112 protein-coding genes and 1 tRNA gene (1 of these 113 running past the window's edge) are annotated in these 114,605 nt (G+C 59.8%); 62 read left to right on the top strand and 51 right to left on the bottom strand.

From position 1 onward, the window contains the following. The 5 genes in view from I3J13_RS17760 to I3J13_RS17745 are tightly spaced (at most 52 nt apart) and all read left to right on the top strand, a layout consistent with a single transcriptional unit that may run on beyond the window. On the top strand, positions 1-16 hold the 3' portion of the coding sequence (locus I3J13_RS17760; RefSeq protein WP_196379629.1) for an NAD(P)/FAD-dependent oxidoreductase. The gene continues 1,259 nt to the left of window position 1, outside the view; 16 of the gene's 1,275 nt are visible here — the last part of the coding sequence; its start codon lies off the left edge, out of view; it ends in the stop codon at positions 14-16. Between the two features lie 52 nt (positions 17-68). Continuing rightward, positions 69-635, top strand: a complete 567-nt coding sequence (locus I3J13_RS17755; protein ID WP_196379606.1) for an NADPH-dependent FMN reductase — start codon at positions 69-71, stop codon at positions 633-635. Continuing rightward, positions 610-1,605, top strand: coding sequence for a zinc-binding dehydrogenase (locus I3J13_RS17750; RefSeq protein ID WP_338081643.1), 996 nt, complete (start codon positions 610-612; stop codon positions 1,603-1,605). Before I3J13_RS17755 ends, I3J13_RS17750 begins: the two co-directional genes overlap by 26 nt. Beyond that, a complete protein-coding gene (locus I3J13_RS26055; protein ID WP_420867946.1) occupies positions 1,506-1,736 on the top strand; it encodes an MFS transporter small subunit in 231 nt (76 codons plus the stop codon). The genes I3J13_RS17750 and I3J13_RS26055 overlap by 100 nt, the downstream gene beginning before the upstream one ends. Before the next feature lie 31 nt (positions 1,737-1,767). Beyond that, positions 1,768-2,406, top strand: a complete 639-nt coding sequence (locus I3J13_RS17745) for a MarC family protein (protein ID WP_142781615.1) — start codon at positions 1,768-1,770, stop codon at positions 2,404-2,406. A gap of 167 nt (positions 2,407-2,573) precedes the next feature. On the opposite strand, the gene I3J13_RS17740 is transcribed toward I3J13_RS17745, so the two are convergent. After that, positions 2,574-3,500, bottom strand: a complete 927-nt coding sequence (locus I3J13_RS17740) for a bestrophin family protein (RefSeq protein WP_142781133.1) — start codon at positions 3,498-3,500, stop codon at positions 2,574-2,576. 281 nt (positions 3,501-3,781) lie between these two features. Between I3J13_RS17740 and I3J13_RS17735 the strand changes: the two genes are divergently transcribed. The 5 genes from I3J13_RS17735 to I3J13_RS17715 all read left to right on the top strand — a co-directional run bounded on the left by I3J13_RS17735 (position 3,782) and on the right by I3J13_RS17715 (position 8,881). Next, entirely contained in the window at positions 3,782-6,049 is a 2,268-nt protein-coding gene (locus tag I3J13_RS17735) for an FdhF/YdeP family oxidoreductase (RefSeq protein ID WP_196379605.1), read from the top strand. 61 nt (positions 6,050-6,110) lie between these two features. Further along, positions 6,111-7,523, top strand: a complete 1,413-nt coding sequence (locus tag I3J13_RS17730; protein WP_196379604.1) for a cytochrome ubiquinol oxidase subunit I — start codon at positions 6,111-6,113, stop codon at positions 7,521-7,523. Between the two features lie 2 nt (positions 7,524-7,525). Beyond that, positions 7,526-8,533 carry a cytochrome d ubiquinol oxidase subunit II gene (cydB, locus tag I3J13_RS17725; protein ID WP_196379603.1) on the top strand — a complete coding sequence of 336 codons (1,008 nt, stop codon included), beginning with the start codon at positions 7,526-7,528 and terminating at the stop codon, positions 8,531-8,533. After that, positions 8,425-8,652, top strand: coding sequence for a DUF2474 domain-containing protein (locus I3J13_RS26005; protein ID WP_338081642.1), 228 nt, complete (start codon positions 8,425-8,427; stop codon positions 8,650-8,652). Before cydB ends, I3J13_RS26005 begins: the two co-directional genes overlap by 109 nt. 64 nt (positions 8,653-8,716) lie before the next feature. Continuing rightward, on the top strand, positions 8,717-8,881 hold the full coding sequence (locus tag I3J13_RS17715; protein WP_196379602.1) for a hypothetical protein: 165 nt from the start codon (positions 8,717-8,719) through the stop codon (positions 8,879-8,881). Between the two features lie 19 nt (positions 8,882-8,900). On the opposite strand, the gene moaA is transcribed toward I3J13_RS17715, so the two are convergent. Next, complete coding sequence (moaA, locus tag I3J13_RS17710; protein WP_236000997.1) at positions 8,901-9,890, bottom strand: GTP 3',8-cyclase MoaA; 990 nt, start codon at positions 9,888-9,890, stop codon at positions 8,901-8,903. Between the two features lie 66 nt (positions 9,891-9,956). After that, positions 9,957-10,442, bottom strand: a complete 486-nt coding sequence (locus tag I3J13_RS25755) for a hypothetical protein (RefSeq protein ID WP_236000991.1) — start codon at positions 10,440-10,442, stop codon at positions 9,957-9,959. 296 nt (positions 10,443-10,738) lie between these two features. Between I3J13_RS25755 and I3J13_RS17700 the strand changes: the two genes are divergently transcribed. Then, a complete protein-coding gene (locus tag I3J13_RS17700; protein ID WP_059757674.1) occupies positions 10,739-10,945 on the top strand; it encodes a CsbD family protein in 207 nt (68 codons plus the stop codon). A 246-nt stretch (positions 10,946-11,191) separates the two neighbouring features. Here I3J13_RS17700 and I3J13_RS17695 read toward each other — a convergent pair whose 3' ends face one another. Beyond that, on the bottom strand, positions 11,192-11,380 hold the full coding sequence (locus I3J13_RS17695; RefSeq protein WP_059757558.1) for a hypothetical protein: 189 nt from the start codon (positions 11,378-11,380) through the stop codon (positions 11,192-11,194). Positions 11,381-11,450: 70 nt separating this feature from the next. Beyond that, complete coding sequence (gene cls, locus I3J13_RS17690; protein ID WP_196379600.1) at positions 11,451-12,851, bottom strand: cardiolipin synthase; 1,401 nt, start codon at positions 12,849-12,851, stop codon at positions 11,451-11,453. 288 nt (positions 12,852-13,139) lie between these two features. On the opposite strand from cls, the gene I3J13_RS17685 reads away from it, so the two are divergent. Both I3J13_RS17685 and I3J13_RS17680 read left to right on the top strand, forming a co-directional pair. Further along, entirely contained in the window at positions 13,140-13,814 is a 675-nt protein-coding gene (locus I3J13_RS17685) for an HAD family hydrolase (protein ID WP_196379599.1), read from the top strand. Next, a complete protein-coding gene (locus I3J13_RS17680) occupies positions 13,811-14,053 on the top strand; it encodes a hypothetical protein (RefSeq protein WP_236000989.1) in 243 nt (80 codons plus the stop codon). The genes I3J13_RS17685 and I3J13_RS17680 overlap by 4 nt, the downstream gene beginning before the upstream one ends. A 281-nt stretch (positions 14,054-14,334) precedes the next feature. On the opposite strand, the gene dsbG is transcribed toward I3J13_RS17680, so the two are convergent. The 3 genes from dsbG to dsbD form a co-directional block, all read right to left on the bottom strand. Beyond that, positions 14,335-15,138: a thiol:disulfide interchange protein DsbG gene (dsbG, locus tag I3J13_RS17675; protein WP_196379598.1), complete on the bottom strand. Its 804-nt coding sequence runs from the start codon at positions 15,136-15,138 to the stop codon at positions 14,335-14,337. Between the two features lie 86 nt (positions 15,139-15,224). Then, on the bottom strand, positions 15,225-15,833 hold the full coding sequence (locus I3J13_RS17670) for a DsbA family protein (RefSeq protein WP_338081641.1): 609 nt from the start codon (positions 15,831-15,833) through the stop codon (positions 15,225-15,227). A 62-nt stretch (positions 15,834-15,895) separates the two neighbouring features. After that, positions 15,896-17,716: a protein-disulfide reductase DsbD gene (gene dsbD / locus I3J13_RS17665; RefSeq protein WP_196379597.1), complete on the bottom strand. Its 1,821-nt coding sequence runs from the start codon at positions 17,714-17,716 to the stop codon at positions 15,896-15,898. 116 nt (positions 17,717-17,832) lie between these two features. On the opposite strand from dsbD, the gene I3J13_RS17660 reads away from it, so the two are divergent. The 3 genes from I3J13_RS17660 (at position 17,833) to I3J13_RS17650 (ending at position 20,632) form a co-directional block, all read left to right on the top strand. After that, entirely contained in the window at positions 17,833-18,492 is a 660-nt protein-coding gene (locus I3J13_RS17660) for a response regulator (RefSeq protein ID WP_065656201.1), read from the top strand. Then, a complete protein-coding gene (locus tag I3J13_RS17655; RefSeq protein ID WP_196379596.1) occupies positions 18,492-19,850 on the top strand; it encodes an ATP-binding protein in 1,359 nt (452 codons plus the stop codon). The genes I3J13_RS17660 and I3J13_RS17655 overlap by 1 nt, the downstream gene beginning before the upstream one ends. Positions 19,851-19,930: 80 nt before the next feature. Next, positions 19,931-20,632: a L,D-transpeptidase gene (locus I3J13_RS17650; RefSeq protein WP_236000987.1), complete on the top strand. Its 702-nt coding sequence runs from the start codon at positions 19,931-19,933 to the stop codon at positions 20,630-20,632. A gap of 146 nt (positions 20,633-20,778) precedes the next feature. Here I3J13_RS17650 and I3J13_RS17645 read toward each other — a convergent pair whose 3' ends face one another. After that, positions 20,779-21,627, bottom strand: coding sequence for a LysR family transcriptional regulator (locus I3J13_RS17645; RefSeq protein WP_196379595.1), 849 nt, complete (start codon positions 21,625-21,627; stop codon positions 20,779-20,781). 103 nt (positions 21,628-21,730) lie between these two features. Between I3J13_RS17645 and I3J13_RS17640 the strand changes: the two genes are divergently transcribed. Further along, positions 21,731-23,065, top strand: coding sequence for an aspartate aminotransferase family protein (locus tag I3J13_RS17640; protein ID WP_196379594.1), 1,335 nt, complete (start codon positions 21,731-21,733; stop codon positions 23,063-23,065). On the opposite strand, the gene I3J13_RS17635 is transcribed toward I3J13_RS17640, so the two are convergent. Further along, entirely contained in the window at positions 23,062-25,167 is a 2,106-nt protein-coding gene (locus I3J13_RS17635; RefSeq protein WP_196379593.1) for an ATP-binding protein, read from the bottom strand. The genes I3J13_RS17640 and I3J13_RS17635 overlap by 4 nt on opposite strands. Beyond that, the gene (locus tag I3J13_RS17630) at positions 25,164-25,898 is read right to left on the bottom strand and encodes a response regulator transcription factor (protein WP_080856758.1); all 735 of its coding nucleotides are present in this window, start codon (positions 25,896-25,898) and stop codon (positions 25,164-25,166) included. Before I3J13_RS17630 ends, I3J13_RS17635 begins: the two co-directional genes overlap by 4 nt. A gap of 239 nt (positions 25,899-26,137) precedes the next feature. Here I3J13_RS17630 and I3J13_RS17625 point away from each other — a divergent pair, with 239 nt between their 5' ends. From I3J13_RS17625 to I3J13_RS17610, 4 genes are all read left to right on the top strand, one after another. After that, positions 26,138-27,136: an ABC transporter substrate-binding protein gene (locus I3J13_RS17625; RefSeq protein ID WP_065656204.1), complete on the top strand. Its 999-nt coding sequence runs from the start codon at positions 26,138-26,140 to the stop codon at positions 27,134-27,136. Between the two features lie 110 nt (positions 27,137-27,246). Continuing rightward, positions 27,247-28,272, top strand: coding sequence for an ABC transporter substrate-binding protein (locus tag I3J13_RS17620; protein ID WP_003503939.1), 1,026 nt, complete (start codon positions 27,247-27,249; stop codon positions 28,270-28,272). Positions 28,273-28,370: 98 nt separating this feature from the next. Continuing rightward, the gene (locus tag I3J13_RS17615; RefSeq protein WP_196379592.1) at positions 28,371-30,602 is read left to right on the top strand and encodes an ABC transporter permease; all 2,232 of its coding nucleotides are present in this window, start codon (positions 28,371-28,373) and stop codon (positions 30,600-30,602) included. Continuing rightward, positions 30,599-31,660: an ABC transporter ATP-binding protein gene (locus I3J13_RS17610; RefSeq protein WP_196379591.1), complete on the top strand. Its 1,062-nt coding sequence runs from the start codon at positions 30,599-30,601 to the stop codon at positions 31,658-31,660. Before I3J13_RS17615 ends, I3J13_RS17610 begins: the two co-directional genes overlap by 4 nt. Before the next feature lie 75 nt (positions 31,661-31,735). Here I3J13_RS17610 and I3J13_RS17605 read toward each other — a convergent pair whose 3' ends face one another. Further along, the gene (locus I3J13_RS17605; RefSeq protein WP_196379590.1) at positions 31,736-33,772 is read right to left on the bottom strand and encodes an NADH:flavin oxidoreductase; all 2,037 of its coding nucleotides are present in this window, start codon (positions 33,770-33,772) and stop codon (positions 31,736-31,738) included. 141 nt (positions 33,773-33,913) lie between these two features. On the opposite strand from I3J13_RS17605, the gene I3J13_RS17600 reads away from it, so the two are divergent. The 4 genes from I3J13_RS17600 to I3J13_RS17585 all read left to right on the top strand — a co-directional run bounded on the left by I3J13_RS17600 (position 33,914) and on the right by I3J13_RS17585 (position 37,704). Next, positions 33,914-34,555, top strand: coding sequence for a TetR/AcrR family transcriptional regulator (locus tag I3J13_RS17600; protein ID WP_196379589.1), 642 nt, complete (start codon positions 33,914-33,916; stop codon positions 34,553-34,555). A 161-nt stretch (positions 34,556-34,716) separates the two neighbouring features. Further along, positions 34,717-35,391, top strand: a complete 675-nt coding sequence (locus tag I3J13_RS17595; protein WP_059755161.1) for a response regulator transcription factor — start codon at positions 34,717-34,719, stop codon at positions 35,389-35,391. A 35-nt stretch (positions 35,392-35,426) separates the two neighbouring features. Next, entirely contained in the window at positions 35,427-36,824 is a 1,398-nt protein-coding gene (locus I3J13_RS17590; RefSeq protein WP_196379588.1) for a sensor histidine kinase, read from the top strand. Between the two features lie 250 nt (positions 36,825-37,074). After that, positions 37,075-37,704, top strand: coding sequence for an outer membrane protein (locus I3J13_RS17585; RefSeq protein WP_059755440.1), 630 nt, complete (start codon positions 37,075-37,077; stop codon positions 37,702-37,704). A gap of 132 nt (positions 37,705-37,836) precedes the next feature. Here I3J13_RS17585 and I3J13_RS17580 read toward each other — a convergent pair whose 3' ends face one another. Further along, on the bottom strand, positions 37,837-38,226 hold the full coding sequence (locus I3J13_RS17580) for a hypothetical protein (protein ID WP_020810134.1): 390 nt from the start codon (positions 38,224-38,226) through the stop codon (positions 37,837-37,839). On the opposite strand from I3J13_RS17580, the gene I3J13_RS17575 reads away from it, so the two are divergent. From I3J13_RS17575 to I3J13_RS17555, 5 genes are all read left to right on the top strand, one after another. After that, positions 38,156-38,482, top strand: a complete 327-nt coding sequence (locus I3J13_RS17575) for a hypothetical protein (protein ID WP_196379631.1) — start codon at positions 38,156-38,158, stop codon at positions 38,480-38,482. The genes I3J13_RS17580 and I3J13_RS17575 overlap by 71 nt on opposite strands. A gap of 237 nt (positions 38,483-38,719) precedes the next feature. Beyond that, entirely contained in the window at positions 38,720-39,202 is a 483-nt protein-coding gene (gene irrA, locus I3J13_RS17570) for an iron response transcriptional regulator IrrA (RefSeq protein WP_121490292.1), read from the top strand. Between the two features lie 194 nt (positions 39,203-39,396). Beyond that, the gene (locus tag I3J13_RS17565; RefSeq protein ID WP_206696228.1) at positions 39,397-39,936 is read left to right on the top strand and encodes a peroxiredoxin; all 540 of its coding nucleotides are present in this window, start codon (positions 39,397-39,399) and stop codon (positions 39,934-39,936) included. Between the two features lie 13 nt (positions 39,937-39,949). Then, positions 39,950-40,522 carry a hypothetical protein gene (locus I3J13_RS17560; RefSeq protein ID WP_196379587.1) on the top strand — a complete coding sequence of 191 codons (573 nt, stop codon included), beginning with the start codon at positions 39,950-39,952 and terminating at the stop codon, positions 40,520-40,522. 40 nt (positions 40,523-40,562) lie between these two features. After that, positions 40,563-40,970 carry a pyridoxamine 5'-phosphate oxidase family protein gene (locus tag I3J13_RS17555; protein WP_196379586.1) on the top strand — a complete coding sequence of 136 codons (408 nt, stop codon included), beginning with the start codon at positions 40,563-40,565 and terminating at the stop codon, positions 40,968-40,970. A 51-nt stretch (positions 40,971-41,021) separates the two neighbouring features. Here I3J13_RS17555 and I3J13_RS17550 read toward each other — a convergent pair whose 3' ends face one another. Further along, the gene (locus I3J13_RS17550; RefSeq protein ID WP_004433168.1) at positions 41,022-41,453 is read right to left on the bottom strand and encodes a MarR family winged helix-turn-helix transcriptional regulator; all 432 of its coding nucleotides are present in this window, start codon (positions 41,451-41,453) and stop codon (positions 41,022-41,024) included. Between the two features lie 206 nt (positions 41,454-41,659). On the opposite strand from I3J13_RS17550, the gene graD reads away from it, so the two are divergent. The 7 genes from graD to I3J13_RS17515 all read left to right on the top strand — a co-directional run bounded on the left by graD (position 41,660) and on the right by I3J13_RS17515 (position 48,354). After that, the gene (gene graD, locus I3J13_RS17545; protein WP_020810141.1) at positions 41,660-42,199 is read left to right on the top strand and encodes an FADH(2)-dependent resorcinol hydroxylase reductase component; all 540 of its coding nucleotides are present in this window, start codon (positions 41,660-41,662) and stop codon (positions 42,197-42,199) included. Between the two features lie 93 nt (positions 42,200-42,292). Then, entirely contained in the window at positions 42,293-43,522 is a 1,230-nt protein-coding gene (graA, locus tag I3J13_RS17540; protein WP_196379585.1) for an FADH(2)-dependent resorcinol hydroxylase oxygenase component, read from the top strand. A gap of 46 nt (positions 43,523-43,568) precedes the next feature. Then, complete coding sequence (tsdA, locus tag I3J13_RS17535) at positions 43,569-44,552, top strand: gamma-resorcylate decarboxylase (protein WP_080850883.1); 984 nt, start codon at positions 43,569-43,571, stop codon at positions 44,550-44,552. A gap of 3 nt (positions 44,553-44,555) precedes the next feature. Beyond that, positions 44,556-45,611, top strand: a complete 1,056-nt coding sequence (gene graC / locus I3J13_RS17530) for a maleylacetate reductase (protein WP_196379584.1) — start codon at positions 44,556-44,558, stop codon at positions 45,609-45,611. A gap of 15 nt (positions 45,612-45,626) precedes the next feature. Beyond that, the gene (graB, locus tag I3J13_RS17525; RefSeq protein WP_020810145.1) at positions 45,627-46,514 is read left to right on the top strand and encodes a hydroxyquinol 1,2-dioxygenase; all 888 of its coding nucleotides are present in this window, start codon (positions 45,627-45,629) and stop codon (positions 46,512-46,514) included. Then, on the top strand, positions 46,511-46,849 hold the full coding sequence (locus I3J13_RS17520; protein ID WP_080850889.1) for a YciI family protein: 339 nt from the start codon (positions 46,511-46,513) through the stop codon (positions 46,847-46,849). The genes graB and I3J13_RS17520 overlap by 4 nt, the downstream gene beginning before the upstream one ends. 218 nt (positions 46,850-47,067) lie before the next feature. Further along, entirely contained in the window at positions 47,068-48,354 is a 1,287-nt protein-coding gene (locus tag I3J13_RS17515) for an MFS transporter (protein WP_004433180.1), read from the top strand. A 99-nt stretch (positions 48,355-48,453) separates the two neighbouring features. Here the strand turns inward: I3J13_RS17515 and telA are convergent, their stop codons facing one another. From telA to mprF, 3 genes are all read right to left on the bottom strand, one after another. Continuing rightward, positions 48,454-49,782 carry a telomere resolvase TelA gene (gene telA / locus I3J13_RS17510; protein ID WP_196379583.1) on the bottom strand — a complete coding sequence of 443 codons (1,329 nt, stop codon included), beginning with the start codon at positions 49,780-49,782 and terminating at the stop codon, positions 48,454-48,456. A 221-nt stretch (positions 49,783-50,003) separates the two neighbouring features. Beyond that, positions 50,004-51,389 (bottom strand): virulence factor, encoded by a 1,386-nt coding sequence (locus tag I3J13_RS17505; RefSeq protein WP_196379582.1) that lies wholly within the window; start codon positions 51,387-51,389, stop codon positions 50,004-50,006. Next, positions 51,386-53,986 (bottom strand): bifunctional lysylphosphatidylglycerol flippase/synthetase MprF, encoded by a 2,601-nt coding sequence (gene mprF / locus I3J13_RS17500; protein ID WP_196379581.1) that lies wholly within the window; start codon positions 53,984-53,986, stop codon positions 51,386-51,388. The genes I3J13_RS17505 and mprF overlap by 4 nt, the downstream gene beginning before the upstream one ends. A gap of 275 nt (positions 53,987-54,261) precedes the next feature. Between mprF and I3J13_RS17495 the strand changes: the two genes are divergently transcribed. Then, on the top strand, positions 54,262-54,555 hold the full coding sequence (locus I3J13_RS17495) for a hypothetical protein (protein WP_020810151.1): 294 nt from the start codon (positions 54,262-54,264) through the stop codon (positions 54,553-54,555). 55 nt (positions 54,556-54,610) lie between these two features. On the opposite strand, the gene I3J13_RS17490 is transcribed toward I3J13_RS17495, so the two are convergent. Next, complete coding sequence (locus I3J13_RS17490) at positions 54,611-55,651, bottom strand: dipeptidase (RefSeq protein WP_196379580.1); 1,041 nt, start codon at positions 55,649-55,651, stop codon at positions 54,611-54,613. Positions 55,652-55,886: 235 nt separating this feature from the next. Between I3J13_RS17490 and I3J13_RS17485 the strand changes: the two genes are divergently transcribed. The 7 genes from I3J13_RS17485 to I3J13_RS17455 all read left to right on the top strand — a co-directional run bounded on the left by I3J13_RS17485 (position 55,887) and on the right by I3J13_RS17455 (position 63,700). Continuing rightward, the gene (locus tag I3J13_RS17485; RefSeq protein WP_196379579.1) at positions 55,887-57,482 is read left to right on the top strand and encodes an ABC transporter substrate-binding protein; all 1,596 of its coding nucleotides are present in this window, start codon (positions 55,887-55,889) and stop codon (positions 57,480-57,482) included. A gap of 2 nt (positions 57,483-57,484) precedes the next feature. After that, positions 57,485-58,498 carry an ABC transporter permease gene (locus I3J13_RS17480; RefSeq protein ID WP_004433194.1) on the top strand — a complete coding sequence of 338 codons (1,014 nt, stop codon included), beginning with the start codon at positions 57,485-57,487 and terminating at the stop codon, positions 58,496-58,498. Continuing rightward, positions 58,495-59,397, top strand: coding sequence for a nickel transporter permease (gene nikC, locus I3J13_RS17475; RefSeq protein WP_004433196.1), 903 nt, complete (start codon positions 58,495-58,497; stop codon positions 59,395-59,397). The genes I3J13_RS17480 and nikC overlap by 4 nt, the downstream gene beginning before the upstream one ends. 3 nt (positions 59,398-59,400) lie before the next feature. After that, positions 59,401-60,231, top strand: a complete 831-nt coding sequence (locus tag I3J13_RS17470) for an ABC transporter ATP-binding protein (RefSeq protein ID WP_196379578.1) — start codon at positions 59,401-59,403, stop codon at positions 60,229-60,231. Next, entirely contained in the window at positions 60,228-60,968 is a 741-nt protein-coding gene (locus tag I3J13_RS17465; protein ID WP_196379577.1) for an ABC transporter ATP-binding protein, read from the top strand. The genes I3J13_RS17470 and I3J13_RS17465 overlap by 4 nt, the downstream gene beginning before the upstream one ends. A gap of 239 nt (positions 60,969-61,207) precedes the next feature. Next, complete coding sequence (locus tag I3J13_RS17460) at positions 61,208-62,719, top strand: serine hydrolase domain-containing protein (RefSeq protein WP_196379576.1); 1,512 nt, start codon at positions 61,208-61,210, stop codon at positions 62,717-62,719. A gap of 84 nt (positions 62,720-62,803) precedes the next feature. Then, positions 62,804-63,700 (top strand): LysR substrate-binding domain-containing protein, encoded by an 897-nt coding sequence (locus I3J13_RS17455; RefSeq protein WP_196379575.1) that lies wholly within the window; start codon positions 62,804-62,806, stop codon positions 63,698-63,700. A 7-nt stretch (positions 63,701-63,707) separates the two neighbouring features. On the opposite strand, the gene I3J13_RS17450 is transcribed toward I3J13_RS17455, so the two are convergent. From I3J13_RS17450 to I3J13_RS17410, 9 genes are all read right to left on the bottom strand, one after another. Next, complete coding sequence (locus tag I3J13_RS17450) at positions 63,708-64,574, bottom strand: D-amino-acid transaminase (RefSeq protein WP_059755100.1); 867 nt, start codon at positions 64,572-64,574, stop codon at positions 63,708-63,710. Positions 64,575-64,594: 20 nt separating this feature from the next. After that, positions 64,595-65,653, bottom strand: a complete 1,059-nt coding sequence (locus tag I3J13_RS17445; RefSeq protein ID WP_196379574.1) for a P1 family peptidase — start codon at positions 65,651-65,653, stop codon at positions 64,595-64,597. 142 nt (positions 65,654-65,795) lie between these two features. Further along, on the bottom strand, positions 65,796-66,755 hold the full coding sequence (locus I3J13_RS17440) for a sugar kinase (RefSeq protein WP_196379573.1): 960 nt from the start codon (positions 66,753-66,755) through the stop codon (positions 65,796-65,798). Positions 66,756-66,775: 20 nt separating this feature from the next. Continuing rightward, a complete protein-coding gene (locus I3J13_RS17435; protein WP_196379572.1) occupies positions 66,776-67,834 on the bottom strand; it encodes an ABC transporter ATP-binding protein in 1,059 nt (352 codons plus the stop codon). Between the two features lie 102 nt (positions 67,835-67,936). After that, entirely contained in the window at positions 67,937-68,758 is an 822-nt protein-coding gene (locus I3J13_RS17430; RefSeq protein ID WP_031233854.1) for a carbohydrate ABC transporter permease, read from the bottom strand. A 14-nt stretch (positions 68,759-68,772) separates the two neighbouring features. After that, positions 68,773-69,711 carry a carbohydrate ABC transporter permease gene (locus tag I3J13_RS17425; protein WP_142779712.1) on the bottom strand — a complete coding sequence of 313 codons (939 nt, stop codon included), beginning with the start codon at positions 69,709-69,711 and terminating at the stop codon, positions 68,773-68,775. After that, positions 69,711-71,042, bottom strand: a complete 1,332-nt coding sequence (locus tag I3J13_RS17420; protein WP_196379571.1) for an ABC transporter substrate-binding protein — start codon at positions 71,040-71,042, stop codon at positions 69,711-69,713. Before I3J13_RS17420 ends, I3J13_RS17425 begins: the two co-directional genes overlap by 1 nt. A gap of 105 nt (positions 71,043-71,147) precedes the next feature. Beyond that, a complete protein-coding gene (locus I3J13_RS17415) occupies positions 71,148-71,804 on the bottom strand; it encodes a GntR family transcriptional regulator (protein WP_020810165.1) in 657 nt (218 codons plus the stop codon). Positions 71,805-71,825: 21 nt separating this feature from the next. Continuing rightward, complete coding sequence (locus tag I3J13_RS17410) at positions 71,826-72,710, bottom strand: dihydrodipicolinate synthase family protein (RefSeq protein ID WP_196379570.1); 885 nt, start codon at positions 72,708-72,710, stop codon at positions 71,826-71,828. 306 nt (positions 72,711-73,016) lie between these two features. On the opposite strand from I3J13_RS17410, the gene I3J13_RS17405 reads away from it, so the two are divergent. From I3J13_RS17405 to rutF, 7 genes are all read left to right on the top strand, one after another. Beyond that, positions 73,017-73,628, top strand: coding sequence for a biliverdin-producing heme oxygenase (locus tag I3J13_RS17405; RefSeq protein WP_020810167.1), 612 nt, complete (start codon positions 73,017-73,019; stop codon positions 73,626-73,628). 461 nt (positions 73,629-74,089) lie between these two features. Beyond that, positions 74,090-75,181 carry a pyrimidine utilization protein A gene (gene rutA / locus I3J13_RS17400; protein WP_142844954.1) on the top strand — a complete coding sequence of 364 codons (1,092 nt, stop codon included), beginning with the start codon at positions 74,090-74,092 and terminating at the stop codon, positions 75,179-75,181. Beyond that, entirely contained in the window at positions 75,178-75,918 is a 741-nt protein-coding gene (rutB, locus tag I3J13_RS17395) for a pyrimidine utilization protein B (protein ID WP_196379569.1), read from the top strand. Before rutA ends, rutB begins: the two co-directional genes overlap by 4 nt. 25 nt (positions 75,919-75,943) lie before the next feature. Continuing rightward, complete coding sequence (rutC, locus tag I3J13_RS17390; RefSeq protein ID WP_003492069.1) at positions 75,944-76,330, top strand: pyrimidine utilization protein C; 387 nt, start codon at positions 75,944-75,946, stop codon at positions 76,328-76,330. Between the two features lie 13 nt (positions 76,331-76,343). Further along, complete coding sequence (rutD, locus tag I3J13_RS17385; RefSeq protein WP_196379568.1) at positions 76,344-77,135, top strand: pyrimidine utilization protein D; 792 nt, start codon at positions 76,344-76,346, stop codon at positions 77,133-77,135. A gap of 16 nt (positions 77,136-77,151) precedes the next feature. After that, positions 77,152-77,742, top strand: coding sequence for a malonic semialdehyde reductase (locus I3J13_RS17380; protein ID WP_196379567.1), 591 nt, complete (start codon positions 77,152-77,154; stop codon positions 77,740-77,742). 26 nt (positions 77,743-77,768) lie between these two features. After that, complete coding sequence (gene rutF / locus I3J13_RS17375; protein WP_059760055.1) at positions 77,769-78,293, top strand: NADH-dependent FMN reductase RutF; 525 nt, start codon at positions 77,769-77,771, stop codon at positions 78,291-78,293. A gap of 172 nt (positions 78,294-78,465) precedes the next feature. On the opposite strand, the gene I3J13_RS17370 is transcribed toward rutF, so the two are convergent. From I3J13_RS17370 to I3J13_RS17360, 3 genes are all read right to left on the bottom strand, one after another. Beyond that, the gene (locus I3J13_RS17370; RefSeq protein ID WP_003522629.1) at positions 78,466-79,911 is read right to left on the bottom strand and encodes an NAD(P)(+) transhydrogenase (Re/Si-specific) subunit beta; all 1,446 of its coding nucleotides are present in this window, start codon (positions 79,909-79,911) and stop codon (positions 78,466-78,468) included. Between the two features lie 19 nt (positions 79,912-79,930). After that, positions 79,931-81,505: a Re/Si-specific NAD(P)(+) transhydrogenase subunit alpha gene (locus I3J13_RS17365; protein WP_196379566.1), complete on the bottom strand. Its 1,575-nt coding sequence runs from the start codon at positions 81,503-81,505 to the stop codon at positions 79,931-79,933. A 197-nt stretch (positions 81,506-81,702) separates the two neighbouring features. Continuing rightward, entirely contained in the window at positions 81,703-83,586 is a 1,884-nt protein-coding gene (locus tag I3J13_RS17360; RefSeq protein ID WP_196379565.1) for an MFS transporter, read from the bottom strand. A gap of 508 nt (positions 83,587-84,094) precedes the next feature. Here I3J13_RS17360 and I3J13_RS17355 point away from each other — a divergent pair. Together I3J13_RS17355 and I3J13_RS17350 are read left to right on the top strand one after the other, a co-directional pair. Then, positions 84,095-85,129, top strand: coding sequence for an aspartate-semialdehyde dehydrogenase (locus I3J13_RS17355; RefSeq protein ID WP_003522626.1), 1,035 nt, complete (start codon positions 84,095-84,097; stop codon positions 85,127-85,129). A gap of 214 nt (positions 85,130-85,343) precedes the next feature. Next, positions 85,344-86,159, top strand: a complete 816-nt coding sequence (locus I3J13_RS17350; protein ID WP_003522625.1) for a lytic murein transglycosylase — start codon at positions 85,344-85,346, stop codon at positions 86,157-86,159. Between the two features lie 157 nt (positions 86,160-86,316). Here the strand turns inward: I3J13_RS17350 and I3J13_RS17345 are convergent, their stop codons facing one another. Beyond that, entirely contained in the window at positions 86,317-86,958 is a 642-nt protein-coding gene (locus I3J13_RS17345) for a carbonic anhydrase (RefSeq protein ID WP_006312112.1), read from the bottom strand. A gap of 175 nt (positions 86,959-87,133) precedes the next feature. After that, complete coding sequence (gene pdxY / locus I3J13_RS17340; protein ID WP_031233580.1) at positions 87,134-88,009, bottom strand: pyridoxal kinase PdxY; 876 nt, start codon at positions 88,007-88,009, stop codon at positions 87,134-87,136. Positions 88,010-88,234: 225 nt separating this feature from the next. Between pdxY and I3J13_RS17335 the strand changes: the two genes are divergently transcribed. Further along, a complete protein-coding gene (locus I3J13_RS17335) occupies positions 88,235-89,695 on the top strand; it encodes a phospholipase D-like domain-containing protein (RefSeq protein WP_031233581.1) in 1,461 nt (486 codons plus the stop codon). A 49-nt stretch (positions 89,696-89,744) separates the two neighbouring features. Further along, a complete protein-coding gene (locus I3J13_RS17330; RefSeq protein WP_080850931.1) occupies positions 89,745-90,590 on the top strand; it encodes an endonuclease/exonuclease/phosphatase family protein in 846 nt (281 codons plus the stop codon). A 57-nt stretch (positions 90,591-90,647) separates the two neighbouring features. On the opposite strand, the gene I3J13_RS17325 is transcribed toward I3J13_RS17330, so the two are convergent. The 4 genes from I3J13_RS17325 to I3J13_RS17310 form a co-directional block, all read right to left on the bottom strand. Then, complete coding sequence (locus I3J13_RS17325) at positions 90,648-90,842, bottom strand: hypothetical protein (protein ID WP_003522620.1); 195 nt, start codon at positions 90,840-90,842, stop codon at positions 90,648-90,650. 290 nt (positions 90,843-91,132) lie between these two features. Further along, positions 91,133-94,327 (bottom strand): efflux RND transporter permease subunit, encoded by a 3,195-nt coding sequence (locus I3J13_RS17320; RefSeq protein ID WP_020809338.1) that lies wholly within the window; start codon positions 94,325-94,327, stop codon positions 91,133-91,135. Positions 94,328-94,458: 131 nt separating this feature from the next. Next, complete coding sequence (locus I3J13_RS17315; RefSeq protein ID WP_080850934.1) at positions 94,459-95,649, bottom strand: efflux RND transporter periplasmic adaptor subunit; 1,191 nt, start codon at positions 95,647-95,649, stop codon at positions 94,459-94,461. Positions 95,650-95,705: 56 nt separating this feature from the next. Next, positions 95,706-96,512, bottom strand: coding sequence for an alpha/beta hydrolase fold domain-containing protein (locus I3J13_RS17310; RefSeq protein ID WP_020809339.1), 807 nt, complete (start codon positions 96,510-96,512; stop codon positions 95,706-95,708). A gap of 249 nt (positions 96,513-96,761) precedes the next feature. Here I3J13_RS17310 and I3J13_RS17305 point away from each other — a divergent pair, with 249 nt between their 5' ends. Continuing rightward, the gene (locus I3J13_RS17305; RefSeq protein ID WP_003522616.1) at positions 96,762-97,661 is read left to right on the top strand and encodes a LysR family transcriptional regulator; all 900 of its coding nucleotides are present in this window, start codon (positions 96,762-96,764) and stop codon (positions 97,659-97,661) included. 9 nt (positions 97,662-97,670) lie between these two features. Here I3J13_RS17305 and I3J13_RS17300 read toward each other — a convergent pair whose 3' ends face one another. After that, positions 97,671-98,570 (bottom strand): LysR family transcriptional regulator, encoded by a 900-nt coding sequence (locus tag I3J13_RS17300; RefSeq protein ID WP_196379564.1) that lies wholly within the window; start codon positions 98,568-98,570, stop codon positions 97,671-97,673. 221 nt (positions 98,571-98,791) lie between these two features. Between I3J13_RS17300 and I3J13_RS17295 the strand changes: the two genes are divergently transcribed. Together I3J13_RS17295 and I3J13_RS17290 are read left to right on the top strand one after the other, a co-directional pair. Beyond that, positions 98,792-99,973, top strand: coding sequence for an MFS transporter (locus I3J13_RS17295; protein WP_196379563.1), 1,182 nt, complete (start codon positions 98,792-98,794; stop codon positions 99,971-99,973). Between the two features lie 61 nt (positions 99,974-100,034). Next, positions 100,035-100,868 carry an aldo/keto reductase gene (locus I3J13_RS17290; RefSeq protein WP_196379562.1) on the top strand — a complete coding sequence of 278 codons (834 nt, stop codon included), beginning with the start codon at positions 100,035-100,037 and terminating at the stop codon, positions 100,866-100,868. 150 nt (positions 100,869-101,018) lie between these two features. Here I3J13_RS17290 and I3J13_RS17285 read toward each other — a convergent pair. Next, positions 101,019-101,093: transfer RNA gene (locus tag I3J13_RS17285), tRNA-Gly, on the bottom strand. 385 nt (positions 101,094-101,478) lie between these two features. On the opposite strand from I3J13_RS17285, the gene I3J13_RS17280 reads away from it, so the two are divergent. Beyond that, on the top strand, positions 101,479-101,700 hold the full coding sequence (locus I3J13_RS17280; RefSeq protein ID WP_004443464.1) for a hypothetical protein: 222 nt from the start codon (positions 101,479-101,481) through the stop codon (positions 101,698-101,700). A gap of 79 nt (positions 101,701-101,779) precedes the next feature. Here I3J13_RS17280 and dps read toward each other — a convergent pair whose 3' ends face one another. The 10 genes from dps to I3J13_RS17230 form a co-directional block, all read right to left on the bottom strand. Beyond that, the gene (dps, locus tag I3J13_RS17275; protein WP_059758872.1) at positions 101,780-102,268 is read right to left on the bottom strand and encodes a DNA starvation/stationary phase protection protein Dps; all 489 of its coding nucleotides are present in this window, start codon (positions 102,266-102,268) and stop codon (positions 101,780-101,782) included. Between the two features lie 122 nt (positions 102,269-102,390). Next, positions 102,391-103,149: an iron ABC transporter ATP-binding protein gene (locus tag I3J13_RS17270; protein WP_196379561.1), complete on the bottom strand. Its 759-nt coding sequence runs from the start codon at positions 103,147-103,149 to the stop codon at positions 102,391-102,393. Beyond that, complete coding sequence (locus I3J13_RS17265) at positions 103,146-104,114, bottom strand: iron chelate uptake ABC transporter family permease subunit (protein ID WP_196379560.1); 969 nt, start codon at positions 104,112-104,114, stop codon at positions 103,146-103,148. The genes I3J13_RS17270 and I3J13_RS17265 overlap by 4 nt, the downstream gene beginning before the upstream one ends. Beyond that, complete coding sequence (locus tag I3J13_RS17260; RefSeq protein WP_196379559.1) at positions 104,107-105,072, bottom strand: iron chelate uptake ABC transporter family permease subunit; 966 nt, start codon at positions 105,070-105,072, stop codon at positions 104,107-104,109. Before I3J13_RS17260 ends, I3J13_RS17265 begins: the two co-directional genes overlap by 8 nt. 192 nt (positions 105,073-105,264) lie before the next feature. Then, positions 105,265-106,200, bottom strand: coding sequence for a siderophore ABC transporter substrate-binding protein (locus I3J13_RS17255; protein WP_080856734.1), 936 nt, complete (start codon positions 106,198-106,200; stop codon positions 105,265-105,267). 359 nt (positions 106,201-106,559) lie between these two features. Continuing rightward, positions 106,560-106,817, bottom strand: coding sequence for a hypothetical protein (locus I3J13_RS17250; RefSeq protein ID WP_020809147.1), 258 nt, complete (start codon positions 106,815-106,817; stop codon positions 106,560-106,562). A gap of 127 nt (positions 106,818-106,944) precedes the next feature. Further along, complete coding sequence (locus tag I3J13_RS17245) at positions 106,945-108,462, bottom strand: tripartite tricarboxylate transporter permease (RefSeq protein WP_020809148.1); 1,518 nt, start codon at positions 108,460-108,462, stop codon at positions 106,945-106,947. A 106-nt stretch (positions 108,463-108,568) separates the two neighbouring features. Then, a complete protein-coding gene (locus I3J13_RS17240; protein ID WP_196379558.1) occupies positions 108,569-109,063 on the bottom strand; it encodes a tripartite tricarboxylate transporter TctB family protein in 495 nt (164 codons plus the stop codon). Beyond that, complete coding sequence (locus I3J13_RS17235; RefSeq protein ID WP_020809150.1) at positions 109,060-110,004, bottom strand: Bug family tripartite tricarboxylate transporter substrate binding protein; 945 nt, start codon at positions 110,002-110,004, stop codon at positions 109,060-109,062. The genes I3J13_RS17240 and I3J13_RS17235 overlap by 4 nt, the downstream gene beginning before the upstream one ends. Positions 110,005-110,354: 350 nt before the next feature. Continuing rightward, complete coding sequence (locus I3J13_RS17230; protein ID WP_420867945.1) at positions 110,355-111,452, bottom strand: ABC transporter substrate-binding protein; 1,098 nt, start codon at positions 111,450-111,452, stop codon at positions 110,355-110,357. 52 nt (positions 111,453-111,504) lie between these two features. On the opposite strand from I3J13_RS17230, the gene I3J13_RS17225 reads away from it, so the two are divergent. Both I3J13_RS17225 and I3J13_RS17220 read left to right on the top strand, forming a co-directional pair. Continuing rightward, entirely contained in the window at positions 111,505-112,185 is a 681-nt protein-coding gene (locus I3J13_RS17225) for a response regulator (protein ID WP_003491888.1), read from the top strand. Continuing rightward, complete coding sequence (locus I3J13_RS17220; protein WP_196379556.1) at positions 112,182-113,576, top strand: sensor histidine kinase; 1,395 nt, start codon at positions 112,182-112,184, stop codon at positions 113,574-113,576. The genes I3J13_RS17225 and I3J13_RS17220 overlap by 4 nt, the downstream gene beginning before the upstream one ends. A gap of 12 nt (positions 113,577-113,588) precedes the next feature. Here I3J13_RS17220 and I3J13_RS17215 read toward each other — a convergent pair whose 3' ends face one another. From I3J13_RS17215 to I3J13_RS17205, 3 genes are all read right to left on the bottom strand, one after another. After that, positions 113,589-113,894, bottom strand: a complete 306-nt coding sequence (locus tag I3J13_RS17215; protein WP_196379555.1) for an addiction module antidote protein — start codon at positions 113,892-113,894, stop codon at positions 113,589-113,591. A 4-nt stretch (positions 113,895-113,898) separates the two neighbouring features. Continuing rightward, positions 113,899-114,195 carry a type II toxin-antitoxin system RelE/ParE family toxin gene (locus I3J13_RS17210; RefSeq protein ID WP_052818245.1) on the bottom strand — a complete coding sequence of 99 codons (297 nt, stop codon included), beginning with the start codon at positions 114,193-114,195 and terminating at the stop codon, positions 113,899-113,901. A gap of 45 nt (positions 114,196-114,240) precedes the next feature. Continuing rightward, a partial coding sequence (locus tag I3J13_RS17205) for a formyltransferase family protein (RefSeq protein WP_268884130.1) occupies positions 114,241-114,605 on the bottom strand: 365 nt, incomplete at its 5' end.

Here is a 114,605-nt window from a genome sequence, read left to right as displayed (position 1 = left end):
GAGAGAGTTCAAATAGTGCCGCTCACGGTAGGTATTTTGCGAGACAAGCAACTGGAAGGGAAAAATTCATGAGTCTCCAGGAGGCTAAAACGGTCGCAGTTCTTGTCGGAAGCGAACGAAGAGCGTCGCTCAGTCGGAAAATTGCAAACGCGGTGGTCACCCTCGCACCCATAGGACTTGAGTTCGAAGTTGTCGGTCTCGGGGATTTGCCGATTTATAATCAGGACCTTGACGACGATGGCAAGACGCCAATTCCCTGGGCCATATTTCGTGACAGGATGAAGAGTTTTGACGCCGTCCTGTTCGTTACTCCTGAGCATAGTCGCTCGGTGCCTGCGCTTCTCAAGAATGCACTCGATGTAGGATCGAGACCCCGGGGGCAGAGTGTGTGGCTTGGCAAGCCCGCTGCTATCATCAGCATTTCTCCCGGCGCGATCGGTGGCTTCGGAGCCAGCCATCATCTACGTCAGATCCTTGCGGGTCTTGGGGTTCCCACACTGTCTCATCCCGAGGTTTACCTCAGTAACGTGACTTCCCTTCTCGATGATCAGGGAAATCTCGTCAACGATGACACTCGAAAGTTTCTGACAACCTTCATGGAGGCATTTGATGACTGGATCGCCCGGAATGCGTAGTGTGAGTCATTCGACATTTGGTGATCCGGCCAAGGTCCTGGCATTGACGGATAGTCCGATTCCTCAACCCGGTCTCGGTCAGGTCCGTCTCAGAACGATCCTCTCGCCAATTCACAATCACGACCTCTGGACGGTTCGCGGCAGTTATGGCTACAAGCCGACCCTGCCTGCCATCGGGGGATCGGAAGCTGTCGGCATAGTCGACGCTCTAGGTGAAGACGTCCATGGTGTGTCGATTGGTGAACGTGTCGCTGTTGCATCGGTCCATGGCACATGGGCGCAGTATTTTCTTGCGTCGGCAAAAGCAGTCATCCCCGTGCCTGACGCGATCCCCGACGTCGCCGCGGCGCAACTGATCGCTATGCCGTTCAGCGCCATTGCTCTGCTTGAGTTTCTGAATGTGAAGGGAGGCGACCGGATAATCCAGAACGCCGCCAACGGTGCGGTTGGCAAGACAGTGGCAATGCTGGCCGCAACGCGCGATATCGAAGTGGTCAATCTGGTGCGTCGCGACGACGCCATAGAACAACTCAACGAACTTGGTATTTCCAACGTCGTATCAACCGAACACGACGACTGGGAAGAGCGTGCCCGGGCAATCACCGGTGGCGTGCCGTTCAACGCTGCCGTGGACTCGATTGGTGGAGAGATAAGCGGCAAGCTTTTATCGCTGCTTGGTGAAGATGGGTTGCTGGTTTCTTTCGGCTCGGCCACGGGCGAACCGATGCAGATATCGTCCGGCGACCTGATCTTCAAACAGGCGGTCGTCAAAGGCTTCTGGGGCGCTAAAGTCAGTGCCAGCATGTCGCCGAAAGATAAATCTCGACTAATCGGTGAGCTGTTGCAACTCGTTGCAGCCGGCAAACTGAAATTGCCGGTCGAGGGCGTGTTCTCTCTGGATCAGATTGCAGATGCGGTCACAACCTCCCTGACGCCAGGCAAAACCGGCAAGGTGTTGCTGAAGCCATAGGGGGTGGGTGGGGTAATCTGTTTTTCGGGGGCCTCGAACTCAAGGTTGCACTGGCATGGTGCGCAGTCGGCATTCCGATCCTTTGGGGAGTGTGGAACACTCTGCTGAGCACCGCGTCCCTGTTCAGGTAATCTCCCAACGGTAACGCGCAAAGGTCATCATATGCATCCTGAAATACAGTTCGCAATCAAGGTATTCGCCGCATTGTTCGCGATCATGAATCCGATTGCAAACATTCCTATCTTTCTGTCCCTTACCGAAGGACGATCCGACGCCGAAAGGCGGCGGATCGCTTCGGTCGCAATTCTGGGCGTCGTTGTGGCTTCGCTTGTCTCTGTCTTTGCAGGGCAAGCGATCTTGACGATCTTTGGCTTGACGATTGATGATTTCCGCCTGGCCGGTGGACTGATTGTCCTGCTGATCGCTCTTGCCATGCTGCATGGGTCGTCAAGCGCCCAGCATCAGCCTGATGCAGGCGAGACATCAAAAATCGCCGGCGACAGCGTTGCAGTCTACCCGTTGACCATTCCTCTGCTGGTCGGCCCGGGTACGATATCGACACTGATTGTGTTCGGCCATGCGGCAAGTCTTCAAGACACGCAAATCGGGCTGGGTGTCGGACTATTTGCGATGATCGCCGTTCTTGCGGTTGCGCTCTGGAGCGCCCCCTTTATCGGCCATTATCTTTCGGCCAGCGTTTCTGCGGTGACCAAGAGATTGATGGGCATGATCCTTGCGGCTATCGCCGTGGAAATGATCGTGACGAGTCTGAGAGCCTCGTTCAAAGGGCTGGCCGGATAGAGAAATGGAACCTCTGAACGCAGATCACTTAGTAAAGAGAGAAATGCGTCATTCCTGGTTGATACGTCACGTCGTGTTCCGCCACAGCTCAGAGCGATTTTTCACCCGTTGTGATCTCGAAGTGCGTAGTCGCATCGCACTTCCGCGGTCCGCTATCCTGAAAACCTTCAAAGAAGGATCGATTTTACGGGCACCGGCATCTCCGGGAGATTTTCCTCTCCGAGGGCTTCGCGTAACGTGATCTCGATCGATTTTGATATTGCCGCGATTGGCAACGCGTTGGGCCTCGTCCCAAAGGGCATCTCCAACTCGTCACCGAGCGCATCGAGGCCGAAAAACGTGTAGGCGATGACGCCTGCGGCAAACGGTGTGATAGGGCCGAGCATGTTGGCTAGTCCGAACGGCAGGAGAAAACAGAAAAGATAAGCGGTCCTGTGAAGCAGAAGCGTGTAGCCATAAGGAACAGGGGTATTCCTCAGGCGTTCGCAGCCAGCGATCACCTCGTTCATTTGACAAATTGTGCGGTCAAGAATGCCGAACTCGATATCGGTGATGTAACCCTTTGCCGACATGCCGGCAAGACAGTCCCCCATCAGTTGAATGACATAGTTGGGTGCGTTGAAGGATTTGAGAAGCGTCAGACGTTCGTCCCTGGACAGCAGAGTCTCGACGTTTTCTCCCAGCCTGTCGCCATAGCGAAGGTGGCGTACCAGATCCTCGACCAGAACGATATTCAACCTGATCAGACGGTCACGTTCCTTGGCAGCCTGATCGCCGTATTGCAGCAGCAATTTGGTCTGACGCGCGAGGTCGCGACTATAGGCGAAAAGGTGACCCCATAGCTTTCGTCCCTCCCACCAGCGGTCATAACAGGCATTGTTGCGAAACCCGAGAAAGATGGAGAGGGTGAGGCCGATCAGATAAAAGGGCGCGCCATCCACCAGCGGAATAAGATTGGGGTGATGGGTGTGAGCCCAGACCACGACGGCTGACATGAACATCACGATGAGCACACGCGGATAAATCCGCCGTATGACCGATCCTCGAATCTCGAGGAAGAGACGCAACAGGTTCGGTGTTTCACGGACGATCATGTTTTGTCCTAGCAAACTTCAATCTGGAACAGCGCTCGGCACGGAATGAAATCCACGCGAAACAGGTGGGCTGTCGGACATGACTGCGTGTCACCCACATGACCCAGAACTCCTCTGCAAGTGCCGTACCACTTCGGATATTGATGATTGTCAATGAGTTAGCAGGGTTTGCGATGTGGGGAACGGACAGACTGTCCGCCTTTGATGGACATATTGTCCATGGAAAACAATGACATAACGTGCTTTACTGTCGTGGGAATAGCACTTGTGGAGTGTGGGCCATGGCTGACAAAAGAGCGGAATACAAAACATACAATCATCCAGCCGGAGGATGGGGCGCTGCTGCTGCAACCGCCAAGGTCTTGCTGGAGCAAAGTGTTGTGACGAAGGGATCGCGAGCGTTGCTGGCGATGAACCAGCCTGGTGGCTTCAAGTGTCCAAGCTGTGCGTTCCCGGACGCTGACTGCAAGAAGACGCTCGAATTTTGCGAAAACGGCGCAAAGGCGCTGGCGCATGAAGCAACCAAATTCAGGGTCACGCGGGAGTTCTTCGCCAAGCACACCGTCTCCGAACTCATGGAGCAGTCCGACTATTGGCTGGAGATGCAGGGGCGTTTGACCGAGCCGATGCGTTACGATGCCGCCACGGACAAATACGTGCCCTGCGACTGGGACAGCGCCTTTGCGCTGATCGGCAAACATTTGAGGGCGTTGGAAAGCCCCCATCAGGCGGAATTCTACACGTCTGGCCGGACGCCGAACGAAGCGGCCTTCCTCTACGCCATCTTTATCCGGGAATTCGGCACCAACAATTTCCCGGACTGTTCCAACATGTGCCATGAACCGACGAGCCGCGGTCTGCCGCCTGCAATCGGTGTCGGGAAAGGGACGGTGGTCCTCGAAGACTTCGAGCATGCCGAGGCGATCTTCGTGATCGGGCAGAACACCGGCACGAATTCACCGCGCATGATGACGAATCTGGTTGAAGCCCGCAAACGCGGCGTTCCGATCGTGGCCGTCAATCCCATGCCCGAACGCGCGCTGATACGCTTCACTGAACCCCAGGACATGATCCAGATGGCGACATTCGGCTCCACGCCGATCGCCAGCGAATTCGTCCATATGAAGATCGGCGGTGATCTCGCTTTCCTGAAAGGCATCATGCGGGTGATGTTCGAGCGCGAGGCGAAGGGAGAAACGATCCTCGACCATGATTTCATTGCGAAACATACTGTTGGTCTCGACGATATTCGCGATGAGGTCATGACCCATGATTGGCCCGAACTCGTCAAGGCGTCGGGCCTGGAGGAAGACCAGATCCGCCGCTGTGCCGAGATCTACATTCGCTCGAACGCGACGATGATCTGCTACGGCATGGGTATCACTCAACATCAGGATGGGTCACGCCTGGTGCAGCAGGTCTCAAACCTGCTTTTGCTGAAGGGAAACTATGGCAAGCCTGGAGCAGGCATCTCGCCGATAAGAGGACACTCCAACGTTCAGGGCGACCGTACGGTGGGGATCGATGAAAAGCCAACACAGCGCTATCTCGATAAGGTCCGGGATGTGTTCGGGTTCGAGCCACCCCGCGAGCACGGGCATCATGCGGTCGAATCCGTCGAGGCGATGGAGAACGGCACCGCCAAAGTCTTTATCGGCATGGGCGGTAACTTCGTTCGTGCGATCCCGGACACGGAGCGATCCTATGCAGCAATGAGCAAGCTTGCACTCACTGTCGGTATTACCACCAAGCTCAACCGTGGCCACCTCGTGCATGGCAAGGATGCGCTAATCCTCCCCGTGGTTGCCAGATCGGAATGGATACACACGTCGGCCGGCGAGCAGTTCGTAACCATCGAGGACTCCATGTCGAACGTGAGCGCCTCACGTGGCGTACTAAGGCCAGCCAGCGAGCATCTGAAGCCGGAAGTGGAAATCGTCTGTCGCATGGCGATGGCGACGCTTCCCGATAGTAAGGTGCCTTGGGAGACCTATATCCACGACTATAACCTGATCCGTGACAAGATCGCAGCCGTCTATCCAGAACTCTACTCCGATTTTTCGGAGCGCATCAAAAGTCCCAAGGGTTTTCATCTCGATGTTGCGCCAAGGCGACTTGTTTGGCTGACGCCGAATGGCAAGGCGAACTTCCTGTTATTGCCCGGCCTTGAGGTCAACGCGCCTGTCGCCGATCCTGCGATGCTGAGGCTTGCTACGGTGCGCTCGCACGATCAGTTCAACACGACGATCTACAGCTACAACGACCGCTACCGCGGCGTTTACAATGACCGCATGGTGCTCTTCATGAATGAGGACGACCGCAAGGAACGCAAGTTGGAAGCCGGCGCGCGCATCTCCATCGAAACGATCACGGATGATGGTTTACAGCGTCGGGTCGACGGGCTGACGGTCCTTGACTATCCGATGCCGCGTGGTTCGGTTGCCGGATATTATCCCGAACTGAACCCGCTCCTTCCGCTTGAGTACTACGACAAGATCAGCGGCACGCCGGCGGCAAAATCGATTCCTGTCAGGGTTCTGGCGGCATAGAGCAACATCGCAGACATCAGATTAGGTCAGTTCAACCGATCTCAGCAAAGGAGACGGAACGGTGCTTGAGAACCTGGATCCGGTAATTCTGGCGAGAGCACAGTTCGCTTTCACCGTTTCATTTCATTTCATCTTTCCCGCCTTTTCGATCGGTCTGGCCAGCTTTCTGATGGTGCTCGAGGCATTGTGGTTGCGGACGGGCGACGGTGTCTATGCCAATCTGTATCGCTACTGGCTGAAAATCTTCGCCGTCGTGTTCGGCATGGGTGTCGTTTCGGGCGTCGTCATGTCCTACCAGTTCGGCACCAACTGGTCGGTGTTCTCTCACAAGGCAGGGCCTGTCATCGGCCCGCTGATGGCCTATGAGGTGCTTACCGCCTTCTTCCTCGAAGCCGGATTTCTTGGGGTGATGCTGTTCGGCATCAGCAAGGTCGGGAAAGGGTTGCATTTTTTCGCCACCTGCATGGTGGCGCTTGGAACGCTCATTTCGGCGACCTGGATTCTCTCGGTTAACAGTTGGATGCATACGCCGACCGGATTTGCGATCAATGCCGATGGGCAATTCGTGCCGGGTGGTTCGTGGATGGCGATCATCTTCAATCCGAGTTTCCCCTATCGTCTCGTTCATACCGTACTCGCGGCTTACCTCACGACTGCGTTTGTCGTTGGTGGTGTCGGAGCATGGCATCTGCTCAAGGACCGTTCCAATCTCGGAGCGCGGAAAATGTTCTCGATGGCGATGTGGATGGCGGCGATCGTTACGCCGATCCAGATCTTTGCCGGTGACGCTCACGGACTCAATACGTTGGAACACCAGCCCGCCAAGATCCTCGCCATGGAAGGGCACTATGAGGCACATGCCGAGGGCGCGCCGCTGATCCTCTTCGGTCTGCCGAGCAATGAAGAGGCAAGGGTACGATACGAGGTCGCCATACCGCATCTCGGATCACTGATCCTCAAACATGATCCCTTTGCGCCGATGCAGGGGTTGAAAGATTTTCCTCGGGACCAGTGGCCGCCCGCGCCGATCATCTTCTGGTCGTTCCGGATCATGGTCGCACTCGGCTTTGCGATGCTCGGCATCGGTTTGTGGAGCCTGCTCGCCCGCTACAGGCGAAGGCTCTACGAGTGGGTGTGGTTGCATCGGGCCACCGTGTGCATGGGCCCTGCGGGATTTGTCGCGGTTATTGCGGGATGGATCACGACTGAAGTGGGGCGTCAGCCTTTCACCGTCTATGGATTGCTGCGGACGGCGGAATCGCATTCACCGCTTGCAGCCCCGGCCATCGCGGTCTCGCTTCTGGCTTTTGTGATCGTGTACTTTTTCGCATTTGGATCCGGCATATTTTATCTGCTCAGGCTTATGGCTAAACCGCCGGAGCCACACGAAAGCGAGCCGGCCAATGTGCCACAACGCGCCGCAGGGCTCACGCCCGCCCCAGGCCTGGGTGCATCGCTTCCTCTGGAGGACTGAACATGATTGCATCTCTGGATCTCACCATTGTCTGGGCCGTGATCATCGGCTTCGCGGTCTTCGCCTATGTGGTGATGGACGGTTTCGACCTTGGGATCGGCATTTTATTTCCCTCGTTCGGCGTCGGCGATGAGCGCGATCAGGCCATGAATTCGATTGCACCCGTTTGGGATGGCAACGAGACGTGGCTCGTGCTCGGCGGTGGCGCATTGTTTGCAGCCTTTCCACTTGCCTACGCAATTATCCTTCCTGCGACCTATCCATTGATCATCGCAATGCTTCTCGGATTGGTGTTTCGGGGAGTGGCATTCGAATTCCGTTGGCGCCACCCGCGTCACCGGGCGTTCTGGGATGCGGCCTTTTCCCTTGGCTCGCTGGTCGCTGCCCTGTCGCAGGGTATCATGCTGGGTGCCATCCTGCAGGGTATTCACGTCGAGAACCATGCCTATGCAGGAGGCTGGCTCGATTGGCTCAGTCCCTTCAGCCTTCTTACCGGTATTGCCCTGGTGATAGGATATGCTCTGCTGGGAGCATCGTGGCTGGTCTGGAAGACGGAAAACACAAGCCTGAATCATGCGCGTCGATTGGCGTTCTGGCTTGCTATCGCAACACTTGCCGCTCTTGCCGCGGTGAGCGTTGCCACGCCCTTTCTGACTTACGATTATTGGCGGCGCTGGTTTGCATTCCCGGGCGTGCTCGTCACGGCACAGGTGCCGCTGCTGGTGATCATTTCGGCTGCCGTCTTTTTCTGGAGCCTGGCACGCGGAATGGAGCGGGTGCCTTTCGTCATGGCGCTCGCCCTGTTCCTGCTCGGCGCGGCCGGCCTTGGGATCAGCATCTATCCTTATATCGTGCCGCGATCGGTCACCATCTGGGAGGCGGCGGCGCCACCTGAGAGCCAATGGTTCATGCTTGTCGGAGCCATGATCATCATTCCGATAATCCTGATCTACACCGCCTGGGCCTATTGGGTTTTCCGCGGCAAGGCTGGCGTGCATGGTTATCACTGATGCAGGCTGAAACCTCATCGATCTGGAAACGCCTCGGATGGATGTTTTTGATCTGGGCCGTGAGCGTTGCGGCGCTCGGCCTGGTAACAGTCGCCATCCGATACTGGCTGGTTGGATAAGCCTTCATGATCGACGTTTCCATAAGAATGATCACTCCTTCACGTTATAGGCCGTGAAATCGACATGCGTGACGTGCTGGTTCCATATCTCGAAACCGCAATTCAGATCTGGCGTTATGATGTCGCCGGCGTCACAGCTGACCAGCTCTTGCTTGCGGTTCTGGCACTGGTGATTACCGCCACGACGCGACGTCTGTTCGGCTCCGTCATATTGCGCCAACTACGCTAGGCGAAGCGTGCGGGAATTTTCAACCACCTGTAAGACTCATATGGCGCGCTAAAGCGGGGCGATTGTGGTCGCGATCGATGATGAAATCGTGCCCTTTGGGTTTACGCGCAATCGCCTCGTCGATGGCTCGGCCAAGATCCAGTTCGCCATTGCTTTGGCGCAGTGCCTTTCGCAAATCTGCCTCATCGTTCTGCCCAAGGCACATATAAAGCATGCCTGTGCAGGTCAGGCGGACGCGGTTACAGCTTTCGCAGAAATTGTGGCTCATTGGTGTAATGAAACCAAGCCTTCCCCCGGTTTCGGCGACAGCCACATAGCGAGCTGGACCTCCCGTTCGATACGACGCGTCTGTCAGTGTGAACCTTGACGACAGGTCTTCACGCACCTGCGAGAGCGACAGATATTGATCGGTACGGTCGAATTCGATTTCCCCTAGCGGCATGGTCTCGATGAGGGTGAGATCCATGCCCTGACCATGCGCCCAGCGGACCAGATCGGGAATTTCCGCCTCGTTGAAGCCTTTCAACGCAACTGTATTGATTTTGACGCGGATACCCGCCCGCCTTGCGGCATCAAGTCCCTCGAGAACTCGGGCGAGCTCGCCCCAACGGGTAATTGCCCGAAACTTTTCCGGGTTGAGGGTGTCGAGCGATACATTGATCCGCCGGATGCCACAATCGGCAAGCTCATCTGCAAAGCGCGCGAGTTGCGAACCGTTGGTTGTCAGTGTCAATTCATCCAGCGCACCAGACTGCAGGTGGCGCGATAGTCGCTGGATCAGTTGCATGATGTTCTTCCGGACCAGAGGTTCTCCGCCCGTCAGTCGAAGTTTGCGCACCCCCTTGTCTACGAAAGCGGAACATAGGCGCTCCAGTTCCTCCAGCGTCAAGAGGTCCTTCTTGGGGAGGAAAGTCATATGCTCCGCCATGCAATACGTGCAACGAAAGTCACAGCGATCCGTAACCGATACCCTGAGATAGGCGATCGTGCGCCCGAAAGGATCGATCATCGATTCCATTCTGCGCTTGCTGGCGTGTGGTGGTACAAGGTCTGACATGCGCTTAACTAATAAAGATCAGGCTTTGAGAATCTGATGGTAATTGTCCAGTTTCCCCGGGCGCTCCTTTGAGACCAGCATGACGAGCTTCTCCTCGTCGAAGACACGGAACCAGTCGTCCCATTCAACAACTTCCAGGCCTCCGGCATCCAGGGGACGTTCGACATCGGCAAAATACTCCGGTTCGAATACGATCCGCAGAACAGGAGCGCTATCGTCTGACGTTGAAATGAAGGCCGGGTTACCTGCTCGGGCGGCGGCCCATTCACGAATTGCCTGATGGTCATCGAGAGTAAGAGTTTCGCTCATTTTGATCCCTGCCTTCTCCTGGTGACTCGACAGAATGTGGGCGAGCGCTTTCTGCGCAATCGCCTTCTGCAGCCGGCTCAATTCTTCACTGAGACAACGAAGCAAAAAACATACCAATAAAATAAAAATATTGAAATCAATAAGATAGCCTGAAAAATTTGCAATGATGCCGTGTGGCTCGGACTTTTTGTCCAACCCTTTCGGACGCACCCGAATACAACAGGGATGATGCACGGCTGTTTCTGTGACGAGCGACTTTCGGCTATCTCAAGTTCACGGCATTCAACCTCTCAACGGGTCATTAGGACAACTTGGCCGCGCTGACTTCGATAATTTGTCCTTCATCGAACGGAACATGGAATTAACGGTCTGATTTCATGAGTTTTTCCGAAATGGCACGTCGGTTGCTTCCGTGTCGCTACAAAGCTTTTGATCTTTGGATCGACCGTATCGGAGGCTTTGATACCGAAGCGAAACTCAAGGAGTCGAAAATGAATTGGGATCGTATTGAGGGAAATTGGAAGGCTGCAAAAGGTGCAATCAAGACAACCTGGGGCAAGCTTACCGACAATGACATCGATATCATCGATGGTGACCGTGAGCGGTTGGAAGGCAAGCTCCAGGATCTCTACGGGCTCGACAAGGAGGAGGTTCGAAAAGAGGTCGACAAGTGGGCGAAGGAGGCCAACTGGGATTAACGCACCCTGACCTGTCTACGAGAGCCCGGCCGCGTGTCAATTCCATATCAGGCGGTTGGCGTCTATCGGCAGGCCGGTGAGCGATCCGGAAGTCAGGACTTATTTCTTTGGGATCGATCACCGGTTTTCACAACCGAGCCGCGATTCTCGACAGAACACGGGCATCGCGGAAGCGGTGGGTAAAATCGTTCAACGAATTTGGAGGACTAAAGAATGTCCAAGGATCATGACAGAGCATCACATGGATCACAGGACGCCCGGCGTCATAAACTTGATCATCAGGTCCGCAATCAATGGCTGGACAGGGATTCCAACCTTCAGGAAGCCTGGAAGGCTTCCGGGATGACCCGCGACGACTTCATTCGACACCATGAAGGCCTGATCGACAAGACCATAGCCGAGGCGCGTGATCAGGATCGATAGTTGGCTCGCCATTACAAAGTTTCAGCCTGCGCAGCGGGGCCGCACGCCGTGTCTTGATAAGGGCCGGTGGCGCAGGCGGTTACTAAAAAAGCGAGTTGACCATCCGGGCTGCATTTTCGCCCACTTTGCGCAATCGTGGCCGTTTTCTCCATGTGTCGAGATCGAGAGTATCTGCGCTCTCCATATACTTCCGCTGGATCGCGTCGACACGCTGGATTGAATCGGCGTCGTATAGCAACAGACTGACTTCTTCGTTCAACTGGAATGAGCGCAGATCGACATTGCTCGATCCCACGATTGCAAGATTGTCGTCGATACCGACGTTCTTCGCGTGCAATAAATAGTCGCGATAAAGATGGATCTTCACGCCGGCACCCAGCAGATCCTCATAGTAAGAGCACTGTGATAGCCTGACTAAACGCTGATCGATCACCTTCGATAGGACAATGTCGACAGTCACGCCACGGACGACGGCTGTCCGCAAGGCGCCAAGGATATCCTCATCCGGAATGAAGTACGGTGTCACCAGAACGATGCGCTCGCGCGCCTGATGGATTTGCCAGACCAGCAGGGATTCAAAGCCCTCCAGCCGATAATCCTCTCCACTCGGCAGGAGTTGCGCCTGCGCAGACCCGGCTTGTTGGGGGCGAACGCTCCCGGCCGTTGCAGGCTCTCCTGTCTCAATGCTCCAGTCGCCTTTGACGACCGCATCCATCACCGCGACAACCGGCCCCTGCACCCGTACGACCAACTCATGATTGGTAATCCCTTTGCGGAAATCTTTCGCAACCAGATTCTGTGAACCCGCATAACCGATTTGACCATCGATGACGAATAGCTTGCGATGATTGCGCATGTCGCCACGAGAACGGAACCTGATGAAGTGCAACGGAAGGGCTTCACGCGCCGAAACGCCTTGTGCATGAAGCATCCGCAGCGTGCCGCGTCGCCAATGGTGCGATCCGACCGGATCGAACATGACCTTTACATCGACCCCGCGTGCCCTCGCGCGACCAAGCGCGTCGGCAATTTTCTGGCCAACGACGTCATCGGCAAAGATATAGACCAGTAGATGCACCGTTGACGTCGATGCATCGATATCTTCAACAAGCCTGTCGATCACGCCGTCATAGTCGTCGATCAACTCAATCCTGTTTCCATCTGTGGCGAGAAATCGCCCAAGAGCGGTTGCGAGTTCAGCAACAGGCTGCCTTGCGTCAAGAAATGCCTGAAAGGGCTTCAAGCTATCTGCCGTCGCCTCGAAGAATGGTCGCAGGGACTGAAACCGTGCCCGTCTCCATTTCGGGAAGCGGTCGTTTCCGATTGCCAGAAACAGAATGAGCCCTGGGATCGGCAGAAAGAAAATCAGAAGCAGCCATGCCCGGGCAGAGGAGGGGGAGCGCCGTTGCGGGATAACAATAAGCGCGCCCAGGCGCACGATCCATTCGGCACTGGCAAGCAGCAGTTCATAGCTGAGCTTCATTCAATCCCCGCTTCAATCGCATCGAGGCGCTCGATTTTAAGTATGGAGTATATAGAACGACGACTTCATGAATGAAGCTCAGCACAATAAAACAGTAAAATCAAATATTTCGTCAAAATTGGGGGACGGTCCGGCAGGACATTTTGCCACGAAATTCGGGACACTTTGTCCGTTGCCGTCATGGCTGGATTGATAACTAGCTGATTTTTCGGACCCGCAACATTGGCATAGGCATTGCTTCATACAATTCGCGGCCTAACGGCGCGAAAACCTGTAGGGAGAACTACGATGCGGATAGATCATGCTTTTCTTTTTGACTTGGATGGCACGTTGGTCGACAGCGTCTATCAGCACGTTCTCGCCTGGAAGGAGGCTCTCGATGAGGAGGGGATCGATCTTTCCGTCTGGCGGATCCATCGAAAGATCGGAATGAGCGGAGGACTGTTCACCAATCAGTTGCTTCGTGAGACCGGAATTGAGATTACGGACGCGCTAAACGAGCGACTGAGACATCGCCATACGGAGGCATATCGCCGGTTGGGCTCCAAAATTCATCCCCTTCCAGGCGCCAGCGAACTTCTGCGCTGGCTGGCTGACGCCGGAATCCCATTTGCAATTGCGACCAGTGGCCGGATGGAGACGGCATCAGTAAACATTGCTGCGCTTGGAGTGGACACGTCGTCGTTTCCCGTCATCACTCGGGATATGGTCAAGTATGCCAAGCCTGATCCCGATTTATTCCTTGCCGCAGCAGACGCGCTTGGCGTCGATATCGGTAAAGCGGTGGTTGTAGGCGATAGTATCTGGGACATGCTTGCAGCGGTTCGTGCGCGCGCTCTCGGGGTTGGCCTGCTAAGCGGCGGCTACGGCAAGGAAGAGCTGAGAGACGCGGGTGCAATACGTGTCTATGACGATCCGGCAGATCTCCTGCTTCATATCGACGAAGTCGGAGGTCGGCGATGAGCGGGACCGAGCAACCGGCGCTGCATCTGTCGGCGAACGGCCTGATGCTCCAGATCGAACCGTCTGACCTAGGGCTTCGCGAAGATTGTGAGGCACTTATTCGGAAGGACTATGCCCGCTGTAATCCTGGTGACTCGCTGGAGTGGTTAAAACATCGAGCGCGCTTTTCGAAACTGGACCAGGGCATCCTTTATGAATGGATAGGTATCGCATCGAAACGAGTTCGACAGCAGGAATAGAGGCCAACCGCCCTTGTTATGCGCGCAAAGTAGAAGTCATTTTAGCGGCATCCTATCCGTCTGAAAATTACAAGTCTCCGTGGACTCAGGTCCCCGCAACCAAATATCCAAAACTCCCGGAGCAAACGCGCCGGGAGTTTTTTGTTGTCGCCAAGCGGGCAAAGATTGATGACGGCCGCACACGACATGGCGGGTCGCTTATATAATAGTCATCCTTACATTTGCATATTCGATGCGTTTGATTTGCGGTTCGCCAGAGCGTCTCTTTCTCGAATTCTCAATTATCTCGGACCCAGAATCATTTCGAGCGCTGAATCTTGCGGCATTCCCGCAACGGTTCCGATGGTGCCATCGGCTTTTTTGAAGACGATTGCGGGCGTGCCTCCGAAGCCAAGTTCGGTTATGAGATTGGCGTTGCGGTCGAGGCTGGCCGTGGTCTGTTCTTTTACGGACTGCAGAGGGGCGATGCCGCCATCCTTGTGCTTCAGTTCGTTTTCCTTCAATGCCTCTGAAGGAGACCTCGCTTCGAGTATGGCGGCCGCCTTTGCAGGTGAATCCTGTCTGATGACGCCGACCATGATGTGCCGCAACTGAACCTTGCCGCTGTTGATCCATGGACGCGCCGCCTGCCAGAATTTGTTGCAATAGGGGCAATTGGGATCGGTGAAAGTGTAGACGATGCGGGGTGCATCGGCCTTTCCATCCTGAACCCAGGTTGACTTGGAAAGCCGGTTCCAGCCATCTTCCAGGATCGGCTTCTCGACCATTTTCTTCATTTGCGCCGCAGCCATGTCCTGTCCCGTGGCGTCGACCAGGGTGCCGACGACAACGTGTTTATTGTCGGGTGTCAAATAGATCGCGATCGGTTGTGCTCCGGCTTTTGCGGCAAATCCTCTCAGCCCTCCCGGAACATCCATTTCTCCGAGGATTCTAATGCCCTGAAGCTCGATAGAATGAAGAATTGCCGGAAGTCCGTCGTTCGATCCATTCTTCGCCGCATCCTGCGCCGGGGAAGGGGAAGCAAGCAGCAGGCTCGACAGAAAGGCAGCGATCGGGAAATTTCGTGTGAGATAACTATAGGGCATCGAAGGGTTCCTTAGGACGATTTCGACTGGCAACTCCCCTGACAGTCACGATGAAGGGGGGCGTTGTTCCGGTGGAGATTTGCGAATTATGACCGGGCCTGTTTAATGGCGGCCTTGAGGCCTTTCTCATCCAGAACACCGGGATAGATCGTCTTGCCGATGACGAAGGATGGCGTGCCGACAAAGTTGAAGGCGAGCGCCTGGCGATAGTTTCGATCGAGCAGCGCGGAGATTTTCCTGTTGTTGCTGTTCACCGCTGCGGCGATGTCTTTCATCGCCAATCCGGCGCCGGTCAGGGCCTTTTCGACATCGTTTTCGGAAATACGCGCTTTTGTTTTCATCAGCGCTTCCATGGCGATTTCATATTTACCGATCTGGGCGGCCCCCAGCACCGCCTGTGCCGCGAAGACAGATGCGCCGCCGAAGATCGGCCAGTCCTTCAAAACAAGCCTGATGTCGCCGTCATGTGCGACAACCTTTTTCACCATGGCATGTGAAGTCTTGCAGTAGGGGCATTGATAATCGAAATATTCGACAATCGTGACCTTGCCTTTGGGATTTCCAAGCACGGGTGCGTCCCTGTCGAAGAACACCTCGTCCGTGCTGACTTGCTGTGCGAAACCGTCTCCTGCAGACACCAGCACTCCGCTAAAAGCCGCCAGTCCGCCGGCCATGAAATCGCGTCGTGAAAACACCAGAATTTTCCTTGTTGGATTATTGGATACCGGCAATGCGGCAGGATTGATCGCGACGTCGTTCACGGAGGCGATCCCTGTGCCCTGCGAGCGGATGCTGCCAGATCTGCGGCCGAGAATTCGCCGATCAGCCGTGTTGCTTCCGGCTCCCTTCGGTTGCTGTCGAGAAAAACCATCGTGGGCGGGCCGACCACCTTCAATGTCGAAAGCAACGCCTGTTTATTCGCGTCCAGTTTTGTCAGGTCCAGGCTGACGAGGTTCACTCCCTTCAACGCTTCAACCACATCGGGTGCGGTCAGAAGTGAGCGCTCGATCGTGCGGCAGGTCACGCACCAGTCCGCTGTCACATAGAGGAGTGTCGGTTCCTGTGGCGGCGAGCTGTCGAGCCGGGCTCCCAGGCTTGCGATGGAGGAAACCTTCTGGAAGTCGCTTTTCTTTATCGATGCGAGCGATCCGGAGCCGCTGGTGGAACTCAGCGGCTTCAGGGGAGAGAGCGGATCCGTTGCACCGATGCCGAGACCGACGAAGATCAGAATTGCCCAGATGATGGATGCGAGACCCGTCGTGCGGGAAAGCACGCTCACACCGGACTTCGGATCGCCGGCCCCTGCACCGAAAGCAAAAACGCCGAAGGAAAGGGCAAGTATTGCCCATCCGAGCAATGTCAGCCGTTCGGGCATGAGCGGCGTTGCCAGCCAAAGCGCGGTGGCCAGAAACATGAAGCCGAAAATCTGGCGCACTTTTTCCATCCACAGCCCTGCTTTCGGCAGCGCCTTGCCGCTTGCGGTCGCCATGATGACGAGTGGAATCCCCTTGCCCAGTCCAAGGGCGAATAGTGCCGCGGCGCCGATGACGACATCACCGGTGCGGGCAATATAGAGAAGCGCACCTGCCAGGGGAGCCGTGACGCAAGGTCCGATGAGCAATGCCGAGGAGAAGCCGAGCAGCATCGCGCCGGGAATCGTGCTCGCGCCCTGCGGCGATTTCGCAAACCGGGCCGAGATTGCGGTGGGAAGCTGAATGTGGAAAAGGCCGAAATTTGCGAGCGCGAGGACGGCGAACAGGATGGATATCGCGGCTACGGCATAGGTCGATTGCAGTGCGACCTGAAGGTTTTGCCCTGACCATGCGGCGGCCATTCCCATCAGCCCGAAGGCGGATGCAAGCGCAAGCGCATAAGACACGGACAACAGGAAGCCGCGCCGCGCGGTCAGTTTTTCGCCTTCCCGGGCGAGCATGGCCGCAACGATCGGATACATCGGGAAAACGCATGGCGTGAAGGCGAGCAGCAATCCGAAGCCGAGAAATCCGGCAAGAAGCAGGATCAATCCGCCATCCGCCAGCAGCAGATCGACCGCCGTCTGCGCGCTATCCTCCGCCAGCGAAAATCCTTCCTGTGTCGCGTCCATGGAGACGCCGGCCGAAGCCTGTGCAGCTTTAGCGAAGCTGTTTTGGGAAAACACACCTTCAGCGCCTACGGTCAGGCTTGCCATGTCGACCGTTTTGGTGGTCGGCGGATAGCAGAGCCCCTTGTCCTGGCAACCCTGATAGGTAAGGCGGAATTTTGCCGGCGCTTCGGCGATCGATGCCGTTGCGGTCTTGTAGTAAATCTCGGTAAAGCCGAAACTGGGGTCTTCTTTCATCTCGCCGGGGAGGGACTGTATTTCCAGTTTGCGTCCGTCCTCGTCTTCTGCGCTCAGATAGTCACGGTAGAGATAATAGCCGTCATTGATCGCCCAGCGAATGATCGCGCGGCCGTCGTTTCCCCGCTCGACCGTTGCCTTGAACGCCTGGTCCATGGCAAGTGGTGTTTCCAGCGCGGACGCCGGGGAGACGACCCTGAAAAGCGCCAGAATCGCAAATGTGAACGCCAATATGCGCATCCGGCATATCCTTTCATGTATTCTTCCATGCCGGGACTGATCTCGCCGGGAGCTTAAGGCAGGCTTAAGCTGGGGCGCGCATGGCAAAATTGGATGGACCGCTTGCGGAGGCGTGATTGCGAATTCTCATTGTCGAAGATGATCCGATCCTGCTCGACGGGTTACGGGAAGGTTTGAAGCTGAGCGGCTTTGTCGCGGACGGCGTGACAACGGCCGCCGATGCGTCGGAGGCGCTGGCGACGGATAATTTCGATGCGGTCGTTCTTGATCGGATGCTTCCGGACGGTTCCGGGCTGGATGTCCTGAACGGCTTGCGTCGCAGTGGAAACCGGATTCCCGTCCTGCTCCTGACGGCCAAGGATGAGGTTGGAGACCGCATCGACGGTTTGGATGCGGGTGCCGACGATTATCTTGGCAAACCTTTCGATCTGGATGAGGTTGCCGCCCGTCTGCGGGCGATCATGCGCCGCGCCGCCGGGCGGGCGAGTGCGCAGATCAGTCTGCGAGGGCTGACGCTGGATCCCGCTTCGATGCAGGTTCTTCGGGATGGGTCGACCGTAATCCTGTCGCGCCGCGAGTTCTCGATTCTTCATGCGCTCATGGAAAGTCCCCAGGCAATTCACTCCAAACAGGCACTGGAAGAGCGTCTCTACGGCTGGCAGGAGGATGTGGAGAGCAACACGATCGAGGTGCATGTGCATAAGCTGCGCGCCAAACTTGGAAGCGCCGCCATCGAAACGGTGCGCGGAGTTGGCTACAGATTGGGGATGCCCTGATGCGTTCGATCCGGTTGCGGCTTTTTGCGATCCTGCTGGCGACGACGGGAGCCCTCTGGCTGCTTGCCGTCATGTGGACCTATTTCAGCGTGCAGCATCAGGTCGAGCGGGTGCTGGACGCGCGACTGATGGAAGCCGCCCGCATGGTCAGCTCGCTCCTCACCGATCACCATATCAATGTGGCTGCCGCCGTGGATGACACGAAAGCCAATGACACCACCTTGCCGTTCGATCTCCAGGGGGACTACCGACGGCAGCTCTCCTGCCAGATCTGGTCGCTTCAGGGGCAACTCGTCAGCCGGTCGGAAAGTGCGCCGCGTGAATCGCTCACAGACAATCGCGACGGGTTTAGCGAAACCATCGTCGATGGTGTCCGCTGGCGTGTCTTTGCGGTCGTGAATCCGAACCTCAATGCCCGTGTTCTTGTGGGCGACAGTCTGGAGATACGCGACAGGCTGGTTGCCGATGTGGTCAAGGGGCAACTTGTTCCAGCCATTGCCATTTTGCCGATCCTTGCGGTGCTGATCTGGCTGAGTGTTGGACAGGGGCTGGGACCGCTCAACAGGATTGCCATGTCATTGGGGTTGAGGTCTGCAGATGAACTGCACGCCATAGAAAACAGGGACACGCCCAGCGAAATCAAGCCATTGCTCAGATCGCTGAACTCCCTCTTCCTGCGTGTGGAAGCAGCCCGTGAGCGTGAGAAGACGTTTATCGCCTATGCCGCCCACGAGTTGAAGACCCCGCTTGCCGGATTGAAGACCCAGGCTCAGGTGGCGCTGCGGAGTAAAGAGGATGATGTTCGAGACAAGGCGCTGGCGCATATTTCGACGAGCGTTGACCGGACCGGGCGTCTTGTCCGCCAGCTTATCGACCTGGCGCTCGTCGATTCGGCGGATCGCGGCGATCGGATCGAGACGGTACGGCTCGCAGGGATAATGGAGGACATTCGTTCCGATCTTGAAGCCCAGAGCAGCAGGCGTGGCATCTCCGTGAAGCTTCGCATGCAACCGGATGAAATGGTGACCTTGAGAAACGTGAATCTCCTGCGTCTGGCCCTGCGCAACGTGATCGAGAATGCGATTCAGTATTCGCCGGAAGGCTCAAGCGTTGAGATTTGTGCACTGAAGAACGGTCCCAAGGTCGAAATCGACGTGACGGATCAAGGGCAGGGCATAAATCCGGAAGATCAGGCGACTGTCAGGGAGCGGTTCAAGCGAGGACATTCGGCCCATGGCGAGGGCAGCGGCCTTGGCCTGGCGATTGTCGACATGGCGATGCGAAAGCTCGGCGGGGAGCTTGATTTTCGTCAGACTGATTCCGGTTTCGTCGTGACGCTCGTTCTGCCGCAGGAGTGACGGGACTACCGTTTAAGGCAGCCTTAAGGTTGGAGCTTCAGCCAAGTTTTATAGGCTCCAACCAATTCCAGTAGGCTCCCATGATTCGACCAATTGTTTCTCCTCGCAGGCCGATGGCCGTCGCGTTGGCAATCTTCCTCACCGCTTGCGCAAGCAATGCCGACCGTGTTCCCGGCGCCGCGCCGCGCCCTTCCAATGAGCGTGTCGAAGATCGGGAGGCAGCCCCAATCGGAACCGACCCGATGCTTATGTATGGCGAAAAGACCGATGCCGGTTTTCATATTGCCGGCGTTAATACCGGAAAAATGAATCCTGAGTTCGTGCGGCAGGTCGTAAGCTATACCACGGACGAAAAGCCCGGTACTATCATCGTCGATCAGCGAGCACGTTTCCTTTATCTGATTCAACCCGGCAATAAGGCGATCCGATATGCCGTTGGTGTCGGCCCAGTTGCGCGCGCCTTCGATGGTGGCGACGCGATTATTGCGAGAAAAGCTGCCTGGCCCCGGTGGATCCCAACACCTGAGATGGTCGCAAGGAACCCCGCGCATTACGGCCCGAACAAGGATGGAGTCGATGGCGGCCCGTCGAACCCGATGGGTGCCCGAGCGCTGTATATGCATAAGGATGGCAGGGACACATATTATCGCGTTCACGGCACGAATGATCCAGGTTCAATCGGCAAGGCTGTATCGGCCGGCTGCATTCGCCTTTTGAATCAGGATATCATCGACCTTTACAACCGGGTAAAGCCCGGTGCCCGGATCGTTGTACAAGGATAGGGTGGAGCCGCTTGATAGCCTGGCGAAGTTCCAGACGATTGTATCCTGCGTGATTGAAACGGAAGTCGTGAATATCTCGAGACCCGTGCCGCCGGTAACCACTGATAACGGCAGCCCGTCGCTCCGAAACCCGGATTAACCTAACGCTAGAGGCTGAGACCGGGAAGAACGGTGCGGATGTGATCGCCCAGCGCCCCGGCTGCCGACGATGTCTGCGTGTCGGCAAACTCGATGGCAATGCCGATCGTCGGCAGGGGTGGTAGCCCGCTTTTGACGATATGAAGGTCGGCTGGAACGGCTGTCCTTGTCAGCACGCTGATGGCGTGGCCGGAGCGCGCGATTGCGATGAGGCCGGAAAGGCTGTTGCTGGCGAAGGCGACGCGGTAGCGCCGATTGGCGGCTTCCATGGCGTCGCATGCCGCGCGGTGATCCAGCGTCACGGGCGCGGAGAGCGCCAGCGGCAGCACGTCCTTGGCGAGGAGATCCGGCTCCGGCCTGTCCGCCACCCAGACGAAGCTTTCCCTGCGGAGCACGTCGCGGTGATCCGGATCGGATTGCGAAACCAGCGCCATGTCGATCTGGCGGCGCTGCAGGAGGGGACGCAATTCCGTCGTGGGCGCGCAGACCATGCGCAGATCGACTTTCGGGTAGGTGCCGAAGAAGCCTCTCAGCAGTTCCGGCAGGAAGGCGATGGAATAATCTTCAGGGCAGCCAAGGCTCACGGTTCCCTGCAGCGTTGCCTCGCCCATATCGGCAAGGATTTCATCATGCCGGGCAAGCAGGGCGCTGGCATGGGCAAGCAGTCTCTCGCCCGCCGCGGTCATACGCACTCCCGAACCCGTTCGCTGCAGCAGGGTATGGCCGACCAGATCTTCCAGCCGCTGCATCTGGGTGCTGAGCGCGGATTGGGTGCGTCCGATCTGCGCGGCGGCGACGCTGATGGAGCCCGTGCGAGCGACAATGATAAAGTTCTTCAGCAGCGTAAGGTCGAGCATGGCGATATCAAAATTATCAATATCGGAGTAAAATACTATCAATTGGACTGAGGTGGCAATGGGTTGTTATGTTTGGGCAAGATAAACTCTTGGGGAATGTGCCATGGACAAGCTTGCGAAGAACTTCGCCTCGCTCAATGACGAACCGGCTTTCTGGGAAGCTGCCAATAAACATCTGACCCGCTACGGACCGGCCTTCGAGGAGATCATCGTCGAACGGGCTGAGGGAAGTTTCGTCTATGATGCGGATGGGCGCGCCATTCTCGATTTCACTTCCGGCCAGATGAGCGCTCTGCTCGGGCATACCCATCCGGATATCGTCGCCACCGTCAACCGGCAGATGGCATCGGTCGCACATCTCTTTTCCGGCATGTTGTCCCGCCCGGTCGTCGACTTGGCGGCGCGGCTGGCGGCGCTCGCGCCGGGTCTCGATCGCGTGCAATTGTTGACCACCGGGGCTGAATCCAATGAGGCGGCGATTCGCATGGCGAAGCTCGTCACCGGCGGGCATGAAATCGTCGCTTTCGCGCAGAGCTGGCACGGCATGACCGGCGCTGCGGCCTCCGCTACCTATAGCGCCGGCCGCAGGGGTTATGGCCCGGCCACGGCCGGTTCACTTGTTATTCCCGCGCCGAATGCCTATCGTCCGCGCTTCAAGAATCCCGATGGATCGAATGACTGGCAGGCGGAACTCGACGATGCCTTCGAACTGATCGATCGCCAGTCGACCGGCAATCTTGCCGCCTTCATTGCCGAACCGATCCTGTCGAGCGGCGGTATCCTCGAGCTGCCGGTCGGTTATCTCGCTGCGCTAAAGAAAAAGTGCGAGGAGCGCGGCATGCTGCTCATCCTCGATGAAGCCCAGACCGGTGTTGGCCGGACCGGGCATATGTTCGCCTTCCAGCGCGATGGTGTGACGCCCGATATCATGACGCTGTCGAAGACGCTCGGCGCCGGCCTGCCGCTTGCGGCGGTGATGACGAGCGCAGAGGTCGAACAGAAGGCCTTCGAGAGGGGTTTCCTGTTCTATACGACCCATGTTTCCGATCCCCTGCCGGCCGCTGTCGGCGTGACGGTTCTCGATGTGGTGGCGCGTGATGGGCTGGTGGAACAGGCGATTGCCCGCGGGAACCGTTTGAAGGAGGGGCTGCTCTCGCTGCAGCAGCGGTTCGAATGCGTTGGAGACGTGCGCGGGCGCGGGCTTTTGCTCGGACTTGAGGTCGTCGCCGACCGGCATACGAAAGCCCCCGGTTTCGAACTCGGTGCGCGCATCATGCAGGAGGCGATTTTGCGTGGCCTCAGCATGAACATCGTCAAGCTGCCTGGCATGGGCGGCGTCTTCCGCATTGCGCCGGCGTTGACGGTATCGGATTCGGAAATCGACCTTGGGCTGGAAATACTGGCGGATTCGATCGAATCCGCACAGCTTGCCCGCTAGGTGTGACCGGCATTTGCCGGGAATGTCAGTTCAACCCTTGCGCCTTCGCCGGGTCTGGAACTGATATGCGCTTCGCCGCCGCTCTGGCGCACGAACCCGTAGACCATGGCGAGGCCGAGACCCGCACCGCCATGGTCGCCCCGCGTGGTGAAATAGGGCTCGAAGGCCTTGTCCACGGCCTCCGGCGTCATGCCGATGCCCTCGTCGGTGACGGCGATCACCAGCGTATCTTTGCCGGAGGCAGCCTCGATTGAAATCAGGCCGCCATCGGGCATGGCGGCTGCGGCATTGAGGCATAGATTGAGGATGGATTGCTCAAAAAGGGCCGGGTCCAGCGGTATCAAGGGAAGATCGCCATCGATATCGAGCGCGATCCTGCATTTGGGGCCGACGGCGATTTCCAGAATATCGGCCATGCCGCGCAGCAGGCTGGCGACATTGATGACGCTTGGATGAATCGGCTGCTGGCTGCCGATGGTAAGCATGCTGCTGGCCAGAGACCGGCCGCGATCCGCCGCCTTGCGGATGCGGGCGATGTGTCGCTTCTGGCGATCGTTGAAACCGGCTTCGCGCTCCAGAAGTCCTAGACTGCCGGTGATGATGCCGATCATGTTGCCGACCTCATGGCTGACCTGATGGGTCATGCGCATGATGCCATCAAGCCTCTGGGCTTTGACGGCTTCCGCTTCCTGACGATCGAGAGCGGTCACATCGCGGGCGAGCAGCACGATGCCGCCATCCGGCTGGCGTGACATCGATACTTCGATCACCCGCTGATCGTCGGTGCGATGGCGCAGGACTGCGCGGTCGAGCAGTTCTCCCGGCTCTGCATAGAAGGGCAGCAGAGCCGGGTCGATTTCCGGGATCGGTTCGACAAACCGGCGAAGCGGCAGTTTTCGCGATGAGCCGGAGCGTCCGACGAGCTCGATGATGCGACGATTCATGGTGATGGGCCGGCCGGCCGGATCGAACAGCGCAATTCCCTCGTTCATGGTGCGGAAGGTCGAGCGGATGGTGCGGGCTGCCGCTTCGGCCGTACGCCTGAGGCGCGAGACGCGGTCGACGCTGTCATGGAAGGCGCGAAACGCATCGAGCAGCCGGATCAACTCCGTCTCGGGACCGGTATAGGAGGGCGGGCCGACATCCTTATCTCCCTTGGCGAGGGCATTCATGCCGTTGGAGAGCGTCACGATCCCGCGCGAGACACGCATCACCGAGCGGATCGAGAAGATCGCCACGATGAGAACCAGAAGCGAGGCGACGGCGACAATGATCAGCAGCCGGTTGAGAGCATCGGAGGTCGAAATCAGGTCTTCGTTCAGGCTGCGCGCAACCGCATCGCCCTGGGTTTCTGTCACATGGGAAAGATCCCGCGAGACGGTGTGAAGGCGGGAGACCGAGGCGCGGATGGCGAACATTTCCAGAAGGTAGCGGCTCTGGGCCTCGAAGACCCGCTCGTAGGGCTGTAGTTCGGCCATGGGCAGGCGCTCGCCGGGATAACCCTGCTGGCGCGCCGTCGTTTCCGCCACGTAGCGGCGGCGCAGTTCGCCAAGCTGGAAAAGGCTGTCGGATGCGGATGCGGCCTGTACGATGCCGTTCATTCGCCGGCGCAGTTCCGGATCGAGGATGCCCTGACCGGTGGCGATTTCGCCGAGCGCCGCTGCCGCTTCCGCCTTGTGACCCTGTGCCGCATCGGCGTCCTTCGCAAGATCGAGCGTCTGTTCCCGGATGATCTGGAGGAGTTCGACGATGCGTTCGCTGGCAAAGCCACGGGTGATCCGTTCGCCGCTGTCCGGTCCTGTCATTTCGAGCAAAATATCGACCTGCTGGACCACCGAGCGGCTTTCGCTGGAAACGCGATAGGGCGAGGCGGCGTTCATCAGGAACGGTGCGCTGGAGACGAGATCGGAGACCTGCCGCGAGACCAGCGACGCCTTGGCGAGACTGGAAAAAGCCTGCAACCCATAGGCCGCCATTTCATCGCGGGCGCGCTGCAGGCCATAAATGGCGATGGCGGAAAGGCTGAAGACGAGGAGGCAGGTAAAGACGATCGCAAAGGGCAGGCGAAAGGCGATGGAGGAAAGGAAGGAGCGGCTGATCACGGGGAAAGCTCGCCCTCGTCGGTGTGCAGAACATAACCCTTGCCGCGCCGCGTCTTGATGTGACGCGGCAGGTCGGGATTGATCTCGATCTTGCGCCTGAGCCGCAGCACCAGCACGTCGACATTTCTGTCGATATAACGGTCGCTCTCCGAACCCAGCCTGTCGAGAATCTGGGAGCGGCTGACGGGCTGGTTGGGTGTTTCCGCCAGTATTTCCAGAAGCGCGAATTCGGCGGTGGTCAGTGTACGGCTGCGGTCCGCGAGGCAGACGGCGCGGCGTGCATCGAGATCGATTGCCCAGTCGCCAAGGCGAAGCGCCCCGCGCCCATGATCGCTGTCCTTTTCCTGTTTCAGCGAAGGGATCGTTCGGCGCAGTACGGCTTTGATCCGGGCCGTGAGTTCGATCGGTTCGAAGGGTTTGACAACATAATCGTCGGCTGCGGTCTCAAGCCCGAGAACCCGGTCGGCGGCGCTGCCGGCGGCGGTGACCATGACGATGCCGATGTCGATCTGGCTGCGCAGCCGCTGGGCAAAGGTGCGTCCGGACGTGCCAGGCAGATTGTGATCGACCAGCACAAGCTGCATCCTGTCCCTTGCCAATATCTCGTCCGCCTCCTCGGCGGAGCGCGCGCAGGTGGGCAGCCAGCCCTCCGCCTCAATGAGGTCCGAGATGAGCTCGGCCATATCCGGATCGTCCTCGACGATCAGAATGCGAACCTTCTGATTAAGCACTGCACTTTCCTCCCGCCATCATCATAGGCATGGCGGCGGCGATCTTCAAAGGCTCGCTGGTTATCTCCCCTGTCATAATTGTAATATCTGTAATCTTGTTCGGCGGTGCGGTGAAAGATTGGTAACCATTCTTCGATTGCGGTGCGGACAGGATGTGACATGCTGTAGGTGGAGACTGGAACGGGGAGGTTCCGGGCAGGGAGGCTTGATTGAAAGCATTGACCGCACTTGCGGCGAGCATGGTCCTATGGCTGTGCGGCGCAGGGCATGGCATGGCCGAACCGAAGTTGAACGTCCTTTGCGGCGTCGACGAGGCCTGGTGCTTGACCATGCAGCGGGCTTTCGAAGCCAGGGCCGGTCTTGAGATTTCGATGGTGCGCAAGAGCACCGGCGAAATTCTCGATCAGATTCGTGCTGAACGATCCCATCCCACTGTCGATGTCTGGTGGGGCGGTACTGGCGACACCCATTTGCAGGCGGGTTCTGAAGGGTTGCTGGATGAATACCGGCCCGCCCACCAGCAGGATTTGCTGCCCTGGGCGCAGAATTTCTCGGTGATGTCGGGATCGCGGTCTGCGGGAATTTATGCCGGTGCGCTGGGCTTTGCCTATAATTCGGAACTGCTTGCGAAGAACAATCTGCCGGCGCCGACCTGCTGGAAGGATCTGGCGAAGGATGTCTATCGCGGCCATATCCTGACCGGCAATCCGAACTATTCAGGCACGGCCTTCACCATGCTGGCCACTCTCGTCCAGCTGTTTGGCGAGGAGGAGGCCTTCGGTTTCATGGAAAAGCTCAACCTGAACGTCGTGAGCTATACCAAGGTTGGTGCAGCGCCCGTCAAGGCGGCGGCGCGGGGCGAGATCATGATCGGGATTTCCTTCATGCATGATGCCGTGACCCAGAAGATCGAAGGTTTTCCGCTGGTGATCGTCGCGCCGTGCGAGGGCACCGGTTATGAAATCGGGGCTGTCAGCATCGTCAAGGGCAATCGCAACGCGGCGCTTGCGCAGGATTTCGTGGAATTTGCGCTGAGCCCGGAAGGGCAGGCGACCGGGGCTGCTGCCGGCCAGAACCAGGTGCCTTCCAACGCCCGGGCGACATTGCCGCTGACCGCACCTGATATATCGATGATCAAGATGGTGGATTACGACTTCGCCACCTTCGGACAGCCGGAAGAGCGAAGTCGGTTATTGAGCCGCTTCGACAGCGAAATCCACCCGACCCAGACCCAGTAGGGCCAAAACCAACACCTCAAAAAGACAGCGCGCGTGCCGCAAGGCGCCGCGACCGGCAGCGCCATGTCCGCGCACCCAGGAATTCAGACGCAAGCTACAGGAGGATAACCATGCGACTGACGATACTTTCCACCCTGCTTTTTGCCGGCACGGCACTGAGCGCCGTTTCCGCGCAGGCGGCGGGCGAACTCAACCTGATCTGCTCGGCCGATGTCGTGATCTGCGAACAGATGAAGGGCGACTTTGAAAAGTCACACGACATCAAGGTCAATATGGTGCGCCTGTCTTCGGGCGAGACCTATGCCAAGGTGCGCGCGGAAGCCCGCAACCCGAAGACGGACATCTGGTGGGCCGGCACCGGCGATCCGCACATGCAGGCGGCGTCCGAGAACCTGACGCTCGAATACAAGTCGCCGATGCTGGACCAGTTGCAGGACTGGGCCGTGAAGCAGGCGGAAAGCACCGGTTACAGAACTGTCGGTGTTTATGCCGGCGCGCTGGGCTGGGGCTACAATACCGAAATCTTCAAGTCCAAGGGTTACAAGGAGCCGAAGTGCTGGGCCGATCTGCTGGCGCCGGAACTCAAGGGCGAAATCCAGATCGCCAATCCGAATTCGTCCGGCACCGCCTATACGGCGCTGGCGTCGCTGGTGCAGATCATGGGCGAGGATCAGGCGATCGACTATCTGAAGAAGCTCAACGCCAATATCTCGCAATATACCAAGTCCGGTTCCGCGCCGGTCAAGGCGGCGGCGCGTGGCGAGACGGCGCTCGGTATCGTCTTCATGCATGATGCGGTGGCGCAGACAGCGGAAGGCTTCCCGGTCAAGTCCATCGCGCCCTGCGAAGGCACGGGTTATGAAATCGGCTCCATGTCGATCATCAAGGGTGCGCGCAACCTCGACAATGCGAAGACCTGGTACGACTGGGCGCTGAAGCCGGAAGTGCAGTCGCGCATGAAGGATGCCAAGTCCTTCCAGCTGCCCTCCAACAAGACGGCGGAAGTGCCGAAGGAAGCGCCGAAGTTCGAGGACATCAAACTCATCGACTATGACTTCAAGACCTATGGCGACCCGGCCAAGCGCAAGGCGCTGCTGGAACGCTGGGACCGCGAGGTCGGTGCGGTCGCCAACTGATCTGAACCGCTGATCTTAATTCCGGCGACAGGCATCCCGGCTTTTTAAGCCGGGGTGTCCGCCACTCTTTCATCGGCATGAAACAAGCGAGGTCGGCCATGACACGTGGCAATCGCAGGCTGGACATCGTCCTGGCGCTCGGGGCTTTTGCCCTCATTCTTCTTCCCTGGTATCGCATCGAAGGCGGCTTTTTCAGCTTCCGCTGGCTTTCCGGCTTTTTCTCTTCCGCCAGCAATGCGCCCGGTGTGCTGCAAATATTGTCCTATGGAAAACCATGGCTGGTCGGCGTCGTTGTCTTTTTCCTCGCCGCATGCCTTGTCCGGTCCATCCGTGATCCGATGCGGCGCGGCGGGCTGCTTGCCGTCATCGGCGCTGCCGGGCTCGTTTTCCTCGCCTTGCAGGGGCTGGCCATCGGCTTTACCGGCTGGAGCTGGACGGTGAGCGAAAACCTCTTCGGCATGCTTGCCGATGGCCAACCCTCCATGGGTGCCGGTGCCGTCGTCATGTCGTTCGTCTTCGTGCTGCTTTTCGCCTTTGGGCTTGCCGAACGCGGCGTCATGAAAGGCGACGCCTTCGTCGTCGGCGCCATTTCCGTTCTGGTTTTCCTCGTCACGGTTTTTGTCTTCTATCCGATCGGCAGCATGCTGGTCGCCTCCGTTCAGGATTTCGACGGCTCCTTCAATGCCGATGGCTTTATCCGCAATATCAAGGATCCCGGCATCTGGAGCCTTGGCTGCGTCACGGGTGAAGAGCGTTGCGGCGTTGCCTGGCGCACATTGTTTCTCGCCCTGATGACCGCCTTCGGCTCGACCGTGCTCGGGCTTGGCTTTGCGCTGATCGCCACCCGTACGCGCTTTCCCTTCAAGAAAGGCCTGCGGCTTCTCACCGTTCTGCCGATCATCACGCCGCCTTTTGTCATCGGCCTTGCCCTGACGCTGCTGTTCGGCCGCGCCGGCGTCGTCACCGAATGGCTTTCCTATCTTTTCGGCATCGAGCCGGGTCGCTGGCTTTATGGCATGACCGGTATCTGGATCGCGCAGGTTCTTTCCTTCACGCCCATCTCGTTTCTGGTGCTGATCGGCGTGGTCGAAGGCGTCAGCCCGTCGATGGAAGAAGCCTCGCAGACTTTGCGTGCCGACCGCTGGCGCACCTTCTGGCGGGTGTCGTTGCCGCTGATGAAGCCCGGTCTCGCCAATGCCTTCCTGATCGGCTTCATCGAGAGCATGGCGGATTTCGGCAATCCGCTGGTGCTTGGCGGCACCCATGGCGTGCTGTCGACGGAAATCTTCTTTGCCGTCGTCGGCTCGCAGAACGATCCCTCCCGCGCTGCGGTTCTGGCGATCATCCTGCTGTGCTTCACGCTTTCGGCCTTCCTTGCGCAGCGTTTCTGGCTGGCAGGCAAAAATTTCGCGACGGTGACGGGCAAGGGTGACAGCGGCGCGCATATCGCGCTTCCGCGCGGCCTGTCCATCGGCGTTCACGCCGTCGTCGTGCCGTGGATGGTCTTCACCATCGTCGTTTATGGCATGATCCTTGTGGGCGGTTTCGTGAAGACATGGGGTCTCGACAATTCCCTGACCCTAGACCACTACGTCCGCGCCTTTTCCATCAGCTTCTCCAATGGCTCGATTGCCTGGACCGGCGTGGCCTGGAACTCGTTCTGGACGACCATGAAGATCGCACTGGTTTCGGCACCGCTGACCGCCGCCGTCGGTCTTTTGACCGCCTACATCATCGTGCGGCAGAAATTCGCCGGGCGGAACCTGTTCGAATTCGCGCTGATGATGAGCTTTGCCATTCCCGGCACGGTCATCGGCGTCAGCTATATCATGGCCTTCAACCTGCCGCCGGTGGAAATGACCGGCTCGGCGCTGATCCTGATCGCCTGCTTCGTGTTCCGCAACATGCCGGTCGGCGTGCGCGGCGGCATTGCGGCGATGAGCCAGCTGGACAAGAGTCTCGACGAGGCCTCGCTGACGCTGCGGGCCAACAGTTTCCGCACCATCCGCAAGGTCATCCTACCGCTCTTGAGGCCCGCAATCACGGCCGCACTGGTCTATTCCTTCGTGCGTGCCATCACCTCCATCAGCGCCGTCATCTTCCTCGTCAGCGCCGAATACAACATGGCGACCTCCTATATCGTCGGTCTTGTCGAGAACGGTGAATATGGGGTGGCGATTGCCTATTCCTCCATGCTGATCGTGGTGATGATCACCGTCATCACAGGCTTCCAGCTCATTGTCGGCGAGCGTCGCCTGCGGCGCGAAAACCGCGTCGCCGGCCTGCCCTCCGCTTCCTCCGTTCCTCTCGCTCAGGAGAAAACCGCATGATTTCCGTAAAACCCGGCTCCGTCACCTTTCAGAATGTCCGCAAGACCTTCGGCGCCTTCACCGCCATTCCCGACCTGTCGCTCACCATCGAGCCCGGTACGCTCGTCACCCTGCTCGGTCCCTCCGGCTGCGGCAAGACGACGACGCTGCGCATGCTGGCGGGCCTCGAGCATCCGACCTCGGGCCGCATCCTCATCGGCGACAAGGATGTGACCATGCTGCCCGCCAATGAGCGCGATGTCTCGATGGTCTTCCAGTCCTATGCGCTTTTCCCGCATATGACGGCGCTCGACAATGTCGCCTATGGCCTGCAATCCTCCGGGCTGCGCAAGGCGGAAGCGCGGGAGAAAGCGGAAGAGGGGCTGAAGCTCGTCGGTCTTGCCGGCATGGGGCATCGCCTGCCTGCCGAACTTTCCGGCGGCCAGCAGCAGCGTGTCGCGGTCGCGCGCGCTCTGGTGCTCGAGCCGCAGGTGCTGCTGCTCGATGAGCCGCTTTCCAACCTCGATGCCCGCCTTCGCCGCCGGGTTCGCACCGAAATCCGCGAATTGCAGCAGCGGCTGGGTTTCACCGCGGTTTACGTGACGCATGATCAGGATGAGGCGCTGGCTGTTTCCGACCGGATCATCGTGATGAAGGACGGCGAAATCGCCCAGTCTGGTGCGCCACGCGATCTCTACGAGGCCCCGGCCTCCGCCTTCATCGCCGATTTCATGGGCGAGGCAAATGTTGTCGGTTGCGAGGTCATTGGCGTTGAGGGCGCCGATGCGCTGATCCGCGTCGGCGGGATCGATCATCGGGTCGCGGCACGCAACGCCCGGCCGGGTCCCGCAGAGCTTGCGGTCCGCCCCGGCTCAATTTCCATCGGACAACCGGGCGGGCAGGGGCTTGCCGGCCGGGTGCTGCACAGCGCCTATCTCGGCGGTCACGTCGAATATGAGGTGGAAACCGATATCGGTACGCTTTTCATTGTCGACCATGCCGTGGAGACCAGCCTGCCGGCGGCGAGCAATGTGACGCTGGGGTTCAAGAACCGGGGCATTGCCTTGATTCAGGCTTGAAGCCGCTCCTGCACTCAGGATTACATCGAGACAGAGGCAGATTTGGTCTGCCTCTGTCTGTCGGGAAGGCGGGTCTCAAATATCCTTTGCCAGACGAAGCGCATCGTAGATCGCCGCATGGGTATTGCGCGCGGCGACCGCATCGCCGATCCGGAAGAGCCGGTAGGCGCCTTCCGGGTTGCGCTCGACCGCTTGGGCGGCTCCCGCAAGCAGGGCGTCGTAGGAGATTTCCCCGAGGTTCTTCGAACCGGGCTTGAGTTCGAAATAAAGGTCATCCAGTGGGACCGTGCCATGGTTGACGACGATCTGGTCGACGGTTCTCGATTTCGTCACGCCGCCATAATCGCTGCCGACATGGGCGACAAGCTGGTTGCCGTTTCTTTCCGCCGCTTCCAGCCGGTAGGTAACGGTGAAGGTGACATCGCGTTTTTGCAGCGAGCGCATATAAGGAACGAGGTTCATGGCCATGACTTCCGGGGCAAAAGCGCGGTCAGGCGTCATGATCTCCACTTTCGCTCCGGCTTTTGCGAGGAATTCGGCGGCCTGCAGGCCGGTATGATCGCCGGCATCGTCGAAAACCAGCACATTCGTTCCCGGCTTGACGTCTCCTGAAATGATATCCCATGCCGAGACGACGAGATCGTTGCCGCTGGAAAGCACATCGGTATGCGGCAATCCGCCGGTGGCGATGATGACGACGTCAGGGTTTTCCGAAAGAACCGTGTCCGCTTCGGCCCAGTTGTTGAAATGAAAGGTGACGCCCAGCCTCTCGCACTGGCTCATGCGCCAGTCGATGATGCTGATCATCTCCCGGCGGCGTTCGCTTTGCGCCGTTAGCCGGATCTGGCCGCCGGGATTGTTGGCGGCCTCGAACACGACGACCTCATGGCCGCGTTCGGCACAGACACGCGCGGCCTCGAGCCCGGCCGGTCCGGCGCCGACGATCACCACCTTCCGGCGTTCCGCCGCTTTGGGTATCTCGTGCGGCATGGTTTCCTCACGGCCCGTTGCCGCATTGTGAATGCAGAAGGCGAGACCGCCCTGATAGATGCGGTCGAGACAATAATTGGCGCCCACGCAGGGGCGAATATCGTCCTCGCGTTTTTCCATGATCTTGCGCACGATATGCGGATCGGTCATGTGGGCGCGGGTCATGCCCACCATGTCCACCTTGCCGGCGGCGATGGCGTGGCGGGCGGTGGCGACATCGGGGATCTTGGCGGCGTGGAATGTCGGGAAGCTGGTCGCGGCGCGGATTTCACCGGCGAAATCGAGATGCGGCGCATTGGCCATGCCCTGAATGGGGATGACGTCGGTCAGGCCCGGGTCGGTGTCGATATGGCCCCTGATGACATTGAGATAATCGATCAGGCCGCTTTCCTTCAGGCGTCTGGCGATTTCGATGCCCTCTGCCTGTCCGGTGCCGCCCTCGAGACATTCGTCGGCGGTGTAGCGGACACCGAGGATGAAATGGTCGCCCACGCGTTCGCGCATCGCCCTGAAAACGTCGAGACAGAAGCGCATGCGGTTTTCGAGCGGGCCGCCATAGGGGCCGTCCAGTTCGTTGGTCAGCGGCGAGACGAACTGGTCGATGAGATGGCCATAGGCTTCCAGCTCCACCCCGTCCATTCCGCCCGCCTTCATGCGTTCGGCGGCGTCGGCGAAGTCCTTGATGATACGCTCGATATCCCAGTCCTCGATCTTCTTCGGAAAAGCCCGATGCGCCGCTTCGCGGTGATGTGACGGCGCAAGGATCGGCAGCCAGTCGCCCTTGTCCCAGCGGGTGCGGCGGCCGAGATGCGTGAGCTGGATCATGATCGCCGCACCCTGTTCATGCACGGCGTCGGTCATTTCCCGGATCCACGGGACGATTTCATCCTTGTAGGCGAGCAGGTTGTTGAAGACGGGCGGGCTGTCCCTGGAGACAGCGGCGGAGCCGGCCGTCATTGTGAGGGCGACGCCGCCCTTCGCCCGCTCCACCGTGTAGGCGCGATAACGTCCCTTCGGCATGCCATCTTCGGGATAGGCGGGTTCGTGCGAGGTGACGATGATGCGGTTGCGCAGGGTGAGGTGTTTTAGCTGGTAGGGCTGAAGAAGGGGATCGCTCGACATAGCCTGCTCCAAAAGGGTTTCTGTCTCAAGGCTAAGCGGGAATGTACACTTGTGTCAATTTACAAAACACAATTGTCTTTTCTTTTGACACGGGTGTACATCCCGCTTGTCGCGAAGAGACCGATTTGCTACGAACGCGTCATGGAAGCGACATTGAACGACACCGGCTGGCGTGGATCGCAGGAAGGGTGGCTTGAGGCCGCCTATCAGGCTTTGCTGGAATCGGGCGTGGATTCCGTCAAAATCCTGCCTCTGGCGAAAAAGCTCAATCTGTCGCGCACAAGCTTCTACTGGTTCTTCAAGGACCGGGAGGAATTGCTGGCCGCGCTTGTCACCCGCTGGCGGGAAAAAAATACCGGAAGCATCGTCCGGCAGTCGGAGGCCTATGCCGAGACGCTGGCCGAAGCCATGCTCAATATTTTCGACTGCTGGCTGGATCCCTCCCTTTTCGACAGCAGATTTGAATTCGCCGTTCGAAGCTGGGGCCTTCAGTCCGATGAGATTCTTGCGGAGGTTCGCAAGGCCGACGAGATGAGAATGGCGGCGCTTGCATGCATGTTCGTGCGGTTCGGCCACAATGAAAACACGGCGGATGTGCGTGCCCGGACCACCTATCTCGTGCAGATCGGCTACATTTCCATGCAGTCCGAGGAAGATGTGGCGGTGCGGATGCAGAGGATTCCGGACTACATCGCCATCTATACCGGTGAGATGCCGCAGCAGCGTGAGCTTGACCGGTTTTATGCGAGACACGGGTACAGGCCCGGAACGGCGCAACCGTGACATTTCCAGAGTGACGTCAGCGCGAAAACACACGCAATGCCGTCGGATTATGTGCTGTAAGGTGGTAGAAGACGAATTGTCTGCCCGCCCTCCTGCAATGTAGCTGCAACATTTTTCGACCAGTGGTGGGGATGGCAAGAATCCATCTCTGGGGGAAGTCATTGCGAATCTTGCTTCTTGAGGATGAACCCGAAATGGCGCGCGCGCTTCTTGAAGCCCTGCGCCGGCGCGATGTGCTTGCCGATCATGTCAGCACCATCAGCGATGCTGACGCCCTTGCGCGCGACGGGTCTTACGATGTGCTGGTTCTGGATCGCCGTCTTCCCGATGGAGAGGGGCTGAACCTGGTGGCTTCGCTTCGCCGGAGCAGGCATTCCGTGCCGATCCTTGTTCTGACGGCGCTTGGAAGTGTCGATCATCGTGTCGACGGGCTGGATGCGGGAGCGGATGATTATCTTGCCAAGCCCTTTGCAATCGAGGAGCTGCTCGCCCGCCTCAGGGCTCTCCACAGACGCGGCCCTTCTCTTTCCGACAAATATGCGCATTTCGGAAATCTGAGCATCGATCCGCGCAGCAATGAAGTCAGCATTGCCGGCTCCATCATCGAGTTGCGGCGTCGGGAATATCTGGTGCTTGAAGCGCTGATGCGGCGTCCGAACCGCATCGTCACGCGGTCGAACCTGATCGAGGCGGTCTATACGCTCGATGACGAGATCGAGTCCAACGCTCTCGATGCGCATATTTCCCGGATCAGGAAGAAGCTGGCGCAGGCTGACGCCACGGTGGAGATAAGGGCCGTGCGGAATATCGGTTATCTCATCCGGTTGAAGACATGAGACAGGAGCGCAATCGATCCCTGCGATGGGGGCTGATGAAGCGCCTTTTCGCATTGCAGGCATTCCTGCTCGTCCTTTTTGTTATCCTTCTCATCGGCTGGATATGGATCATCGATCCACGGCTCGAAGGTGCGAATGAAGAGGCTGCCCGTATCGTCGCGGAGAGCGTGACGAAGGACGGACAGGGCAGGCCGCAACTGTCGGCGACGCCGGAGCTGGCGGAGCTGAAACGGCGCTATCCGAATCTCTGGTTTGTGGTGCGCGACGCCAATGACATCGTATTGCAATATGGCGCGGTCCCGCCGCCCGCCCTGTCGGCCGTATTTCCCCAAAGTTTTGACCGCGCGCGTCTGGAGGCGGCCGGAACGCTCCGCGCCACCGTTGAAAACCGCGATACAGCCGCCGGGCGGCTTCAGTTCATTGCCGGGACGGAGGAAGGAATTCCCAATGACGGTCTGAGTATCTGGATCAATGTTCAGCTGGATCTGGAAAAGGATGCCGAGGGCGCCATCCGCTGGCTGACCGTGCTGCCGGCGCTGGGCTTCATCATCCTCATCGCCGTCGTGCCCATGCTGATCCTGACGGGCATCGCGACATTGCTCGTGACCCCGCGGGCGGTCGGTCGCTCTTTGAGCGGGCTGATGGAAACCGTCAAACAGGCGCAGTCCATCGATTTCGAGAACCGGTCCGAGCGTATCGACCGTTCGAAAGTTCCCCTTGAAATCATCCCGCTGGTGGATGCCTTCAACGTCGCGCTGTCGAGGCTCGATGACGGGTATAATCGCCGCAACCGCTTTCTCGCCGATGCGGCGCATGAGCTGCGGACGCCGATCGCAATCGTACGCACCAGAGCCGACCTTTTGCCCGATGACGCGCTGAGCCGTCAGATCAGGGCCGATATCGACCGCTTGACCCGCGTTGCGCATCAACTACTGGAGATGCAGGCGGTGGGTGCAGTGAAACTGCCGGCGGAGCCGCGCGATCTCAATAAGCTTGTCGAGCGCATCGCGACCGATCTCGCCCCGATTGCGATGGATGCCGGTTACGAGTTCGATTTCGAGCCCGGCGAGGGCGAAGTCGTCTTCACGGTGCAGACGTCGATTATCGAGATGGCGGTCGTCAATCTCGTGCGCAACGCGATAGACCATGCCGGCGGCAAGGGCGCAATTACGATCCGGGTCGATCCGGCGGGGGCCATCGAGGTCTGCGATGAAGGGCCGGGTATACCTCTCCCGGAGCGCGCGCAGGTATTTGAGCCGTTTCACCGCATCAACACGAACTCGCCCGGAGCCGGCCTTGGGTTAAATCTGGTCCAGAACGCGGCGGAGCTTCATTGTGGCCGTGTTCTGTTTGTCGATCTCAATCCCGGCTTTTGTGTCCGGCTCGAAATTCGACCGATAGTTTCGAAAGGCGCTGCGACCGCGCTGCGATAATGAAATTTCTTACGATTCGGTTAAGAAAATAGATCTAACTTATTTAAATAAATAAATAATTTCTAATAAAATTCGTTCCATGCAATGCAGGCGCAATTCTCGCGGGGAAAATCCCCTTATCTGCTGAACGCATCCGCACGTCATGTCGGCCGGCGCAGCAGACTAACGGGAGCCGGTTTCCGGTTCTTCAACGCGAACTGAAACTTGGCTGTGCCAGAAGATGGCGCATCGGTTTCGTCTGGAGTCATTCATGTCGATCGTCAAGAAATCGCTTGTCGCCGTGACCATCGTCGTCGCGGTTGCAGGCAATGCCCATTCCGCCGATCTCACCAACTACAATACGCAGCAATCCTTCGATTACGGCAGTCCGCCGGCCTTCTCCTGGGGCGGGGCCTATGTGGGTGTGCATGGTGGCGTTGCCTCCCCGAAATTCAACCCATTGGCCAGCGGCCGCGGCCTGACGGGGGGTGTTCAGGCCGGTTATAACTTCCAGTTCGGTTCGGGCGTGGTCGGTGCGGAACTCGAAGGTTCCTATCTCGGGAACGAGGCGCGTGTGCCGAACGGTCGTTTGCGGGAGCGTTTCCGGGGTGCGGCCAAGATGAAGGCCGGCGTGGCGCTCGACCAGACGCTGGTTTACGGCACCGCCGGCCTGACCACGACAAAGTTCAGGGACGGAAATGGCGTGACAGGTCCCGATGGCTGGAAACAGGGCTATCTGGTCGGGGCAGGCGTCGAACAGAGTTTCGGCGGCGGCCTGTCGGCGAAGTTCGAATATAATTATGTGAGCACCGGAAATGTGGCCACGACGACCGCCAGCGGTAAATCGAAAACCGATGTCAGCGATCATGTCATCAAGGCCGGCCTGAATTATCGCTTCTGACCGGACCTTCCCATGACAGATTCCAGGGAGAATTTTCAAAAGAACGCCGCCGCTTTCGGTCTGGAAGCGGCGGTGAAAAAGGGCGGGGCGCGGAATATGCGGAACCGGGCTGAAATTTGAAACCCGGAACGGTCATTCGCATTCGAGCGAAGGTTGCCGGAAGCTCGTAACATACCATTCGGCCCCGGAATTGCGGGTGTAGAAGGTATAGAAGCAATCGATGCGCTCAATATAAGCCGGCGTTTCGGACACTTCGTAACGTTCGCCACGCCGTGTTGTCCGCACCTCGCCACTCGACGATCCGGCGACAGCCTGCGTCTTGTTTTTCCGCCATTGATAGGCCTGCTGGCCGGGACCCAGACTGTAGATATTGTCCGGCGGCCCATAGTCCAGCATCACGCTGGTGATGGGCGCGCCGATATAGCTTTTCATGACAGTCGAGGCGCAGGCCGTGAGCAGTATCGATGCGCCGGCGATAAGGAAGATTGCTGCCGGGACTGCAAGGGACGATCTGTTGGATATGGAAGTTCCTTTCTGCGGTGACGTTCGCAGGGATAGGAACCGGTTATTGCAAGTACATTGCACGGGAAAAGCGGGGCGAGGCGGGTGGCATCCGCTGAAAGCGGCGATGCCCGAATTGCCGGTATCTGAGGCCGGCGATGTTGCGGCCGATATGTGTCGACAGGCCATTCCGCTATCCTGGGACAGCGCAGGTTTCGTCGTCCAGGAAGCCATCTTTCATCTTTTGCAGTTAAGAATCATTTGCAATAAGGATTGACGCTGGTTTTATTTCCCATATTCTGTTGTTGCGAATGAGTTGCAATTTCGGTTTCCGGGCGAGTTCAGATGATCGATGTCGAATGTGTCGCTGCGAATGGATTTATCTGCACGGCGGAGACGGATGATCCGTCCGGGATCGCAATTTCTTCCCGCAATTTATCCCTTTCGATCGGATGTTCAGATGCTCTTTGTTCCTGAAGAAACCCGCAAACGCTTCCGCACCGAGGAAGCGATGATGCGAACGCGGGCAGCGCTGAAACGGGTCGGCCTGCGTCCAACCCGTCAGCGAATCGTGCTTGGCGGGCTTATTTTCCGGGAAGAGCACAGGCATTTCACGGCCGACGATCTGCATCGTGAGACCATTGCGACAGGAACGCGGCTGTCTCTGGCGACGGTCTATAATACGCTCAACCAGTTTGCCGAGGCGGGTTTCGTCCGCAGGGTCTGCATCGAGGGCGGGCGGACCTATTTCGACACCGATACCGCCAATCACCAGCATTTCTATGTCGAGGCCGAGGATCGGATCATTGATATTCCCGCCGGCCGGATCAGTCTGGGAATGCTGCCCGAACCGCCGGAAGGATATGTCATCGACAAGGTGGATATTCTGCTTCGTCTTGTGCGTCTGGAGCCGGAGAAACAGGCTCCTCGAGGGTACGGCTCCGCATGTCGCGATGAGCCTGAACGCCGGGGATTGAGGGATGGAAACCTGAAATGACGATCTTCTGGAGAGCCGCCCGCGCCTGTGCGCCGGGCGCGCATTCAAACCCGTTCATCGCCCTATAGCGGCGCAGTCGGCGTCCGCTTTGTGAAAGCCGTCACAGATTTTGGAAATTGCGGCCCGCCTTTCCGGATGGAGGCGGAATGAGCCGCCTTGTCTCGTCCGGCAAACGGCAATGAAAGGAAATCCAAATGCTTACCATTGGTGCAAGACTGCCCGCATTCGACCTCCAGGCGGTTATCTCCACTGATCCGGCCAATGCTTTTATGCGCATCAGCGACACGAGCAGCGCCGGCAAGTGGAAGGTCATCTTCTTCTGGCCAAAGGACTTCACATTCGTCTGCCCGACCGAAATCGCGGCTTTCGGCAAGCTCAATCCGGAATTCGCAGATCGCGACGCGGTCGTCTACGGTGTCTCGACCGACAGTGAATTTGTCCACCTCGCCTGGCGGCAGAACCACGCGGATCTCAAAGAATTGCCAATCCCCATGCTATCGGACATCAAGCGCGAGTTGAGCGCGGCTTTCGGCGTGCTGCATCCCGTGGAAGGCGTTGCGCTGCGCGCCACCTTCATCATCGATCCTGAAGGCATCATTCGCTTCGTCACGGTCAACGATCTCGGCGTCGGGCGCAATCCGCAGGAAGTGCTGCGGGTGCTCGATGCGCTTCAGACCGACCAATTGTGCCCATGCAACTGGCAGAAGGGCGACGACGTCCTGAAGGCCGCATAAGTGAGGGTCGAGCATGAAACAGGTTTCAATCCCAGGCGGAACGCAGGCCTTTGCCGCATCGCGTTCGCGAGACTTCGTCGTCATCGATGGCGGCGACCGATATTGGAAGAGGCTGACCGAACGGGCCAATATGGCCTATTCGCAAGGGGAAATTTCGCTTGCGCGCGGCATTTACGGCGATGCGCTGGCGGAAGGGGAGCGGTTGTTTGCCGCCGCCCTCGAAAAGCCCTGCCACTATCCAGCACCGATCATCTACAACGTCTCATGCCATAATCTTGCGGAACTGGAGAATGGTGAGGGCAATTACCTAGAGGCGGAGGGGCTTTACCGGAGAGCTTACGAGCGGCTTCTTGAGGCCGCCCGGTCGTCCTCCTCGCCGATGGCGATGCGGGTCGCCTGCGTGCAGCATCTCAAACAGGCTCTCGCAGCCCTTGCACATCATCTCCGGTCGCGGGGGCGTGACGACGGGGTGATCGACCGTGCGGTTCAGGAGGCATATGGCACTGCCTTTGCAGTCTTCCGTGCGGCCCGCCACGCGGAGCAGGCGGGCGACGATTGCCCGCATTGCCCGATCATTCCGTCATGACGATGAAAGCCCACTCTCAAACACATCAGGATAATGCAACGTGAATACGCTAGACGATACGATGAAATCTTTTCTCGCCAAACAGCTGCCGATCCAGTCGACGGTCAGCAAGGACGGCTTGCCGGATATCGGGCCGAAGCGCTCGCTCAGGGTCTATGACGACAGGACGCTGATCTACAATGAGAATACCGGCGGTCAAACGCTGCAGAACATCCGTGACGGCTCGAAGATCGCCGTCGCGGTCATAGACCGGGATGCGCTCGACGGCTATCGCTTCGTCGGCCGGCCGGAGATTTTCACCGACGGGGCTCCGTTTCAGAATGCCCTGGGTTTCGCCGGCACGGCGGGAATGAAAGAGCCGAAATGCGCCGTGCTCATCCATCTGGAGGTGATTTATACGCTGCGGTCCGGCCCTGATGCGGGCAAGAAACTCTCAAATCCCGAATAGGCCGAAACCTCTGCCGATCATAACGGCCCGCATTTTTCGAATGTGGGCCGTTTAGAGGCCGGCAATGTTGCGGCCGATATGGCGCAGTATGCTTTTGAAAAGTTTTACTTCGGCCGGGTCGAGGCCTTCGATTGCGGTTTTTTCGAACATGGCGGCGATGGGCATGAGTTCATCGGCCAGTTCCTCGCCCTTCGGGGTGAGGGTGATGCGCACGATGCGCGCATTGTCGAGCGGCCGTTCGCGGCTGACGAGGTTACGCCGGACCATCAGCCCCACAAGCCGGGACAGCGTGGAAATCTCCACCGATACCATGTCCGAAAGCTCGGTCAGCGTTTTGCTCTCCTGCTGCCGCAGCGTCGCCAACACGCGATACATCGGCAGGGTGATGTCATAGGAGGCCAGTCTTACGGAAAAGCGCTCGCCAAGCCGAACGCCCACCCAGTTGAGCAGGTAGGGTACCGAATCGGTGAATTGATAGGACACGAGCAAATCCCCGTTTGAGAACCATCTGCGCAGATGCTGATGTGCGCCTATCGGCTGTACCGGCACAATTCATCCGTTTCAATAGCTTCGCCCCATAAGACGGGGGAATGCGGCGTTCTGCCTTTCACAAAAAATGACGAAAAACATTTGCATTGACAAATGTTGCAAACGCAAATAAATAAGAATGCAGGATTTGGGAGGATCTCATGACATCAGCATTGTTTGGCCTGAGCAGCCTTGCGCCTGAAGGCGTCGGTCAGAATTTCCGTTCAACGATGCGTCGTTTCCCGGCGACTGTGACGGTTATCACGGCCTGTGCCTCGGGTGATCAGCGCGATCACGGCATGACGGTCACGGCCGTCACTTCGGTCTCGATGGAGCCGCCGTCCCTGCTGGTTTGCCTGAACAATCGCACCCTGCTGCATGAACTGCTGCTGTGCCGGCCCGATTTCATCGTCAATGTGCTGACGCAGGATCAGATTGCCCTGTCGGACGCCTTTAGCGGCAAGGTGTCGCCGGAAGAGCGTTTTCGCGACGGTCAATGGCAGCGCCACGACAATGGCGTTCTCTATCTGCCCACGGCCCATGCCGCCATCGCCTGCCGTCGGGTTGCGGCGATGCCCTACGGAACCCATACCGTTTTCATCGGGCAGGTTGTTTCGGCCGATGTCAGCGAGACGACACGGCCGCTGCTTTACGAAAACGCCCAATATTGCGCCGCAAGCCCCGCGAGCCTGCCCGCCTGATCATTGCCGCCCAGATAATCCCGGCGGGATAACGCCCGGCCAGCAACATCCGGCCAGTAAAGTCCGGCCAGTAAAGTCCGCAAGGAGACAATCATGAACGATATGAGCCATGCGCCGCTGCCGGCGCAAACGAACCCGCGTGCCCGCCTCGCAAGCCGCGTTACCGGCATAGCCGATCTTTTCCGGGCGAGCGCCCGGCAGACGGAGGAGGCCCGGCGCGTTCCGGCCAGCCACATCGAGGCGCTACGCGGCATCGGTTATTTCGATATCGTCAAGCCCCGCGCCTTCGGCGGCAAGGGCGGAGATTTCGCCGAGCTGGTCGAGGCCAATATCGAGCTTTCGGCCGCCTGTGCGTCGACCGGCTGGGTCGCCGGCCTGCTGTCGGCCCATCAATGGCTGCTGGCGATGTTTCCGGAAGAGGCGCAGGCCGATGTCTGGGGTGAAAACCCCGATGCACTGCTGTGCGGTTCCTATGCGCCGGTAAAGATGGCGGAGCTCGCCGATGGCGGTTACCGCCTCAGCGGCAAATGGGCCTTCGCCTCGGGCTGCGAAAACGCGCAATGGTCCCTCTGCGCCGCCATTCTGCCGCCGCAGGGTGAGGGCAAGCCGGTTCCGGCCTTCCTGCTCGTTCCCGCCGGGCAATATGCGATTGAAGACACCTGGCACGTGGTGGGCCTGGCCGGCACGGGTTCCAAGACGCTCGTTCTCGACGATGTCGTCGTTCCCAAACACCGGGTTCTGACCTTTCCGGACGCCACCAGCGGAAAGACGCCCGGTGGACACTATTATGCGGAGGAAGGCCTGTTCAACATGCCGCTTCTGACCGGCATTCCCTCCTGTCTCGCGGCGGCAGGCGTCGGCGCGGCCAGGGGCGCGCTTGCCGCTTATGTCGATCACGTCGGCGGCCGGGTGACGCGCGGTGCGGTGGCTGGCGGCAATAATCGCATGGCCGAATTTCCGACCATCCAGCTGCGCGTTGCGGAAGCAGCGGCGAGCGTCGATGCGGCTTGCGAAATATTGCTGCGCGATGTTGCCCGCGCACAGGCGCTCTCGCAGGCAAGGATCGAAGGCCGGGCGGAATTTACGGTGGATGACCGTCTTCTCAGCCGTCGCGGCCAGTCCTTTGCGGTGTCTCTCGCCCTGCGCGCCGTGCAGGCGCTCAACGACTCCACCGGCGGCGTCGGGCTCGATCTTTCCAACCCGGTGCAGCGGGCTTGGCGGGATGCGAATGCGGTCGGCCGCCATATCAGCATGAACTGGGATGCCGTGGGCACCATGATCGGCCAGAGCATGCTCGGGCTGGAACCCAAGGGCCAATATTGATCGCCTCTCGGGCGGCAAATCAAAGAGTGAATTCGGAGGAAACCACATGCAAGGCAAGGTCGCTCTCGAGGAGCATTTCGCAATCCCGGAAACGCTTCAGGATTCGGCCGGGTTCGTACCCGGCGACTACTGGAAGGAACTGCAGCACCGCCTGCTCGACATTCAGGATACGCGCCTGAAGCTGATGGATGCGCATGGCATCGAAACCATGATCCTATCGCTGAACGCGCCGGCGGTGCAGGCCATTCCCGACAGGAAGAAGGCGATCGAGATCGCGCGGCGGGCAAATGACGTTCTCGCAGAAGAGTGCGCCAAGCGGCGGGATCGTTTCCTCGCCTTCGCAGCCCTGCCGTTGCAAGACCCGGATGCGGCGACGCAGGAGCTTCAGCGCTGCGTCAACGATCTCGGTTTCGTCGGCGCGCTCGTCAACGGTTTCAGCCAGGAGGGCGATGGCCAGACGCCGCTTTATTACGACCTGCCGCAATATCGCCCGTTCTGGGGCGAGGTGGAAAAGCTCGACGTGCCCTTCTACCTGCATCCGCGCAATCCGCTGCCGCAGGATTCGCGCATCTATGACGGCCACCCCTGGCTGCTCGGCCCCACCTGGGCTTTCGCGCAGGAAACGGCTGTCCATGCGTTGCGTCTGATGGCGTCCGGCCTGTTCGACGAGCATCCGCGCCTCAACATCATTCTCGGCCATATGGGCGAGGGCCTGCCTTACATGATGTGGCGCATCGACCATCGTAATGCCTGGGTGAAGCTGCCGCCGCGTTATCCGGCCAAGCGCCGTTTCGTGGACTATTTCAACGAGAATTTCCACATCACTACCTCGGGCAATTTCCGCACCCAGACGCTGATCGACGCCATTCTGGAAATCGGTGCGGATCGCATCCTGTTTTCCACGGACTGGCCCTTCGAGAATATCGACCACGCCTCCGACTGGTTCAACGCGACGACCATCGCCGAGGCGGATCGGGTAAAGATCGGTCGCACCAATGCGCGCCGCCTGTTCAAGCTCGACGGGCGCTGAATCATGCAGCCCTTCGTCTATATGGCCGCTCCCGCCCGCATCGTCTTCGGCGCGGGCAGCTCGGCGGGCGTGGCGGAAGAAATCCGCCGCCTCGGCCTGTCGCGGGCGCTGGTGCTTTCCACGCCGCAGCAGAAGGGCGACGCGGAGGCGCTTGCCGCCCGGCTCGGCCGGCTTGCCGTGGGTGTCTTCTCCGATGCGGCCATGCATACGCCGGTCGAGGTGACGAAAAACGCGGTCGAAGCCTATCGCACCGCCGGAGCGGATTGCGTGGTGGCGCTCGGCGGCGGTTCCACCACCGGTCTCGGCAAGGCCATTGCGCTGCGCACCGATGCGGTACAGATCGTCATCCCGACCACCTATGCCGGCTCCGAGGTGACGCCAATTCTCGGCCAGACGGAAAACGGGGTGAAAACCACCATGCGCGGGCCGGAAATCCTGCCGGAAGTGGTGATTTACGATGCGGAGCTGACGCTTGGACTGCCTGTCGCCATCAGCATGACGAGTGGGCTGAACGCCATGGCGCATGCGGCGGAGGCGCTTTATGCGCAGGACCGCAATCCCATCGCCAGCCTGATGGCGGTTGAGGGGCTGCGGGCGATGATCGAGGCGCTTCCCGGCGTGAAAGCTGCGCCGGAGGATGTCAAGGCACGCGAGACCGCGCTTTATGGTGCGTGGCTGTGCGGCACGGTGCTTGGCGCCGTCGGCATGTCGCTGCATCACAAGCTTTGCCACACGCTGGGCGGCAGTCTCGACCTGCCGCACGCGGAAACCCATGCGGTGCTTCTGCCGCATACCATCGCCTATGTGGAACAGGCGGTGCCGGATCTGCTCGCGCCGCTCGCTTCTCTTGTCGGCGGCAGGGCAGGGGCAGGGCTCTACGATTTTGCCGCCCGGCTTGGCGCGCCGTCGAGCCTTGCCGCTCTCGGGGTCCGGGCGGACGATCTCGACCGCATGGCGGAGCTTGCAACGGCCAATCCTTACTGGTGCCCGCGGCCAATCGAAAAAACTGCGATCCGCGACCTTTTGCAACGCGCCTTCAAGGGCGCGCGGCCGGAGTGATGGGAGGAGGAGACGATGGATATGAAGATGAGCAATGATGACGGCTATTTCGTCGAGGAACGCTCGGCTGAAACCGTGATCGCGCGGATGCGCGACTGTGACGATCCGCGTCTGAAGGAAATCATGGCGGTGGTGACGCGCAAGCTGCACGAGGCGGTGAAGGAAATCGAACCGACCGAGGAGGAGTGGATGAAGGCCATTCATTTTCTCACCGAGGTCGGCCAGATCTGCAATGAATGGCGGCAGGAATGGATCCTGTTTTCCGATATTCTCGGCGTCTCCATGCTGGTCGACGCCATCAACCATCGCAAGCCGAGCGGCGCGTCTGAATCGACCGTTCTCGGCCCCTTCCATGTCGCGGATGCGCCGGAAATGCCGATGGGTGCGAATATCTGCCTCGATGGCAAGGGCGAGGATATGGTGGTCACCGGCCGCATCCTCGATACCGAGGGAGCGCCGGTCGCCGGCGCGCGTATCGATGTCTGGCAGGCCAATGACGAAGGTTTTTATGACGTGCAGCAGAAGGGCATCCAGCCCGATTTCAACCTGCGTGGCGTCTTCATCACTGGCGAGGACGGGCGCTACTGGTTCCGGGCCGCCAAGCCGAAATATTATCCGATCCCGGATGACGGTCCGGTCGGGCAGTTGCTGCGCGCCATGGGGCGGCATCCTTACCGGCCGGCGCATTTGCACTATATCGTTTCGGCCGAAGGCTTCACCACGCTCGTCACCCATATCTTCGATCCCGACGATCCCTATATCCGTTCGGATGCGGTCTTCGGCGTAAAAGAAAGTCTGCTCGCCGATTTCCAGCGGGTGGAGGATGCGCAGAAGGCGCGGGATCTGGGTTTCATCGGCGACTGGTTCTGGTCGGTGAACCACGATTTCGTGCTCGCCCGATGAGCGGCGGCAGCGACCGAACCCGGCTTTACGTGCGTTTCGCCGAAAGCGATCCCGCTGCGGCCGCGCAACGGGCGGCGCAGATAGAGGCCCACAAAGCCCATCTGCGCAATGGCGAGGCGATGGCGGAAGGGTTCAAGATTCTTGTCTCCGGCCCGATGAGCGCGGTTGCCGACGGCCCATCCGCCGCCCTCATTATTGCGCAGGCGCGCTCGATCGAAGACGTCATCGCCTTCAGCGACGCCGATCCATTCGTCATTCACGGTGTTTATAACCGCATTCATATTTTGAGCTGGACGCCGACGCTGTCGACGATTTCCGGGCTGGGGCCCGGCTGAAATTTGTCGGCGCGATGCGCCTGGCATTTGTTAATATTGCATTTGCAATTTTTGCAAATGCAACATTTAATCGAAGGCGGGTGATGCTGGCGATATGTGCTTGACAGGAGCAGGACACATATCAGTGTGGAGCACGCCGGGCACTCACGGAGGATATCGCAGGAACGGGAGACGCTTATCCATACCGGATGGCGCGTTCATGCGTGAAAGGGAGGAACATGTCCACGAATTATCTGAGCGCCGCGTCAGCGCGGACGAAGAACCCGGCCGGCGTTATCGCGACATGCGGCCTGATGATCATGTTTGACGGTTACGATCTGGTCGTTTATGGCGCCGTCGCACCGGCACTCTTGAAAGAAAGCGCATGGGCGCTCAACCCGGCCATGGTCGGGCGCGCTGCCGCGCTGACGCTGGTGGGCATGCTGCTCGGCGCGCTATTTGCCGGCACCATGGCCGACCGCATCGGCCGCCGCAAGGTGGTTCTTCTCAGCCTCGCCGGCTTTTCGGCGATGATGATTGCCTCGGCCATGACGCCGAATTTTCTCGCCTTCGAAATCACGCGCTTCTTCGCCGGTCTCGGGCTTGGCGCGCTTTTGCCGACGGTCACCGCGCTGGTGCTGGAATTTTCGCCGCCGCATCGCAGGGCGCAGGCCAATTCCCTGTCTTTCCTCGGTTATCTTATCGGCGGTATCATTTCCGGCGTCATGGGCATCCTTCTTCTGGAGACCTATGGCTGGCGGCCTTTGATGCTGATCGGCGGCCTGCCGCTTATTCTTCTGCCGATCTTCATGCGGTTCCTGCCGGAATCGCCCGAATGGCTGGCAAGCAAGGGCCGGCAGGCGGAGGCTGACGGCATTTGCGACAGCTACGGTCTGCAACGCATCGTGCCGCATGCGAAAATTCAAAAGGGCGGTGTCGGCGCGCTGTTCTCGGAAGGCCGGTTGCTCTCGACGCTGAATGCCTGGGGCATCCACTTCTGCTCGCTGCTTCTCACCTTCGGCATGGTCAACTGGCTGCCCACCATCATGAACAAGATGGGTTATGACATCAGTTCGGCGCTCAGCTTTTCCGTCATGCTCAATGTCGGGGCTGCGATCGGCATCCTCATCGGCGGGCGGTTTGCGGATAAGGGCAACGTCAAGGTGGTCGTGGCGATCCTGTTTGCCATCGGCGCCGCCTCGATCTTCGCCCTGACGGTGAACAAGGGTCCGCTTCTTTATGCCTTCGTCGCCCTTGCGGGTGCGGGCACCATCGGCACCCAGATTCTCGCCAATGTTCTGGTGGGACGGCTCTACCCCGTTCATATTCGCGGTACGGGTCTCGGCTTCTCGCTCGCGGTCGGGCGGCTCGGCGGCATTGCCGGCCCGATGATCGGCGGCCTCGTGCTGCAGCGGGGTCTGGCGCCCGAGTGGAATTTCTACATTTTCGGCTCGGTCGCACTTGTGGGGCTGATGCTGACGGTATTGACCCTGCTTTACCGCACCTCCGGTGACGCGCGGGCTTGATGAATGAAACGGCCGGCCGCGGAGAACTGAAATCCGCGGCCGAAGCATTTCCGGCAAAGCTGCCGAGCGGCTTTACGCCCGGAAAATCACTTTAACGCATCATGCCTTGCGGGACACCGGCGCTATTGTCGCCATCTGCTGCAACGTCCGTTCGTTGATGCGTTTGGCCCGTGCCAGCGCATCGTCGCGATCTTCCGGCAGCGTATAGGTCATATAGGACAGCGAGGTTTCGAGGTCGTTGTTGTTATGTCCGAGAATGGCGGCGAAGTAGCTGTTCTTGGTCACATGCGGCGGCGCGAAATTGTGAAAGGCCACCTCTGCATAGAGGTGCCGGAGGCCATAGGGCTTGGGAAGTTCTTCCTTCGGCCAGAGATCCTCGAACAGGTTAAAAACCGTGTCCCTGAGCAGCAGGCGGGTTTCCGACGAAAAATCGTCGATCGACATGCCATGCCACAATTTTCCCTGCCCGCTTTCGCGCAGACGCCTGTAGGCGGCCAGAATGGTTTCCGAGCGGGCAAGCACCGGGATTTCATAGGTAATCCCGAATTTCGTTCCTTCGCCCTGTTTCGTCTTGGCCTGGCCGTTGAACAGGAGGCTCCATTTGGAGACGCCCTTGCCATAGGGGGCAGGTGAAAATTCTGCCTGGGTGAAGACCTCGTAGGGGCGGCGTCCCGTCATGCCGATCAGGCCGATGCCGATCATCAGGGGATCGGCGGACAGGAGCTTATCGGCGCAAATCTTCAGAACCTGCCGATAATTCTCGAAGGTGATCAGCGCGCCGTGCTTTCTGGCGATCTTCTCCATCTTCACCCGGCGTGCATCGTCATACATCGCGGCATCGCCGGTGGCTATCTTCAGCATCGGGTGGTCGTCGCCGAAGGCCTCGCGGATGGCGTTACGATATTTGGTGATGTAGGAGATGATCGTGGTCTGGGCTCTGCCCTTCATGGTGCTGATTTCAGCATTCCACAGGGTCTGCATCTCTTCTTTCGTTGCCATGCCGTTCATCGCCGAAATGAAATCCGCGATGCGCAGCAGAACGGTCGGCTTGCGGCCGGCGGTATTGAACTCCGCCCGCTCGATTTTCTCGACGATGGAGGTCGCCACACCGGTTTTCGTATAGTCGGCGCGGGCAATATAGGTGTTCAGCCGCTCGCGCAGCTTCTTCATGTTGCAGATGGCAAGCGGTGTGCTCTTGACGCCGAACTCGGCCTTCAGCGCATTGCGATATTTCATGATGTAGAGTTCGAGCGTCTTTTCGGTGCGGCCATTGTCGAAATGGTAGCGGACCTCGGCATCCCACAGATCGCGGATTTTTCTATTGCGCAGCGTGTCATCGCTCTTCATCGCCTCTTTGACCTGGCTGACGAAATGATCGATGCGTTCCACGAGGACTGGTGTTTTCGTTTTTCGCTTTGAAGCGGGCATGCGGCGGCTCCCTGAACCCGGCCGGAAATATAAAATCCATGGTTGGCGATCAACAGCAGCACGGTTGCGGAAATGTGATGAACATCCACTGCAGGCCGGTTTCTTTTGAATAATAGTTTAAGCGATTCCGCAAGCACGGCCGCGACGCGAAGAAGCATCGGCGATGCGTTCGCCGTCAAAGATTATCCGAGATGCGGAATATCGGCCTGTGGTGATGCAGGCTATTTCGGCAGCCGGGTCTTCAGCGAGGTCACGATACGCTTGGCCAGTCCCTCATAGTCCTCGTCAAAATGGTGGCCGCCCTCGATGCCGACCGCTTCCACGCCCTTGGCTTTCAGGCCGGGGCAGGGGTCTTCATCTTCTTCTTCCGTGCCATAGATGCATTGCACCAGCTTCGGATCGATCTTGGCGATGTCATCCACCGTCTTGCCGCCCTTGCCTTCACCGGCAACGCCAAGCCAGCCTTCGACGGAAATCTCGAAATCCACTTCGGTCGAAAGTCCCATCAGGGTCAGTTGCACGACATGCGACTTGTCGCGGTCTGGCAGCAGATTATAGGTGGCGGGAAGAATATCGGCACCGAAGGAATAGCCGATCAACACCACATTGCGCACTTTCCATTCCTTGCGATAGGTGTCGATGATGCGGCCGAGATCGGTGGCGACCTCCTGCGGTTTCTTTTCCTTCCAGAAATAGCGGAGCGAATCGACGCCGATGACGGGTATGCCTTCCTTCTGGAAGGCGCCGCCGACTTCCTCATCGAGATCGCGCCAGCCGCCGTCGCCGGAATAGATCACCGCCATGGTGTCCATCACCGGGCTGGTTTCCAGAACCTTGATCGGCAGGCCGAGCGGGCTGTCGGTGTCGCCTGCGGCGTCGATCTGGTCGGACAGGGTCTGGGTCAGAACCTCGTCCGCCTTGTCATCCACATCCGTCACGTCGATATCGGGATGCAGCTTGACGAGCGCATTGACGTGGTCGCGGCCCTTCTGATCCGCGGCAGGCGTGAACAGCACGCTGACGGGGGCAGGCAGCGGGCCGTCGGTCAGGCCATAGACCGTTTCGCCATCCGCCTTGTCCTTGGTGGCGGGGGTGCAGAGGATTTTCTCAAGCGGCAGGCCGGCCTTGGGGTCGACGGCAATGGCTTCCCGGACGGTAGAGACGGGGCTCTGCGCAATCATCGCCAGCGCCAGCGTTCCGCCCTTGCCGATGCCGGTGAGGATGGGCTGGCGATAGCTGCTCGTGCCGGCGGTGCGCTGAATCTGCTGCGAGAGCGACTCGATGTCCGAGATCATATAGATGCACTCGTCATCATCGGCCTCGAGCGCCTTCAGATATTCCTTGAAGTCGATGCCGACCACGGCAGCGCCCTTTTCCACCAGCGTCTTGGCGCGGGTCTCATCGGCGGCCGTCCATCCGTCCGCATCGGAAATCAGGAAGACGCTGGCGAGGATATCGCCGTCCGGCACCATGATGTGTCCGGCGGGGATCATGCCGGTCTCGTAAGCGGGCTTGTCCTGCGCAAAAACGGCGCCAGAAACGAACAAGGGGGAGACGAACAGGGCGGAGGCGGCAAGAACCGCTTTCAGCATGCTGGATTTTCTCATTTTCCGATCACTCCTCTGACGCCGCCGCTGATGAGAACCGTCGCATCCATCAGCGCCAGAGCGGCGTCTGCGCCGTTCTGCACGGCAAGGTAACGCGGCTCCCATTTCGGGTGGAACTTCGCCTTGAAGGCGCGAAGTCCCTTGAAGTTGTAGAACCGTTCGCCGTGCTCGAACAGCGTGCTGCCGATGCGGTCCCAAACGGGGGCGGCGTCGCGTTTCGACATGCCGGACATGGGGGCCATGCCGAGATTGAAGCTCTCATAGCCCGCCTCGCGCAGATATTGCATGATGCTGACGAAGAGAAAATCCATCGAGCCGCGCGGCGCATCCGGCGAAAAACGCATGAGGTCGACGGTGGCTTCCTTTTTCGTGTCCGTCACCATCAGATTGGCGAAGGCGGTGATCTTTCCATCCTTGCGCAGCACGGCGACGGGTTGCGACAGGATGTAATCCGGCTCGAAAGCGCCAAGCGAGAAGCGCTTTTCCCGGGTATTGTGGTGGGCGAGCCAGCCATCTGAGACCTGTTTCAGCTCATCCAGAATATCTGGCACCTGCGCTTGCTCGACCACCTCGAAGGTCAGTCCGTCGCGCGCGCCGCGGCTCAGCGACTGGCGAAGATTGGCAAGCTTGCCGCCCTTCAGTTCGAATGCGGTGAGATCGACCAATGCCAGTTCGCCGAGCTTGAAGGCGCGCAGGCCCGCATCGGCGCAATGGGAGAGGAGGAAAGGCGAAATCTGATAGAAGGCGGCGCGCGCGCCGGCGCCACGGGCGGCTTCCACGAATTGCCAGACCAGATCCGGAAAATCATCCTCGTCGCCGACCGGATCGGCGAAGGCGATCCATGAACGGCCCTGAATCCCATACATGATGAAGGCGTTGCCGCTTTCGGAGAACATCACGTGTTTGTCGCCCATGCGCACCAGATTGGCGTCGGCCGCATCCTGTGTCATGACGATGCCGGTCGCACTCGTGACGTCATCGGCCTTGATGGCGTCCGGCCTGAAGGCCACCGGCCGCATCAGGCTGAAGATGGCGATGGTGGAGGAGGCGAGCACGAGGCCGAGAAGGGCGCGCAATCCGCGCGGCGCTTCCTCGGAGAATTCGAACTGCCACCATAATGTCTGGCTGTAATCCGTATCGCGATAGACGAAGAGCAGGATTGTCGCCGCGCCCGCAATGATGACGGCCATGGCGGCGAGCCAGCTTGGCCCAAGCGCCTGCTTCACCAGCGAGGCATGGCGGTTGAAGCTGCGCATATTGACGGAGAGGGCTGCGATGAAGACGCCGAGGATGGCGGCTTCGAACACGGCGATGGCCTTGAGGAGCGAGAGGACCAGCGCCAGCGAGGCGGCGACCAGCGCAATCCACCAGGCGCCGTCCAGCCGCTGCCCGAGGCCGCGCGAGGCAACGACGAGCACGAGGCCGAGAATGCTCGTCAGAAAATGCGCCGCCTCGACGATGGGAAGCGGTACGAAATTGGAGAGGAAATCCAGATTGCTGTCCGGTGTCGGCGTCACACTCGAGAAGATCAGCATGGTGCCGAGGATCATCGCGAAGGTCGATAGCAGCGGCGGCGCGAGCCGCACGGCAAGCTGGCTGATATCGGAGACAACAGGCTTTGCCGCGAACTGTTTCATCTCCGAGACGAGCATGACCAGAATGGCCACCACCAGCGGCAGGACGTGATAGATCACGCGGTAGAGAACGAGGCTTCCGAGCAGCTGATCGACGCTGATGGCGTTGCCAAGCCCCGCAACCATGACGGTTTCGAAGACGCCAAGGCCGGCGGGCACATGGCTGAGGACGCCGAGGCCGACGGCGGTGGCGTAGATGGCGAAAAATGTCGGCCAGCCGAGATGTGTGTCGGGCAGGAGGACATAAAGCACGGAGGCGGAGGCGGCGATATCGAAGGCGGAGACGAGGAACTGGCGCGATGATGTCCGGCTGTCCGGGAGACGAAGCCGCCATGCGCCGAGCCGGATGGCGTGCCCGTTGCGCCCGACATAGGCCGCCACCACGAGAACCGCGATTATGGCAAGCGCTGCACCCCTGAGAACAGCAGCATCGACGCCGATGATGGCGGCGATGCGCGGTGCGACGATGAAGGTGGAGATGGCGCTGACCGAAAGCAGCCCAAGCCCGAAGGACAGCGTGACGAAGGCGATGACGCGGGCGATTTCGCCGGGTGACAGACCCAGCCGGGAATAGGCGCGAAAGCGGATGGCGCCACCGCTCAAGGGGCCGAAACCGGCAGTATTGCCAATGGCATAGGCTGCAAACGCAGTTGCCGCCATGGGCGGAAAGGGCAGCTTGCGGCCGATATATTCGATGGCATTGGCGTCGTAGAATATCAGCGCCAGAAAGCTGAGCGCGGTGAAGACGATGGCGAGCAGCACCGCCGAGGCCGAGGTCTGCGTCAGCGCATCGATGACGTCGTCATAGCGGACTTCGGAGGTCAGGTGATAGATGGCGAAGGTCATCATCACGAAGACCAGCGTAATGGCGATCGCGGTCAGATAGGGGCGGTTTCTGGCAAAAAAGCTTTCAACCGCGGATTCCGTAACATCGGTTTGTGTAATTTCGCTCTTGTCTGCCATTTACTTTGCCCAGCGCCAGTTCCTGTTGGCGAACCACAGGATTGTGTCGCTAATTCGTTTCGGTTGAGGAAATGTGATTAGCAGAAAAGCATGAAGTGTCGATGTGAAGTTTATGTCCGATCATGCGTGAATTTCACCGGGTTTGGGGCGGAAAATGCAACTATGGAATGCATGATTGACGGGATTGTTCCGAATGACGCCAAATTGACCGTTGCGGTTGCTTGGTGGTGCCGTTTGATGCGACTACACGCTCCTTGCTATTGAAGGAGATGCCAATGAACACGCCCACAAGAATAGTAGTTTCGCTCGTCGTTGCCCTCGTGGCGGGCGGCGGATACATGGCGGTGGATAAGATGCGCGGCGCCGAATGGGTCGTTTCGCCGCAACAGATCGCGGAAGCCAAGGCGAAAGGGCAGATGGGTTATGAATCCCGTCCGGGCACCGTGACCGTATTGCCGATCCGCAGCGAGACGGCGGATGTGCTGCCGATGAAATGGGCGATGATCGGTGTCGTCGCCGGGCTTCTGGCTTTCCGGGCGACCGGCAAGAAAAAAGCGGCAAAGGCTTAAGGGCCTGCCGCTCACATCTCCGGCGCTTTGCGCCGGAGATAAATTGCAATATGCCTCACGCGCCCCAGGTTTTTTCCAGCACACGGATCCAGTTGCCGTGGCAGATTTTGGCAAGCGCCTCGTCGTCATAACCACCGTTGCGCAGGGCTTCGACCAGCAATTGCAGATCGGCTGCGTCCTTCATGGCGGCGGGAATGGTGGTGCCGTCGAAATCCGAACCGAGCGCGACGTGATCGATGCCGATCCGGTTGACGATATAGTCCACGTGGCGGACGAGTTCGTTGAGATCGGTATCCGGATTTTTCACGCCGTCCTGCCGCAGGAACAGAACGCCGAAATTGATGCCTGCGAGGCCGCCCGTGTCGCGGATGGCGTCAAGCTGCCGGTCCGTCAGGTTGCGGCTGTGATTGCAGAGCGCATAGGCGTTGGAGTGCGAAGCCACCAGCGGCGCGTCGGAAATCCCGGCAATGTCCCAGAAACCCTGTTCGTTCATGTGCGACAGGTCGACCATGATCTTCAGCTCGTTGCAGGTCTTTATCAGCCGCTTGCCGGCATCCGTGAGGCCGGGGCCGATATCCGGCGTCGAGGGGAAACGGAAGGGAACGCCGTAAGCGAAGATGTTCGGGCGGCTCCAGACCGGCCCGAGCGTGCGCAGGCCCGCTTCGTAGAGAACGTGGAGAGCATCCAGATCGGCGCTGATCGCCTCCGCACCTTCGATATGGAAGACGGAAGCGAAAGCGCCTTTCGCCATGGCGTCGCGGATATCGGCGGCCGTGCGGCAGACCTTCAGCGCGCCTGCGGATTGTTTCTCTGCCCGGAACAAAAGGCCGGCCATGGCAAGCGTCGCCTTCAGCGCATCCGCTTCGGTCGGTGTCGGGTAGTCGCCATTAGCGTCCTTGTCCATGCTGGGCGAAGGCACATAGGCGGCGCAGAGGCCACCGGCCAGCCCGCCTTTCTTGGCGCGCGGCAGGTCGATGTGGCCGACGGTATCCCCTTCGATGAGAAGCGTTTCGGGGGAAGCATTGCCCGATCGCCATAACCGCAGAAGCACGTCGTTGTGGCCGTCGAAGACGGGTACGGTTTTTTGATCGGTCATGGTCATTCACCTTCGGAAATGGGATTGCGCGGACGCGCGTGCGGACGAGTTTTCTGAATTGGTAGAGGAAAGGTCAAGGCGGGAGCAAATGCAATCCGTGCATAGGCTCTGCCAAATTTGGAATTGGTCGGGCCTCGTTTGCTCGTGGTAATCGCGGGAAAACATAAAAAAAATGACTGGATTGGGGCAAACCCATACCGTTTTCCGAAAAATAAGGTCCGAAAGGGGATTTTCGATGATTTCAAGACGCAACCTGCTGATTGCCGGCGCTGCCGTTCCGTTCCTGTCCTATGCGCGCATTCCGGCCTTTGCCGCGACGCCGAAGGATATTCTGGTTGTCGCCCAGCAGCTGGACAATATGACGAGCCTTGACCCGCATGAAGGTTTCGAAGCCGTCGGCGGTGAAATCATCTCCAACATGTATCAGAAGCTGGTGCGCGCCAACCGCGAGGATTCCACCAAGGTCGATCCGGTCATCGCGAAATCCTGGGAAGCCGATGCGGACAGCAAGGTCTTCACCTTCACGATCGGTGACGAAGCGACCTTCGCGAGCGGCGCGAAAGTCACGGCGGAAGACGTCGCCTTCTCGCTGCAGCGCGCCATCAAGATGAACAAGAGCCCGGCCTTCATCATCAGCCAGTTCGGCTTCACGCCTGATAATGCCGAGACGACCATCGTTGCCGCCGATGACAAGACGGTGAAGCTGACGACGGCAAAGCCGACAGCCATCTCCTTCCTGCTTTATTGCCTCTCCGCCAATATCGGCGCGATCGTCGAAAAGAAGGCGGTTCTCGCCAATGCTTCGGGCGAAGACCTCGGCAATGGCTGGCTGCAGAAGAACAGCGCTGGCTCCGGCGACTTCGTGCTGCAGGCCTGGAAGCCGAGCGAAAGCGTCGCACTCACCGTCAACCCGAACGGTCCTTACAAGGGCAATATCAAGCGCATCATCCTGCGCCATGTCACCGATCCGTCCTCGCAGCTTCTGATGCTGCAGAAGGGCGATATCGATATTGCCCGCGACCTGACCTCGGAGCAGCTGCGCACCGTCAAGGACGATGCGAATATCGAACTGGAGCGCAAGTCCATTGCCTCGCTGGTGCTGATCTCGCTCAACCAGGGCAATGAGAACCTTGCCAAGCCGCAGGTCTGGCAGGCCATCAAGTGGGCGCTGGACTACAAGGGCATGCAGGAAAACATCGTGCCGCTGACGCACGAAATTCACCAGAGCTTCGAGCCGAAGGGCTTCCCCGGCGCCGTCAACGACATTCCGTACCAGCGCGACGTCGAAAAGGCCAAGGCTTTGATGGCGGAAGCCGGCCTTGCCGATGGTTTCGAGATCAGTATGGATCACTATTCCGCCCAGCCTTACCCGGATCTGGCGCAGGCCATTCAGGCAAACCTTGCCGATATCGGCATCAAGCTGCGCCTGCAGTCAGCGGAAAACCGTCAGGTTCTGACCAAGATGCGCGCCCGCGAGCATCAGATGGCGCTTTCCGCATGGGGCACGGATTATTTCGATCCGCATTCCAACGCCGATGTCTTCAACATCAACAAGGACAATGGCGACGACGCCAAGTCGAAGCCCTTCCTGTGGCGTTCGCGCTTCAAGAACGACGACTTCGCCGCCAAGGCGGAGGCCGCCCGTGACGAGAAGGACCCGGCAAAGCGCGTGGAGCTTTATGAAGCCCTGCAGCGCGAGCACATGGAAAACAGCCCCTTCGTGTTCATGTTCCAGACCACGAAGACGGCCGCCTTCCGCAAGGGTGTTTCCGGTTTCGAACTCGGCGTTCTCTCCGAGGGCAATTCCTACCACGATGCGAAGAAAGCGTGACATTGAACAAGCGCGTTAAAAGCATATCGTCGATACTGGGCAGCGTCATCCTGACGCTGTTCGGTTTGATGGTCATCACCTTCATGATCGGGCGCGTCATGCCTGTCGATCCCGTCATCGCGGCGGTCGGCGACAATGCGCCCGAAGACGTCATCGTGCGCGTGCGGGCCGAAATGGGTCTCGACCAGCCGCTGGTCGTGCAGTTCTTCCATTATGTCTCGCAGGTCCTGCATGGCGATTTCGGCAATTCGATCCTGACCCGCAATCCGGTCTGGATCGATATCAAGCGCGTTTTCCCCGCCACCTTCGAACTTGCCACCGCAGCCCTCATCCTTGCAGCGCTGATCGGCATTCCGCTCGGTGTCTGGGCAGCCGTCAAGCAGGGCAAGCTGACCGATCAGGTCATCCGCGTCGTCTGCCTTGCCGGTCACTCCGTACCGGTCTTCATGCTGGCGCTGATTTCGCTGCTCGTCTTTTACGCCACGCTTGGCGTCGCACCGGGGCCGGGCCGGCAGGACATCATCTATGACGGCATGATCACGCAGGTCACCGGCCTGATGACGGTCGATACGCTGCTTGCCGGCGACTGGGACGCCTTTTACGACGCCATCGCCCATATGGTGCAGCCCGTCTGCATCCTTGCCTATTTCAGCATGGCCTATATCACCCGCATGACGCGCGCCTTCATGATCGATGCGCTGAAGGGTGAATATGTCATCACCGCCCGCGCCAAGGGGCTTTCGGCCATGACCGTCATCTGGGGCCATGCCTTCCCGACGGTCGCCGTGCAGCTCATCACGGTTCTCGCGCTCACCTATGCCGGTCTTCTCGAAGGCGCCGTGGTGACGGAAACCGTGTTCAGTTGGCCGGGCCTTGGCCAATATCTCACCGTCTCGCTCATGAACGCGGACATGAACCCCGTCGTCGGAGCAACCCTGTTGATCGGCTTCATCTATGTCGCCCTCAACCTGCTCGCAGACGTGCTTTACAGAGTTATGGATCCTCGCGTTCGATGATGTTAGCTAATTTCAGAAACTGGGCGCTGGATGAGACGCCGCATTCCCGCACACAGGCTGCCTGGGGAAACCGGTATCGCATCTGGCTCAACCTGAAGTCCAATCCGCTGGCGGTGATCGGGCTTACGATCATCGTTCTCTTCATCGCGCTGTCGCTGCTGGCGCCGCTGCTCGCGCCTTACGATCCGGCGACGCAGAACCTCGGCAACCGTCTGGCGTTTCCGAGCGCCGAACACTGGTTCGGTACGGATGAGCTCGGCCGCGATATTCTCTCGCGCATTCTCTATGGCGGCCGTGTCACGCTCGGCATGGTCATCGCCGTTGTCGTTCTCGTCGCACCCATCGGCCTCGCCATCGGCTGCATCGCCGGTTATTTCGGCGGTATCGTCGATACGGTGCTGATGCGGGTGACGGATGTGTTCCTGGCTTTCCCCCGCCTCATCCTCGCGCTGGCCTTTGTTGCGGCACTGAAGCCCGGCGTTGAAAGCGCCATTCTCGCCATCGCGCTCACCGCATGGCCGCCCTATGCGCGTCTGGCCCGCGCCGAAACCATGACGGTGCGCGGCAGTGATTTCGTTGCGGCCTATCGCCTGACCGGCGCTTCCGCCTGGCGCATCATCGCCCGGCATATCGCACCGCTCTGCGTGCCGAGCCTTATCGTGCGCATCACGCTCGACATGAGCTCGATCATCATCACCGCCGCAAGCCTTGGCTTCCTCGGCATGGGTGCGCAGCCGCCTTCGCCGGAATGGGGTGCGATGATCGCCACCGCCAAGCGCTTCATCTTCGAACAATGGTGGGTCGCCACCATTCCCGGCATTGCCATCTTCCTCGTTTCGCTCGCCTTTAACTTCCTTGGCGATGGCCTGCGCGACGTTCTCGACCCGAAGGGACATTGAGCCATGCTGGTCGAAATCGAAAATCTGAAGATCGCTTTCCAGACCCGCACCAGCCGTTTCGAGGCGGTGCGTGGTGTGTCGATGAAGCTCGGCACAGAAAAGCTCGGCATCGTCGGCGAATCCGGCTCCGGCAAGAGCCTGACGGCGCGCGCGCTGATGAAGCTTCTGCCCTCCAATGCCGATATCAGGGCCGACAAGCTGGCCTTTGACGGCATCGATGTGCTGTCCGCCAGCGAAAGGCAGATGCGCCAGATCCGCGGCAAGCGGGCGGGTTTCATCCTGCAGGACCCGAAGTATTCGCTGAACCCGGTGAAGACCATCGGCGCGCAGGTGGCCGAAGCCTGGCGCACCCACAAGGGCGGCAGCAAGCGGGCCGCGATGGAAGCGGCAATCGGCCTGCTCGATCAGGTGAAGATCCGCAATCCGCGCCAGGTTGCCTCGTCCTATGCGCATGAGGTTTCCGGCGGCATGGGCCAGCGCGTGATGATCGCCATGATGCTCGCGCCCGATCCGGAACTTCTGATCGCCGACGAACCGACCAGCGCGCTCGACGCCACGGTGCAGGCGGAAATCCTGCGGCTGATCGAGGAGCTGGTATCGGAACGCGGCATGGGCCTCATTCTCATCAGCCACGACCTGCCGCTCGTCTCGCATTTCTGTGACCGCGTCGCCGTGATGTATTCGGGCCGGGTGATGGAGGAACTGAAGGCTTCCGAGCTTTTGAAGGCCCAGCATCCTTACACGCAGGGACTTTTAAACTGCATTCCCTCGCTGACGCATCCGCGCGAGCGTCTTCCCGTTCTCAACCGTGATGCAGCGTGGTCCAGCCAATGATCGACGTCGACAATCTCCGTATCAAGTTCGGCGACCGCGAAGTCGTGAAAGGCGTGTCCTTTTCGGTTGAGAAGGGCGGCAGCTTCGGCATCGTCGGCGAAAGCGGCTCAGGCAAGTCCACCATCCTGCGCGCCATGGCGGGCCTCAACGAAAGCTGGGAAGGCCGCATCGCCTTTGCCGGCAAGGATGCACCGCTGAAGCGCACGCCGGAATTTTTCCGGCAGGTGCAGATGGTGTTTCAGGATCCCTACGGGTCGCTGCATCCGCGCCAGACCATTGACCGCATTCTCAGCGAATTGCCGCTGGTGCACGGCATGGACAATATCGAAAAGCGCATCCAGCAAGCGCTCTCGGATGTGGCTCTGCCGCAGGCCGTGCGCTTCCGTTTTCCGCACCAGCTTTCCGGCGGCCAGCGCCAGCGCGTGGCGATTGCCCGTGCGTTGATTGCCGACCCACAGGTGCTGCTGCTGGATGAGCCGACTTCGGCGCTCGATGTGTCGGTGCAGGCGGAAATCCTGAACCTGTTGCAGGACCTGCGTGCGGCGCGCAACCTCACCTATATTCTCGTCAGCCACAATCTGGCTGTTATCGCGCATCTGTGCCCGCAGGTTGGCGTGATGCTGAACGGGGAAATGGTGGAGCAGCTGAGTGCGGACGATCTGCGTGACGGCCGGACCAAACATTCGCATACGGAAGAGTTGCGCAGCCTGAGCATCCGGCTGGAAGAGCCGGCCTGAGGTCGGCCGCCTAACCGAGGTTGCTAATGAATCGAGTGGGTGCTGCTCGCTTCTTCTCCCCGCCGGGGAGAAGGTCGCGGCAGCGGGATGAGGGGGCAAGCTCTCCGAAATTCGGTAACGTCGCCCCCTCATCCGACCCTTCGGGCCACCTTCTCCCCGGCGGGGAGAAGAAACAAGCGGCGATGCCGGTGACAAAACCGTTGTCCTCGCACGCTGCAATAGAGATACGAGACCGAACCATGCCACAGCAATTCGACTGGAACGCCGCTTCAACGCTTGCCGAGACCTTCGTCTCGCAATGGGCGGGTAACGAGCCGGGTGGGGCGGTCATCGGTTTCGATCTCAACGGTATCCGTTTCGCCCATGCGGGCGGTGTCGAGAGCCTTTCGACATTCGCACCTTTCACGCCGCAGAGCGTGGTGCGTTATGCCTCCGTCACCAAACATGCCTTCTGCGCCATGGTGCTTGCCCATTCCGATCTGATCGGGCTTGACGATACACTCGGCAAGCATCTGCCGGAGCTGCAATCGCCGCTCCGTGAGGTGACGGTGGGGCAGGCGCTGGATATGAGCGGCGGCCTGCCGGATACGCGCGAATGCCTCTCGCTGCTTGGCCTTTCCGTTTACACGGAGACGAAGGCCGGCCCGCTTCTCGAATACCTGTCGCGGCTGACGCGGCTGAATTTCGATGCCGGCAGTGAGGTGTCCTATTCCAATACCGGTTATCGTCTGGTGGAGGCGGCGCTGAAGCGCCGGGGTTTCCGTTTCGACGATTTCATGCAGACGCAGATTGCCGGCCCCTTCGGCGTGTTCCTGAAGGCGCCGGATGTCTGGAACGATCCGGTCGATGGCCTCGTGCCGGGTTACTGGAAAGCCGAAGACAACTGGCAGCTTTCGGCCGCCGGTCTGCATATTTCCGCTTCGGGTAGCCTTGCGGGCAGCGCCGAAGCACTTACCCGTTGGTTGCAGGGTCTGATGCGGGGCGAGGGAAGCTTCGCGGGTGTTCTTGACGCGCTTTCGACTGAGCGGCCGCTCGCCGATGGGCGGATGAGCGAATATGGCCTCGGCCTGCGCTGGTCGCATCTCGGCGACAGGCGCTTCGTCGGTCACGGCGGTTCGCATCCGGGTTATAAGACCTATTTCCTGCTCGATCCAGAAAACGGAACGGGTTTCGTCGTGGTGTCGAACCGTGAGGATACCAACGGCTTCAAGATCGCGCTGGAAAGCATGGCGGCCCTCACCGGCCTGCCTTTGCCCAAGCCCGCCGCCAGCCTGCCGGAAGGCCTTTACTTGACCGAAAGCGGACCGTGGTGGCTGGAAATCAAGGGCAGCGCATCCACCTTCATCGATGGCGACGACACGCTCTATGAAGATGTCAATGGCTGGGTATCTTCCCGCTCCGCATCTTCTCCGATGCGTCTCAGGTTAGACGGTGACGCCATTGTCGGTGAGGCCGGTCACGCCGCCCGCCGTTTCCTGCCGGTCGGCGATCATGCGGTGCCGGATGATCTTTCAGGATCATGGCGCTCCGATGAGGGCGCCGAATTTTCGATCAGCGGCTCGTTGCTGACGATGGGCATCGGCCCGACGCGTCGCAGCATGCCTCTGAAGGCGCTCGGCAATGGCCGTTTCCTCTTCACGCTGATTGACGGGCCATGGACGAAGCGTGTTTGCCTCAATCGTCTGGGCGATGATCGGATCGAGCTGGTTTCCAGCCGGGCGCGGATGATCGAATATTCAAGGGCTCTTTAAAAGAGTTTCATTCACGTTCCATTGCTCCTAATAAAGACGCTTTCCGAATGAACGGATAGGATGTTGTTGGTGGGAGTGTGAGCCGTGGAAGTCAAATGGCTCGAGGATTTCCTGGCGCTGGCCGGAACGCTCAATTTTTCGAAGGCGGCGGATGAGCGGCATGTGACGCAATCCGCCTTCAGCCGGCGCATCAAGCAGCTGGAAGCCTGGGTGGGCGCGACGCTGGTTGACCGCGCTTCCTATCCTTCCCGGCTGACCGAAGCGGGTGTGAAATTCGTGCCGGTGGCGCAGGAAACGCTGAAGCAGCTTTATCATGCCCGGCGCACGCTTCTTCAGGAAGAGGGGGCGGACGCCAGAACGGTGCGGCTGACGGCGCTGCATACCCTGTCCTTCACCTTCTTTCCCGACTGGCTGAAGCGGGTGAACGAAAAGGCGGGACCGCTGTTTTCGGTGTTGAGGCCGGATTCCGGCAGCATGGAGGAAAACCTCAATTCGCTGGTGGATGGGCAGAGCGATTTCCTTTTGACCTATGCCCATCCCGAAGTGCCGATGCTGCTCGATGCGCAGACCTTCGAGTTCCGCGTGCTGGGTGCGGAAAACATCATTCCCGTTTCCGCGCCGGCGAAAGGTGGTTCACCGCTGCATGAACTGGTGGAAAATGCGCGAAAACCCTTTGCCTATCTGGACTATGAAAAGGCCTCGTTCTTCGGGCCGTTGCTGCGCGATCTGCTGAGCGCGCGCCTGCCGCAATTCGAGCGCGTGCATGAGGGCAGCATGTCGGTGGGGCTGAAAGCCATGGCGATGGCCGGCTGGGGTGTCGCCTGGGTGCCGGAAAGTCTGATGCGGCAGGAGCTGGATAGCGGCGCGCTGGTGCGTGCCGCCGATGAGAGTTTCGATATTGCCGTCGATATCCGGCTCTATCGTTCCAAGGAGAACCGCCGGCCCGTGGTCGAGCGTATATGGGCGGTTCTCGAAGGCTGATGTTTGCTTAAATCGCTGTGCGGCGGGCGTTTTCCAGATAGAGCGCGCGCAGACGGCTGACGAGCGGGCCGGGCTTGCCATTGCCAACCGGCTTGCCGTCAATCTTCGTCACTGAAACCACGAAGTTGGAGGCGCTGGTCAGGCAGGCTTCATCGGCATTCAGCGCCTCTTCCAGCGTGAAGGGCCGCTCTTCCAGCGTGAAGCCGGCTTCCCTGGCCAGCTGCAGGGCGGCGAGGCGGGTGCAGCCGGGCAGGGTCTTGTTGCTGTTGCCGCGGGTGATGATCTTTTTGTCGCCGGTGATGATATAGGCGGTCGAGGACGCGCCTTCGGTGACGAAACCATCCTCGATCATCCACGCCTCGTCGCAGCCTTCGGCCTTGGCGATGCGCTTGGCCATGACCTGCGGCAGAAGGCAGACGGTCTTGATATCGCGGCGCTCCCAGCGCTGGTCGGGAACCGATTTGACGGCGATGCCGGCTTCTTCGACCGGGGTGCCGATCAGCTTCTTGGCCTGGGTGAACATGACAAGCGTCGGCTTCAGATCGGCGGAGAACAGGAAATTGCGGTCTTCGGCGCCACGCGTCAGCTGCAGGTAGATCATGCCTTCGACGAGATTGTTGTCGGCAATCAGCCGGCGCTCTGCCTCGACGATCTCTTTCGTGGTGACCGGCAGCGGCACGTCGATTTCGCGGGCGCTGCGCTCCAGCCGGGCCATGTGCAGGTCACTGTCGATCAGCTTGCCTTCCAGAACGGAGGTAACTTCATAAATGCCGTCGCCAAACAGGAAACCGCGGTCGAAGATGGAAAGGCGGGCGTCCGCTTCGGGCAGGAATTCGCCGTTGACGTAAACGATGCGACCGGATGGGCTAGTCATGAAAACTCCGTCTGGAAAAGTCAGGCTGAAAGAAGGGTTTTAAGGGCGTCGATGGAAATGGCCTCGACCCTAGAGGCCTTGCCGGTGCCGGCATTGAAGCCCGTGGTCGTATTGGCCGCGCAGAGCGAATTGAGGATCGCTTCCTCCGTCGCCTCTATCGCGGCTTCGAAGAGCGGCGAAATCGCATCGTTGGAAAGTTCCGGGTATTCTGCGACGGCCTTGCGGCGCGCAGGCGTGCGGCGAAGGCGCTCATCGGTGGAGAATGCCAGTGCGTAGTCGCCGGAACCATTGCTGAGTGCGGCGCCCGTGCGGGCCAGCCCGCCGAAGCTTCTGGCCGCCAGACGCTTCAGATTGCGGGAGGAGAGCGGCGCGTCGGTGGCGACCACGATGACGATGGAGCCGTCCTTGTCCTTATGCTCTGGGCTGACATAGGGCTTGCCACAGACCAGCAGATGGCCGCCATAATTGGATTGTACCAGCACGCCGAGCGTATAGGTCTTTCCGGCGATGGTGACGATGCGGGATGCGGTGCCGATGCCGCCCTTCATGCCGAAGGCGACCGTACCGGTTCCGGCACCCACGCCGCCCTCGGCCACCGGGCCTGTTGCAGCATTTGCCAACGCGGCTGATATTTCATCGACCGTCGGGCGGCCGGCACGGATGTCGTTCAGGCGGGAATCGTTGGTCTCTCCGACGACAGCATTGATCGAGACGACTTTCTCATTGCCCGGCTGTGCCAGAGTATGGCGATTGATCGCCTCGATTGCCCGGCCCGTTGCCAGCGTATTGGTGAGGATGATGGGTGTTTCGAGCTCGCCCAGTTCCTCGATCTGGGTCGATCCGGCAAATTTGCCGAAGCCGTTATAGACGGCGAAGGCGGCGGGCACCTTGTCCTGAAACAGATTGCCGCCATGCGGAAGGATCGCGGTTGCGCCGGTGCGGATCGTGTCGCCTTCGATGACGGTCGAATGGCCGATGGTCACGCCTTCGACATCGGTGATGGCGTTGAGCGGGCCGGTCTCGAAATGGCCGGGCCGGAAACCGATATCGCGCAGTCTCGGGCGGGTCGTCTGATGCATCGGGCGATCACTTTTGCGGAATGCAGGCTGAAATTGGAGCAGACGCGGCTTGCGAAAAGCTTTGCCTGTCCGAACGTTAGCCTAGTTCTCCGCGAAACGGCATCGCAAAAATGGAATAGTTTTATGCGGGCAATGGATGCGCTCAGGAGGCGCGCAGCGTGGGTTCGCCTTCACGCTCCAGCCATTGCCGCATGGCTTCCTCGGTCTCTTCGCGCGTGGGTGCGCCGATGCGGCCGCCGAAGATCGTGCATTTAAGCGCGGCGGCAACGGAGGAGAGCCGGATGGCCGCACGGCTTTCCATGCCTTCAGCCATCGCCAGCGCAAAGGTGCCGTGAAAGATATCGCCCGCCGCCAGCGTATCCACTGCCTTAATCTGCATCGTCGTCTGGAAATGCACGGTCGGATCGCCGGCCTCCGTCCACCAGCAGCCCGCCGGTCCGGCGGTGACGGCGATAAAGGTTTGCGGATAGCGGGCGTGTAGCACCGGTAGCATGTCTTTTACAGTTTCGATGCCCGTCAGCCGGGCGGCGGCGGGTTCGGAAAAGACGATATGGGTTGCGGCGGGGGCCAGCTTCTCAAGGGTTTCGACGGGTGCAACGTCACCATCCAGAATGGCTGGTTTGCCCAGAGTGCGTGCCACAGTCAGAACATCGAGCGCCAGTTCCGGCCAGCGAACATCAACCAGAACGGCATCAAAGGGGGCAATATCTTCCGGCGTACAGGAGCGTTTTTTTTCATGCAGGCGATGATCGTAAAAAGGCACGATCAGCCGTTCTCCCCGGTCATCGATGATGATCGTCGATAGTGCCGAGCGCGCCCCGGCGGCAAGGGTCATGCCGGCAACATCGATGCCGCTTTCGGCGAGATCGCGCAGGATGCGGGTGCCGGTTTCGTCATCGCCCACCGCGCCCCACAGGCTGGCGCGGCCGCCCATGCGATGGACGGCATAGGCGGCGCTTGACGCCATGCCTTCGGCAATCTGCAACATCTCGTAGGGCAGAACCTTGCCTTCGCCCTTGGGCATCTCATGCACGCGAAACAGGGTGTCAAGCACGGCGGCTCCGACGCAGAGCACATGCTTGCCGCCCGGTTCCTTCACCATTCTCTTCGCTCCTGCCGTGTTCAGATACGCTTGCCGCTGTCCTTGTCGAACAGATGCACGGTTGCCGGATCGATGGCAATATGGATCGTATCGCCGAAGCGGACATTGAGGCGCTCGCGGAACAGGCAGGCGATGTCGTCGCCCTTGCAATTGAGCTTGGCGTAGATTTCCGAGCCGGTGCCTTCGACCAGTTCGACCCGGCCTTCGATGCCGGTCTCAGCGGCGCGGATATGTTCCGGCCGCACGCCATAAACGAGATCGCGGCCGCCGAGCGTGCCGATATCGGCATTGGCGGGCAGCGGCAGGCTAAGGCCCTTGGCGGTGCGGAACACACCTTCTTCGACGCGGCCGCGAATGAAATTCATGGCGGGCGAACCGATGAAACCGGCGACGAAGAGATTGGCGGGATTGTCGTAAAGCTCAAGCGGCGCGCCGATCTGCTCGATGACGCCATCATGCAGCACCACGATCTTGTCGGCCATGGTCATGGCTTCCACCTGGTCGTGGGTAACATAGATGGTGGTCGTGCCGATGCGCTGGTGCATGGCCTTGATCTCGCCGCGCATCTGCACGCGCAGCTTGGCGTCGAGGTTGGAAAGCGGCTCGTCGAACAGGAAGACCTGCGGATCGCGCACCAGGGCGCGGCCCATGGCGACACGCTGGCGCTGGCCGCCGGAAAGCTGGCGCGGGTAACGGTCCAGCAGCTTTTCCAGCCCCAGAATGGCGGCGGCCCTGTCGACCTTGGCCTTGGTTTCCTCGGCGCTCACCTTCTTCAGCTTCAGCGCGAAGCCCATATTGTCCTTCACCGTCATGTGCGGATAAAGGGCGTAGTTCTGGAAGACCATGGCGATATCGCGGTCGCGGGCGGGCAGGTTGCTGACCTCGCGCGCGCCGATGTGGATTTCGCCATCGCTCAGCTCTTCCAGCCCGGCGATCATGCGCAGCAGGGTGGACTTGCCGCAGCCGGAAGGGCCAACGAGCACGACGAATTCGCCATCCTTGATGTCGATATCGATGCCGTGGATGATGTTGACCGCGCCGAAGCGCTTCTGGACGTTCAGGATATTGACCGGTGCCATGTTTTTGGTTCCCGTTACGAGCAATTCCAGCAAAAGTGCGTCGCGGTTTTGCGTCCGGAATTGCGTTAAAAGAGTAAGGGCATGGAATGCCCTTCGTTAGGTTCAGCCGCCCTTGACGGCGCCGGCGGTCAGGCCCGCCACGATCTGTTTCTGTGCGAACATGGTCAGCAGCAGCACCGGCAGCGTCACGATCAGAGCTGCGGCGGCAAGCGGACCCCAGCTCACCTGTTCGAAGGACAGCATGTTGTAGACCGCGACCGGCAGGGTGCGCGTTTCACGGCTGGCCAGCACGATGCCGAAGACGAAGTTGTTCCACGAGAAGATGACCGCGAGGATGAAGGAGACGACGATGCCGGGCTTGGCGATCGGCAGCGCCACCAGCCGGAACACCTGCCAGGAGGATGCGCCGTCTATGCTAGCCGCCTCTTCCAGCTCCTTCGGCGTGGTCTCGAAATAACCGATCATGATCCAGACGACGATCGGAACCGTCACCACCAGATGGATGATGATCTGCGGCCAGAGTGTGCCCAAGAGGTTCAGCCATTGAAACAGCAGGAACAGCGGAATGAGGAAGGAGAGGCCGGGCGTCATGCGGGCGATCATGATGACGACGGCGGATTTTTCCGCCTTCAGCCTCGCGATGCCGTAACCGGCGGGTACGCCGATCACCAGCGCCAGAATGGTGGCGGCACCGGTGACGAGGACCGAATTCCAGAAATAGAGGAAGAAATTATTCTCCTCGAACACCTTCACATAATTCGACCAGGCGAAGCGTTCGGGAATGAGGATCGGCGGGTAGGCGCCGTTGTCGATTTCATATTTCAGCGACAGCGAGATCATCCAGATGAAGAACAGGATGACCGGCGAGATCATCACCAGCGCCACGAAGAACAGGCCGATGCGATCAAGCGTCTTGCGTTTCAGAATCTGGCGGCTCATCAGCGATCCTCCATCTCGTTCCATTGCGAGCGCTGGCGCACCATCAAAAGCACGAAGGAGAGCGCCACGATGATGACGAAGAAGACGACGGCCATGGCCGAGCCGTAACCAATGTCGTAATAGGCGAATGCCGTATTGTAGAGATAGATATTGATGGTTTCGGACGCCGTTCCGGGTCCGCCTTGAGTCATCGCATAGATGATGTCGAAGCTTTTGACGGCATCGATGGAGCGGATGATGACGGCGATCATCAGGAACGGCGCAATCATCGGCATGGTCAGGTAACGGAACTTCTGCCAGGCGTTGGCACCGTCGATTTCCGCGCTTTCATAGGGTTCGCGCGGCACTGCGGCCAGCCCGCCGAGCACGATCAGCATGACGAGCGGCGTCCATTGCCAGGTCTCCACCAGCACCAGCGAGGGGATGACGGTGGACTGGTTGTAAATCCATTCCAGCGGGCCGATGTGGATGAAGGAGAGCAGATAATTCAGCACGCCGAGCTGCGGGTGGAACATCATGGTCCAGACGAGCGCGATGGCGACCGGGGTCGCCATCATCGGCATGACGAAGACGCCACGCAGGAAACCGCGCAGCGGAAATTGCGCATCGAAAACCAGCGCCGCCAATGTTCCGAGGAATAGTGGGGCGACGACCGACAGCACGGTATAGATGAGCGTGTGCCAGAGCGATTCCCAGAACCGGGCGTCGCTGGCGAGCCGGATGTAGTTCTCGAAACCGATAAAGCTCTGCTCCTGTCCGAGCGTCCAGCGATGTGCGCTCATCCAGAGGGTGAACACCCATGGAAAAACGATCACGGCTGATATGACGACAAGTGCCGGTATGACAAAGGGCCAGTAGTTGGGAGCAAGCCTTGCCGGCCTGCTCCCTTCTTTACGACTGACGCCTGTTTTGGTGTTTTCGATGCTCACGGAGGCCATTATCCCTCGCTACGCGCCAGAACGGGTGCGAACTGTTCGGTTGCCTTCTTGAGTTCGGCTGCCGGATCCGCGCCGCCGATCATGTTGGTGAGGCCGACGCCGTAGATATCGCGGAATTCCGTCACCGGAATGATGACGGGCAGCGCAAGCTGCGAGACCTTGCCGGAACCGACGACCGCATCCAGCCAGGCAGCCGGCATCTTCACGCCTTCGCGCACCTTCTGGTCTTCGAGGATGGACTGGCGGAAGGGAACGCCCGCACCGGCCTGCAGGAGACGTGCACCCATTTCATGCGAAATCGCCCATTGGCAGAAGAGATAGGCAGCTTCCTTCTTGCTGCTGGCTTCGACAACACCAAGACCATCGCCGAAGGTGCCGGCGGCCTGGGTTGCAGGACCCTTCGGCATGACGCCATAACCGACCTTGCCGACCACGCGGGATTTTTCCGGGTTCTCGATTGGCGGCGCAAAACCGACGCCATCGAACCACATGCCGATCTTGCCCTGCAGGAAGGCCGACTGCGCTTCCGCCCAGTTGAAGCCGGAGACACCGGGAGGGGCGGCTTTGGTCATCAGGCGCTGATAGAGCTTGGCGGCTTCCACCGCTTCCTTGGATTCGGTAACGAGTTTGCCGTCCGCGCCGATGGGCTTTGCGCCGTAACCCAGCATCAGCGAGGTCCAGACCGGGGTATTGGCGTTCTTCAGGCCACGCGCCACGAAACCATAGGTGTTGGTTGCGGGATCGGTGATCTTTTCTGCCGCCGTTACCAGCTCCTCGAAGGTCTCAGGGTATTTCAGGCCCTTGGCTTCGAAGAGTTCCTTATTCCAGTAGACGATCCAGTAATCCACCGAGAAGGGCAGCGAGCGCAGCACGCCGTCGCTATCCTTGGCAAACAGCATGCCGGCGTCAGCAAAATCCTTTTCGACAAGCGACGGATCGGTCAGCGACGGGTCTTTCAGGAAGCCGCTGATATCGGCGAGCCATTTGCCCTTTTCGAACTGGCGCTTCTGGACGTGATAGCTCAGATGCACCACATCGAAGCTCGGCTTGCCGGAGGAAAGCTCGATCACCACCTTCTGGCGCTGCTGCTGTTCCGGGGTGGCTTCGGCATTGACCTTGATGCCGGTCAGCTCTTCGAATTCGCCGAGATATTTGATCAGCGTTTCGCTGCGCGGGCTTTTGACGAGGTTGACTTCAAGCGTGGTGCCGGCGTGTTTTTTCCAGTTCACCGCTGCCGATGCCGGGCGAATGCCGAGCATCGCGCCGCCGCCAAGCGCCGCCGTGCCTGCCAGAAAGGCGCGACGCGTGGGGTTGAGCAATGAATGCGTCATGTCAGTTCTCCTCCAGATTAGCCGGAAATTCTCCTCACCCCGGCTTGTTGCTTATTTTCCTGCAATCCCGGCACAGGACCCTCTTCAGTCCCTGCCGGAATTGCCCTAAACCGCCAGCGCCCTGTCCCTTGCGTTGCGGATATGGGCGGTCAGCCGCTCCACGGCGTCTTCGACGGATCGCCTCTCGATGGCCTCGAGAATGGCGAGATGTTCCTTCATCACCGACTTCACATGGCCGGCGATGCGGAAGCGCTCCTGATTGATAAGGCGCATCTTGATGGAATTGACCCGGTAGGCGTTCGAGATGATCGAATTGCCGAGCGCATCGATGAAGGCGTCGTGCATGCCCCAGTCCACCTGCTGCGCATGCTCGTCCAGTTCCGGCGATTCCCCGCCATTTTCAGCCGCTTCGGCAATATCGCGATGCTGTTTCAGGAGCTTTGCGATGGCCTCGTCGGAGGCCGAGCGGGTAAAGAGCGCGACAGCCTCCTTTTCGAGAAAGATACGGAACTGGAACGCCTCGCGGATAAGGTTGAGGTCGATATGGGCGACCTGCAACCCCCGCTGCGGCACGGTCTTGATCAGACCTTCCGCCTCCAGCCGTGGAATGGCCTCCCGGATCGCCCCCAGCGGCAGACCCGTCAATTCCACGAGGCGGCGTTGCGAGATGAACTGCCCCGGGCGAACGTCGCGCGAGAGAAGGTGATGCGTAAAGCTTTCATACGCCCGTTCCCGCAATGTCTGTTCGCCGGTATCTTCCATGCTCAACCTTTCAAGGTCTGTTCAGGCGGCCTGTTTGCGAAACAGCGCGTCGAATGCGCCTTCGATCCGCCGCCGGTCTTCAGCCGAAATGGCGACGAGTGGCGCGCGTACATCCGCCCAGATATTTTCTCCTGTCGTGTGTGATACCAGCACCTTGACCGCTGGCGTAACCGGGAATTTCAGAAGTTCCACAACAAGATCTTCGACGCGCTTGTCGTCCTTGCCGTCAACGGCCATGGCGCGGACTTCCTGTGTCAGGAAATTGGCGACGCCGGAGATCGCGCCCTGGCCGCCGAGGCGAACACCCTTCGCCAGATCGCGCTCATCGCCGATCAGGATGGCGAGATCGCCATGTTCTTTCAGCAGGCGCTCGGTATGGCTCCAGTTGCCGGAGGAGTCCTTGACGCCGGTGACGATGCCGGGGAATGTCTTTTTCAGCCGTCCAACCAGCTCGACCGACAGTGTCACCATGGTCACGGAAGGGATGTTGTAGACGAGAATATCGCGTGCTTCCTTGCCGATCTTTTCGAACACCGCCGAGAACCAGGCAAACAGGCCGTCATCGCCGACATTCTTGAAATAGGAGGGTGGAGCGAGAAGAATATTGCGGGCGCCGGCCTTCAGGGCCTCGGCCGACTGGTCGGCAGCGTCCTCGATGGAATCCACCAGAACGCCGGTGACCAGACGGGAAGGCGCAACGCCCGCCTCGATGAAGCGGGAAAGAATGACCTGCCGTTCACGGCTGCCGACGGAGCATCCTTCGCCCGTGGTGCCGAAGAGTGTCACGCTGTCGCAGCCATTTGCGAGGCAGCGTCGGGCATGGGCGATCATGGCGTCGATATCGACCGTTCCGTCCTTTTTGAAAGGGGTGGTCAGGGCTGCCGAAAGGCCGAATTTCTGGGTCAAGTAAGATGCTCCTCGAAGGTGATTGCGCATTGATAACGCACTGACATGTTAGTTGTAAAGAGGTAATTGCAGTTTGATTGTTCGGAAGATGGGAATCGAGGAATTCGCTTCGTCGTGTGTTGAGCGGCAATGCTGCGAGGCGTTGGGATGGAAGGGTTGTACAGGGGCAGGGGGGCTGCTTTACCGTGGCGACAGCGGGCTTATGCTCTTTGCAGGGCGAGCGGATAAATGCGAAAATAAAATTTGACTGTTGGAGTAAAGATTTTTATCAGCAATCTGAATATTAGGGATAAAGGGACCATCATCATGACCATTGCGGAGCCGTCAGCGCCTGTAGCAGACATTGAGCAGAGCCGCGTCAAGCGCCTGAAAGCTGCGACGCGCGGCGCGCATGGCGATCTCGATGCTTTCATCATGGCATCGAAGCCGTTCGAGAGCCGGGAGAACTTCGGTAAATTCGTGGAAACGCAATATCTTTTCCATCGTGACCTCGATGTCTTCTTTTCAAATGCGACGCTCGATGGCCTGCTTCCCGATCTCAAGGGCCGCCGCCGTCTCTCCATGATCGAGCAGGACCTTGCCGATCTCGGCCTTTCCATTCCCGAAACGGCGGAGCCGCGCTTCACCGGTGAAACGCCGTTCGATCTGCCGGAGGCCATGGGTTGGCTTTATGTGGTCGAAGGCTCCAATCTGGGCGCTGCTTTCCTGCTGAAAGATGCTGCCAAGCTTGGTCTGAATGAAGACTTCGGCGCGCGCCATCTGGCCGGCGCTCCGGAAGGACGCGGCCTGCACTGGCGCACTTTCACCGCCGCGCTCGATGAAATTTCGCTGACAGTCGAAGAGGAAGAGCGGGTCATCGCCGGTGCGGAAGCCGCTTTCCGGGCCGTGCATGCCTATGCGCAGCAGCGCCTCGTCTGAGATTTCGGCATAGCTTTGCGATTGTTGTCCTCATCGCGCAGACGTGCCCCGTTGCACGTGTGTGTTCGATTGAGTCGTAAAATCCCTGCACCGTCACCCCGGACTTGATCCGGGGTCCAGTGCGATCAAGTCCTTGATCGCGAAAGGCTCCTCTCACGGCGCAGACGCGCCGTGGCTGGATGCCGGCTCAAGGCCGGCATGACGGAGGAGAGGGTTTCGGATGCCGTTCAGCGCTCCGCGACCGATATAAGAGCCACCCATTCCCCGCAGATTGCGTTCGATATTTGCCGAATAAACAGGCAAATAATTTTATTAAATGATAAAATTTTTATCTTTTGGTAAAAATAATTCGCCTCCAAAATTTTATCCATTTGATAAAATTATTTTATTTGGTCTGGCACAGAACCTGCTACTCTTTTGCCAAGTCAGGAGACACCTGATGCAAAAAAGGGAACAGCAAGATGGAAGTTGGTGTTTTTATCCCGATCGGGAACAATGGTTGGCTGCTGTCAGAAAACGCGCCGCAATACAAACCGAGTTTCGACCTGAACAAGGCCATCACGTTGAAGGCAGAGCAATATGGTTTCGATTTCGCTCTTTCGATGATCAAGCTGCGCGGCTTTGGCGGCAAAACCGAATTCTGGGACTATAATCTGGAATCCTTCACGCTGATGGCAGGCCTTGCCGCCGTCACCTCCAAGATCAAGCTGTTCGGCACGGCCGCAACGCTGGTCATGCCGCCGGCCATCGTTGCCCGCATGGCGACGACCATCGATTCCATTTCCGGCGGCCGTTTCGGCATCAATCTTATTACCGGCTGGCAGCGGCCGGAATACAGCCAGATGGGGCTTTGGCCGGGCGACGATTATTTCGGCGATCGTTATGAATATCTCGGCGAATATACGACAGTCCTCAAGGAATTGCTGACCGAGGGCCAGTCGGACTACAAGGGCAAGTTCTTCCAGATGGAGGATTGCCGCATGAAGCCGGTGCCGCAGGGCGACGTCAAACTCATCTGCGCCGGTTCCTCCAACTCCGGCATGGCGTTTTCGGCCAAGTTCGCCGATTACAGCTTCTGCTTCGGCGTCGGCGTCAATACGCCAAAGGCCTTCGCGCCCACCAATGAGCGGCTGCTGGCGGCAACGGAAAAGACCGGTCGCGAGGTTAAGTCCGTCGTGCTGACCATGATCCTTGCCGAGGAAAAATCCGAAGATGCCTGGGCGAAATGGGAGCACTACAAGGCCGGTGCGGATGAGGATGCGATCAAGTGGCTCGGCCTGCAAAGCGCTGTCGATACCAAATCCGGCTCCGACACCAATGTCCGGCACATGTCCAATCCCGTCTCGGCGGTCAACATCAACATGGGAACGCTGATCGGCTCCTATGAGGAAGTGGCGGCCATGCTGGACGAGATGAGCGAAGTGCCGGGAACGGGCGGCGTGATGTTGACCTTCGACGACTTCCTCGAAGGCGTCGAGAAATTCGGCAAATATGTGCAGCCGCTGATGAAGAGCCGCGCGCATGTTCAGGCTGCACTGGAGGCTGCGGAATGAGTGAAGCCGTCGTGGCGGGTTACAAGGGGCCGGAAAGCCGTTCGGAAAGCGTGACGCTTCCCGCAAGGCCGGAGCCGATTACCCTGAAACCCAGCGAGACCGCCGTTGTCGTGGTCGATATGCAGAACGCCTATTCGACCGAAGGCGGTTATGTCGATCTGGCCGGTTTCGACATTTCGGGGGCCAAGGGCACCATCTCCAACATCAAGAAGACGCTGGATGCGGCGCGGGCGGCGGGCGTTCAGGTCATCTACTTCCAGAATGGCTGGGACAAGGATTATGTCGAGGCGGGCGGGCCGGGTTCGCCCAACTGGCATAAGTCCAACGCCCTGAAGACCATGCGCAAGAGGCCGGAGCTGCAGGGCCAGCTCTTGGCAAAGGGCACGTGGGATTACGCCATCGTCGACGAGCTGCAGCCGCAGCCCGGCGATATTCTGGTGCCGAAGACGCGTTACAGCGGTTTCTTCAATACCAATATGGACAGCGTGCTGCGCGCCCGCGGCATCCGCAATCTGGTCTTCGTCGGCATCGCCACCAATGTCTGCGTGGAAAGCTCGCTGCGCGACGCCTTCCATCTCGAATATTTCGGGGTGATGCTGGAGGATGCCACACATCATCTCGGGCCGGACTATATCCAGCAGGCGACGGTCTACAATGTCGAGAAGTTTTTCGGCTGGGTCGCCACCGTCAATGATTTCTGCGGCGTCATCTCGCAGGCCGCACCCGTTAGCGCTTGATATCCAACCACAAGAGGAGAACGAAATGCCGAAGAAGATCGTCGTGCCCGCCGGCACCAGCAAGCCCATCGCTCCCTTTTCGCCGGGAACCCTTGCCGATGGCGTGGTTTACGTTTCCGGTACGCTGCCCTTCGACAAGGACAATAATGTCGTGCATGTGGGCGATGCCAGCGCGCAGACCCGCCATGTTCTGGAAACCATCAAGTCCGTCATCGAAACCGCCGGCGGCACGATGGAGGACGTTACCATGAACCATATCTTCATCACCGACTGGGCCAACTACCAGGCCGTTAACACGGTCTATGCCGAATATTTCCCCGGCGACAAGCCGGCGCGTTATTGCATCCAGTGCGGCCTCGTAAAGCCCGATGCGCTGGTGGAAATCGCCACCGTCGCCCATATCGGCAAATAGGGCGAAACGGCAGATGATGCATTTCGAGGTTCATGGCCGGACTGATCCTGAGGCGCCTACAATCCTGCTGTCATCGGGGCTGGGCGGATCGGGCGCCTATTGGACGCCGCAGATCGAAGCCCTTTCCGATCATTTCCGGATCGTCACCTACGATCATCGCGGAACCGGCAGGACTGGCGGCGAGGTGCCGCTGGATGGCGGCATATCGGCGATGGCGGATGATGTGCTGGAAATCGCTTCGGCGCTGAACCTCGATAAATTCCACTTCATGGGTCATGCGCTTGGCGGCCTGATCGGCCTCGATATCGCGCTGCGCAGGCCCGGTCTCATCGACAGGCTCGTTCTGATCAATGCCTGGAGCAAGGCCGATCCGCATTCCGGGCGCTGCTTCGATGTGCGGATCGAGCTTCTGGATAAATCCGGCGTTGAGGCTTTCGTGAAAGCCCAGCCGCTGTTTCTTTATCCGGCCGCCTGGATGTCGGAACATCAGGAGCGGCTGGCGCGGGACGATGCCCATGGCGTCGCGCATTTTCAGGGGAGGGCGAATGTGCTTCGGCGCATCGCGGCGCTGAGGGGCTTCGACGTCGATAGTCGCCTCGGCGAGATCGGCAATCCGGTTCTGGTGGTGGGCACGAAAGACGATCTTCTGGTGCCCTACACCCGCTCCCTGCGTCTCGTTGAGGGTTTGCCGCATGGCGAACTCTGCCTTCTCGATTTCGGGGCGCATGCGGTCAATATTACCGAAGCTGACCTTTTCAACGCTCGGCTTTTGCAGTTTCTGCTACCGGCAACACGAACATTCTGACGGGATTTTTAGGACAATGACCACAGCACTCGACGACAAGGCACTTGCAGCACTTTTCACCGCGGCGCGCACCCACAATGGCTGGGCTGACAAGCCGGTCGGCGACGAGACGCTGAGAGAGCTTTACGATCTGACGAAGATGGGTCCGACCTCGGCCAATTGCTCGCCGGGGCGTTTCGTGTTCGTGCGCAACCAGGAAGCGAAAGAAAAACTGCGGCCGGCGCTTTCTTCGGGCAATCTTGAAAAGACCATGGCAGCACCCGTCACCGTGATCGCTGCCATCGACCGCGAATTTTACGAGAAACTGCCGATGCTGTTTCCGCATGCCGATGCCCGTTCGTGGTTCACCTCCAGCCCGGCCGTGGCCGAGGAAACGGCCTTCCGCAATGCCACGCTACAGGCGGGTTATCTCATCCTAGCAGCCCGCTCGTTGGGACTGGATACCGGGGCAATGTCCGGTTTCGACAAAGGCAAGGTGGATACGGCGTTTTTCGCAGGCACGACGTGGAAGTCCAATTTCCTGATCAATCTCGGCTATGGCGATCCGTCGAAGCTTTTCGGACGGTTGCCCCGCCTTGGCTTTGAAGACGCCTGTGTGCTGGCTTGATGGCCTGTTAAGGAAGGATGGGTTAGATGCAGATGATGTCTCTTGAAAAGGAAGCGGAAATGGAGACGAAGACTGCACAGCAGCGTAGCCTCGATTATAGAAACGCTATGGCGCGGCTCGGTGCGGCGGTCAATATCGTCACCACGGACGGGGCGGCAGGCCGTGCAGGCTTTGCAGCGACAGCGGTTTGCAGCGTTTCCGACAATCCGCCCACGCTTCTTATCTGCCTCAACCGCAATTCTTCCGCCTACAGGGTGGTGAAGGCCAATGGCGTCGTCTGCGTTAACACGCTCGCCGCCCATCACGAGGTGCTGAGCACGCTTTTCGGCGGCAAGACGCCGGCGGAAGAGCGTTTCGCCGCCGGGAGCTGGGGTGTGCTTGAAACCGGCGCGCCGGTTCTGGAGGACGCGCTTGTCTCTTTCGACTGCCGCATTCGCGAGGCGCATGACGGCGGCACGCATGATATTCTGATCTGCGATGTCGTCGATATGAAGATCAATGCGGGCGATGAGGCGCTGATGTATTTCAACCGGCGTTACCGGGTGCTTTGAGCGCGGTCTTTTGAAAGTTGGAAGTGGCGGCAGTCTATCGACAAAGTCCCGCGAAACGGTTCCGTTTGGCGCGGCCGTAGCATCCGCACAAGTCCGGCATGACGGACGAAACGTATCGTCGTTTCTCAGAAATTCGAAGGCGTTTCCGGTCTCCCGGAAACGCCCTTTTCATTTACTTGATCAGCGGCAGAAGATCGTTGATCGACTTCTTGGCGTCGCCGTAGAACATGCGGGTATTGTCCTTGTAGAACAGCGGGTTCTCGATGCCGGAGTAACCCGTTCCCTGGCCGCGCTTGGAGACGATGACCAGTTTGGACTTCCACACTTCCAGAACCGGCATGCCGGCAATCGGCGAGTTCGGATCGTCCTGGGCGGCCGGATTGACGATGTCGTTGGAGCCGATGACGATGACGACGTCGGTATTGGGGAAGTCGTCGTTGATCTCGTCCATTTCCAGCACGATGTCGTAGGGCACCTTGGCCTCGGCCAGCAGCACGTTCATGTGGCCGGGAAGACGGCCTGCGACCGGGTGGATGGCGAAGCGCACGGTTTTGCCGTCGGCGCGCAGCTTGCGGGTCAGTTCGGAGACCGCGGCCTGCGCCTGCGCCACCGCCATGCCGTAGCCGGGAACGATGATGACGCTGTCGGCGTCATTCAGCGCTGCGGCCACGCCTTCGGCGTCGATCGCCACCTGCTCGCCCTCGATTTCCATCGCCGGACCCGTCGTGCCGCCGAAGCCACCGAGGATGACCGAGATGAAGGAGCGGTTCATGGCCTTGCACATGATGTAGGAGAGGATCGCACCCGAGGAGCCGACCAGCGCACCGGTGACGATCAGCAGATCGTTGCCGAGCGTAAAGCCGATTGCCGCCGCCGCCCAGCCGGAATAGCTGTTCAGCATCGAGACGACGACAGGCATGTCGGCGCCGCCGATGCCCATGATCAGGTGATAACCGATGAAAAAGGCGGCAAGCGTCATCAGCACCAGCGTCCAAGCGCCGGCGCCGTTGCAATACATGATGAGCAGCACGAGCGACAGGATCGCAGCGCCGGCATTGAGCAGATGCCCGCCCGGCAGTTTCTTCGCCTTGCCGTCCACCTTGCCGGCAAGCTTGCCGAAGGCGACGACGGAGCCGGTGAAGGTGACCGCGCCGATGAAGACGCCGAGGAAGACCTCGACCTTCATGATCGCCAGTTCTACCGGCGTCTTGTGGGCGAGAATGGCGGAAAAGCCCGTCAGCAGCGAACGGGCGGTCTCATCGAGCGAGGCGACATGCGCTTCCTCGATATGGGCGTTGAAGCCGATGAAGACGGCGGCAAGGCCGACGAAGGAGTGAAGGGCTGCAACAAGCTGCGGCATTTCGGTCATCTGCACGCGGCTTGCGACGAAATAGCCGAGAACGGAGCCGCCCGCCAGCATCAGCAGCACCACGAGCCACTGCCCGACGCCCTTGCTGATCTCAGGGCCGAAGACGGTGGCGACGATGGCGAGACCCATGCCGACAATGCCGTACCAGACGGCGCGTTTGGCGCTTTCCTGTCCGGAAAGGCCGCCAAGAGAAAGGATGAAAAGAACGGCTGCGGCAACATAGGCCGCGGAAACGATACCAATGGTCATTGAATGTCCCCTACACGGCTCAGGACTTCTGGAACATGGCGAGCATGCGCCGTGTCACGAGGAAACCGCCGACGATGTTGATCGTCGCGATCAGGACGGAAAGCGAGGCGAGGATCACCACCAGCCAGTTGCCGGAACCGATCTGCAGCAATGCGCCGATGATGACGATGCCGGAAATCGCGTTCGTCACCGCCATCAGCGGTGTGTGCAGCGAGTGGCTGACATTCCAGATGACCTGGAAACCGACGAAGCAGGCCAGCACGAAGACGATGAAGTGGCTCATGAAGCTTGCCGGCGCGAAAGCGCCTACCAGAAGCAGGATCGCCGTACCGACGGTGAGCAGGCCGACCTGGCTTTTCGTCTGCGCCTTGAAGTCCGCATGTTCCTTGGCGTGCTTTTCCTCAGGCGTGAGTTCTTTTGCTCTTTCCTTCGGCTTCTGCGCGGCAATCGCCTGAATTTTCGGCGGTGGCGGGGGGTAAGTGATTTCACCCTGATAGGTGACCGTCGCACCGCGGATGACGTCGTCTTCCATGTTGTGAACCGGCTTGCCGTCCTTGGCGGGCGTCAGATCGGTCATCATGTGGCGGATGTTGGTGGAATAGAGCGTCGAGGCCTGTGTGGCCATGCGGCTCGGGAAATCCGTATAGCCGATGACGATGACGCCATTCTCTGAGACGACGCGCTGGTCGGGAACCGTGAGGTCGCAATTGCCGCCGCGTTCGGCAGCGAGGTCGATGATGACCGAACCCGGCTTCATCATCGCCACCATGTCGGCGAGCCAAAGTTTCGGGGCGTCGCGGCCCGGAATGAGCGCCGTGGTAATGACGATATCGATCTGCGGCGCGAGTTCGCGGAATTTTTCGAGCTGCTTCTCGCGGAATTCCGGCGAGGAGGGGGCGGCATAACCGCCGGTGGCGGCGCCGTCCTGCTGCTGATCGGCGAAATCGAGATAGACGAATTCCGCGCCCATGGATTCGATCTGTTCGGCCACTTCCGGGCGAACGTCGAAGGCATAGGTAATGGCGCCGAGCGATGTGGCCGTGCCGATGGCGGCAAGACCGGCGACGCCTGCGCCGATGACCAGCACCTTGGCGGGCGGCACCTTGCCGGCGGCTGTGACCTGACCGGTGAAGAAGCGGCCGAAATTATTGCCGGCCTCGATCACCGCGCGATAACCGGCGATATTGGCCATGGAGGACAGGGCGTCCATCTTCTGGGCGCGGGAAATGCGCGGCACCATGTCCATGGCGATGACATTTGCGCCCTTTTCCTTCGCCTGCTCCAGAAGGTCCTTGTTCTGGGCGGGATAGAAGAACGAGATCAGCGTCTTGTCCGAAGACAGGCGATCAATCTCCGACGTTTCCGGCGGACGAACCTTGGCGATGATGTCGGAACCGGCGTAAAGCGCATCGGCGCTATCGACGATCGTTACACCGGCTGCGCGATAGGCGTCGTCGGAAAAACCCGCCGCCTTGCCTGCACCGGTTTCAAGAATGCAATCATATCCGAGTTTCTGCAATGCCTGGGCGCTGTCGGGCGTCATGCCGACGCGCGCCTCGCCCTCATATAATTCCTTAGGTGTCCCGATTCTCAAAATGGCTCTCCCTCTGCCTGATAATATAGGGGGGTCATAGCCTATTCAGGGGGGCTTTGTCTCCATATTGATTTTGTCTTGCCTGCGACGGAATGACAGCCCGCTGCGACAGTCTTGTTCGATATGCGGACGTACTGCGCAATAAAAGAACCCGGCGCTTCAGCGCCGGGTTCCGAAAATGTCAAACAGGGTATGGCTCAATCCATGGCGTGGATATCGCGATCCTTGGTTTCCGGCAGGAACAGCAGGCCGACGACCAGTGTGATGCCTGCGAAGATGATCGGGTACCAGAGGCCGTAATAGATGTCGCCTTTCGCCGCGCTCATCGCAAAGGCGGTGGCGGGCAGAAGGCCGCCGAACCAGCCGTTACCGATGTGGTATGGCAGCGACATGCCGGAGTAGCGGATGCGGGTCGGGAACAGTTCGACCAGCAGGGCCGCGATCGGGCCGTAAACCATCGTCACGTAGATGACGAGGACGGTCAGGACCGCGATGATGACGACCCAGTTCACGGCGGCCGGATCGGCCACCATGGAGAAGGTGCCGCCGCCGGCTACGGTGTAGACGGCCATTTCCGCGGCACCAGCGGCTTCTGCCGGTGTCAGTAGCTTGTCCGCCACCAGCTTGTCGGTCGCGACCATCTTCTTGTCGGCAGCGCGAACGGCCTCCGCATTGAGGTTAAGCTCCGGGTTTGCGGCAATGAAGGCATCCAGTTTCGCGTCCGGCACCTGCGCCGCGCCGCGCACCAGCGGGTAGCCGCCATCGTGAAGCGCCATGTTGACCTGCTTCTGGAAGGCCTTGTCCTTGGCTGCCGCATCCGCGCCGGCGGCGGCCGCGTCGTAGCTGGCGATGGTCGCATCGCCGATCTTGATGCTGGCCGGCTGACCGGCTGCTCCTGCAACCACGTCATAGGGAACGGAGTTGCGCGTCAGGAACGAGGTGGCGATATCGCAGGATGTGGTGAATTTCGCCGTGCCGGTCGGGTTGAACTGGAACTTGCAGTCGCCGGGGGCTGCGGTCACGGTGGCGCGAACGCTGGACTGGGCTTGTGCAAGCGCCGGGTTGCCGGCCCATGTCAGTGCCTTGAACAGCGGGAAGTAGGTCAGCATGGCAAGGATGAGACCGGCCATGATGATCGGCTTGCGGCCGATCTTGTCGGAAAGCCAGCCGAAGATGACGAAGAAGCTGGTGCCGAGGATGAGGGCCGCCGCCACCATGATATTGGCGGACTGGCCGTCGACCTTCAGAATGCTCTGCAGGAAGAACAGCGCGTAGAACTGGCCCGTATACCAGACGACGGCCTGGCCGATGACGGCACCGACAAGCGCGATGAGCGCGATCTTGGCGTTTTTCCACTGGCCGAAGGCTTCGCTGAGCGGCGCCTTGGATGTCTTGCCTTCTTCCTTCATCTTCTTGAAGGCGGGAGATTCGTTCATTTTCAGACGAATCCAGACCGATACGCCGAGCAGCAGAACGGAGACGAGGAAGGGAATGCGCCAGCCCCAGGCTGCGAAGGCTTCCTTGCCGAGTGCGAACTGCACGCCGAGAATGACCACCAGCGACAGGAACAGGCCGAGCGTCGCCGTCGTCTGAATCCACGAGGTGTAATAACCCCTGCGGCCGTTCGGTGCATGTTCGGCGACGTACGTTGCCGCACCGCCATATTCACCGCCAAGCGCCAGGCCCTGCAGCATGCGCAGAACGATCAGGATGATCGGAGCGGCAATGCCGATCTGCGATGCGCCGGGCAGGACGCCGACGAGGAAGGTCGAAACGCCCATGATGAGGATGGTGATGAGGAAGGTATATTTGCGGCCGACAATGTCGCCCAGACGGCCGAATACCAGCGCGCCGAAGGGGCGCACGAGGAAGCCGGCGGCGAAGGCCAGCAGCGCAAAGATGTTCCGTGTCGTTTCTGGATATTGGCTGAAGAAGTTCGCGCCGATATAGATCGCGAGCGAGCCGTACAGATAAAAATCGTACCATTCGAAGACTGTTCCGAGAGAAGAGGCGAAAATCACCTTCTTCTCTTCACCCGTCATTGGACGGGCGGCGCCGCTCACGGCTGCAATATCTGCCATTGTCTGTCCTCCACAGATGTCCCAATTGGCGCATTGCGGAGCCCATCTCTCTCCTCCGGACTCCCCATAAGGGTGCAATGCGCGGAGTGTCAGAGTGACAGAAAATTAACTGCAATAAGAGCGATGCTTTCGGATTATGACTTTAGTCTAATGCAAGGCGTCCCGAAAATGTCGCGAGGCCGATTTGACGTCTTGCGCAAGACGTCTCCAAACGCGCCTTTTTTCTTGACACAAACAAGAAACCTTCTAATAGCTTCTCGCGAAGAAGGAGCATCACCTTGCGCATGCATGTTGCAGACATGTTCGTCATGGAAGGACCGGCACAATCCGCCGGCGATGATCCGCGCCTTTCTCATCCTACCCGAATTACGGCCAAAACGACGATTAAAACCGTCTAACGTCTCTGGCCACCGCTCTCTCCCCGGTTTGGCTGGGGATCGAGGAAGCCGCGATCTGATGCGGGTTCCCACCTCACCAAAAAGAGGAGAGACAGAAAGAGAGCTTGATCATGGGTTTCAAAGTTGCAATTGCAGGCGCCACCGGCAACGTCGGTCGCGAAATGCTCAATATCCTGGCCGAACGCGGTTTCCCCGCCGATGAAGTCGTGCCGCTCGCTTCCGCCCGCTCGCAGGGCACGGAAGTCTCCTATGGCGACCGCACGCTGAAGGTCTCGAACCTCGAGAACTACGATTTTTCCGACACGGATATTTGCCTGATGTCGGCCGGTGGCGATGTTTCCAAGAAGTGGTCGCCGAAGATCGGCCAGCAGGGCTGCGTCGTCATCGACAACTCTTCCGCATGGCGCTACGATCAGGACGTTCCGCTGATCGTTCCGGAAGTCAATGCCGATGCGGTTGCGGGCTTCACCAAGAAGAACATCATCGCCAACCCGAATTGCTCCACGGCACAGCTCGTCGTCGCGCTGAAGCCGCTGCATGACTTCGCCAAGATCAAGCGCGTCGTCGTCTCCACCTACCAGTCGGTTTCCGGCGCCGGCAAGGAAGGCATGGACGAGCTGTTCCAGCAGACCCGCGCCGTCTTCGTGGCCGATCCGGTCGAAGCCAAGAAGTTCACCAAGCGCATCGCCTTCAACGTCATTCCGCATATCGACGTCTTCATGGAAGATGGCTACACCAAGGAAGAGTGGAAGGTTCTGGCCGAAACCAAGAAGATGCTCGATCCGAAGATCAAGGTAACCTGCACGGCCGTGCGCGTTCCGGTCTTCATCGGCCATTCGGAATCGGTCAATATCGAGTTCGAAAACGAGATCACCGCCGATCAGGCGCGCGATATCCTGCGCGAAGCGCCGGGTTGCCTCGTCATCGACAAGCGCGAAAACGGCGGCTACATCACCCCGGTTGAATCCGCCGGTGAGGACGCGACCTATATCTCGCGCATCCGCGAAGATGCGACGGTCGAAAACGGCCTCAACCTGTGGGTTGTTTCCGACAATCTGCGCAAGGGTGCGGCTCTCAACGCCGTCCAGATCGCCGAACTCTTGATCAATCGTGGTTTCATCAAGCCCCGCAAGGCGGCTGCCTGATACCATTTTTTAAGGTTCGTTAAGTATAACCCGTCTGTTCTGTGTGGGGCAGGCGGGTTTCATAATTGGCGACGATCACGGCCAGTTTATTTGCAGGCCTTGCTGCCGAAAGGCAATTTAGGCCGCCAAAAAGCAATTTGGCACCTGAATCATACAGTATTGACGGTTTGGTTCTCGGGAAAAATTCCCCAAAGGATATCGAAGGCAGATTTTGATGCGGGCAATGAAGGTAATTCTGGCTGGTGTGGCCATGGTTTCGGTTCTGGCAGCGACGCCGGTTATGGCTGCGCAATGCGGCAACACTTCGGCGGGCTTCGATGCCTGGGTCGGCGCCTTCAAGCAGGAAGCGGCGGGCCGCGGCGTCAGCGCCTCGGTGCTCGACCGTGCTTTCTCCGGCGTCTCCTACAACCAGGCGACGATCCGCGCAGATCGCGGCCAGCACAGCTTCAAGCTCTCCTTCGAACAGTTCATGCAGAAGCGTGGCGGTCAGACGATCATTTCGCGCGGCAAGACCATGAAGAAGAACAACGCTTCTCTCTTTGCTTCCATCGAGCGCGCCTATGGCGTGCCGGCCGGTCCGCTGCTCGCCATCTGGGGCATGGAAACCGGCTTTGGCGGCTTCATGGGCAACCAGCACACGCTTTCCGCCGTGGCGACGCTCTCCTTCGATTGCCGTCGTTCGGATTATTTCACCGAGCAGCTTTATGCGGCCCTCAAGCTCGTCGGCAGCGGTTCGCTGAACGTCAACGCCAAGGGTGCGGCCCATGGTGAAATCGGCCAGACGCAGTTCCTGCCGCTGAACGTCGTGCGTTACGGCGTGGATTTCGACCGCGACGGCCGGATCGATCTCGTCGGTTCGCGCGCCGATGCGCTGGCCTCCACAGCGAACTTCCTTGTCGGCCATGGCTGGCAGCGCGGCGCCGGTTATCAGCAGGGACAGGCGAATTACGCGGCCATCCAGGGCTGGAACGCCGCAAGCGTCTACCAGCAGGCCATTGCCTTCATCGGCAAGGCGATTGACGGCCAATAAGGCCGCTTTCCACGGGCTAAAATTTCACTTCCGTCATGCCGGACTTGATCCGGCATCCAGCCACGGCGCGTCTGCGCCGTGGAGAAAGTCTTTTAGCGATCGAGGACTTGATCGCGCTGGACCCCGGATTAAGTCCGGGGTGACGAGGCTTTGAAAATCACAGATCCGGACGACGGAAATCGCCCGTTTTGCTGTCCATCACCCACAATTCGCCGGTCGAAATATCGAACCATGCGCCGTGCAGCTTCACCTTGCCGGCGGTTTCCTGCGCCTTGACGAAGGGGAAGCCGCGCAGATTGGCGATGGAGTTGCGGATGGAAACGCGTTCCAGTGCGGTCTGGCGCTCGGAAGCGGTCATCACGTCATTGCTCTGGATCTGCTCGGCCGCGGACTTGACCATGTTCATCCATTTGCCGATGAAATCGCCGGGAGACAGCGGCTCGAGATTGGGATCGAGCGCTGCCTGAATGCCGCCGCAGCGGCCGTGGCCCATGACGACGATGTCCTTCACCTTCAGAACCTGAACGGCGTATTCGATGGCCGCCGAAGTGGCGTGGTACTGCCCGTCCGGCTCGAAGGGCGGCACCATGTTGGCGACGTTGCGGACGACGAAAAGCTCTCCCGGTCCGCAGTCGAAAATGGTTTCCGGCGCGGAGCGGGAGTCACAACAGGCAATGAACAGGGTCTGCGGCTTCTGTCCGGTGTCGGCCAGAACGCGGTATCTTTCGCGCTCGTCGACGTAGCGGCCGCTCATGAAGTTCTTGTAGCCGTTGAGAAGGGTTTCCGGAAAATCTTTCATCTATCGCAGTACCGTTGTGGTTGGACCGAGATCAAGAGAAGAACTCGGTGCGTTGAAGACCAATCCTTTGGAGCATTTTCGCTTTTCTTCGAACCGCGAAACCGCTCCAACTCCTTTTTTGCCGCATTGCCGGACGGAAAACCGAGGGCCACTTTTCCTGGACATGCTCTAGCCGCTATTTGCGCTTGCTGCGCGAAGGATGCAAGAGATGGCGCATCTGCACCATGGCCATGGGTGTGGAGAGACTTGAAGAGTCCGTCTCCAGCGTCAATTCATTCATGTCGCGTTTTTTGGTGCGCGCCAGAATTTCGAAGACGCTGGCGGTTGCGAGCTGCAGCGCCTTTTCGTCATCCATGCCTTCCAGCAGGCGGGCGAGGAACAGCGCCGACATCAGGTCGCCGAGGCCGTTCGGCGCATTCTCGATGGCGCGATGTTCGGCAAGCAGCGCGTGGCGGCCGCTGAGATAAAGATTGCCGGTGCCGCCCGTCATCATCGGCACGGCTGAGGTGACCAGCATTTTCGGCGGGCCGAGGGCGAGCGCGGCATCCATGATGGCATTGTTGGTCTCGAGCTCCGCGCCGCTCATCCAGGCGAGTTCATAACGGTTCGGCGTGGCGACCGTGGCAAGCGGAATGAGGTGATCGCGGATGGCTTCGGCGGTCTCGAGCGGAATGTAAAGCCCGCCCAGATCGCCCATGACCGGATCGCAGGCGTAAATCAGCGACGGGTTCTTTTCCTTCAGATTGCGGATCAGCCTTGCGACAGAGCGCACCTGCGCGGCGCTACCGAAATAACCGGTCAGAACAGCCTTGACCTCGCCGATCCATTTGGCGTTTTCGAGGTCGGTCATCGCCTTGTCGAAATCGTCGTCCTGAAAGCGCATGCGGGTGGAAGGGCCGTGGCCGGGATGCCAGGGCATGACGATGGTGGGCACCGCCCAGACGGGATAACCGAGTGTCTCCAGCGCAAAGACAGCGGCGCGATTGCCGACGGAACCACGCATGACATGGCTGGAAATGACGATGACGGCGCCCTGTGTATTTTCCTGCATCACGGCCTTCTTGCTTTCAAACGAGGCAGAAAGCCCGCAAGTGCACCCCGCCTTGCCACTGCCCAAAGATCAAGATGCGCTCTCATGACATATCGCAAGGCCGGTTTCCACCGTTAATCCCGCAAGGGTCTGTCCCGCAAAAGCATGGCGCGGTCAGGTTCTCTGTCTCTGCCAGCGGTACCTGCCTGTCATTGCGAGATTGCCGAAGTACTCTATAGTTGTACCATGCTCGATCTCGTCATTGCCTATTGGCCGCATATCCTTGCCGTTCTCTCGATTTTGATGGGAACCGTGGCCGCCGTGCATGCCACGATGACGAAGGAGGAGGTCCGCTCCGCGCTCGGTTGGGTCGGCGTCATCGTGCTGTCGCCCATCGTCGGCGCGGTCATCTATGCCATTGCCGGCATCAACCGCATTCGCCGGTCCAATATCACGCAGCAGCGGTCCTTCATGCAGGACGAAATCATGGATCGCGTGGCGCGTCTGGATGCCAGCGGCGAGACGATAGCCGCGCGTTTCGGACGCCGTTTCGAGGCGATGAAGACGCTGGGCGACCGGGTGACGCGCCATGCGCTGACGACCGGCAACGGCATCGAGCCGCTGGTGACGGGGGATGCCGCCTATGCCGCCATGCTGGAGGCGATCGACGAGGCGAAGCGGTCGATCATTCTCGAAACATATATTTTCGACAATGACCGGATCGGCGCCCGCTTTGTCGCGGCGCTCGAAAGGGCGAAGTTTCGCGGCGTGGAGGTGCGGGTGCTGGTGGATGCGGTGGGCGCGCGTTATTCGGTGCCGAGCATCCTGCCGACGCTCCGGGAAAAGGGCATCGTCTGCGATGTCTTCAACGGCAATGTCATCATGGGGCTGCGGCTGCCCTATGCCAATCTGCGCACCCACCGCAAGATCCTTGTGGTGGACGGGCGCATCGCATTCAGCGGCGGCATGAATATCCGCGAGGGGTTCACCCAGGAATTCGGCGGCGAAAGCCAGTCGCACGATACGCATTTCAAGATCACCGGGCCGGTTGTATCGGATTTTTTCTCCATCGCGGCGGAGGACTGGCGCTTCACGACAAGGGAGCTTCTGGATGCGCCGGTCTGGGATATTGCCATTCCCGATGGCGTGCCGGGCTCGCAGATCGTTGCCCGCGTCTGCTCCTCCGGGCCGGACAAGAGCATCGAGACCAGTCACAAGATGCTGATGGGTGCGTTTTCCGTTGCGCGCTCCTCCATTCTCATCATGTCGCCCTATTTTCTCCCCGATCGGGAGCTTATTTCGGCGCTCATAACCGCAGCAAGGCGGGGAGTCGTGGTGGATATCATCGTGCCGAAAAGCAACAATCTGGTGCTTGTGGACAGGGCGATGACGGCGCAATTCGATCAGATGCTGAAGAATTACTGCCGCATCTGGCGGGCGACGGGGGCTTTCAATCACTCCAAGCTTCTGGTGATCGACGGGCGCTGGAGCTACATTGGCTCTTCCAATCTCGATCCGCGTTCGCTGCGATTGAACTTTGAGATCGATCTCGAAGTTATGGATGAGGAATTCGCCGCGACAATCGGCGAGCGCATCCGGGATGCACGGGCAACCGCCTTGCCCGTGCGGCTCAGCGAACTGAATGCGCGGCCATTCGTTGTCCGTTTTGTGGAGCGTGTCCTGTGGCTCGCTTCGCCTTATCTTTAGAGTGCGGTGCGTCCGACAGGGCGCTGCGCGAGACCGGAGGCATCGACGCGTGAAAAAGAACGGTTTGCTGGATGATGAAAAAACGGCTTTGACGAAAAACACCAGCCTGTCCGCCTTCGTCATGCAGTCGCTGCGCGACCGTCGCCAGCGCCAGAATGCGGCGCCAGCGACGAAAGATCATTCCTTCCCCGTCATCGCCTCCTACAATGTGCATAAATGCGTCGGCCGCGACCGCAAGTTCGATCCCGATCGCACCAGCCGCGTCATTCAGGAAATCGGCGCTGACATCATCGCTCTTCAGGAAGCGGACAGCCGTTTCGGAGAGCGCACCGGCCTGCTCGATCTCGCACGGCTGGAGCGGGAAAGCGGCCTCATCCCCGTGCCCGTGCAGGCTGGCGTAAAGGCTCATGGCTGGCACGGCAATGTCGTGCTGTTCAAGGAAGGGGCGGTCAGGGATGTGCATACGCTGAAATTGCCGGGGCTGGAGCCGCGCGGCGCGCTCGTCGTGGAGCTGGATCTGAAACGGGGCGGCACGCTGCGGGTCATCGCCGCCCATTTCGGGCTTCTCAGACATTCCCGCGCCCAGCAGGCGAAAGCATTGATCGGCCTTCTGGAAGCACGCAACGAATGCGCGACCATTCTCATGGGAGACCTGAACGAATGGCGTCTCGGCAACGGGTCGTCGCTCAATACGTTCCGGGATGCTTTTGGCGCTTTGCCGCCGGCGGTGCCGAGTTTTCCGTCCAACCTGCCGGTGCTGGCGCTCGACAGGATCATCGCCAATCGTGAAGGGTTGATCGAGCAGGTGGAGGCGCATGATAGCGCGCTGGCGCGCATCGCCTCGGATCATCTGCCGCTGAAGGCGGCGGTGCGGACCGACCTGCTTCCGGCCTGATCCCGTTGCGGATGATATGCCGCAAGCAGGAGACAGGACCCGAGCAGTGGGAAGCCGTTACGCTGCCGTCAGATGGCTGCGCGAACGCGCTTCCAGCAACGATGTGCGAATGGCTTCCATCAGCCGCTCACGGTTGTTTCTGGTCTTGCTTCTGTCCAGATTCTGCGCGGAAAGCGCCAGATCCAGACCTTCATGCATCACTATCGAATAGGCAACGGTCGTTGCCCAGTTTTCGTATTCCTGCTCCATCATGCAGCCCCTGAACTAAATCATTTAGTCCGAATCACCCTGTTCTTGAGAATTTACCACAAAATACAAAGCATAAAATAGCATCGTTTCTTGCTGCTCCGCCGAGTTGGTGTGGATATATTGATTTTTGACAGGTTCAATGCGGAACAATATAGGCGATTTTCCCGCTTAAGCATTTGAAACTGATTCTATTTCAGTGGAGACGCATAGACATTTCCAGGTATAAAAACGCCGCGCATCGGGGGATGCGCGGCGGGCTTGCTTCGAAGGTGGCGGTGGATGGGAGTGGGGTCTCAGCCGGCCTTTTCGAGCTTGTAGTCCGAATTGGCCGGTTCTTCCTGCTTGTGCTGGATGAGCGGACGATTGCCCGCCAGCCTGCGCACCAGCACGTAGAAGACCGGTGTCATGAAGATGCCGAAGAACGTTACGCCGATCATGCCGGAGAACACCGCGACACCCATGGCCGCACGCATTTCCGCACCTGCACCGGTGGAGACGACCAGCGGCACCACGCCCATGATGAAGGCGAGCGAGGTCATGAGGATCGGGCGCAGGCGAAGCCGGCTTGCCTCGATGGCCGCCTGAAGCGGCGTTCGTCCTTCGAATTCCAGCTCCCGGGCGAATTCCACGATCAGGATCGCGTTTTTCGCCGAGAGACCCACAAGGACGACAAGGCCGATCTGCGTAAAGATGTTGTTATCCCCTCCCGTCAGCCAGACGCCCGTGAGGGCCGCAAGCACACCGAGCGGGACGATCAGGATGATCGCAATCGGCAAGGTGAGGCTTTCATATTGCGCGGCGAGCACGAGATAGACCAAGAGCAGCGCCAGCGGGAAGACCACGATGCTGGAATTGCCTGCCAAAATCTGCTGGTAGGTCAGGTCCGTCCATTCGTAGTCGACGCCTGCGGGCAGGGTTTCGGCAAGGATTTTTTCAATCGCCGCCTGCGCCTGTCCCGAGGAGAAGCCCGGTGCCGGACCGCCGTTGATATCGGCCGCAAGGAAGCCGTTATAACGGTTGGTGCGCTCCGGCCCCGTCGTCGCATTTACCTTCAAGAGCGTCGACAGCGGGATCATTTGACCCGATGCGGAGCGAACCTTCAGGCGGCCGATATCTTCGGCATGCGCGCGGAACTGGGAATCCGCCTGGACCCGCACGCTGTATGTCCGTCCGAAAGCATTGAAGTCGTTGACATAGAGCGAGCCGAGATAGATCTGGAGCGTCTGGAAGACGTCGCTGACGGAGACACCCAGCTGTTCCGCCTTGGCGCGGTCGAGATCGGCGAAGAGCTGCGGCACGTTGATCTGGTAGCTGGAGAAGATACCCGCCAGCTCCGGCGTCTGATAGGCCTTGCCGATCACTGCCTTCGTCGCTTCATCCAGCGTCTGGTAGCCGTAGCCGGCGCGGTCTTCGATCTGCAGCTTGAAGCCGCCCGTCTGGCCGAGACCGTTGACCGGCGGCGGCGGGAACATGGCGATGAAGGCATCCTGAATGCCCGCATATTTTTGGTTCAGCTGCATGGCGATGGCGCCGCCGGACAGTTCCGGTGTCTTGCGCTTTTCGAAATCATCGAGAACCGCAAAGACGATGCCGGAATTGGAGCCGATGGTGAAGCCGTTGATCGACAGGCCGGGAAAGGCGATGGCGTGGCTGACGCCGGGTGTTTCGAGCGCGATGTCACTCATCCGCTTGATGACGCTTTCCGTGCGGTCGAGCGTTGCGCCGTCCGGAAGCTGGGCGAAGCCGATCAGGTACTGCTTGTCCTGCGCCGGAACGAAGCCGCTCGGGACGGTGGTGAACATGCCGTAGGTGGCGGCCACCAGCGCCATATAGACCATCATGACAAGGCTCTTGCGCGTCACCAGCCCGCCCACGGTCTTGCCGTAGCCGTTGGAGGCGGCACCGAAGGCGCGGTTGAAGCCGCGGAAGAACCAGCCGAGGATCTTGTCCATGAAGCGGGTCAACCAGTCTTTCGGTGCGCCATGTTCCTTCAGCAGCAGGGCTGCAAGAGCGGGCGACAGCGTCAGCGAGTTGATGGCCGAAATGACGGTGGAGATGGCGATGGTCAGCGCGAACTGCCGGTAGAACTGGCCGGACAGGCCGGAGATGAAGGCAAGCGGCACGAAGACGGCGACCAGAACCAGCGCAATCGCGATGATCGGGCCGGAGACTTCGCGCATCGCCTTATAGGTGGCGTCACGCGGCGAGAGCCCGTTTTCGATGTTTCGCTCGACGTTTTCGACGACCACGATGGCGTCATCCACCACGATGCCGATGGCGAGCACGAGCCCGAACAGCGTCAACGCGTTGATGGAGAAACCGAAGGCATACATGACGGCGAAGGTGCCGATGATCGAGACTGGAACGGCGATCAGCGGAATGATCGAGGCGCGCCAGGTCTGCAGGAAGAGGATGACGACGAGCACCACGAGGCCAACGGCCTCGAGGAGTGTATCGACAACCTTTTCGATGGAGGAGCGCACGAATTTCGTCGTGTCGTAGACGATTTCGTATTTCACACCGTCAGGCATTGCCAGCTGCAGATTGTCCATCGTGGCGCGGACATTGTCGGCGATTTCGATGGCATTGGAGCCGGGGGCCTGCAACACGGCGACAGCCACGGCGGGTTCGCCGTCGAGCAGCGAGCGCAGCGTGTAATCGGCCGCACCGAGTTCGATGCGGGCGACGTCACGCAGGCGGGTGATTTCACCGTTGGCGCCGCTCTTGACGATGATGTTGCCGAATTCTTCCGGCGTGGTCAGACGGCCCTGGGCATTGACGTTGAGCTGCAGGTCGACGCCGTTCGGGCTTGGGGAAGCGCCGATGACGCCGGCTGCGGCCTGCACATTCTGCTGGCGGATGGCGTCGGAAACGTCGCTTGCGGCCAGATCGTGCTCGGCCACCTTCTGCGGGTCGAGCCAGACGCGCATGGAATAGTCACCTGCGCCGAAGACCTGAACCTGGCCCACGCCTTCGATGCGGGCGAGGCGATCCTTGACGTTCAGCGTCGCATAGTTGCGCAGATAGGTGATGTCATAGGCGTCGGTCTTCGAGACGAGATTGACGACCATGATGAAGTCGGGCGAGCTCTTGACCGTGGTGATACCGAGTGCGCGCACTTCCGCCGGCAGGCGCGGTTCGGCCTGCGACACGCGGTTCTGCACCAGCTGCTGCGCCTTGTCAGGGTCGGTGCCGAGCTTGAAGGTCACGGTCAGTGTCAGCACGCCGTCGGACGTCGCCTGGCTGCCCATATAGAGCATGTCCTCGACGCCGTTGATCTGTTCTTCCAGCGGTGTCGCGACGGTTTCGGCAATAACGGTCGGGTTCGCGCCGGGATAGGTGGCGCGGACGACGACGGATGGCGGAACGACTTCGGGATATTCCGAAATCGGCAGGGCGCGCATGCCGAGTAGGCCTGCCACCACAATCAGGATCGACAGAACGCCGGCGAATACCGGCCTGTCGACAAAAAATCTGGAAATATTCATATCCAGTCCCTCTCCGGGTCTTTGGGAATGCGAAGGCCGTTCCGGCGGCAATCCTGCCGCCGGTGAAGGCCGGTTCTGTCTGAAGGGGCGTCTCGCGAAAGCGCGGGACGCTTGCTGATCAAAGAGGCGGGTTACTGCGAAGCAGCAACCTTGTCTTCCGCCTGCGGTGCGATGGTTGCGCCGGGGCGAATGCGCTGCAGACCGTTGACGACGATCGTATCACCGGCGGCGAGGCCGCTTTCGATGATGCGCTGGCCATCGGCCGGTGCACCGGGCTTGATCTGGCGGTAGCTCACCTTGTTTTCGGCATCGACCACGAAGACGAAACGCTTGTCCTGATCCGTGCCGATGGCCCGGTCGCTGATGACGATGCGGTTTTCCGGCTTGGGTTCACCCATGCGCACCCGCACGAACTGGCCGGGGATCAGCCTGCCGTCCGGATTTTCGAAGACGGCGCGGACACCGATGGTGCCGCTTGCCGAATCCACCTGGTTGTCGATCAGGTGCAGGGTGCCCTTGATCGGCGTGCCCTCATCCGAAAGCGTGCCGATTTCCACCGGGATCTGTTCGAGAGCGGGCAGGGCGCCGTCCGTCTGCGGCAGTTCGGCAAGCGCCTTGGCCACGACGCCTTCGCTGGCGTTGAAGCTGGCATAGATCGGGTTGACCGATACCAGTGTCGTGAGCGCCGGCGAGGTCGAGCCGGCGGCGACGAGGTTGCCGGCGGTGATTTCGATGCGGCCGACGCGGCCGGAAACCGGGGCGAGGATTTCGGTATAACCGAGATCGAGCTGAGCCGTGGTCAGGGCTGCGCGGGCGGCGCGAAGCTGGGCTTCGGCATCCGCAAACGAGCTTTGCCGCTGGTCGAGATCGCTCTGGGAGATGGTGCGGTTATCGGAAAGCCTGCGGCCACGGTCGAGTTCGGTCTTCGCAAGGCTGACCTTGGCTTCGGCGGAAGCGACCTGTCCTTCAGCACCCGCAACGGCGGCCTGATAAGGGGCCGGGTCGATGGTGAAGAGAGGGTCGCCTTCCTTCACCAGCGCGCCTTCGCGGAAATGCACGGCCTTGATCTGGCCGGCGACGCGGGAGCGGATCTGCACCCGGTCAACGGCTTCGAGACGGCCGGAAAACTCTTCCCAGCGCATGACGTCGCGGCTTTCCACCTTGGCGACGGTGACCGGGATTGCCGGCGTTTCGGCAGGCGTGGAGGCGGCCGTGGCATTGCGGCTGGTGGGGAGGTCGAAAAACAGTGCTGCTGCTGCAACGGACATGGCAAGTCCGATGCCGGCACCCGTCAGGGCCCGGCGCTTTGTGTTCAGCGTCATGGGTATCTCCTTGGCCCCCGATCGGGAGCAGGTCGTTCATAAATAAATGCGAATTTTCAGTGTTTTAACTGGTCAACGAAGGTCTTGAACTCCGAACAGACGGATGAGACCCATCCGCCGCCCTCTCCTTGATAAAGCCCCGTCCAGCCGACGCCGGCGGGGAAAACATGCTGCCGGACGCTGACACCGGAGGCGATGAGGCGGTCTGCATAATTGACCGTTTCGTCGCGCAGAGGGTCGTCCTCGGCGGTAAAGATCAGCGCCGGCGCCACCCGGTTCAGCCGCGTGCACTGGCAGGGCGCGGCATAGGGGTGGAAAAACCCGCACGCCTTGGCAAGGTAATGGCTCCAGCCATCGGCCCAGCGCTGGCGCATGCCGATCCTGTCCGCATCGCGGAAGGATTCCGTCGTCATCATCGGGTCGATCATGGGCGACAGAAGAATCTGGCCTGCGAGTTTGCCCGGCATGCGGTCACGGGCCTTCAAGGCAAGCCCCGCCGCCACATTGCCGCCAGCCTCTTCGCCGGCCACGAACAGCAGCGATTTCGCGCCGCCATAATGCTTGCGGTCCCGGCTCAGATGATCGAGCGCCTCATAGGCGCAATCGATGACCATCGGAAACTCGTTGCCGGACGGCTTGCTGTAGTCGGCTTCCACGACCACTGCGCCGCTTTCTGCAAGCGCGCGGGCCACCGGAAGCTCGGGGCAATTGCCGCCCGGCTCGAGACCGGGTTCCAGAAACGATCCGCCGCGCAGATAAAGCACGACAGGCGGATGGCTGCAGAGGCAGGAACCTTCATAACGGCGCACGGAGAGCTTCGACGCGGACGTCTCGCTACCCATATTTTCCCAATGCGCGTTCATGAACCCAGATCCTTTGCGCCACCACTTAAAGCGTGTTGCGATCCTTCGGATACGCTCCTGTTCTTTAAGTTTTTATCTTGCCGCATGTCGTCACCGCAAAACCGCAACGCACTTTTGCGCGACATGCTTGAAGGCGGATCATATTGCAAAATCTGAAATCCATATTATTGTTCGGATCGAAACGATCAAGCATGCAAATTTGAAAACACTATTCCGAAATAACGGATAATCATATCTCCGAGGCAGTGAATGGATCAGCTCTCCGCCATGCGGGTTTTTACGCGGGTCGTGGAAACCGGTAATTTCAGCCGCGCCGCCACCGCGCTGAACATGCCGAAAACCACTGTCACCAATATGGTGCAGGCGCTGGAGGCGCATTTGCACACCACACTTCTTAACCGCACCACGCGCCGGGTGATGCTGACAACGGACGGCGCTCTCTATTATGAGCGGGCCTCACAGATTTTGTCGGAAATCGAAGAACTTGACGGTAGCATGTCCAGCGCGCAGGTGCAGCCCTCCGGCCGGTTGCGGGTGGAAATGGCCGGTGTCTTCGCGGACCTGGTGGTTATCCCACATCTTTGCGAATTTTACCAGCGTTATCCGCAAATCCGTCTCGATCTCGGTGTCGGCGACCGTCTGGTCGATTATATCGCGGAGAATGTCGACTGTGCGCTGCGGGTCGGCGTGCTGCGCGATCAGTCGCTGATTGCCCGTAAAGTGGGCGAACTGCGGTTCGAGACATTCGCCTCGCCATCCTACATCGAAAATTTCGGCATGCCGCAAGAACCGGAGGATCTGGAGAAGGAGCATTATTCGGTGGGCTACCTTAATGCCACCACCGGCCAGATCATGCCGGCTTCCTTCGACAATGGCGTGCGCAGCGTCGAGCTGACCCCGAATTATGTCGTCTCGGTCAATGACAGCCGCACCTATCTCAATGCCGCACTGGCCGGCATGGGCATTGTGCAGCTTCCCGTCTTCATGGTGAAGGATGCGCTTTCGCGGGGCGAGCTGGTGCCGGTGCTTTCCGAATGGCGGCGCGAGGCCATGCCGATCTATGTGGTCTATCCCCAGACCCGGCATGTAACCAACAAGGTCCGCGTTTTTGTCGACTGGCTGGCAAAGCTGGTGCACGGCCTGGTGTGAGGCGACCAGTCACCGCCCGACCCTTGCTGCGACAAAATCGATGAAGGCGCGAACGCGGGCGGCCAGGTGTTCGTGGCCGGCATAAACCGCGTGGATCACTTCCATCTCCTCGGCATTGTAGTCTTCCAGAACCGGCACGAGCAGGCCCGCCTCGATATCCGGCTCGATATGAAATTCGCCGACCCTTCCCAGCCCCAAGCCCGTCAGGCAGAGCCTTCGCATGGCCATGCCGCTGTTGATGGAGACATTGCCCGTTACGGGCAGGCGGTAGACTTCCGTAGAACCGGGGGTGCGAAACGGCCATTCGTTGAGGCTGCGGCTGAAATTGAAGCTGAAGCAATTGTGCCGCGCCAGATCCTGCGGTTTTTCCGGCATGCCGTGTCGTTCGATATAGGCGGGGGAGGCGACGATGACGCGACGGACTTCCTTCAGCTTTCTCGCCTTCAGGGATGAATCTCCCATCGCGCCGGAGCGGATGGCAATATCGGTGCGTTCTTCGATCAGGCTGATGACGCCGTCGGTCAGCGAGATATCCAGCTCGATTTCCGGATAAAGCGACAGGAATTCAGGCGCAAGCGGCAGGAGATAACGTTCGCCGAAGCCCAGCGTGGCGTTGACGCGCAAAAGGCCGCGCGGCACCACCTTGCCGCCGCTCGCCACGATCTGCTCGGTCTCGGCTATGTCGGCGAGAATGCGCCTTGCCCGCGCAAGATAGACTTCGCCCTCCGGTGTGAGCGTGACAAGCCGGGTGGAGCGGGCGAGCAGCCGGGTGCCGAGGCGGTCTTCGATGCGTGTGACAAGCTTGCTCACCGCCGAGGGTGAAAGCTTCAGCCTGCGCCCGGCGGCCGAAAAACTGCCGAGTTCCGCCGCCGCCACAAAGACTTCCATTTCTCCGGCCCTGTTGTCCATCGCCGCACCGCCTGTGAAATCAATTCAAAGGTATTTATCCGACCTTGCCGATTATCATGCAAGTCCCCTTCGCCCATATTGCGTCCATGGATTTGATCCAACCGGACAGCATCGCTGTCCAAACGATGCAAGCCGACAGCATCGCTGTCCAAACGATCCAAACCGACAGCATCGCTGTCCAGAACGCCCGCGATCCCGCTCCGGGCGAAGAGGTATTCGTCATGCCATTGGCCATATTTGCCCTGACGATCGCGGCCTATGCGATCGGCACCACGGAGTTTGTGATTGTCGGCCTTCTGCCGACGGTTGCGACCGATCTTCACATCACCCTGCCGCTTGCCGGCCTCATCGTCAGCGTTTACGCGCTGGGCGTCACTTTCGGTGCGCCGATCCTGACGGCGCTGACCGGCAGGATCGAGAGAAAGCCGCTGCTGCTCGGCCTGATGGCCCTGTTCGTCATCGGCAACAGCGCGGCGGCCCTGTCGCCCAGCTATGAGATGCTGCTTGTCGCCCGCGTCATCGCCGCCTTCGCCCATGGCGTCTTCTTCTCGGTCGGCTCCACCATCGCCGCCGATCTCGTGCCGGAAAATCGCCGCGCCTCGGCCATTGCCATGATGTTCATGGGGCTGACGGTGGCCATCGTCACCGGCGTTCCGCTCGGCACCTATATCGGGCAGGTCTTCGGCTGGCGTGCGACCTTCTGGGTCGTTGCCGCCCTTGGCGTCATCGCCTTCTTCGGCATTGCGACGCTTCTGCCGAACACGCTCAAGAAGGCGCCGCCGGCGAGCCTCTTCGATCAGGTCCGTGTTCTCGGCTCCGGTCGCCTGCTCATCGTTTTCGCCATGACCGCGCTCGGCTACGGCGGCACCTTCGTCGCCTTCACCTTCCTTGCGCCGATCCTGCAGGATGTCACCGGCTTTTCGGAAAAGAGCGTCAGCCTGATCCTCGTGCTTTATGGCATCGCCATTGCAGCCGGCAATATCGGCGGCGGCAGGATCGCCAACCATAACCCGGCCAGGGCGCTGATCGGCCTCTTCCTGGCGCAGGCCATCGTGCTGCTCGTCTTTTCCTTCACGGCCTTCTCGCCGGTGCTGACGCTCATCACGCTTGCCGCGCTTGGCTTCCTGTCCTTCGCCAATGTTCCCGGCCTGCAGCTTTATGTGGTGCAGCTTGCCAAGGAACATCGCCCCGGCGCCGTCGATGTCGCCTCGGCGCTCAACATCGCCGCCTTCAACCTCGGCATCGCCATTGGCGCATGGCTTGGCGGTCTGGTGGTGGAATCGCCGATGGGTCTTGCCGCAACCCCGTGGGTCGGCGCCATCCTCGTCGCCGTGGCCCTGCTCCTGACCTTCTGGAGCAGCACGCTCGACCGCCGCGCCGCGCTGACCCTGAAAACCGCCTGAACTTTTCATAAAATTCCCGGCCGCTCCCAAGTCGGCCGGGCCACTTCAAAGGAGAAAATATATGTTTGATGTCACCGCAAATGGCGCTTCGATCCCGGCGCTGGGTTTCGGCACGTTTCGTATTCCCGGTGCCGATGTGCTGCGCATCGTTCCCCATGCGCTGAAAGCCGGTTTCCGCCATATCGATACCGCCCAGATCTACGGCAATGAGGCCGAAGTCGGGGAAGCCATCGCTGCCTCCGGTGTGGCGCGGGGCGGCGTGTTTCTGACCACCAAGGTCTGGGTCGAAAACTACAGGCACGATGCCTTCCTCGTCTCCGTGGATGAGAGCCTGAAAAAGCTGAAGACCGATTATGTCGACCTGCTGCTGCTGCATTGGCCGAACGAGGCGGTTTCGCTTGCCGAACAGATCGGCGCGCTGAACGCGGTGAAGGAAGCCGGCAAGGTTCGCCATATCGGCGTTTCCAATTTCAGCACGGCGCTGATGGCCGAGGCGGTGAAGCTGTCCAAGGCCCCGATCGTGACCAACCAGATCGAATACCACCCCTATATCGATCAGGACGTGGTTATCGCCGCGGCGAAGGCTGCCGGCATGTCGGTGACGGGTTATTACGGCATGGCCGATGGCAAGGTGTTTAACGATCCGGTGCTGAAGGAAATCGCCGCAGGCCGTGGCAAGTCGGTGGCGCAGGTGGTGCTGCGCTGGCTCGTGCAGCAGCAGGGTGTCATCGCACTGTCGAAGACGGTCAGCGAAGCCCGCGTCGATGAAAATCTAGCCATCTTCGATTTCGAACTTTCCGCCGATGAAATGGCGGCGATCCGTGCGCTTGCCAGGCCGGATGGCCGTATCGTTTCGCCGGAAGGGCTTGCACCCGTCTGGGATCAGGCCGCCTGAGAATGAGGACCGGGGAGGGAACGCCCTTCCCGGTTTGCCCATGCGTGGGAAATCCTCGCGCATTTCGCGCGGCAATGCGCGTCACAGCCCATGGAAACGACGCGTCTCACATCGGGTGCAGTGAAGATTTATCTGCCTGTTCTGGAAATTTGGAGCGGGCGAAGGGATTTGAACCCTCGACCCCAACCTTGGCAAGGTTGTGCTCTACCCCTGAGCTACACCCGCTCAAATCCACCGGTCCGGGGTAGTTCGCTGAACCGTGGGCCGCCGAAGCGGCGACGGGTGCTATATCGCTCAATCGTTTTTGGAATGCAACAGTTTCTTTTGCGGTTTCGGTGGAAATCCGCCTGTGTGCGGATTTATCTGAAATCTGGCGGCCATCCCGGGCTGAAGCGCAGGGAATTTCCGCTGAAGATATTGTTTCAGCTGGTTTTTATCTCCCTGTCACGGGGGTGGCGGCCGGCGGGAAGGCCAGAAAATAACCTATTTACATTTGGTTAAAATCTGATTCGACAAGTGATTCGTTCGGGTGTACAAATTTCCTGTCCACGAAAAAATCGAAACGATATTGGGAACGATACTTGGCATATCATCATCGGGAGGATGAGCCTTGTCGTACGCAGCTTTTGAAAGAGTTGGCGCACAATTGTCGCCAGAGCAGATCACCGATCTACAGAATATTTTCGATGGCGTATGTTTCGAGTGCCTTCAAGATCGCAGCAGCCATGTTGCCAATGAGTGCGCAGCGGTTTTGATCCGAAGCGCCCAGCGCGGCATTCTCGACCATGAAATGTTGCGCGATATAGGGCTTGCGGTCTTACGTCGGCATTGATTGCGCCATTCCGTTTAAAAAAAAGCGCCCGGGTATCTCGGGCGCTTTGCTGTTTGGGCAGGCAAGAGCCGTTTTCCGCTCAGCTCTTTTCCTGCACATGCGCTTCGAGGAACCACAGCGACTTGTCGAGATCGCGCGAGGCGGCGGTGAAGATATCCGCCGTCGTCGGGTCGCCCGCCTCGTCGGAATCGTCGATAGCCTTGCGGATCATGTTCGCGACTTCGCCATAACGCTCGATCAGTTCGTCGAGATGGTCGTGGATCTTGTAGATATCGGTCGGATAGGCCTTGAGCTTCGTTGTGGAAGAGACGGCTTGCAGGCTGCCGAGTGCCGTGCCGCCAAGCTGGACCACACGCTCGGCAATCGTATCGCCGTGATTGTCTAGCTGGGTGCGGAAAGTGTCGAGAAGTTCATGCACGGCGATGAATTGTGGGCCCTTGAGGTTCCAGTGCGCCTGCTTGGTGATGAGTGCAAGGTCGATCACCGAGGCCAGCGATTCGTTCAGAATGCCGATCACGGTCGACTTGGCGTTGGAAGGCAGGTCGTTCTTCGTCTTGTGCGTCTTCATCGATGTCTCCTGAAGTTGCGGACGGAATGCCGCTTTGGAAAAGTCCGTCGTTTAACGTCCGGGCCTGTGGCCCTGTTCCATGCTAAGCACCGGGACAGCAAAAATCCTGCACAATCATCATGTCATTCGTAAAACAGGCAGATGCGCCGGCCGTCTATTTCATTGACGCGGATCGGCATGTCGTAGATGTCCTTGAGGACGTCCGGACGGATGATCTCTTCCGCCGGCCCCTGATGGCAGATGCGGCCCTCGCGCATGGCGATGATGGTGTCGGAATACCAGGAGGCGAAGTTGATGTCGTGCAGCACCAGAACAACGGTCTTTTTCAGCTCGTCGGCGGCGCGGCGCATGATCTTCATCATGCCGGAGGCGTGTTTCATGTCGAGATTGTTGAGCGGTTCGTCGAGCAGCACGTAATCGGTATCCTGGCACAGCACCATGGCCACGAAGGCGCGCTGGCGCTGACCGCCGGAAAGCTCGTCCAGAAACCGGCCGGCAAGGGCTTCGAGATGCAGATATTCCAGCGCCCGGTCGATATGGACCTTGTCCTCCATGGTGGGGCGGCCCTTGGAATAGGGGTAACGGCCGAAACCGACGAGGTCGCGCACCGTCAGGCGTGAGGAGATGTGGTTGTCCTGCCGCAATATGGAGAGCCGCTTGGCCAGCGTATCGGAAGGTGTTTTCGTGACATCCAGACCGTCCACCGTCACCGTTCCGGCATCCATCGACATCAGCCTTGCGACGATGGAGAGCAGCGTCGATTTTCCCGCGCCGTTCGGCCCGATGATGGAGGTGACGCCGCCTGCCGGAATGGAGACGGAGACGCCATCGACGACGAGGCTGTCGCCATAGGATTTGCTGATCTGACTGGCGATGATCATCGCGCACCCCGCTTCAAAATAAGACCGATAAAGACGATGCCGCCCAGAAATTCGATGATGATCGAGAGCGCCGTATCGAAGGCGAAGACCCGCTCCAGCACCACCTGGCCGCCGACGAGGCAGATCACGGCGATAAGGATCGCCGCCGGCAGCACATAGGCGTGTTTGCCGTTGCCGGTGAGATAATGGGCAAGGGCTGCGACCAGCAGGCCGAAGAACATGACCGGGCCGACCAGCGCCGTGGAGACGGCGACAAGCACCGAGACCAGCACGAGGATGATGGTGACCGTGCGCTTATATTCGACGCCGAGGCTGATGGCCGTTGCGCGGCCGAGCGAGAGGACGTCGAGCGTGTGCATCAGCCTGAGCCCGATGATGGTCACCACGCCGATGATGATGGCGGAGACGGCAAGAAGCGTCGGATCGATGGAATTGAAGCTGGCGAACAGCACATCCTGCAGTACCGTATATTCATTTGGGTCCAGCACGCGCTGCATGAAGCCCGAGAGGCTGCGGAAGAAGACGCCGAAAACGATGCCGACCAGCACGAGAAGATGCAGGCTGCGTTCCGCGCCGACGAAAAGCCAGCGATAGAGCAGGGCGGAAAAGGCGACGAGCAGGCTGGTTTCGGCGAGAAACTTCAGTTGCGGATCGATCATGACGACGGTTGCCGAGCCGAAGACGAAGATCAGCCCGGTCTGCATCAGCACGTAAAGCGAATCGAAACCCATCACCGAGGGGGTGAGGATGCGGTTGTTGGTGACCGTCTGGAACAGCACGGTGGAGACCGCGATGGCATAGGCCACCAGCAAGAGCGACAGAAGCTTGATGCCGCGAAACGGCAGCACGAAGCTCCAGCTGCCCTTGGCGCCCAGCGTCATGAAGGCGGCCATGGAGATGAGTGCGAATGCCGCAAGCACGAGCAGAACGGCTTTCGCACGCCGGTCGGGATGTCTCTCACGCATGGTGGCGTTTCCGCAGCAGGAGATAGAGAAACAGCGCGCTGCCGATGACGCCGACCACGGTTCCGATGGGTATTTCGTAAGGCGCACGAACGGTCCGGCCGATGATGTCGCAGGAAAGCACGAAGACCGCGCCGAGCGTCGCCACCCAGGGTACCGAGCGGCGCATATTGTCGCCGATCATCAGGCTGACGACATTCGGCACGATCAGCCCGAGAAAGGGGATCATGCCGACGGTGACGACGACGACGGCGCTGACCAGCGAGACGATGGTGAGGCCGAGCGCCATGACCCGGCGATAGTTGAGGCCGAGATTGGTGGTGAAATCGCGGCCCATGCCGGCCACGGTGAAGCGGTCGGCGGCGAGATAAGCGGCGATGGCGAAAAGGAAGCCGACCCACAGCAATTCATAACGGCCGCGCAGCACGCCGGAAAAATCCCCCGTCATCCATGCGCCCAGCGATTGCAAGAGATCGAAACGATAGGCGAAGAAGGTGGTGACGGCGGAGATGACGCCGCCCAGCATGATGCCGATCAGCGGCACCAGCAGCACGTCGCGCAGCGGCACTTGCCTCAGGATACGCAGGAAAAGCGCGGTGCCGGCGAGCGCGAAGACGGCGGCCACCAGCATCTTGCCGAAGATCGGCGTGTCCGGCGCCAGCAGGGTGATGGTGAGCAGGCCGAGGCCGGCGGATTCGGTGGTGCCCGCCGTCGAAGGTTCCACGAAGCGGTTACGCACCAGCATCTGCATGATGAGCCCGGCAATCGCCATCGAGCTTCCGGCCAGGATCAGCGCCAGCGTGCGCGGAATGCGGCTGACGAGCAGCACGCGCAGCGCGTCTGCACTCGTGTCCGGTGCGAAAAGCGTTGTGAGCGAAACGTTGCTCACGCCGACGAACAGGCTGACGATGGCGAGCGTCAAGGCCAGAAGAAGGGCAAGGATGAGGGACAGGGATTTCACTTCGGCGATTTTTCGAAAATGGTGAAAGCTCCCGGCAACCCCGCAGGTTACGGAGAGGCTACAAACCTCTCTCCGTCATCCTCGGGCTTGTCCCGAGGATCTGCAACCTATTGATTTTACGATACCTTGGTAGATCCTCGGGACAAGCCCGAGGATGACGTTGAGTGTGGAGCAGATGGCGCGCGGTTGCTACTACTTTTTCTCGGAGACGGCCTTGTAGACCTGATCGAGCAGGGTGGAGAGCGCCGTATAACCGCTGCTGACGATATAGGCCGCCTGCGGGTCGAGATAAACGATCTGCTTTTTCTTCCAGGCATTGGTCTGGTGCACCAGCTCGTTGTCCAGCACCTGTGCGGCCGCCTTGCCGGGGTCGGTGGCGCGGCCGATGCCGGCGTCGCGGTCGATCACGAACAGCCATTCGGGATTGACCTCGGCCAGATATTCGAAGGAGACGACATCGCCGCGGTCGAAGCGGTCGTCGATGTCGGCCGCAACCGGCTTGAAGCCGATTTCGGTGTGCAGCCAGCCGGTGCGCGAGCTTGGGCCATAAACGCCGACCTTGCCGGCATTGGTGACGAGGATCATCGCCGTGCCGGAATTGGGTGCGATTTCCTTCAGCTTCGCCACTTTTTCATCGATGGCGGCGTCGAGCTTCCTGGCTTCTTCCTGCTTGCCGAAGATATCGCCGAGCTTGGTGATGTTGGCTTTGACGCTGCCGATGAATTCCTTGGAATCCACCGACATGTCGATGGCGGGCGTGATCTTCGCAACGTCCGGATATTTCGCCCGCGAACGTCCGCCGACGATGACGAGATCGGCCTCTGCCGCATTGATCGCCTCATAATCGGGCTCAAACAGCGTGCCGACCTTCAGATATTTGCCGTCGGCATATTTCTGCAGATAGGTGGGCAGGTTGGAGCCGACGACACCGGCGGGCTCGACGCCAAGCGCATCGAGATTGTCGAGCGAGGGAATATCGAGAACCAGAACCTTCTTCGGCGCCGCCTTCAGCACGGTCTCGCCCTGTGCGTGCTTGATCGTCATTTCTTCGGCACTTGCCGTCATCGCGCCGAGGCTGAAGGCCGCTGCCGCCAGCAGCCGAACGGGGAAGGTGAAGTTGATGGCCACTTATATGTCCCTTGCACTATGTTCCGAGCCGGCGAAACGATCCCACCGGGTTAACTTGATGTTGACGATCAGCTTTATTGGCAAGGTCGGCGGAAATCAAAATTATGTTTTAGAACGGTTCTGAATTGCCGTGAGCGGGAAAGGGGGAGCCGCGCGTAGCAAGACTCGTTGTGATCGCCGGACGTAGGACGCAGCCTAGCCACGACATCCGTCATGCCGGACTTGATCCGGCATCCAGCCGACGCGCGTCTGCGCGGCGGGAATGACTCCTTTCAGCCCAAGGACTTGGGCTGGCTGGATGCCGGATCAAGTCCGGCATGACGGGGTCTCAATAGCAGCAACAGGTAAGCAGGTTCCCCTCACTCCGGTGGCCAGTCGCCGACGATTTCGCGTCTCTCCAGTTTAAGGGAGCGGTCCGGTTGCACGCGGTAGGTTTCGATGGCCAGCCGCCCGTCGCCCATCACGAATTCATTGCTGAGCGTGCTGCCGATGGGGGATTTGGTCAGTTTGGTGCGCGGCTGCCCGCCATAGGTGATGCTGCCGGGAATGGGTTCGACATCGGGGGCGGTGGTGCAGCCGGCAAGCGCCAGAACCATCATGATCGCAATCGTGCGCATGTCTTTCTCCTGCGGTTGGCGCAATTCTATCATGGGCGTGCGTGCATCACACATCCCGTTGGCGTGAATAAAAAAGGCCCCGTATCCGAAGATACGGGGCCAGTTGCCTTGGGAGGCTCTTGGTTTCTCAGTCCTCGTTGGCGGCAAGCTGCGTCAGCACCTCGCCACGGCCGCGGATACGCATGATGAGCGGGATGATGAAGGCGGCGGCTGCCACGATGAAGAGGCCAACGGCAATCGGCGAGGTGAACAGCACCGTCGGATCGCCCTGGCCAATGGCGAGCGCGCGGCGCAGCTGCTGTTCCGCAAGCGGGCCGAGGATGAGGCCGACGACCGCAGGCGCAATCGGATAACCGAAGATGCGCATGATATAGCCGAGGATACCGAAGGCGAGCAGCATGCCGAGTTCGAAGACCGACGGGTTGGCGCCGATGGTGCCGAGCGTCGCAAACAGCAGGATGCCCGCATAAAGCCAGGGCTTCGGAATGGTCAGCAGCTTCACCCACAGGCCGACGAGCGGCAGGTTCAGAACCAGCAGCATCAGGTTGGCGATGAACAGGCTGGCGATCAGGCCCCAGACCAGCTGCGGATTGGTGGCGAATAGCAGCGGGCCCGGCTGAAGGCCATATTGCTGGAAGCCGGCGAGCATGATGGCGGCGGTCGCCGTCGTCGGCAGGCCGAGCGTCAAGAGCGGAACCAGCGTACCGGCGGCGGACGCATTGTTGGCGGCTTCCGGACCGGCCACACCTTCGATGGCGCCATGGCCGAATTCTTCCGGATATTTGGTCAGCTTCTTTTCGGTGGCGTAGGACAGGAAGGTGCCGATTTCAGCGCCGCCCGCCGGCATGGCGCCGATGGGGAAGCCGATCAGCGTGCCGCGCAGCCAGGCTTTCCAGGAACGTGCCCAGTCCTGCGCGCTCATCCAGACGGAGCCTTTCACGGCTTCGACCTTGTCCGGGCCGGTGCTGCCCTGGGCGACGATGAACAGCGTTTCGCCGATGGCGAACATGGCGACCGCAAGCGTCGTCACTTCCACGCCGTCGAGCAGGTCGGGAATGCCGAAGCTCATGCGGGTCTGGCCGGTCAGCTGGTCGATGCCGACGATGGCAAGCGCAAAGCCGATGAACAGCGAGGTGAGGCCGCGCAGCGCCGAATCCCCGAAGGCGGAGGAAACGGTGACGAAAGCCAGCACCATCAGCGCGAAATATTCACGCGGGCCGAAGACCAGCGCCAGCTTGACGATATAGGGCGCGATGAAGGCGAGAGCGATGGTGGCGATGAGGCCGGCGACGAAGGAGCCGATGGCGGCGGTGGCCAGCGCCGGACCCCCTCTGCCCTTGCGGGCCATCTTGTTGCCTTCGAGCGCAGTCACGATCGAGGCGCTTTCGCCCGGCGTGTTGAGCAGGATCGAGGTGGTCGAGCCGCCATACATGCCGCCATAATAGATGCCGGCGAACATGATGAGCGAACCGGCGGGATCGAGCCTATAGGTAACGGGCAGAAGCAGCGCCACGGTTAGCGCCGGGCCGATGCCGGGCAGAACGCCGACGGCGGTGCCGAGCGTGACGCCGATCAGCGCATAGAGCAGGTTCATGGGTTGGGCGGCAACCTCAAGACCGTGCAGCAGGAATTCAAAGGTACTCATGGACAGATGTCCCCCAAGTGGACCCGATGGGCGGGCGGAACGGCTGGCGTATGCGTCATCGCGCGCCAATTGTTCCTGTGATCTCGAATTTTGGTCGGAATGGCTGTTAGAACAACAGCCGTTCCAGAGGCCCGGCGGGCAGCGAAAGCTGCAGCAGCCGCGCGAAGATGAACCAGATGAAGAAGCTCAGGGCGATGCCGATGGGGATCGAATACCAGAGCTTGCGTTTGCCGAAGGCGCGCGCCGTAAAGGCGAAAAGCAGGCCGGTGGCGATGGAGAAACCGGCAATGTTAAGCAGCAGCATCTGCGCGGCAAGGCCGGCGACGACCCAGATAACCGGGGCGATTTCCTGTTTGTCGCGTTCGGGAAAATCACCGCGCCAGGCCTCAACGGCTGTCCACAGCGCCAGGCCGACAAGACAGAAGCCGATGGCATAAGGCACGGTTGCCGGGCCGACCGGCGAATAACCGGTGACGCTGGCGAGACGGGCGCTGTCCCAGAAGATCACGCAGGCGATGATGACGAGGAAGATGGCGATCGCCAGCGCCGCCCAGTCAGGGCGGCGCTTTTGATGCTGCGAAGGGTTGGAACCCTGGCTCATTTTACCAGTCCGATGTCTTTGAGGATGGCGGCGGTGGCGTCGGTATCCTTGGCGAGCTGCGCCTTGAATTCGTCACCGGCGAGATAGGTGTCCATCCAGCTCTTGGTCTTCAGGGTTTCCTGCCACTTGGCAGACTTCACCAGCTTTTCGATGTCGGCATTGACGGCCTTTTCCTGTTCCGGCGTCAGGCCGGGAGGAGCGGCGACCATGCGCCAGTTCTGGACGACGACATCGAGACCGCTTTCCTTCAGCGTCGGCGCATCGACGCCTTCCAGCTTCTCTTCGCTGGAAACCGCGAGCAGGCGCAGCGTGCCGGCCTTTACCTGGCTTTCAAATTCGCCGTAGCTCGAAATACCGGCAGTCACCTGCGAGCCGAGGATCGAGGCAAGCGCTTCGCCGCCGCCGGAATAAGCGATGTAGTTGATCTTGGTCGGATCGACGCCGGCCGCCTTGGCGATCAGGCCAACGGCGATATGGTCGGTGCCGCCGGCGGAGCCGCCGCCCCATGAAACGCTGCCCGGATCCTTCTTGAGCTGGTCGACGAGGTCGCCGATGGTCTTCAGCGGCGAGGATGCCGGAACGACGATGGCTTCATATTCGCCGGTCAGACGGGCGATCGGCGTTACTTCCTTAAGCGTGACGGGCGCGTTGTTGGTGAGGATCGCGCCGACCATGACGTAACCGCCGACGATGAGGGCGTTCGGGTTGCCCTTCTGCTGGCTGGCGAATTGCGCAAGACCGATGGTGCCGCCGGCGCCCGGTACGTTCTGCACCTGAACGCTCTTGGAAATGCCTTCTTCCTGCAGCACGGTCTGCAGGGAGCGCGCGGTCTGGTCCCAGCCGCCGCCGGGATTGGCCGGGGCGATGATGGTGTAATCCGCTGCAACCGCCGGAAGCGCGATCACGCCCGCCAGGAATGTGCCGATAAGAAAATGCTTCACTTGGAAAACCCTCCTCAGGATGCCCTTTTTGGGCGTCGTTTTTCGTTTATGCGGGGGGCTTTTCGGACGCGTCTGCGCCGGCGCTGAATGCTCAGCGTGGGGCCTTGGCAATCCTGGATTTCCTCCCGCATCTTCTTCCGCCTCCACGGAATGAAGAAGGATTGCAGAGCATCACAGAAAGCTGTCATCTAACTGACGCTACGCAAGTCCTTGCGCATTTACTCTCTATTAATTTGTATCGGACGTCTACTGTGGCGTGTGGGACGGCTTTGTTTTGCGCCTTTGAAGCTTGCTCCACACCCTCATTCCTGTGACAAGCACAGGAATGAGGGATGGTGGGGCGCTCAAACCTACTGCGACCGCAACGCCTCGTTCCAGCGCTCGATCAGGCGGCTGCGCTTGACCTGATCCAGATAGACCATCAGGCCAGGGCTGACGGGCACGGGGCGCAATTGTGCGCCGTGGATGGCCTGCATGGTGTTGGCGGTGTTTTCACCCGCCACTTCCGGGCTGACGGCGGGAATCTGCAACTGCCGGGCCATGATCGTCTGGCCCTCCTTCGACATGAAGAATTCCAGATAACGGCGGCCGAGCGCCGGGTTGGCGGCGGCTTCCGGCACCAGACCGATGCGCGACATGACGACGGTATAGTCTTTCGGCAGCACGATGCCGACATCGGGGTGGCGCGAGGCCCAGTCGGCCGCATAGGAGCCAAGAATATTGTAGCCCAGCACGAAGCGCCCGTCGGAGACGCGCTCCAGAATGGCCGAGGAGGTGGAATAGACCTTCACGCCCGCCGCGCCCATGGCCTTGATGACGTTCCATATATCGCCGAACTGCTCCTGATCGCGCGACATGAACAGGAAACCGACGCCGGAGCGTTCGATGTCGTAGGTGGCGATGCGGCCATGCACTTGCTTGGCGTGGCGCTCGAGATAATCGACGAATTCGGCGCGGCTGGCTGGCGGTTCTTCGGTGGTGAAGCTCGGCTTGTGATAAACGAAGACCGCGGGTTCGAAGGTCAGCGCATAGGCGGTGTTGCGCCAGTTCGCCCAGGCGGGCCAGCGGGCGCTCATGGCGAGGTCAGAACGCTGGGCATAACCGTCATTGCTCAGTTTCACCTGCAAATCCATGGCAGAGGAAAAGGCGAAATCGGCGGTCTTTTTGCCGGCGTCGGTTTCCTTCACGATGCGGTCGTAAATCTCGCCGGTCAGCATATCCTCATAATGGACGGCGATATCGGGATTGGCCTTCTGGAAACCCTCGATCATCGGCGTCGCCAGCGGTTCATCCAGCGAGGAATAGACCACCAGCGTTTCGGCATCCGCTTTGCCGGAGGGTGCCGGAAAGATGGCGACTTGCGCAAGCGCGGACGAGGCCGTGCAAAGACAGAGACAGAGGAGGAGGCAGATACGCATGGAAAAGATCATGCAGCAGGCGCTGGCCATTCACAAGCGGTAAGGGTCTGGTTAAACTCGGCAATGCTGTGGGAGGGAAGATTTGCGTATTTTGCTGGTCGAGGACAATCAGGTGCTGTCGGAGGGGCTGTCGGCGCTGCTGCGCGGCAGCGGTTATGCGGTGGATGTGGTGTCCGATGGCGCTTCCGCTGATGCGGCGATTGCGGCGGAAAGTTTCGATCTGGTCATTCTCGATCTCAACCTGCCGGAAATGGACGGGATCGAGGTGCTGCGCTCCATGCGCTCGCGCCAGGACAAGGCGGCGGTGCTGATCCTGACGGCGCGCGGCACGCCGGAGGAAAAGGTCAAGGGGCTCGATCTCGGCGCTGACGACTACATGATCAAGCCTTTCGACATCACCGAATTCGAGGCGAGGGTGCGGGTGCTGCTGCGCCGCAATGCCGGGCTGCGCTCCTCGGCGCTGAGTTTCGGCAAGGTGCTTTTCGATCTCAATTCCCGCACCTTTTCGGCGGATGGGCGCCCGCTCGATATTCCGGCGCGCGAGGTTGCGCTGCTCGAAGTGCTGTTCATGCGGGCCGGCAAGGTCGTTGCCAAGGAGGCCATCGTGCAGTCGCTGACCGGCTTCGACGACGATATTTCCGCCAATGCCATCGAGCAATATGTCAGCCGCCTGCGCAAGCGGCTCGCGCCCCACGGGCTGACGGTGAAGACGGCGCGCGGCATCGGTTATTATCTCGAAAAGCTGCCGGAGATGGCTGAATGAGACAGGCCGCCTATTCGCTCAGGCGGCGACTTTTAGGCTGGCTTCTCATTTCCACCGCCATCATCGGCTGCGTTGCGCTGACCGATACATGGCGTGAGGCGGTTAATACCGCCAATGTCGTCTCCGACCGGGTGCTTTCCGGTTCCGCACTTGCCATTGCCGAGCGGGTAGTGGTGGCCGAGGACGGTTCGCTGGAAGTGGACATTCCCTATGTGGCGCTGGAAATGCTGACATCGGCCGCACAGGACCGGGTGTTTTACCGTGTCGACGGGCCGAACGGACAATTCCTCACCGGTTACCAGAACCTGCCGACGGTGGAGAACCCGGCGGGTGATACCCCCGCCTATCGCGATGCCGTGTTCCGCGATGAACCGATCCGCATCGCTGCGATCAGGCGTTTCGCTTCCACCGGCATCAATTCCGTACCCTTTTCCGTAACGGTCGCCGAAACCACCATTGCCCGCAGCCAGCTGGCGCAGGCGATCATCCTGCGCTCTGCGCTGCGCCTGCTGTTGATGATCGTCGGGGCGGCGATCATCGTCTGGATCGCGGTGACGATTTCGCTCAGACCGCTTTACCGGCTCAGCGAAGCGATTGCCGAGCGCAGCCCGAACGACCTGCACCCCATCCGCCAATCCGTGCCGGTGGAGGTGGAAAACCTGGTGGAAACGGTCAATTCCTTCATGGTGCGGCTGCAATCGGCGCTCGATGCGCTCCGCCATTTCACCGGCAATGCCAGTCACCAGCTGCGCACGCCGCTCGCCATCATCAGCACCCAGCTCGCCCTTTCCGCCCGCGCCGCGAGCCTTGAGGAAGCGCAGGCGGCGGCGCTGAAGGGCGGGGCGTCCGTGGCCCATGCCGAACATATCCTCGCCCAGCTGCTGCGCATGGCCAATATCGATGCCGCCGGCTCCAGCGAAAAACATGACTTTTCCGCGATCGATCTCGTGGCCGTTGCGCAGAATGTGACGGCCGATTTCGTGCCGCGTGCGGCCGAAGCCGGCATCGATCTCGGTTTCGAAGGCGAGGGGGAGGTCGCCATTGCCGCCGAGCCGCTCCTGATCGGCGAACTGATCGGCAATCTCGTTTCCAATGCCATCAACTATGCCGGCCGCGGCGCGGAAGTCACAGTCCGCGTCGGCAGGCAGGCGGGTGAGGTCTGGCTGGAAGTGGAAGATAACGGCCCCGGCATTCCTCCGGAAAAACGCGCCATGGTGCGCCAGCGCTTTGCCCGCGGCGAAGCCAACGCGGCCCCCGGCGCCGGCCTCGGCCTTGCCATCATCGAAGAGATCGCCGGGCTGTTCGGCGGGCGGCTGACACTGGAGGATGGCGCGGAGGGGCGTGGGCTGAGGGCGCGGGTGGTGTTCGGTGGCGTGGAAAAGGCGCCATAACCCGTCGGTTTATCAGGCGGCCGTGTCTGCAGGCGATTTCGCCACCAGCGAGAGCCTGTAGCCCAGCGCGTCCGCGACCTTGGCAATCGTCGCCAGTTCCGGATTTCCCTCGCCGCTCAACGCCTTGTACAAGGTCTGGCGGGGAAGGCCGGTTTGTCTCGAAAGGTCAGTCATACCCTTGGCCCGCGCCACGACGCCCAGCGCATGCGCAAGTTCCTGTGCGTCGCCGCTCTCTGTGGCGTCGGCGATGTAAGCGGCAAACGCTTCGTCACTATCAAGATAACGGGCAGCATCGTAATCGCGTGTCACAAGTGGCATGGTCTCACTCCTTGAGCGCTCTGGCCAGTTTCTTGGCTCTGGCGATGTCGCGGGACTGTGACGCCTTGTCGCCGCCACACAGCAATATGATGACGACATCGCCGTGCTGGACAAAATAGACCCGATATCCGGGTCCAAGGTCGATCCTGAGTTCGCTGACGCCTTCGCCAACCGGTTTCACGTCTCCGGGATTGCCATCCGCCAGCCGGTAAATGCGGCGTGCGATGCGGGCGCGCGCCTGCACATCGCGCAGACCCGCCAGCCAGTCGGCAAACTCGCTTGTTTCCCGGATCGTGAGCATGGCACAATGTAAACTGTGGTTGTCATTTCGTCAATGACGAAGGGTTCACCCCATCCGCTCGGAAGCATAACTTCCCGGGCTTGGCGGGAAGACGACGGTGCGGTTGCCGTTGATGAAGGTGCGGTGGTGGATATGGGCGTGGATGGCGCGGGCCAACACCTGGCTTTCGACATCGCGGCCGAGCGAGACATAATCGTCGGCCGATTGCGCGTGGGTGATGCGCACCGTGTCCTGCTCGATGATCGGGCCCTCGTCGAGATCGGCGGTGACGTAATGGGCCGTTGCGCCGATCAGCTTCACGCCGCGCTCATAGGCCTGCTTGTAGGGGTTGGCGCCCTTGAAGGAGGGCAGGAAGGAATGGTGGATGTTGATGATTTTGCCCGACATCTTCCGGCACATATCGTCGGACA

The sequence above is a fragment of the Agrobacterium leguminum genome (assembly GCF_015704895.1).
Lineage (GTDB): Bacteria > Pseudomonadota > Alphaproteobacteria > Rhizobiales > Rhizobiaceae > Agrobacterium > Agrobacterium leguminum.
This window is presented reverse-complemented; position numbering and strand designations above follow the sequence as displayed.

Coding starts and splice junctions, on each gene's coding strand:
- I3J13_RS17700 (WP_059757674.1), top strand. CDS start 10,739: ATGAATTGGGATCGTATTGAGGGAAATTGGAAGGCTGCAAAAGGTGCA.
- dps (WP_059758872.1), bottom strand. CDS start 102,268: ATGAAGACGCACAAGACGAAGAACGACCTGCCTTCCAACGCCAAGTCG.
- I3J13_RS17640 (WP_196379594.1), top strand. CDS start 21,731: ATGGACAAGCTTGCGAAGAACTTCGCCTCGCTCAATGACGAACCGGCT.
- I3J13_RS17610 (WP_196379591.1), top strand. CDS start 30,599: ATGATTTCCGTAAAACCCGGCTCCGTCACCTTTCAGAATGTCCGCAAG.
- I3J13_RS17325 (WP_003522620.1), bottom strand. CDS start 90,842: ATGATGGAGCAGGAATACGAAAACTGGGCAACGACCGTTGCCTATTCG.
- I3J13_RS17380 (WP_196379567.1), top strand. CDS start 77,152: ATGACCACAGCACTCGACGACAAGGCACTTGCAGCACTTTTCACCGCG.
- I3J13_RS17265 (WP_196379560.1), bottom strand. CDS start 104,114: ATGCGTGAGAGACATCCCGACCGGCGTGCGAAAGCCGTTCTGCTCGTG.
- I3J13_RS17490 (WP_196379580.1), bottom strand. CDS start 55,651: ATGACCGATCAAAAAACCGTACCCGTCTTCGACGGCCACAACGACGTG.
- pdxY (WP_031233580.1), bottom strand. CDS start 88,009: ATGCAGGAAAATACACAGGGCGCCGTCATCGTCATTTCCAGCCATGTC.
- I3J13_RS17590 (WP_196379588.1), top strand. CDS start 35,427: ATGAAGCGCCTTTTCGCATTGCAGGCATTCCTGCTCGTCCTTTTTGTT.
- dsbG (WP_196379598.1), bottom strand. CDS start 15,138: ATGCCCTATAGTTATCTCACACGAAATTTCCCGATCGCTGCCTTTCTG.
- I3J13_RS17435 (WP_196379572.1), bottom strand. CDS start 67,834: ATGGCACCGGTCAATATCCTGAACGTCCAGAAGCGCTTCGGCGCGGTC.
- I3J13_RS17740 (WP_142781133.1), bottom strand. CDS start 3,500: ATGATCGTCCGTGAAACACCGAACCTGTTGCGTCTCTTCCTCGAGATT.
- I3J13_RS17220 (WP_196379556.1), top strand. CDS start 112,182: ATGAGACAGGCCGCCTATTCGCTCAGGCGGCGACTTTTAGGCTGGCTT.
- I3J13_RS17470 (WP_196379578.1), top strand. CDS start 59,401: ATGCTGGTCGAAATCGAAAATCTGAAGATCGCTTTCCAGACCCGCACC.
- I3J13_RS17310 (WP_020809339.1), bottom strand. CDS start 96,512: ATGAACGCGCATTGGGAAAATATGGGTAGCGAGACGTCCGCGTCGAAG.
- I3J13_RS17585 (WP_059755440.1), top strand. CDS start 37,075: ATGTCGATCGTCAAGAAATCGCTTGTCGCCGTGACCATCGTCGTCGCG.
- I3J13_RS17560 (WP_196379587.1), top strand. CDS start 39,950: ATGAAACAGGTTTCAATCCCAGGCGGAACGCAGGCCTTTGCCGCATCG.
- I3J13_RS17270 (WP_196379561.1), bottom strand. CDS start 103,149: ATGATCATCGCCAGTCAGATCAGCAAATCCTATGGCGACAGCCTCGTC.
- I3J13_RS17295 (WP_196379563.1), top strand. CDS start 98,792: ATGCCATTGGCCATATTTGCCCTGACGATCGCGGCCTATGCGATCGGC.
- I3J13_RS17565 (WP_206696228.1), top strand. CDS start 39,397: ATGCTTACCATTGGTGCAAGACTGCCCGCATTCGACCTCCAGGCGGTT.
- rutB (WP_196379569.1), top strand. CDS start 75,178: ATGAGTGAAGCCGTCGTGGCGGGTTACAAGGGGCCGGAAAGCCGTTCG.
- cydB (WP_196379603.1), top strand. CDS start 7,526: ATGATTGCATCTCTGGATCTCACCATTGTCTGGGCCGTGATCATCGGC.
- I3J13_RS17485 (WP_196379579.1), top strand. CDS start 55,887: ATGATTTCAAGACGCAACCTGCTGATTGCCGGCGCTGCCGTTCCGTTC.
- I3J13_RS17300 (WP_196379564.1), bottom strand. CDS start 98,570: ATGGACAACAGGGCCGGAGAAATGGAAGTCTTTGTGGCGGCGGCGGAA.
- I3J13_RS17215 (WP_196379555.1), bottom strand. CDS start 113,894: ATGCCACTTGTGACACGCGATTACGATGCTGCCCGTTATCTTGATAGT.
- dsbD (WP_196379597.1), bottom strand. CDS start 17,716: ATGCGCATATTGGCGTTCACATTTGCGATTCTGGCGCTTTTCAGGGTC.
- I3J13_RS17615 (WP_196379592.1), top strand. CDS start 28,371: ATGACACGTGGCAATCGCAGGCTGGACATCGTCCTGGCGCTCGGGGCT.
- I3J13_RS17370 (WP_003522629.1), bottom strand. CDS start 79,911: ATGACCATTGGTATCGTTTCCGCGGCCTATGTTGCCGCAGCCGTTCTT.
- I3J13_RS17735 (WP_196379605.1), top strand. CDS start 3,782: ATGGCTGACAAAAGAGCGGAATACAAAACATACAATCATCCAGCCGGA.
- I3J13_RS17290 (WP_196379562.1), top strand. CDS start 100,035: ATGTTTGATGTCACCGCAAATGGCGCTTCGATCCCGGCGCTGGGTTTC.
- I3J13_RS17465 (WP_196379577.1), top strand. CDS start 60,228: ATGATCGACGTCGACAATCTCCGTATCAAGTTCGGCGACCGCGAAGTC.
- I3J13_RS17245 (WP_020809148.1), bottom strand. CDS start 108,462: ATGAGTACCTTTGAATTCCTGCTGCACGGTCTTGAGGTTGCCGCCCAA.
- telA (WP_196379583.1), bottom strand. CDS start 49,782: ATGCCCGCTTCAAAGCGAAAAACGAAAACACCAGTCCTCGTGGAACGC.
- I3J13_RS17210 (WP_052818245.1), bottom strand. CDS start 114,195: ATGCTCACGATCCGGGAAACAAGCGAGTTTGCCGACTGGCTGGCGGGT.
- I3J13_RS17315 (WP_080850934.1), bottom strand. CDS start 95,649: ATGACGCTGAACACAAAGCGCCGGGCCCTGACGGGTGCCGGCATCGGA.
- I3J13_RS17450 (WP_059755100.1), bottom strand. CDS start 64,574: ATGACTAGCCCATCCGGTCGCATCGTTTACGTCAACGGCGAATTCCTG.
- I3J13_RS17750 (WP_338081643.1), top strand. CDS start 610: ATGACTGGATCGCCCGGAATGCGTAGTGTGAGTCATTCGACATTTGGT.
- irrA (WP_121490292.1), top strand. CDS start 38,720: ATGCGAACGCGGGCAGCGCTGAAACGGGTCGGCCTGCGTCCAACCCGT.
- moaA (WP_236000997.1), bottom strand. CDS start 9,890: ATGATCGATCCTTTCGGGCGCACGATCGCCTATCTCAGGGTATCGGTT.
- nikC (WP_004433196.1), top strand. CDS start 58,495: ATGATGTTAGCTAATTTCAGAAACTGGGCGCTGGATGAGACGCCGCAT.
- I3J13_RS26005 (WP_338081642.1), top strand. CDS start 8,425: ATGGTTCATGCTTGTCGGAGCCATGATCATCATTCCGATAATCCTGAT.
- graA (WP_196379585.1), top strand. CDS start 42,293: ATGAACGATATGAGCCATGCGCCGCTGCCGGCGCAAACGAACCCGCGT.
- rutC (WP_003492069.1), top strand. CDS start 75,944: ATGCCGAAGAAGATCGTCGTGCCCGCCGGCACCAGCAAGCCCATCGCT.
- rutF (WP_059760055.1), top strand. CDS start 77,769: ATGCAGATGATGTCTCTTGAAAAGGAAGCGGAAATGGAGACGAAGACT.
- mprF (WP_196379581.1), bottom strand. CDS start 53,986: ATGGCAGACAAGAGCGAAATTACACAAACCGATGTTACGGAATCCGCG.
- I3J13_RS17755 (WP_196379606.1), top strand. CDS start 69: ATGAGTCTCCAGGAGGCTAAAACGGTCGCAGTTCTTGTCGGAAGCGAA.
- I3J13_RS17495 (WP_020810151.1), top strand. CDS start 54,262: ATGAACACGCCCACAAGAATAGTAGTTTCGCTCGTCGTTGCCCTCGTG.
- cls (WP_196379600.1), bottom strand. CDS start 12,851: ATGAAGCTCAGCTATGAACTGCTGCTTGCCAGTGCCGAATGGATCGTG.
- graD (WP_020810141.1), top strand. CDS start 41,660: ATGACATCAGCATTGTTTGGCCTGAGCAGCCTTGCGCCTGAAGGCGTC.
- I3J13_RS17320 (WP_020809338.1), bottom strand. CDS start 94,327: ATGAATATTTCCAGATTTTTTGTCGACAGGCCGGTATTCGCCGGCGTT.
- I3J13_RS17680 (WP_236000989.1), top strand. CDS start 13,811: ATGAGCGGGACCGAGCAACCGGCGCTGCATCTGTCGGCGAACGGCCTG.
- I3J13_RS17515 (WP_004433180.1), top strand. CDS start 47,068: ATGTCCACGAATTATCTGAGCGCCGCGTCAGCGCGGACGAAGAACCCG.
- I3J13_RS17655 (WP_196379596.1), top strand. CDS start 18,492: ATGCGTTCGATCCGGTTGCGGCTTTTTGCGATCCTGCTGGCGACGACG.
- I3J13_RS17420 (WP_196379571.1), bottom strand. CDS start 71,042: ATGACGCATTCATTGCTCAACCCCACGCGTCGCGCCTTTCTGGCAGGC.
- I3J13_RS17505 (WP_196379582.1), bottom strand. CDS start 51,389: ATGAGAAAATCCAGCATGCTGAAAGCGGTTCTTGCCGCCTCCGCCCTG.
- I3J13_RS17625 (WP_065656204.1), top strand. CDS start 26,138: ATGGTCCTATGGCTGTGCGGCGCAGGGCATGGCATGGCCGAACCGAAG.
- tsdA (WP_080850883.1), top strand. CDS start 43,569: ATGCAAGGCAAGGTCGCTCTCGAGGAGCATTTCGCAATCCCGGAAACG.
- rutA (WP_142844954.1), top strand. CDS start 74,090: ATGGAAGTTGGTGTTTTTATCCCGATCGGGAACAATGGTTGGCTGCTG.
- I3J13_RS17600 (WP_196379589.1), top strand. CDS start 33,914: ATGGAAGCGACATTGAACGACACCGGCTGGCGTGGATCGCAGGAAGGG.
- I3J13_RS17445 (WP_196379574.1), bottom strand. CDS start 65,653: ATGCATCAGACGACCCGCCCGAGACTGCGCGATATCGGTTTCCGGCCC.
- I3J13_RS17415 (WP_020810165.1), bottom strand. CDS start 71,804: ATGGAAGATACCGGCGAACAGACATTGCGGGAACGGGCGTATGAAAGC.
- I3J13_RS17350 (WP_003522625.1), top strand. CDS start 85,344: ATGCGGGCAATGAAGGTAATTCTGGCTGGTGTGGCCATGGTTTCGGTT.
- I3J13_RS17440 (WP_196379573.1), bottom strand. CDS start 66,755: ATGGTGAAGGAACCGGGCGGCAAGCATGTGCTCTGCGTCGGAGCCGCC.
- I3J13_RS17405 (WP_020810167.1), top strand. CDS start 73,017: ATGACCATTGCGGAGCCGTCAGCGCCTGTAGCAGACATTGAGCAGAGC.
- I3J13_RS17250 (WP_020809147.1), bottom strand. CDS start 106,817: ATGCGCACGATTGCGATCATGATGGTTCTGGCGCTTGCCGGCTGCACC.
- I3J13_RS17715 (WP_196379602.1), top strand. CDS start 8,717: ATGCGTGACGTGCTGGTTCCATATCTCGAAACCGCAATTCAGATCTGG.
- graC (WP_196379584.1), top strand. CDS start 44,556: ATGCAGCCCTTCGTCTATATGGCCGCTCCCGCCCGCATCGTCTTCGGC.
- I3J13_RS17425 (WP_142779712.1), bottom strand. CDS start 69,711: ATGGCCTCCGTGAGCATCGAAAACACCAAAACAGGCGTCAGTCGTAAA.
- I3J13_RS17360 (WP_196379565.1), bottom strand. CDS start 83,586: ATGGCAGATATTGCAGCCGTGAGCGGCGCCGCCCGTCCAATGACGGGT.
- rutD (WP_196379568.1), top strand. CDS start 76,344: ATGATGCATTTCGAGGTTCATGGCCGGACTGATCCTGAGGCGCCTACA.
- I3J13_RS17695 (WP_059757558.1), bottom strand. CDS start 11,380: ATGGCGAGCCAACTATCGATCCTGATCACGCGCCTCGGCTATGGTCTT.
- I3J13_RS17650 (WP_236000987.1), top strand. CDS start 19,931: ATGATTCGACCAATTGTTTCTCCTCGCAGGCCGATGGCCGTCGCGTTG.
- I3J13_RS17345 (WP_006312112.1), bottom strand. CDS start 86,958: ATGAAAGATTTTCCGGAAACCCTTCTCAACGGCTACAAGAACTTCATG.
- I3J13_RS17355 (WP_003522626.1), top strand. CDS start 84,095: ATGGGTTTCAAAGTTGCAATTGCAGGCGCCACCGGCAACGTCGGTCGC.
- I3J13_RS17745 (WP_142781615.1), top strand. CDS start 1,768: ATGCATCCTGAAATACAGTTCGCAATCAAGGTATTCGCCGCATTGTTC.
- I3J13_RS17335 (WP_031233581.1), top strand. CDS start 88,235: ATGCTCGATCTCGTCATTGCCTATTGGCCGCATATCCTTGCCGTTCTC.
- I3J13_RS17605 (WP_196379590.1), bottom strand. CDS start 33,772: ATGTCGAGCGATCCCCTTCTTCAGCCCTACCAGCTAAAACACCTCACC.
- I3J13_RS17230 (WP_420867945.1), bottom strand. CDS start 111,452: ATGGCCAGCGCCTGCTGCATGATCTTTTCCATGCGTATCTGCCTCCTC.
- I3J13_RS17685 (WP_196379599.1), top strand. CDS start 13,140: ATGCGGATAGATCATGCTTTTCTTTTTGACTTGGATGGCACGTTGGTC.
- graB (WP_020810145.1), top strand. CDS start 45,627: ATGGATATGAAGATGAGCAATGATGACGGCTATTTCGTCGAGGAACGC.
- I3J13_RS17460 (WP_196379576.1), top strand. CDS start 61,208: ATGCCACAGCAATTCGACTGGAACGCCGCTTCAACGCTTGCCGAGACC.
- I3J13_RS17645 (WP_196379595.1), bottom strand. CDS start 21,627: ATGCTCGACCTTACGCTGCTGAAGAACTTTATCATTGTCGCTCGCACG.
- I3J13_RS17520 (WP_080850889.1), top strand. CDS start 46,511: ATGAGCGGCGGCAGCGACCGAACCCGGCTTTACGTGCGTTTCGCCGAA.
- I3J13_RS17620 (WP_003503939.1), top strand. CDS start 27,247: ATGCGACTGACGATACTTTCCACCCTGCTTTTTGCCGGCACGGCACTG.
- I3J13_RS17240 (WP_196379558.1), bottom strand. CDS start 109,063: ATGAGCCAGGGTTCCAACCCTTCGCAGCATCAAAAGCGCCGCCCTGAC.
- I3J13_RS17305 (WP_003522616.1), top strand. CDS start 96,762: ATGGATCAGCTCTCCGCCATGCGGGTTTTTACGCGGGTCGTGGAAACC.